This window comes from Streptomyces hundungensis, from assembly GCF_003627815.1.
Taxonomy (GTDB): domain Bacteria; phylum Actinomycetota; class Actinomycetes; order Streptomycetales; family Streptomycetaceae; genus Streptomyces; species Streptomyces hundungensis_A.
Genome location: NZ_CP032698.1, coordinates 1258734 through 1374076, shown reverse-complemented (window position 1 = coordinate 1374076; position 115343 = coordinate 1258734). Strand labels below are relative to the sequence as shown.

General features: G+C 71.3%; 97 protein-coding genes (2 of these 97 cut by a window edge). 60 read left to right on the top strand and 37 right to left on the bottom strand.

Annotated features, from left to right (window positions below):
* The 5 genes from DWB77_RS06155 to DWB77_RS06135 form a co-directional block, all read right to left on the bottom strand.
* On the bottom strand, positions 1-2 hold a 2-nt sliver of the coding sequence (locus DWB77_RS06155) for a DUF5994 family protein (RefSeq protein ID WP_120720275.1). 439 nt of this gene lie to the left of the window's left edge; a 2-nt sliver of its 441-nt coding sequence is all that appears in the window; the start codon is cut by the window's left edge — 2 of its three bases fall inside, at positions 1-2; the stop codon falls past the left edge of the window.
* A gap of 86 nt (positions 3-88) precedes the next feature.
* Positions 89-952, bottom strand: a complete 864-nt coding sequence (locus tag DWB77_RS06150) for a slipin family protein (RefSeq protein WP_120720274.1) — start codon at positions 950-952, stop codon at positions 89-91.
* 88 nt (positions 953-1040) lie between these two features.
* Positions 1041-1313, bottom strand: coding sequence for a hypothetical protein (locus DWB77_RS06145; RefSeq protein ID WP_162952457.1), 273 nt, complete (start codon positions 1311-1313; stop codon positions 1041-1043).
* 5 nt (positions 1314-1318) lie between these two features.
* Positions 1319-1882, bottom strand: coding sequence for a DUF5994 family protein (locus DWB77_RS06140; protein WP_120720272.1), 564 nt, complete (start codon positions 1880-1882; stop codon positions 1319-1321).
* A gap of 574 nt (positions 1883-2456) precedes the next feature.
* Entirely contained in the window at positions 2457-2819 is a 363-nt protein-coding gene (locus DWB77_RS06135; protein WP_120720271.1) for a PRC-barrel domain-containing protein, read from the bottom strand.
* Between the two features lie 981 nt (positions 2820-3800).
* On the opposite strand from DWB77_RS06135, the gene DWB77_RS06130 reads away from it, so the two are divergent.
* The 5 genes from DWB77_RS06130 (at position 3801) to DWB77_RS06115 (ending at position 9416) form a co-directional block, all read left to right on the top strand.
* On the top strand, positions 3801-4082 hold the full coding sequence (locus DWB77_RS06130) for a hypothetical protein (RefSeq protein ID WP_120720270.1): 282 nt from the start codon (positions 3801-3803) through the stop codon (positions 4080-4082).
* 203 nt (positions 4083-4285) lie between these two features.
* On the top strand, positions 4286-4642 hold the full coding sequence (locus tag DWB77_RS06125) for a PRC-barrel domain-containing protein (RefSeq protein WP_120720269.1): 357 nt from the start codon (positions 4286-4288) through the stop codon (positions 4640-4642).
* A gap of 32 nt (positions 4643-4674) precedes the next feature.
* Positions 4675-4842, top strand: coding sequence for a hypothetical protein (locus tag DWB77_RS37630; protein ID WP_162952456.1), 168 nt, complete (start codon positions 4675-4677; stop codon positions 4840-4842).
* A 459-nt stretch (positions 4843-5301) separates the two neighbouring features.
* Positions 5302-7680: a phosphoketolase family protein gene (locus DWB77_RS06120; RefSeq protein ID WP_120720268.1), complete on the top strand. Its 2379-nt coding sequence runs from the start codon at positions 5302-5304 to the stop codon at positions 7678-7680.
* Between the two features lie 1436 nt (positions 7681-9116).
* Positions 9117-9416 (top strand): STAS domain-containing protein, encoded by a 300-nt coding sequence (locus DWB77_RS06115; protein ID WP_246033429.1) that lies wholly within the window; start codon positions 9117-9119, stop codon positions 9414-9416.
* Positions 9417-9607: 191 nt separating this feature from the next.
* Here the strand turns inward: DWB77_RS06115 and DWB77_RS06110 are convergent, their stop codons facing one another.
* Positions 9608-9745, bottom strand: coding sequence for a hypothetical protein (locus DWB77_RS06110; protein ID WP_162952455.1), 138 nt, complete (start codon positions 9743-9745; stop codon positions 9608-9610).
* A 477-nt stretch (positions 9746-10222) separates the two neighbouring features.
* Here DWB77_RS06110 and DWB77_RS06105 point away from each other — a divergent pair, with 477 nt between their 5' ends.
* A complete protein-coding gene (locus DWB77_RS06105) occupies positions 10223-11377 on the top strand; it encodes a N(5)-(carboxyethyl)ornithine synthase (protein WP_120720266.1) in 1155 nt (384 codons plus the stop codon).
* Positions 11378-11658: 281 nt separating this feature from the next.
* Here DWB77_RS06105 and DWB77_RS06100 read toward each other — a convergent pair whose 3' ends face one another.
* The 3 genes from DWB77_RS06100 to DWB77_RS06090 all read right to left on the bottom strand — a co-directional run bounded on the left by DWB77_RS06100 (position 11659) and on the right by DWB77_RS06090 (position 12962).
* Positions 11659-12084, bottom strand: coding sequence for a hypothetical protein (locus DWB77_RS06100; protein ID WP_246033428.1), 426 nt, complete (start codon positions 12082-12084; stop codon positions 11659-11661).
* A complete protein-coding gene (locus DWB77_RS06095; protein WP_120720265.1) occupies positions 12081-12704 on the bottom strand; it encodes a hypothetical protein in 624 nt (207 codons plus the stop codon). Before DWB77_RS06095 ends, DWB77_RS06100 begins: the two co-directional genes overlap by 4 nt.
* Positions 12705-12827: 123 nt before the next feature.
* Positions 12828-12962 (bottom strand): hydrophobic protein, encoded by a 135-nt coding sequence (locus DWB77_RS06090; RefSeq protein ID WP_120720264.1) that lies wholly within the window; start codon positions 12960-12962, stop codon positions 12828-12830.
* 709 nt (positions 12963-13671) lie between these two features.
* On the opposite strand from DWB77_RS06090, the gene DWB77_RS06085 reads away from it, so the two are divergent.
* From DWB77_RS06085 to DWB77_RS06065, 4 genes are all read left to right on the top strand, one after another.
* Positions 13672-14148: a VOC family protein gene (locus tag DWB77_RS06085; RefSeq protein WP_162952454.1), complete on the top strand. Its 477-nt coding sequence runs from the start codon at positions 13672-13674 to the stop codon at positions 14146-14148.
* A 368-nt stretch (positions 14149-14516) separates the two neighbouring features.
* Positions 14517-14921: an STAS domain-containing protein gene (locus tag DWB77_RS06075; protein ID WP_162952453.1), complete on the top strand. Its 405-nt coding sequence runs from the start codon at positions 14517-14519 to the stop codon at positions 14919-14921.
* Positions 14918-17191, top strand: coding sequence for a SpoIIE family protein phosphatase (locus DWB77_RS06070; RefSeq protein WP_246033427.1), 2274 nt, complete (start codon positions 14918-14920; stop codon positions 17189-17191). Before DWB77_RS06075 ends, DWB77_RS06070 begins: the two co-directional genes overlap by 4 nt.
* A 278-nt stretch (positions 17192-17469) precedes the next feature.
* The gene (locus DWB77_RS06065; protein WP_120720259.1) at positions 17470-17850 is read left to right on the top strand and encodes an FKBP-type peptidyl-prolyl cis-trans isomerase; all 381 of its coding nucleotides are present in this window, start codon (positions 17470-17472) and stop codon (positions 17848-17850) included.
* On the opposite strand, the gene DWB77_RS06060 is transcribed toward DWB77_RS06065, so the two are convergent.
* Positions 17742-19271, bottom strand: a complete 1530-nt coding sequence (locus DWB77_RS06060; protein ID WP_162952452.1) for a hypothetical protein — start codon at positions 19269-19271, stop codon at positions 17742-17744. The two genes, DWB77_RS06065 and DWB77_RS06060, sit on opposite strands and share 109 nt — an antisense overlap.
* Positions 19268-20086, bottom strand: coding sequence for a class I SAM-dependent methyltransferase (locus DWB77_RS06055; RefSeq protein ID WP_120720257.1), 819 nt, complete (start codon positions 20084-20086; stop codon positions 19268-19270). The genes DWB77_RS06060 and DWB77_RS06055 overlap by 4 nt, the downstream gene beginning before the upstream one ends.
* A gap of 584 nt (positions 20087-20670) precedes the next feature.
* Here DWB77_RS06055 and DWB77_RS06050 point away from each other — a divergent pair.
* Together DWB77_RS06050 and DWB77_RS06045 are read left to right on the top strand one after the other, a co-directional pair.
* Positions 20671-21750 (top strand): NAD-dependent epimerase/dehydratase family protein, encoded by a 1080-nt coding sequence (locus tag DWB77_RS06050; protein ID WP_342777922.1) that lies wholly within the window; start codon positions 20671-20673, stop codon positions 21748-21750.
* Positions 21726-23321 (top strand): amino acid adenylation domain-containing protein, encoded by a 1596-nt coding sequence (locus tag DWB77_RS06045; protein WP_246033426.1) that lies wholly within the window; start codon positions 21726-21728, stop codon positions 23319-23321. The genes DWB77_RS06050 and DWB77_RS06045 overlap by 25 nt, the downstream gene beginning before the upstream one ends.
* A 79-nt stretch (positions 23322-23400) precedes the next feature.
* Here the strand turns inward: DWB77_RS06045 and DWB77_RS06040 are convergent, their stop codons facing one another.
* Both DWB77_RS06040 and DWB77_RS06035 read right to left on the bottom strand, forming a co-directional pair.
* Positions 23401-24099, bottom strand: a complete 699-nt coding sequence (locus DWB77_RS06040) for a thioesterase II family protein (RefSeq protein ID WP_120720255.1) — start codon at positions 24097-24099, stop codon at positions 23401-23403.
* Between the two features lie 121 nt (positions 24100-24220).
* The gene (locus tag DWB77_RS06035; RefSeq protein ID WP_120720254.1) at positions 24221-27364 is read right to left on the bottom strand and encodes a non-ribosomal peptide synthetase; all 3144 of its coding nucleotides are present in this window, start codon (positions 27362-27364) and stop codon (positions 24221-24223) included.
* Positions 27365-27810: 446 nt separating this feature from the next.
* Between DWB77_RS06035 and DWB77_RS06030 the strand changes: the two genes are divergently transcribed.
* The 13 genes from DWB77_RS06030 to DWB77_RS05970 all read left to right on the top strand — a co-directional run bounded on the left by DWB77_RS06030 (position 27811) and on the right by DWB77_RS05970 (position 49172).
* A complete protein-coding gene (locus DWB77_RS06030) occupies positions 27811-28071 on the top strand; it encodes a hypothetical protein (RefSeq protein WP_120720253.1) in 261 nt (86 codons plus the stop codon).
* Positions 28061-31342: a non-ribosomal peptide synthetase gene (locus tag DWB77_RS06025; protein ID WP_120720252.1), complete on the top strand. Its 3282-nt coding sequence runs from the start codon at positions 28061-28063 to the stop codon at positions 31340-31342. Before DWB77_RS06030 ends, DWB77_RS06025 begins: the two co-directional genes overlap by 11 nt.
* Positions 31339-34371, top strand: coding sequence for a type I polyketide synthase (locus DWB77_RS06020; RefSeq protein WP_120720251.1), 3033 nt, complete (start codon positions 31339-31341; stop codon positions 34369-34371). Before DWB77_RS06025 ends, DWB77_RS06020 begins: the two co-directional genes overlap by 4 nt.
* A complete protein-coding gene (locus DWB77_RS06015; protein ID WP_120720250.1) occupies positions 34364-35485 on the top strand; it encodes a MupA/Atu3671 family FMN-dependent luciferase-like monooxygenase in 1122 nt (373 codons plus the stop codon). The genes DWB77_RS06020 and DWB77_RS06015 overlap by 8 nt, the downstream gene beginning before the upstream one ends.
* Positions 35482-38604 (top strand): condensation domain-containing protein, encoded by a 3123-nt coding sequence (locus DWB77_RS06010; RefSeq protein ID WP_120720249.1) that lies wholly within the window; start codon positions 35482-35484, stop codon positions 38602-38604. The genes DWB77_RS06015 and DWB77_RS06010 overlap by 4 nt, the downstream gene beginning before the upstream one ends.
* Positions 38601-39968 (top strand): MFS transporter, encoded by a 1368-nt coding sequence (locus DWB77_RS06005; RefSeq protein WP_120720248.1) that lies wholly within the window; start codon positions 38601-38603, stop codon positions 39966-39968. The genes DWB77_RS06010 and DWB77_RS06005 overlap by 4 nt, the downstream gene beginning before the upstream one ends.
* Positions 39965-40813, top strand: a complete 849-nt coding sequence (locus tag DWB77_RS06000) for an SDR family oxidoreductase (RefSeq protein WP_120720247.1) — start codon at positions 39965-39967, stop codon at positions 40811-40813. Before DWB77_RS06005 ends, DWB77_RS06000 begins: the two co-directional genes overlap by 4 nt.
* Positions 40810-42141: a condensation domain-containing protein gene (locus tag DWB77_RS05995; protein ID WP_120720246.1), complete on the top strand. Its 1332-nt coding sequence runs from the start codon at positions 40810-40812 to the stop codon at positions 42139-42141. Before DWB77_RS06000 ends, DWB77_RS05995 begins: the two co-directional genes overlap by 4 nt.
* Complete coding sequence (locus tag DWB77_RS05990; protein WP_120720245.1) at positions 42138-42830, top strand: thioesterase II family protein; 693 nt, start codon at positions 42138-42140, stop codon at positions 42828-42830. The genes DWB77_RS05995 and DWB77_RS05990 overlap by 4 nt, the downstream gene beginning before the upstream one ends.
* A gap of 68 nt (positions 42831-42898) precedes the next feature.
* On the top strand, positions 42899-44248 hold the full coding sequence (gene glyA / locus DWB77_RS05985) for a serine hydroxymethyltransferase (protein ID WP_428985188.1): 1350 nt from the start codon (positions 42899-42901) through the stop codon (positions 44246-44248).
* On the top strand, positions 44245-46674 hold the full coding sequence (locus DWB77_RS05980; protein ID WP_120720244.1) for a non-ribosomal peptide synthetase: 2430 nt from the start codon (positions 44245-44247) through the stop codon (positions 46672-46674). The genes glyA and DWB77_RS05980 overlap by 4 nt, the downstream gene beginning before the upstream one ends.
* 82 nt (positions 46675-46756) lie before the next feature.
* Positions 46757-48544 carry a 2-isopropylmalate synthase gene (locus DWB77_RS05975; RefSeq protein WP_428985104.1) on the top strand — a complete coding sequence of 596 codons (1788 nt, stop codon included), beginning with the start codon at positions 46757-46759 and terminating at the stop codon, positions 48542-48544.
* 34 nt (positions 48545-48578) lie between these two features.
* The gene (locus DWB77_RS05970; RefSeq protein ID WP_162952450.1) at positions 48579-49172 is read left to right on the top strand and encodes a flavin reductase family protein; all 594 of its coding nucleotides are present in this window, start codon (positions 48579-48581) and stop codon (positions 49170-49172) included.
* Between the two features lie 65 nt (positions 49173-49237).
* On the opposite strand, the gene DWB77_RS05965 is transcribed toward DWB77_RS05970, so the two are convergent.
* A complete protein-coding gene (locus DWB77_RS05965; RefSeq protein ID WP_174248509.1) occupies positions 49238-49609 on the bottom strand; it encodes a cupin domain-containing protein in 372 nt (123 codons plus the stop codon).
* A 417-nt stretch (positions 49610-50026) separates the two neighbouring features.
* Here DWB77_RS05965 and DWB77_RS05960 point away from each other — a divergent pair, with 417 nt between their 5' ends.
* From DWB77_RS05960 to DWB77_RS05945, 4 genes are all read left to right on the top strand, one after another.
* Complete coding sequence (locus DWB77_RS05960; protein WP_120720242.1) at positions 50027-51001, top strand: chlorinating enzyme; 975 nt, start codon at positions 50027-50029, stop codon at positions 50999-51001.
* A gap of 56 nt (positions 51002-51057) precedes the next feature.
* Positions 51058-51285, top strand: coding sequence for an acyl carrier protein (locus DWB77_RS05955; RefSeq protein ID WP_120720241.1), 228 nt, complete (start codon positions 51058-51060; stop codon positions 51283-51285).
* A 213-nt stretch (positions 51286-51498) separates the two neighbouring features.
* A complete protein-coding gene (locus tag DWB77_RS05950; protein WP_120720240.1) occupies positions 51499-52737 on the top strand; it encodes an aminotransferase class I/II-fold pyridoxal phosphate-dependent enzyme in 1239 nt (412 codons plus the stop codon).
* Positions 52727-53563, top strand: a complete 837-nt coding sequence (locus tag DWB77_RS05945; RefSeq protein WP_162952449.1) for an alpha/beta fold hydrolase — start codon at positions 52727-52729, stop codon at positions 53561-53563. The genes DWB77_RS05950 and DWB77_RS05945 overlap by 11 nt, the downstream gene beginning before the upstream one ends.
* A gap of 31 nt (positions 53564-53594) precedes the next feature.
* Here the strand turns inward: DWB77_RS05945 and DWB77_RS05940 are convergent, their stop codons facing one another.
* Positions 53595-54098 carry an Lrp/AsnC family transcriptional regulator gene (locus tag DWB77_RS05940; protein WP_120720238.1) on the bottom strand — a complete coding sequence of 168 codons (504 nt, stop codon included), beginning with the start codon at positions 54096-54098 and terminating at the stop codon, positions 53595-53597.
* Positions 54099-54326: 228 nt separating this feature from the next.
* On the opposite strand from DWB77_RS05940, the gene DWB77_RS05935 reads away from it, so the two are divergent.
* The gene (locus tag DWB77_RS05935) at positions 54327-55073 is read left to right on the top strand and encodes a thioesterase II family protein (RefSeq protein WP_162952448.1); all 747 of its coding nucleotides are present in this window, start codon (positions 54327-54329) and stop codon (positions 55071-55073) included.
* A gap of 125 nt (positions 55074-55198) precedes the next feature.
* A complete protein-coding gene (locus DWB77_RS05930; RefSeq protein WP_120720236.1) occupies positions 55199-56263 on the top strand; it encodes a DMT family transporter in 1065 nt (354 codons plus the stop codon).
* Positions 56264-56339: 76 nt separating this feature from the next.
* Here the strand turns inward: DWB77_RS05930 and DWB77_RS05925 are convergent, their stop codons facing one another.
* The 4 genes from DWB77_RS05925 to DWB77_RS05910 form a co-directional block, all read right to left on the bottom strand.
* The gene (locus tag DWB77_RS05925) at positions 56340-57647 is read right to left on the bottom strand and encodes a cation:proton antiporter (RefSeq protein ID WP_120720235.1); all 1308 of its coding nucleotides are present in this window, start codon (positions 57645-57647) and stop codon (positions 56340-56342) included.
* Positions 57648-57919: 272 nt separating this feature from the next.
* Positions 57920-59065: an IS701 family transposase gene (locus DWB77_RS05920; protein WP_120719399.1), complete on the bottom strand. Its 1146-nt coding sequence runs from the start codon at positions 59063-59065 to the stop codon at positions 57920-57922.
* A gap of 36 nt (positions 59066-59101) precedes the next feature.
* Complete coding sequence (locus tag DWB77_RS05915) at positions 59102-60691, bottom strand: amino acid adenylation domain-containing protein (RefSeq protein WP_120720234.1); 1590 nt, start codon at positions 60689-60691, stop codon at positions 59102-59104.
* Between the two features lie 64 nt (positions 60692-60755).
* Positions 60756-62441: a 2-isopropylmalate synthase gene (locus tag DWB77_RS05910; protein ID WP_120720233.1), complete on the bottom strand. Its 1686-nt coding sequence runs from the start codon at positions 62439-62441 to the stop codon at positions 60756-60758.
* Positions 62442-63029: 588 nt separating this feature from the next.
* Between DWB77_RS05910 and DWB77_RS05905 the strand changes: the two genes are divergently transcribed.
* The 6 genes from DWB77_RS05905 to DWB77_RS05880 all read left to right on the top strand — a co-directional run bounded on the left by DWB77_RS05905 (position 63030) and on the right by DWB77_RS05880 (position 71382).
* A complete protein-coding gene (locus tag DWB77_RS05905; RefSeq protein ID WP_162952447.1) occupies positions 63030-64838 on the top strand; it encodes an AfsR/SARP family transcriptional regulator in 1809 nt (602 codons plus the stop codon).
* Between the two features lie 251 nt (positions 64839-65089).
* Positions 65090-66523, top strand: a complete 1434-nt coding sequence (locus DWB77_RS05900; RefSeq protein WP_174248508.1) for a class I tRNA ligase family protein — start codon at positions 65090-65092, stop codon at positions 66521-66523.
* Positions 66524-66779: 256 nt separating this feature from the next.
* Positions 66780-67142, top strand: coding sequence for a hypothetical protein (locus DWB77_RS05895; protein ID WP_120720231.1), 363 nt, complete (start codon positions 66780-66782; stop codon positions 67140-67142).
* 100 nt (positions 67143-67242) lie between these two features.
* Positions 67243-69612: an FHA domain-containing protein gene (locus DWB77_RS05890; protein ID WP_120720230.1), complete on the top strand. Its 2370-nt coding sequence runs from the start codon at positions 67243-67245 to the stop codon at positions 69610-69612.
* 10 nt (positions 69613-69622) lie between these two features.
* On the top strand, positions 69623-70351 hold the full coding sequence (locus DWB77_RS05885) for a hypothetical protein (RefSeq protein WP_246033425.1): 729 nt from the start codon (positions 69623-69625) through the stop codon (positions 70349-70351).
* A complete protein-coding gene (locus DWB77_RS05880; protein WP_120720229.1) occupies positions 70351-71382 on the top strand; it encodes a serine/threonine-protein kinase in 1032 nt (343 codons plus the stop codon). Before DWB77_RS05885 ends, DWB77_RS05880 begins: the two co-directional genes overlap by 1 nt.
* 83 nt (positions 71383-71465) lie before the next feature.
* On the opposite strand, the gene DWB77_RS05875 is transcribed toward DWB77_RS05880, so the two are convergent.
* On the bottom strand, positions 71466-72755 hold the full coding sequence (locus DWB77_RS05875) for a streptophobe family protein (protein WP_120720228.1): 1290 nt from the start codon (positions 72753-72755) through the stop codon (positions 71466-71468).
* 316 nt (positions 72756-73071) lie between these two features.
* On the opposite strand from DWB77_RS05875, the gene DWB77_RS05870 reads away from it, so the two are divergent.
* The 5 genes from DWB77_RS05870 to DWB77_RS05850 all read left to right on the top strand — a co-directional run bounded on the left by DWB77_RS05870 (position 73072) and on the right by DWB77_RS05850 (position 77652).
* The gene (locus DWB77_RS05870) at positions 73072-74424 is read left to right on the top strand and encodes a DUF6777 domain-containing protein (protein WP_246033424.1); all 1353 of its coding nucleotides are present in this window, start codon (positions 73072-73074) and stop codon (positions 74422-74424) included.
* A 97-nt stretch (positions 74425-74521) separates the two neighbouring features.
* A complete protein-coding gene (locus DWB77_RS05865; RefSeq protein ID WP_162952446.1) occupies positions 74522-74761 on the top strand; it encodes a hypothetical protein in 240 nt (79 codons plus the stop codon).
* Positions 74762-75045: 284 nt separating this feature from the next.
* The gene (locus DWB77_RS05860; RefSeq protein WP_120720226.1) at positions 75046-75420 is read left to right on the top strand and encodes a VOC family protein; all 375 of its coding nucleotides are present in this window, start codon (positions 75046-75048) and stop codon (positions 75418-75420) included.
* A 124-nt stretch (positions 75421-75544) separates the two neighbouring features.
* Positions 75545-76738, top strand: coding sequence for an NAD(P)/FAD-dependent oxidoreductase (locus DWB77_RS05855; protein ID WP_120720225.1), 1194 nt, complete (start codon positions 75545-75547; stop codon positions 76736-76738).
* Positions 76735-77652 carry an RNA polymerase sigma-70 factor gene (locus DWB77_RS05850; protein WP_120720224.1) on the top strand — a complete coding sequence of 306 codons (918 nt, stop codon included), beginning with the start codon at positions 76735-76737 and terminating at the stop codon, positions 77650-77652. The genes DWB77_RS05855 and DWB77_RS05850 overlap by 4 nt, the downstream gene beginning before the upstream one ends.
* Positions 77653-77681: 29 nt before the next feature.
* Here the strand turns inward: DWB77_RS05850 and DWB77_RS05845 are convergent, their stop codons facing one another.
* The 3 genes from DWB77_RS05845 to DWB77_RS05835 form a co-directional block, all read right to left on the bottom strand.
* Positions 77682-78983: a phosphatase PAP2 family protein gene (locus DWB77_RS05845; RefSeq protein WP_174248678.1), complete on the bottom strand. Its 1302-nt coding sequence runs from the start codon at positions 78981-78983 to the stop codon at positions 77682-77684.
* Positions 78984-79293: 310 nt separating this feature from the next.
* A complete protein-coding gene (locus DWB77_RS05840; protein ID WP_120720223.1) occupies positions 79294-80061 on the bottom strand; it encodes a hypothetical protein in 768 nt (255 codons plus the stop codon).
* 105 nt (positions 80062-80166) lie between these two features.
* Positions 80167-81408: a glycosyltransferase gene (locus DWB77_RS05835; protein WP_120720222.1), complete on the bottom strand. Its 1242-nt coding sequence runs from the start codon at positions 81406-81408 to the stop codon at positions 80167-80169.
* 569 nt (positions 81409-81977) lie between these two features.
* Between DWB77_RS05835 and DWB77_RS05830 the strand changes: the two genes are divergently transcribed.
* The 3 genes from DWB77_RS05830 to DWB77_RS05820 all read left to right on the top strand — a co-directional run bounded on the left by DWB77_RS05830 (position 81978) and on the right by DWB77_RS05820 (position 85427).
* Entirely contained in the window at positions 81978-83357 is a 1380-nt protein-coding gene (locus DWB77_RS05830; protein WP_120727409.1) for an APC family permease, read from the top strand.
* Between the two features lie 160 nt (positions 83358-83517).
* Positions 83518-84477, top strand: a complete 960-nt coding sequence (locus DWB77_RS05825) for an SDR family NAD(P)-dependent oxidoreductase (protein ID WP_120720221.1) — start codon at positions 83518-83520, stop codon at positions 84475-84477.
* A 311-nt stretch (positions 84478-84788) separates the two neighbouring features.
* The gene (locus DWB77_RS05820; protein WP_120727407.1) at positions 84789-85427 is read left to right on the top strand and encodes a hypothetical protein; all 639 of its coding nucleotides are present in this window, start codon (positions 84789-84791) and stop codon (positions 85425-85427) included.
* A 239-nt stretch (positions 85428-85666) separates the two neighbouring features.
* Here DWB77_RS05820 and DWB77_RS39240 read toward each other — a convergent pair whose 3' ends face one another.
* From DWB77_RS39240 to DWB77_RS05805, 3 genes are read right to left on the bottom strand one after another with little or no spacing between them, the layout of a single operon-like run.
* On the bottom strand, positions 85667-87049 hold the full coding sequence (locus tag DWB77_RS39240) for an MFS transporter (RefSeq protein ID WP_120720220.1): 1383 nt from the start codon (positions 87047-87049) through the stop codon (positions 85667-85669).
* Positions 87049-89058: a PEP/pyruvate-binding domain-containing protein gene (locus DWB77_RS05810; protein WP_120720219.1), complete on the bottom strand. Its 2010-nt coding sequence runs from the start codon at positions 89056-89058 to the stop codon at positions 87049-87051. Before DWB77_RS05810 ends, DWB77_RS39240 begins: the two co-directional genes overlap by 1 nt.
* Complete coding sequence (locus DWB77_RS05805; RefSeq protein ID WP_428985103.1) at positions 89055-90275, bottom strand: ATP-grasp domain-containing protein; 1221 nt, start codon at positions 90273-90275, stop codon at positions 89055-89057. The genes DWB77_RS05810 and DWB77_RS05805 overlap by 4 nt, the downstream gene beginning before the upstream one ends.
* 543 nt (positions 90276-90818) lie before the next feature.
* Here DWB77_RS05805 and DWB77_RS05800 point away from each other — a divergent pair.
* Entirely contained in the window at positions 90819-92114 is a 1296-nt protein-coding gene (locus DWB77_RS05800) for a PAS domain S-box protein (protein ID WP_120720217.1), read from the top strand.
* Between the two features lie 87 nt (positions 92115-92201).
* Here the strand turns inward: DWB77_RS05800 and DWB77_RS05795 are convergent, their stop codons facing one another.
* The 3 genes from DWB77_RS05795 to DWB77_RS05785 form a co-directional block, all read right to left on the bottom strand.
* Positions 92202-93083 carry a geranyl diphosphate 2-C-methyltransferase gene (locus tag DWB77_RS05795; protein ID WP_120720216.1) on the bottom strand — a complete coding sequence of 294 codons (882 nt, stop codon included), beginning with the start codon at positions 93081-93083 and terminating at the stop codon, positions 92202-92204.
* Between the two features lie 17 nt (positions 93084-93100).
* Positions 93101-94417 (bottom strand): family 2 encapsulin nanocompartment cargo protein terpene cyclase, encoded by a 1317-nt coding sequence (locus DWB77_RS05790; RefSeq protein WP_120720215.1) that lies wholly within the window; start codon positions 94415-94417, stop codon positions 93101-93103.
* A 111-nt stretch (positions 94418-94528) separates the two neighbouring features.
* Complete coding sequence (locus DWB77_RS05785) at positions 94529-95941, bottom strand: family 2B encapsulin nanocompartment shell protein (RefSeq protein WP_120720214.1); 1413 nt, start codon at positions 95939-95941, stop codon at positions 94529-94531.
* A gap of 721 nt (positions 95942-96662) precedes the next feature.
* Here DWB77_RS05785 and DWB77_RS05780 point away from each other — a divergent pair.
* The 3 genes from DWB77_RS05780 to DWB77_RS05770 all read left to right on the top strand — a co-directional run bounded on the left by DWB77_RS05780 (position 96663) and on the right by DWB77_RS05770 (position 99030).
* Positions 96663-96884, top strand: a complete 222-nt coding sequence (locus DWB77_RS05780) for a CbtB domain-containing protein (RefSeq protein ID WP_120720213.1) — start codon at positions 96663-96665, stop codon at positions 96882-96884.
* A gap of 20 nt (positions 96885-96904) precedes the next feature.
* Positions 96905-97654, top strand: a complete 750-nt coding sequence (locus DWB77_RS05775) for a CbtA family protein (RefSeq protein WP_120720212.1) — start codon at positions 96905-96907, stop codon at positions 97652-97654.
* Positions 97655-97878: 224 nt separating this feature from the next.
* The gene (locus DWB77_RS05770) at positions 97879-99030 is read left to right on the top strand and encodes a hypothetical protein (protein ID WP_120720211.1); all 1152 of its coding nucleotides are present in this window, start codon (positions 97879-97881) and stop codon (positions 99028-99030) included.
* 9 nt (positions 99031-99039) lie between these two features.
* Here DWB77_RS05770 and DWB77_RS05765 read toward each other — a convergent pair whose 3' ends face one another.
* Positions 99040-99696, bottom strand: coding sequence for an SRPBCC family protein (locus DWB77_RS05765; RefSeq protein WP_120720210.1), 657 nt, complete (start codon positions 99694-99696; stop codon positions 99040-99042).
* 203 nt (positions 99697-99899) lie between these two features.
* Here DWB77_RS05765 and DWB77_RS05760 point away from each other — a divergent pair, with 203 nt between their 5' ends.
* From DWB77_RS05760 to DWB77_RS05735, 6 genes are all read left to right on the top strand, one after another.
* Complete coding sequence (locus DWB77_RS05760; RefSeq protein ID WP_120720209.1) at positions 99900-100550, top strand: TetR/AcrR family transcriptional regulator; 651 nt, start codon at positions 99900-99902, stop codon at positions 100548-100550.
* Positions 100551-100626: 76 nt separating this feature from the next.
* Complete coding sequence (locus DWB77_RS05755; RefSeq protein ID WP_120720208.1) at positions 100627-101760, top strand: diaminopropionate ammonia-lyase; 1134 nt, start codon at positions 100627-100629, stop codon at positions 101758-101760.
* 150 nt (positions 101761-101910) lie between these two features.
* Positions 101911-102492: an FABP family protein gene (locus DWB77_RS05750; protein WP_120720207.1), complete on the top strand. Its 582-nt coding sequence runs from the start codon at positions 101911-101913 to the stop codon at positions 102490-102492.
* Between the two features lie 182 nt (positions 102493-102674).
* Entirely contained in the window at positions 102675-103403 is a 729-nt protein-coding gene (locus tag DWB77_RS05745) for a DNA primase (protein ID WP_120720206.1), read from the top strand.
* Between the two features lie 16 nt (positions 103404-103419).
* On the top strand, positions 103420-104601 hold the full coding sequence (locus DWB77_RS05740; protein WP_120727405.1) for an SRPBCC family protein: 1182 nt from the start codon (positions 103420-103422) through the stop codon (positions 104599-104601).
* Positions 104602-104715: 114 nt separating this feature from the next.
* Entirely contained in the window at positions 104716-105672 is a 957-nt protein-coding gene (locus DWB77_RS05735) for a cation diffusion facilitator family transporter (protein WP_342777919.1), read from the top strand.
* 87 nt (positions 105673-105759) lie between these two features.
* On the opposite strand, the gene DWB77_RS05730 is transcribed toward DWB77_RS05735, so the two are convergent.
* A complete protein-coding gene (locus tag DWB77_RS05730) occupies positions 105760-106110 on the bottom strand; it encodes a PRC-barrel domain-containing protein (RefSeq protein ID WP_428985187.1) in 351 nt (116 codons plus the stop codon).
* Positions 106111-106339: 229 nt separating this feature from the next.
* On the opposite strand from DWB77_RS05730, the gene DWB77_RS05725 reads away from it, so the two are divergent.
* Positions 106340-106831: a flavin reductase family protein gene (locus DWB77_RS05725; RefSeq protein WP_120720203.1), complete on the top strand. Its 492-nt coding sequence runs from the start codon at positions 106340-106342 to the stop codon at positions 106829-106831.
* A 37-nt stretch (positions 106832-106868) separates the two neighbouring features.
* Here the strand turns inward: DWB77_RS05725 and DWB77_RS05720 are convergent, their stop codons facing one another.
* Positions 106869-107285 (bottom strand): DUF5997 family protein, encoded by a 417-nt coding sequence (locus tag DWB77_RS05720; protein ID WP_120720202.1) that lies wholly within the window; start codon positions 107283-107285, stop codon positions 106869-106871.
* 58 nt (positions 107286-107343) lie between these two features.
* Between DWB77_RS05720 and DWB77_RS05715 the strand changes: the two genes are divergently transcribed.
* Together DWB77_RS05715 and DWB77_RS05710 are read left to right on the top strand one after the other, a co-directional pair.
* The gene (locus DWB77_RS05715; protein WP_120720201.1) at positions 107344-108150 is read left to right on the top strand and encodes a LysR family transcriptional regulator substrate-binding protein; all 807 of its coding nucleotides are present in this window, start codon (positions 107344-107346) and stop codon (positions 108148-108150) included.
* A gap of 160 nt (positions 108151-108310) precedes the next feature.
* Positions 108311-109957 (top strand): GMC oxidoreductase, encoded by a 1647-nt coding sequence (locus DWB77_RS05710; protein ID WP_120720200.1) that lies wholly within the window; start codon positions 108311-108313, stop codon positions 109955-109957.
* Positions 109958-110000: 43 nt separating this feature from the next.
* Here the strand turns inward: DWB77_RS05710 and DWB77_RS05705 are convergent, their stop codons facing one another.
* The 5 genes from DWB77_RS05705 to DWB77_RS05685 all read right to left on the bottom strand — a co-directional run bounded on the left by DWB77_RS05705 (position 110001) and on the right by DWB77_RS05685 (position 114110).
* Positions 110001-110480, bottom strand: coding sequence for a carboxymuconolactone decarboxylase family protein (locus DWB77_RS05705; protein ID WP_120720199.1), 480 nt, complete (start codon positions 110478-110480; stop codon positions 110001-110003).
* On the bottom strand, positions 110477-111559 hold the full coding sequence (locus DWB77_RS05700) for an NAD(P)H-dependent amine dehydrogenase family protein (RefSeq protein ID WP_120720198.1): 1083 nt from the start codon (positions 111557-111559) through the stop codon (positions 110477-110479). The genes DWB77_RS05705 and DWB77_RS05700 overlap by 4 nt, the downstream gene beginning before the upstream one ends.
* Before the next feature lie 73 nt (positions 111560-111632).
* On the bottom strand, positions 111633-112535 hold the full coding sequence (locus DWB77_RS05695) for a carbohydrate-binding protein (protein ID WP_216826833.1): 903 nt from the start codon (positions 112533-112535) through the stop codon (positions 111633-111635).
* A gap of 269 nt (positions 112536-112804) precedes the next feature.
* A complete protein-coding gene (locus DWB77_RS05690; RefSeq protein WP_120720197.1) occupies positions 112805-113521 on the bottom strand; it encodes a class F sortase in 717 nt (238 codons plus the stop codon).
* On the bottom strand, positions 113508-114110 hold the full coding sequence (locus tag DWB77_RS05685; protein WP_120720196.1) for a hypothetical protein: 603 nt from the start codon (positions 114108-114110) through the stop codon (positions 113508-113510). The genes DWB77_RS05690 and DWB77_RS05685 overlap by 14 nt, the downstream gene beginning before the upstream one ends.
* Positions 114111-114494: 384 nt before the next feature.
* Here DWB77_RS05685 and DWB77_RS05680 point away from each other — a divergent pair, with 384 nt between their 5' ends.
* Positions 114495-114875: a peptidase inhibitor family I36 protein gene (locus tag DWB77_RS05680; protein ID WP_120720195.1), complete on the top strand. Its 381-nt coding sequence runs from the start codon at positions 114495-114497 to the stop codon at positions 114873-114875.
* 181 nt (positions 114876-115056) lie between these two features.
* Positions 115057-115343, top strand: the 5' end (the start) of a protein-coding gene (locus DWB77_RS05675; RefSeq protein ID WP_120727403.1) for an IclR family transcriptional regulator. Its footprint extends 484 nt past the window's final position; the window shows 287 of its 771 coding nt (coding positions 1-287); it begins with the start codon at positions 115057-115059; the stop codon falls past the right edge of the window.

Sequence of the window (115343 nt, the reverse complement as noted above, 5' to 3'; positions counted from 1 at the left end):
ACGGGGTTCAGGCCCTTCGATGGGAGGGGGCGGCTACGGGGCCCGCGGACCGGCCAGGGCTGGAGCCAGGAGAGCGGGGCACGGGCGGTCAGTTGTTTTGGGGGAGCGAGCTGGATCCGTTGCCCGGGGCTCGGGCGGTCTTGGCGAGGTCGACGGGGTGCGGAGTCGGCGGCAGCGCCGCGGCCGCGGCCTCCCTGCTCAGGAAGGCGCCCAGTTCGCCGATGGTGCTCATCAGGGGCGCGGGGAAGACCACTGTGGTGTTCTTGTCGACGCCGATCTCCACGAGGCTTTGCAGGTTGCGGAGTTGGAGTGCCAGGGGGTGGGCCATCATGGTGTCGGAGGCGTCCCCGAGCGCTGCCGCGGCGAGTGATTCACCCTCGGCGTTGATGATTTTGGCGCGCTTCTCGCGTTCGGCCTCGGCTTGCCGGGCCATGGCGCGCTTCATGCTGTCGGGCAGCTGGATGTCCTTGAGTTCCACCAGGGTGACTTCCACGCCCCACTCGGCGGTCGCCACGTCGAGGATCTCGCGGATGCCGAGGTTGATGCGGTCGGTCTCCGACAGCGTCTCGTCCAGGGTGTGCTGGCCCACGACCTTGCGCAGCGTGGTCTGTGCGATCTGGTTGATCGCGGCGTGCACGTTCTCGATGGCGATGACCGATTTCACCGCGTCCACCACGCGGAAGTAGGCCACGGCCGATACGTCGACGCTGACGTTGTCGCGGGTGATGATGCCCTGCGACTGGATCGGCATGGTGACGATGCGCAGCGACACCCGGTGCAGGACGTCGACGAACGGAATGATGGTCCGCAGCCCCGGGCCACGCGTGCCGGCCAGCCGTCCGAGCCGGAAGAGCACCCCTTGCTCGTACTGTTTGACGATCTTCAGAGTCAGGGCCAGCCCCAGGAGGAGGAGCAGGGCGATGACGACGCCGAGCGAGATCACAAGCGACATGGTGGCGCTCCCATGGACGAGGGTGAGGTTTCACCGGACCCGAGCGGGGGCCTCGGAAAGGCCGTGGACCACGCGGACGCGGCGTGGATCAACGGCTGGGCCCTCGGCGGACGCTCCGCCGAGGGCCGCGGCCGTCCGCGGCCCCCGCACGCCGGTCACGGTGGGTCGCAACGGCGGACGGCTCGGCAATGCCAGGAGCCGGTCGTGCCGGGCTGCCGCGCGTTCCTCGGCCTACCGGCTGGAAGCGGCTGTAGTGGTGCAGCGCGATCCTCTGGGAGTGCTGGGTGTTGAGGAGGTGGATCACGCGTGCCGCGGCGGCGATCAGGAGCAGGGTGACGACGATGGTCAGGGCCGTGGCCATGGCGGTCACATCCCCACCAGAAGGCGGCTGACCGGGGTGGCGGCGTAGGTCGAGGAGGCACCGCCCTCGTACTCCCACGCCTCCTCACGGTCCTGGAGCCGGTCGACGGCCGTCGCGTCGTGGTGGGTCGCCTCCGCGGCCATGAGACCGCTCGCGGTGAGCTGGGGGCCGGTGCCGTCGGTCGCGGCGGCCATCAGCCGGGCGGCCGCGGGGGCGGGGGTCTCCGGTGGGACGACGAGGAGGTCCCAGCGTCCGGCCGTGTAGGACAGCAGGAGCAGTTTGTGCGGGTCCTGTTCGGCCTTGAACCAGCCGGCCTTCACCATATGTCCGGTCACGGGGATCTTTCGCGGGACGACGGGCCAGAGCCGGGGGTTCACGCAGATGTGAGTGATCCGGGCCCAGCGCGGGTCCAGTACGTCGATCAGCGCGGGAAGTTCACGCAACAGGTCGCGGGAGCGGGGCCACCAGGCACCGTCCAGGAGTCCGGGGGAGCCGCCGGGTGATTTCAGAGCGACGCGCGCGGGGAGTTCGCGCTGCGGGAAGTGCCGGCCGGGCGTGGTCGCGGACATGGCGCGGACCTGTCTCCGGGGCACTGTCCAGGGACGACACCCCGTGTCTTGGCTCACCGGGAACGAGGCGTGAAGGCCGGAGTGCGAAGTGCTCCCGATGCCTCAACCGTACTCCTCGGCGGGGGCGGGCGATGGGAATTGGTGCGGCGTTGTGGGACTCGTCCCCGAAGCCGGTCGGGCCCGGACGACGGCCGGAGCGTAGCGGCGAAGCGCACGGAGCACCTCCTCCGTAGAGCTCCGTCGGGGTTCCGCGTTGCCGGGTCCGCCCGCGCCGCGAGAGCGCACGGAGGAGCCGCTGAACTCCTCTGTAGGGCACGTGAGTTGGGAGGCGCCGAACGGGCCGCGCCGCGGAGAGGGGGCGGACCCGGCCGCGCCGCGCGCCCCGGGGACAGTGGTCATCGGAGCCAGGGGCGTCGCCGTTCCCGTCGAGGTGCCCGTTCCTGTCCGGACGAGGTCAGCCGTACTGGTCGCCGTCGGTCGCCGGGCCGTCCTCACCGGCGACGGCGGGTGCCGGACGCCCCGCCGCTCGGGTAGGGTGCCCGGCGCGTCATCGCGGCGGGACCGCCGATCGCGCCTACATCATCGGGCGCGGGCGCGGGTGTGCGTAGTACGTGCCCACCTGCTGGTGGTAGTCGGGGTTGCCGAGGTGCTTTTCCTTGTCGAACTCGGGTGCGTTCTTGATCTGGCCCTTGGTGCGGTCCAAGTAGATCTTCTTTTGCGTGGGGTCGACGCGCGCCACGACGCCGGCGGGCAGGAGGACCTCCTTGCCGAAGATCCAGGGTGCGGTGTCGACGACGATGTACGCGGCGTCGACGTCCTCGGAGTGCTTGTCGACCTTGCCGATGCTGCCGTCACTCGCCTCGACCTTGTATCCGGTCAGGTCCATGCCCGTCTGGTGGGCGGTCACGGGCCGGTACGCCCACACGTTCTCGTTCACGGAAGTGCTCCTTCTCGTCGGGGGGCGGGAGGGTCCTTGTGGGGACTCTCAACTACGCTTCCTGCGCCGCGAGTTGCATCCAGGGGCCGAGCACGTCCTTGGTCTTCTCACGAAGGGCATGACGATCCCCCTTCTCGTGCGGGTGAGGCACCGGGAGAAGTATCTCGGCGTACGCCGCCCGTCCCGTGGTCGAGGATGGACCTGCGGTGGCTGATGCGGTACGAACCACGGAAACACGGGCGGACCTCCGCTTCGCAGGAGTGCGCTCTGCGTTTCGCGGGGTCTTGGCGAAGCGAGGGGTGGGAGGAGACTCCCCGGTGATCCCGGAGCGTCACGACCCAGCGCCCTGTCCGTCACTCAACGCCGCTCCTCATGTCCTGTCAATGGCCCCGCCGAGCCACCGCGTCAGGAGGAGGCCGTCGAGCCCGCTCGAACCCCCTTGACCCGCCCCCGGCCCGCGAACCCGGCCGGATCGCCGTCGCGTTGACAGGGCGGAGTGCGGGGAGTTGACTGCCAGGTAGGCGTGAGGCCACGACTTCCCGGATCATCCGGACGGCGTGCCTCCGTTCTGCTTCGCCCGGACTCCGCGGACAACAGGAGTCGCGGCCCTGCCGCGCGGCGGGGACCCTGATCTCGGGGAGCGACCGCTGTCGCGGACCGTGAGCCATGAGACGTGGCCCGAGTCGGGATGTGGCGGCGGTTCATGGTCGAGGCCCGACGTCTCCTCCCCGCACGCGGTCGAGCTCGACCCGACACCGGTTGCCCTCCGGCCGGCGGCTCCGGCTCCATGTGCACCATCGACGGCTGACACCAAGCAGAGGAAAGTGGCACGTAATGCTGTACGACTCCGAACGCGCACGGCAGCCCAAGGCTGATCCTCCGGACCGCACCACGCGGCGCGCGTCACAGACAACCGGACCCGAGCCGGCTCAGGCTCCAGGAGACGGGCGCACCCGATCCGCCAACGCGGAACGCACCCGGGTGGCGGAACACCGGCTCCTTTCGGCGGATGAACGAGAGGAGCTGGCCCTTCGCCTCCAGCGGGCCGTCGACAACTTCGCCGACAGCCCGCATCGGGCCGTGGAAGAGGCCGACAACGCGCTCGCCGACATGGTCACTTGCCTGACGAACGCTCTCGCGGCACGGCAGCAAGGCACCTTGCGCGCGAATTGGCAAGGGCAGGAGAACCGGGTCGAGAGCGAGGAACTTCGCATCGCCCTCCAGGAGTACCGGGAGGCCACGGTCCGCATGCTGGCGCTCTGACGATTCGGCCCCGCGCTTCCCTTGGGACACCGCGGGGCCGGCCACGACATGGGGCTGCCCGTGCCCTCGCCCCGACAGTTCCGGCGGTGCGACGGACCGGGAGGACGATTCCGCTCGATGGAACCCTGTGGTGCGGGTGGACGAGTGCGCGCAGACTTGAGAAGTGAACCCGGAGTCACCGTTGTGGCAATAGAGGGGTGAGGATGATCCAGGCCGCGGATATCCGTGAGTGGCGTACACAGAACGTCGTAGACCCGGACGGGCACGGGATCGGCTCGTTGGAGGCGGTCTATGTGGACACGCGTACCGATGAACCGGCGATGGCCACGGTCGAGATCGGTCTGCCCACCCGCCACCGCCTGGTCTTCGTGCCCCTGGACGGCGCGATCGTGGGACCGGGCTATGTGAAGGTCGCCCACGGAAAGGCGCTCGTGAAGAAGTGCCCGGCGATCGGCACGGACGACGTGTTGCCCGCCGAGGACGAGGCGGCGGTGTTCGCGCACTACGGCATGGCCTACCAACCCGGTGCCGGCGGCGAGCGACAGCTCGCCCGTCGCTAGCGCCCGGCATCAGCCGAGGAGGCGTCAGCATCATGGTCTTCTTCCTGCTCCTGGTCATCGCCGCGATCGTGCTCGGCTTCATCGGCGTGCTGGCCCATGGGCTGCTGTATCTGCTGTTCATCGCGATCGTGCTGTTCGCCGGCGCCTTGGTTCATCTCGCGGTGCGATGGCGCCACTCCGGGCGGGGCCGGGTGCGCTGACCACGCCCGGACCGACCTCTCCGAGGGCACCGGGCCGACAGGGGCACGGACCAGGTCCCCCGTGGGCTCCGCGGCGCGCCGACGCCGGCCGTGTTCGCAGGGCGGACACCGGGCAGGCCCCAGGCCGGTACTGATGGGTGTCGGTAATCAGTGCGCGGAGCTAGGCTGTTGACCGAAGCCCCGGACCCGGCTGCGACCGCGTGGTTCCGCTCCCGGGAGGTGGCCGATGCGTCGATGCGCGAGTCGGGCCGGCCTGCCGCTGACCCCAGCCGCCCGCGGCGACCGCCCGTCCGGTCCGTGCTCCGCTCCCGTTCACCTCGCCGGCCGACACGTACGGCTTCCCGCTCCCGCCCCACCCCAGGCCCCCGCTCGCACGGCACCATCGTCCGCTGGTGCGCCCGGCCGCCCGTTCAGCACCGCTTCACCACTCCAGGCGGCCACAGATGGAGGAACCAAGACATGTCCGACAGCGAGCAGGAACCAGCCAACTACCTGAGCGACAAAGAGCTGTTGGCGCTCGACGCGCACTGGCGCGCGGCCAATTACCTGACCGTCGGCCAGATCTACCTGATGGCCAACCCGCTGCTCGACGAGCCGCTCCGTCCGGAACACATCAAGCCAAGGCTGCTGGGCCACTGGGGTACATCGCCCGGTCTCAACCTCGTGCACACCCACCTCAACCGCGTGATCAAGAACCAGGACATGGCTGCCATCTGTGTCTGGGGACCCGGCCACGGAGGGCCGGCCGTCCTCGCCAACTCCTGGCTGGAGGGCAGCTATTCGCAGACGTACCCGGATGTCAGCCGTGACGCGGAAGGCATGGCGCTGCTGTTCCGCCAGTTCTCCTTCCCGGGCGGAGTGCCCAGCCATGTCGCGCCGCAGACCCCCGGATCGATTCACGAGGGCGGTGAGCTCGGCTACTCGCTCTCCCACGCCTACGGCGCCGCGCTCGACAATCCGGAACTGCTGGTCGCCTGCGTGATCGGTGACGGGGAGGCCGAGACCGGGCCGCTGGCAGCCTCCTGGCACTCCAACAAGTTCCTCGACCCGGTCCACGACGGCGCGGTCCTGCCGATCCTTCACCTCAACGGCTACAAGATCGCCAACCCATCGATACTCGCCCGACTCCCCGTCGGCGAACTCGACCACCTGCTGCGCGGATTGGGCCACGACCCGCTCCATGTCGAGGGCGACGACCCGCTCCACGTCCACGCTGCCATGGCGCAAGCCATGGACACCGCGGTCAGCCGCATCAACGCCATCCAGCACGAGGCCCGCCGCGAGGGCGTCACCGAACGCCAACGCTGGCCGGTGATCGTTCTGCGCACGCCCAAGGGCTGGACCGGTCCGGCCGAGGTCGACGGTCTTCTCGTGGAGGGCACCTGGCGCGCCCATCAAGTCCCCCTCGCCGCGGTCCGCGAAAACCCGCGCCACTTGGAACAGTTGGAACAATGGCTGCGCTCCTACCGGCCGCGTGAACTCTTCGACGACCAGGGCCGCCCGAGCGCGCAGGTACTGGAGTACATACCTGAGGGAACACATCGCCTCGGCGCGAGCGCGCACACCAACGGAGGCCTGCTGGTACGCGACCTTCCCATGCCGTCCCTCGAGGGGTACGCCGTGCCGGTCGACAAGCCGGGCGCGATGCAGCACGAACCCACCCGGGTCCTGGGAGGTCTGCTGGAGACGGTCATGGCGCGCACGGCAGGACGACGCGACTTCCGGCTGTTCGGCCCGGACGAGACGGCCTCCAACCGGCTCCAGGACGTGTACCGGGCCACGGGCAAGGCATGGCAGGAGAAGACGCTGGAGGTCGACGAGAACCTGGACCGGCACGGTCGCGTGATGGAGATCCTGTCCGAACACACCTGCCAGGGCTGGCTGGAGGGCTATCTCCTCACCGGTCGGCACGGGGTGTTCTCCTGCTACGAAGCCTTCGTCCACATCGTGGATTCAATGGTCAACCAGCACATCAAATGGCTGCGCACCACACGTCGGATTCCGTGGCGCCGCCCCATCGCCTCCCTCAACTACCTGCTCACCTCGCATGTGTGGCGGCAGGACAACAACGGTTTCTCGCACCAGGACCCGGGCTTCATCGACCACGTACTCAACAAGTCCCCCGAGATCGTGCGGGTCTACCTCCCCCCGGATGCCAACACCCTGCTCGTGGTGGCGGACCACGTGCTGCGCACCCGCGACTACGTCAACGTGGTCGTCGCGGGCAAGCAGCCCTGCTTCGACTGGCTGACCCTCGACGAGGCCCGAGGCCACTGCGCACGGGGCGCCGGGATCTGGGACTGGGCCGGCACCGAGACCGGCGACGAACCCGACGTCGTGCTCGCCTGTGCGGGCGACGTGCCGACCCTGGAGGTGCTGGCCGCCGCACGGCTGCTCCGCCGCCACCTACCGGATCTGGCCGTACGCGTCGTCAACGTGGTGGACCTGGCCCGGCTGCTCCCCGCCGAAGAGCATCCGCACGGCATGGCGGACGCGGAGTTCGACGCCCTGTTCACCGCCGACAGGCCGGTCGTCTTCGCCTACCACGGCTACCCGTGGCTGATCCACCGTCTGGCGTACCGCCGCACCGGGCACGCCCATTTCCACGTTCGCGGCTACAAGGAGGAGGGATCCACCACCACGCCCTTCGACATGGTCGTACGCAATGACCTCGACCGCTACCGCCTGGCCATGGACGTCATCGACCGCGTCCCGGGCCTGGCGGTGCGCGCCGGGAGCGTACGACAGGAACTCGCGGACACCCGGCTGCGGCATCATGCCTGGATCCGGGAACACGGCACCGATCTCCCCGAAGTCACCGACTGGACCTGGAATTGAGCGCCGACGACGACCCGGCGTCGACAGAGGGCGTGGGCTGGGTCTCGCAGGGCGTCATCGCCAGGACGCAGCGGCCGTCGTACTCGTGCGGGCCGAGCCGCAGCCCGGGACTTCGCTCGCCAGGGCCGTAGGAGTTCCGTGAGCGCTCGCGCCTTCTCCTTCATGCGCTCCGGTTCGCCCGACGACGCTATGCCGAGGTCGGCGTCCGACAGGCCGATGGGGCTTCTTCACCGGGGCGGGACCACCGGTGGGATTCCGCTCGCGGCGGGTGTGGAGCGGCCGGATTCGCATGGTTGCCTCGCGGCGAGTCCGGCCTACGATGCCCAGTGGACACAATGGCGAGCGGTACGCGCGTCCCGTGGCACGTGACTGTGCCGTCCGCCTCTTGGCCCCCAGCCCCCGGGTCTGCGTCACCGTTCACCCCTTCGGCCGGGGTGGCCGGAGTCGCCGCACCCGTGTGCGGCGACTCCGGCCCTTCGTCCCCTCACGGCAGTTCGAGCCGGGGCCATTCCCGCGGACCCCGGGTGCCGTCGAGGACGGGGGGAGCGAGGAGGGTGCGGAGGGGAGCCCACCTCCTCGCGCAGGAGGCCGTCGCCGCGCCGTCGGCGAAGGGGCGGCGGCCGTCCTGCAACACGTCGATACCGCGTAGGGCCCAACTGCCCACCGGGACCCGGGTGCACCTCCCGTCCGGGCCTTTCGCCATGGGCATGGACTCGCTGTCACGACCGCGGGCTGCCGGATGAGACCCAGCAGATTGCACGCCTGCTCTCCCGGAAGGCAATGCCGACCAGTCCGGGACGGTGCCGCCCGCGGCACCTCCTGTCCGGCCCTTGTCCGACAGCAGAGTCCGGTTCACCGTGCGGCGCGTCCATGAGTGCTCTTCGAACCTACTCCCGGGCATCCCGCATTACCCCTGCCCGGCTCGACTTTGGCCGGAGGCAACCCCTCCGGGCGCGAGCGCCTGGGGACCGGCTGGCGCACCCACCCCCGCAGCCACCCCGGAACGGTCGCTGCTGCCGCCGCGCCACCCGGGGGCGCCGCCCGCACCAGGACGTTCCCGCCGGCTCCCGGTCCAGGAACTGAGCGCCGCCCTGCCCGTACCGCTTCGTTCGACGCGTCGAAACTTCCGGCCACGGCCTGTGCCCAACGTGCACGTGTCAAGGGGCAGGGGTCGTTGCCACTCGTATGGATGGACGATCAGACGCGTTGACGTTTCTGCAACTCCCGTACTTCTTATGCTGGTTGAGCGTTGCCCCAGCCCCCGGTGACGGTCCGACGACCACGAACCCCCGGCAGCGGGGCCCCCACGTCAGGAACCGCCCATGGGCATCCGGGATGCGAACGCAGCGTCAGGGCAGCGCCATTCGATGGCGATGCCGGAAATATCGCCGGTTCCGTACCGGCACGCGCGCAGTTACCTCCTTCACGGTGTCACCGTGGTCGAGATCCGCGGCACCATCGACCTGAGCACCGTCCCTGAGATCCAGGTGCACACCGACGCCGCCACCGCCCCGCACCGGGCTGAGGTGATCGTGGATCTGCGGCCCGTGCAGTTCCTCGACTGTTCCGCCCTCGGTCTGCTCTGCCGGGCAAGGCGCAGGGCCGTGGAACGTGATGGTCGCCTGGCTCTGGTCTGTGTCCGGCCGTGGCACCTGCGGATCCTCGAAGCCACCGGGCTCAAGGAGCTCTTCCGTCCCCTCGCCACGGTTGAGGAGGCCCTCAAGCGCAAGCACTGAACCACCAGGGCTCTCACGAAGCAGAAGGCCATGGGCGCGACGGCGCGGTCCGTGACCGCCCGACGTCCGGAGTCATGCCCCGCAGGCCGGGCGACCAGCGGAACGGAGCGACGACATGACCGGCGGCGGGCGGCCCATTGTCTGCGCGCGCCGCCGTGAGGCCCGTCCGGGGTGCTGCGGGGACGGTGCGGTCACCGGGGAGTCCCCGTTTCCGCGCCCTCCGACTCCATGCCGGGCTCCGCGGTTCGGCGGTGCGGCGCCGTGTCGAACGCCTTCATCGCGAGGACCAGGAGGGTCAGCATGACCAAGGCCATGGGCGTGATCGGCATGATGAGAAGTCCCCCCGGTTCCCGAAGCGCGTGCTGGGACAATCCCTGCAAACCCCAGAATCCTAGGGGCGCTTCATGGTGGAGACCACGTATTTTCGGAGGGTGGTCCGAGGTTCGGTGGTTGCCGCGTGCCGACGGCCCGCGGTCCGGGCCTCGGCCTCCGGGCGCTGAACGACTGTCGGGTGATCCCTACGCTGACGTCTATACCTGCAACACCAGTCCCAGGAAGCCTACTTGGGCCGAAGAACTGCGATCGGCCAGCCCGCTACTGCTCTCCTCGCCTCGGAGCTTTCCTCCGGCGCGGAAGGAGTCGCGCGCACGGACGGATCTCAGCGGGCGACGGCGACTCGCCGGTCAACCTCTCGTCGCCGTCCGTAGCCCGCCCGTCCGCTCACGGCACCCCGCCCCCGCGGAACGCTGCTGACCCGGCCTCGGGGCTCAGGGATGTGCTAAACAGGCAGTAACCAAAGGACTATTTTGCAGCAGCTCAAGCTCGGCATCATGTCGCAGACGCGCAAAGAGAACGAGCACCGTCTGCCGATCCATCCAGCGCACTTCGACCGCATCGACGTCGACCTTCAGCGCAGCATCTACCTGGAGGCCGGTTACGGGGAACACTTCGGTGTTCCGGACCGCGAGCTCGCACCGTTGGTCGCCGGTTTCCGCTCGCGTGAGCAGCTGATCGCGGAGTGCGACGTCATCCTTCTGACCAAGCCGCTGCACGAGGACCTGGCGGAGCTGCGGGAGGGACAGGTGCTGTGGGGTTGGCCGCACTGTGTGCAGGACGAAAAGGTCACCCAGGCCGCCATCGACCGCAGACTCACGGTGATCGCGTTCGAGGCGATGAACCACTGGACGCGGGAGGGTGGCTTCAGCCTCCACGTCTTCCACAAGAACAACGAGCTGGCCGGCTATTCGTCGGTGCTGCACGCCATGCAACTGACCGGGACGACCGGAGACTACGGACGCCGGCGACGTGCGGTGGTGATCGGCTTCGGCGCCGCCGCTCGCGGTGCGGTGACCGCGCTGAGCGCTTTGGGCGTTCACGACGTGGACGTCCTGACCGCGCGCGGCACCGCCGCCGTCAGCTCGCCGATCCACTCGGCACGGATCGTGCACTTCGACCACGACGTGGCTGACGGTACCTCCGACCCGCGGCGCAGCAGCGCGCTCACCGAGAACGGCCCCGAGCCCCTGGCGGACTTCCTCGCGGGGCACGACATCATCGTCAACTGCGTGCTCCAGGACACCGCGGCGCCGCTGATGTTCCTCATAGCGCAGGACTTGGCGAAGCTCGCGCCCGGCACCCTCGTCATCGACGTCTCGTGCGACGAGGGCATGGGTTTCGCCTGGGCTCGGCCCACCACCTTCAACGAGCCGATGTTCACCATCGGCGACCACGTGCACTACTACGCCGTGGATCACAGCCCCTCCTACCTGTGGGACGCGGCCACCTGGGAGAACAGCGAGGCGCTGATCCCGTTTCTGCGGCCGGTCCTCGAGGGGCCGGCCGGCTGGGACGGTGACCGCACGATTCGCCGGGCGATCGAGATCCGCGGCGGCACCGTTCAGAACCCCGCCGTTCTGGCCTTCCAGCACCGCGCCGAGGAGTACCCGCACGCGCTGCTCTGAGCCGCCACCCGAGGAGACCCGGGCTTGAACTCCCGGCCCCGTACGTCGTCGTGCGTGGCCATCCGTCGGAGTCCGTACGCCGTCTGCGGTCGTCGGCTAACCGCCGCGGAAGACGGTTGCGGCCACGGAGGGACGATCGACACAGCCGGAGACCGGGAACAGCGGACAGTCGGCACGGCACTCGTGCCGTTCGTCGATGATCCGCGCGCCCCGGTGTCTCCGGATGGACCGTGTGCAACTGCTGGACGAGACACGGCTGTTCGGCGGCACGGAGGCGCTTCTTACATCTGGAGCAGTCGTTCCGTGATCTCGCGGTACTCCCGTAGCGCGACGCGCAAATCCTCCGTCTCGGCCTGGGTGTCCTGGCTCTGCCAGTTCGCGCGGAGGGCACGTTGGCGCTCTCCGAGCGCGCCGTTCAGGCGGCCGACGACGTCGTCGAAGGTGGCGTCGGCCTCCTCCACGGCGTGGCGCGGGCTGTCGATGAAGTTGTTCACAGCCTGTTGGAGACGGACGGACAGCTTGTCCCGCGCGCCGGCCGGGAGGAGCCGCGGTTCGAAGCCCGCGGTGCGGGGCAGGCCGTCGGAGTCGGTGAAGGGTGTGCGCGGGTCCGTGGTGGAAGCGGGGTTCCGAGGGCGCGGGGTGTGGTGATCCAGGGGGTCCGGGAGGGAGGCCGCGGGCTGCCGTGTGCGTTCGGTGTCGTGGGTCATGAGGTGGTGCTTCCCTTCCGATGATGGCGTCCGGGGCCCCGGTGCTGCGGGTCGCGGTGGCCGTGGTGATCGAGGTGGGGCCGGCCTGAGGGAGCGGGGCGCTCGGCGGTCATCGCGATGAACAGGCCGCGGGCCCGGATCATGGCCTCGCGCATCTCTTGGGTGGTGCCGTGGTTTTGAGCCGTGGTGTGCAGGTCCCGGTAGCCACGGACGTGATCACTGTGGTGGACGGAGAGGGCGGCCACCTGGTCGTCGTAGTCCTTGCCCGGTGGGAAGCCCCGGTCTTCGACCAGCCGTGACAACAGCGTGTCGGCGTCGGAGACGGCCTTGGACGGCGAGTCGATGAACTCCGCCTGGATACTGACCCATTGGGCGGCGTACCCCTCGCGGGCCTCAGCCGACAGCGGCCGTTCCTTGAGAGCTCCGTGCCGCTTCACACGCTCGCCGAGTTCTGCTTCGGCCGCGTCGGCATCGCCCTTGTGCCGCAGGACGACATGCTCGTATTCGGGGCCGAAGCGCTTCTTCAGCCCCCGCCCGCGGCGCTGCCCGAAGCCGATGACGAGGACGGCTGCCATGGTCACGATGACCAGAGCGACCACCACCAGCACGAACATCAACATGAGGTGCCTTTCCGACGCGTGGATGGGAACGTGCCATGGCCCGTCTCCGGTCACGCCTGCCTCCTGTCGGCCGGACCCGGCGTGCGGTCCTCGTCACGGAGGGGAGGCAGGGACCGGCTCACCTCATCTGGGGTGGGCGCGGGGGCCGACGGCCCACAGAACCAGCAGCACTGCCGCGGCGTACCACAAGAGATGCAGGGCGAAGCCGACCCCGAACAGTGCCAGGACCAGCACGATCAGAACGATCAAGAGAGGCACGGCCGGACCTCCGGTTCGCGGGAGTGCGTTCTGCGTTCCGCGGGGTCCTGGCGAAGCGAGGTGGCGCAGGGCGCGCCCCGGAAGTCCCGGAGCGCCGTGGCCCTCGCCACCCGTCAGTCAACGGCCGTCCGCGACCGTTGTCAACGGTCCCCGGCAGCACCAGCACGGCCGGCCTCACGTCTGCAAATCATGTGCGCATCCTGGACGTTGACAGGAGACCCGCACGGGAGTTGACTGCCGGACACGGTGCAGGGCAGGCCGGCCCACCATTCAGGGCAAGGCTTTGACTCTCCCGCTTCGCCCGGACCCCGCGGAATCCAGGAACGTCCTTTCCGACACGGAGGCCCGACCGTGACGCGGTGGATCCGTTACTCGCGTGCTCATCCCGATTCCCCTCCGGCACCAGCTTTCCTGACAGATCCGGTGACCGGACCCTGCCCTCCACCTCGTACCTCGCAGGAGACGAGCCCCGGGCAGGCCCCGCGTCGAGCGGCGCGATAAGTGTCCCCAAGTCTGCCTCCCGGCACAGAATATGACGGGGCGTCAAGTACCTGAACCACGGTCGAGCGCGCGGATGCGCGCCTGGAAGCTCACCCAATGCGCACCGGCGCCGGTCCCATGACGCTTCCCGCCCGCGGGAACGCCACGGGCACCACAGCCTGGCGAGGCGCGGAAACCGGACTCAGAATCCCATGCGAGGGAGACCAGCATGAACATCAGGACGAAAGCCCGACTGCCGGCAGGGGCGGAAGCGCACGACACGGCACTACCGGCGGCAGGGATGCGGTTGGCCTCCGCGGTGCTGTACGTGTCGGACCTCGGTGAGTCGATCAGGTTCTACCGAGAACTCCTGAACCTTCAGGCTTGTGTGGGCACACGCGAGGCGGCCCTCCTGGTCAGCGACGGAGGCTCCGAGCTCTACCTGCGGGCCCTCGGCGAGCGAGCCCCGCGCGCGCCCGGCGGCATCGGTGTCCAGTGCCTGATCTGGACCGCGCCGAGCATCTCCGCGCTGCACCGCTGCGAACAGGTACTCAAGGAGCACGACGCCTACATCGGTACGCAGATCGGCGACGGCTTCACCTGGGCCGAAGGCCGTGACCCCAGCGACGTCCCCGTGGTGATCACACACCCTGAGCCAAACCAAACCACCCGTACCCACATCATCTCCCGGATCTACGCCTGGTGATCCGGGCAAAGAGGCGTGTACGGCTCGGTGGACGGCGCGGGCCAGGCGGGCACCCACCGCAAGCCGTGGCCGGCCGCCCACAGCGGCGCCTCCGGTTGCTCACCTTCCTCCATCCGGCTCAGGCACCGCACGGACAGCAGAGCGGAGGCGGAACGGGGTGGCGGGATGATGGCGGGCACCGGGCAGAACTCCTTGGCAACGCGGAAGAGCGGTTGATCGTACGAGCAGCCGGATCGGGCCGCGCGAACGTCTGGAGAGGCCCGGGTGCGAGCTGTCGCTTTGAACGGCCGTGCCGGGGCAGGTGGGGTGTGAGCGCTCTTTAATAGGTGGGGGTTGTCGGTGGAGGCTTCACACGGAGGAAGCTGCGCGTGTTCTCGGTGCAGGTCAGCAGGGTCGAACAGAGCGTGGTGTTCGCACTGCGCGGTGAGCTGGACTTCGACAGCATGGTGCAGTTGCACGAGGCCGGGGAGAGCGAGTTGCTGAAAGGACGGGGTGCGGGCCCCGTGGTGGTCGACTGTTCCGGCTTGTTGCTCTGTGATTCCTCCGGCGTGAGCGCGCTGCTGTGGCTTCACCGGCGGTTGTCCGCCCAGGGCCGGGCATTGCGCTTGGCCGCGATGCCGACGCAGGTGTCCCGTTTGTTCGCGTTGACGGGTCTGGACGAGGTGCTCTCGGTGTACCCCCACGTCGCCGGCGCGCTCGGTAGGAACGGCCGTGTCGTAGCCGCCGGTGGCAGTGATGGTCCGGCCCAGACGAATGAGGGACTCAGCGCATGACGCGTGGAAACATGACGCGTGGAAAGCAGCAGGCCGCCCTGCCCGTCCTGGCGGCCGGCGACTCCGGCACCGCGGGCCGGGTGGGCGCTGATCCGCGTGAGGACGATCTGCGGGCGCTGTTCGGACAGTCGTCGGCCGTGTTCGCTTCCCTGGCCGGACCGGCCCACATGGTGGAGACGGCCAATGACGCCCTCTTCGCTGCCCTGGGCGGCAGAGAACGCGGCCGAGCCGGCGCGCCTCTGGGGCAACTCGTGCCGGAGCTGACGGGGCAACCGTTCATCGCTCTGCTGGACCGGGTCTACCGCAGCGGAAAGCCGCACACGGAGCGCGATGCCCGAGTGCTGCTCGGGCAGGGGGACAAGGCAAGGGAAGCGTTCTTCGACTTCACCTACGAGCCCCGCCTGGACGCCGGCGGCAACGTCATGGGCGTGCGGGTGATCGGGGTGGAGACCACCCAGGTCAAGCAAGCCCAGCGGCTGACCGCGGAGCACCGCGCCCTGCTGGAACAGATCGCGCGCCAGGCGCCGCTCCCCGAGGTACTGGAAGGCATGGCCCGCGTCATCGAGGACCTGGCACCGGAAGAGGTGCTGGTCTCGGTTCTGCTGGCCGACGCGGACGGGCGGCATCTGCGCCACGGCACGGCGCCGAGCCTTCCGGACTTCTACAACCAAGCCATCGACGGCATCGCCACCGGGGAAGGCGTGGGCTCGTGCGGCACGGCCGCGCACCGGCGCCGGCGGGTGATCGTCAGCGATATCGCGAAGGACCCCTTCTGGGACGATTTCCGCGACCTCGCCGACCGGGCGGGTTTGGCCGCCTGCTGGTCGACGCCGATCCTGGCGCGCGACGGCTCCCTCCTCGGCACCTTCGCGATGTACCACCGCGTTCCGCGCGTGCCGGAGGATACCGACCTCGCGCTGGCCGGCGTCTTCGCCGACACGGCCGCCCTGGCCATCGAGCGTCATCAGGCCGAACAGGCACGCAAGAGGGCCGAGGCCCGAGAGGAAGCCGCCCGGGACGACCTCGCTTTCCTGTTGGAGACCAGCACAGCCCTGACCTCCGACCTGGACGCCGGCCAGACACTTCAGCGTCTGGCCGCCTCCTGTGTGCCGAAGCTGGCTCCCCTGTGCGCCGTCGACATCATCGAGGGCGGACGGGTGCGCCGGGTCGCGACCGCCGCTCCCACTCAGGCCCAGCAGGAGCTGCTTGCCTCCCACATCCCGGTCTATGACGCCGCCGACGACGCCGTCGCCCGTGTTCTGGCCTCCGGCACCAGGGAGGTCGCACGACGCACCCCGACCGGCCCCGGCCCCTGGCACGACCTCGACGTCACGGGCTATCTGTGCGTCCCCCTGACGGACCGGGGCCGCGCCTTCGGCACCGTCACTCTGCTGTCCACCGGCGCGCACACCTTCGACGGCCACACCGTCGCCCTGGCCGAGGAACTCGCCCGCCGCGCGGCTTCCGCCGCCCACAACGCCCGTCAATACTCCCATCGTGCCACCCTCGCCCGCGATCTCCAGGCGGGCCTGCTCCTGCCCGACCTGCCCGCGGTTCCGGGAGCCGACGTCGCCACCTACTACCACCCCGCCGGTGAAGGACTGGACATCGGCGGCGACTTCTACGACGTCTTCCCCCTGGACGACGGCCGCTGGGCCTTCATGCTCGGTGACGTCTGCGGACGTGGCGCCATCGCCGCCACCACCACGGCCCTGGTCCGCCACACCGCCCGCGCCGTCGCCCCGTTCCTGCCCGGCCCACAGGACGTCGTGAAGGCCATCAACCGAGCCCTGTCCAACAGACCCGACAGCCACGGCACCGGATTCGTCACCCTCGTCTACGGTCAACTCACCCCCGGCCCCGAGGGCTTGGACATCGCGCTCGTCCGCGCCGGCCACACCCTCCCCCTGCACCTCGACACCGCCCACGACGCCCACCCTGTCGAAGCCCGCGGAGGCCTGCTGGGCATCAGTCCCGATCCCGATGTCACCCTCCGCCACTTGCGGCTGCTGCCGCACGAGAGTCTTCTGCTCTACACCGACGGCATCACCGAAGCGCGTGATGCCAAGGGGGAACAGTTCGGCGAGGCGCGTCTCGCCGACGCCTTGACCAGTGCTCCGCACCAGCCGGGTGCCCAGCACGTCATCGACGCCTTGACCCGGGCCGTGCGGACCTTCACCGGCGACCACGACATCGACGACGACCAAGCCGTCCTGGTCCTGACCGCCACCGAACCCCGGCACGCCTCCCGCCGTGGACGGGCGACCTGAGTTCCCCGCTCGCGTACTGGGCGAACGCCGCCAGTCGTCTCCAGTCCTGGCGCCAAGTGGAAGCTCGGCTGAGAATTCCGACCGAGAGCGTGTCGACTCCTGCCCCCCGTGAGAGGCGCTTGCGGGACGACGGCACGTGGCCCGAACCGCTGAGGCGCCCCTTGCCGTGTCCGCGTCGGGGGGTGGGTAACGTGGTGCCGGTTGCGCTGGATGGCCAGTGGCGACGCGAGACGTGGTCCCGGATCTCCTGGGCCCGATGGTGAATGGGAGTGTGGGCCATGAGCAGCGACCTGGAACGGCCTGTGGTGGAGGTTCCCCGTGGCGGGGCGCCGCAGTTCCTGGAGATCAGGGACCTGTGGGTGGGCGAAGGAGACGAGGCGGTCAAGGGGAGCCGAGTCTCCGTCCACTATGTCGGGGTGGCGCGCTCCACCGGGCAGGAATTCGACGCCAGCTGGAACCGGGGCGAGGCATTCGAGTTCGACTTGCTGGCTGGTCAGGTCATCAAGGGCTGGGACATGGGCGTGAAGGGCATGAAGGTCGGGGGACGCCGTCAACTGACCATTCCCGCGCACCTGGGGTACGGCGACCGCGGGGCGGGACCGGCGATCCGCCCGGGCGAAACCCTGATCTTCGTCGTGGACCTGCTCGCGGTGAAGTAGTCGTCAGCCGACGGAACTTCAGACCGGGGCCTGGCCGGAAAACCTGCACGCGGACGCCCAGCCTCGTCATCGGCGATACGTCTGAAGCCGCGCTGGCGGGCACGCTGAGCTGCGGGGATGTCGGGAGGGCGGGCTGTTCGTAGTCTTCCGGGGCGGGACGCGTCGCGGTGTGGCTGAGCCAGACGGCGATGCGCTCGGCCAGTTCCGGGCGGGTGGCCGACTCCGCATGACCCATGGCCGGTTCGGTCCACAGGGCAGTGCGGCCCCCGGCCGCCGTCCTGAGGCGGACCGCCGTGGAGAGGGGGTAGTAGGGGTCCTTCCCGCCATGGACCAGAAGCAGGGGAGTGGGGGACACCTTCGCCACCACCTCCAGGGGGGACTCCGTGGCGGGATCCCAGGGATGTGCCGCCGTAGCCGTCGGCCGGCTTGAGGACGAGTTCCGCTCGACGGGCCCGCGCGGGCGACTGCTGCTCGGTGGCGTCGCCCGTCCAGGGGATGTGGCGCTCGATGAACTCGCGGTCGGCGAAGGGCAGTTGTTCCCTGTCCTGCCACAACCAGGCCAGCGTCAGCTTGTGCGTGAGCAGCATGGCCGCTTCCGAGGTGAACATGCGGACCGTGCCCGCCCGAAGGCTCTGTGCCAGGGCGTCGAGACCGGGGCTCGGCGGCTGGCTGTGGCTGACGAAGATCCGCAGTACGGCGTCCACCGGCCGTCCATCGACGAGCAGCCGTTGCTGCGCGTCGTTCGCCAGTAGGTGCAGGGGATGGGTGACCGTGTCAAGGCCGTGCCGCCCGGCGCTCTCGCACACGGGCCGCATCCAGGCGGTGAACGCGGCGAGGTCTTCCAGGCCCGGGACGGTCCCGGCGGAGAAGGCCGGCAGGACGACCCGCGCGCCGTCATCGAGGCCGAGGCTGTCGCGCAGGGCGGCGGACCTGGTCTCGACGGCCGAGGGCGGCAGCAGGTGTCCGCCGCCGTAGTGGGCGATGAACCGTTCGCCGAGGACCGCGGCGTGCGAGGCCCCGCCGAGCGCGCTGTCGATGTTCAGCTCGACGAACCTGGGGACGCCGCGCTCAATGAGGATGTCGGGCCTGATCGCCGCAAGGAGGTGTTCCCCCAGGACTTCGTCGTCGGCGAGCAGCGGCCAGCGGCCGTCGGGCACGCCCAGAGCGCGGCGCAGCCCGCCGGCGGTGGTGGCCCGGCGACGGCAGGCGTCGAGGACGAGGCGGCTCGCCCGCAGGGTGAGGTCGCCGAGTTCGCGGAAGCGGTCGGCGGACAGGAACAGGGGCCGCAGCGGCCGCCAGTCGCCGTCGGCTCCGGCCATGCCGTCGTAAAGGCGTTCCGGACCGGCAGGGTGCTGCGGAACATGTCCGGCGGCCCGGCCATGGGTGGCCTCGGGGGCCGTCCCGGTGCGGGGAGCGGTCATGCGGGGACGCCCATGGAGAGGTGCGCCCAGGTCTGGGTGAACCAGAGCCGCCCGTCCGCCAGTTGGGGCCGCAGTCCGGTGGCGGGTCCGCCGTCGAGCTCCTCGCGGAGCTCCCGCTCGATGGCGTCGCACTCCTTCGCCGGAGTCAGGGCCTGCTCCAGCCACGGTCGCAGGGGGCGTCGCACATCGAACACGTCGCTCCAGCCGGTCGCGGCATCGACGCCGGCCGCGGTCAGCAGGCCGGTGATGTGCTCGATGGTGAGCAGGGTGCCGTGCGAGGGGTCGCGCAACCGTTCAAGCCGGTCGGGGTCTCCGGGCAGGTCCGGCCGGGCGACCATGTCGGCCACGACCACGCGGCCTCCGGGTCGGCAGACCCGCACGAGCTCGGCGGCGACGAGCTCGGGGGAGGCGACGTGGTGCAGCGAGAACCGCGAGATGACGATGTCGAAGGACGCGTCGAGGAACGGGAGTCCTGCCGCATCTCCTTGCTGGAACACCAGGTTGGACACGCCTTCACGGTCGGCCTGGGCCTTCCCCTCGGCGAGCATTTCCGGAGTGGTGTCCAGCGCCGTGACATGACCGACCCGGGGTGCCAGAGCGCGGGCGACGATGCCGGTGCCGCAGGCGGAGTCCAGGCATACCGCCTCCGGGCCGGCGCCGATGAAGTCGACGAGGCGCTGAAGGTGCATGGTGAACGCGCCGTTGACGCGGGCGTCCTCGAAGGTGCCCGCCTGGCGCGCGAACTCCCGCCGCACCAGCTCCGTCTGCTCCGAGCGGGTCAGATGCCCGGGTGTGCCGGCATCGCGCGCTTCCATGAGTCGCCTCCCCGAGAGAACATTGACATTTTGTTGAAATGATCGTCCGGAGCAAGTTACCGCCGAGGAGGCGGGTGCGCAGCATGAGGGAGATCACAACGGAGGGGCGCCGCGGCCCTGTTGCACGGGCAGACATCCTCCTGCCCGGCCGGCCAGGGGTGCCGAGGCGTTCCGGGCCTTCGCGGCACGGCCGACGCGGCCAACCCGTCCGCCCAGTCCGACCCGAGCGGTCCGTCCCGGGCGTGCGTCCCGCGCGTGCGACCCGTTCCGTCCCGATCGAACGGCGCGGACTTTTTCGGCCATCCGCTCGGGCGGCTCCTCAATGAAGCGAAGGGGTCGCCCATGCCCGGCGGGGCGGGGATTTCCGAAGAAGAGGGGTGGTCGAAATCAAGCCATGCCTTCTACGATGTCGACGTGCATATGTCTGCGGGGCCGGCCCGGCGCGCCAACGGCGTCAGGGCATCGACGCGGCCTCTGTCCCGGCAAGGACGCGTTCGACCCGAGTGGACCCACCTTCCAGCGCTTGTTCCGCACTCTGCGAGATTTTCGCTGGAGATATACGGGATATACCGCTATAGCCGGTGATGTTTGGTGACTGCATCTTGTTTCTTGTCAAGCGGGAAGAGTTACGTGATCATGGCTCGATGAACATCCTCATCATTGGTGGCTCGGTATTTCTGGGGCGGGCTTTCGTCCACGAGGCAGTCGAACGCGGACATTCCGTCACGGTTTTCAACCGGGGAAAGTCCGGTCCTGACATGGCGGGAACGAAGAGCATCCATGGCGATCGGGAGAATGCCGCCGATCTGGAGGCACTTGCCGCCGCGGGGCCCTGGGACGCGGTCATCGACACCAGCGGATTCCACCCGCGCACGGTGGGACGGTCGGCTCGCGCGCTGAGCGGCAGGGCCGGCACCTATCTGTTCGTCTCGTCCTTCCACGTCTACGATCCTTGGCCCGCGGGTCCGGTGGACGAGAGCTCGGAACGCCTTCCCTGCCCGCCGGACGCCGCCGTCGAGGACGTGCCCGGCAACGCGCTGAAGGCGGGGTGCGAGCGGGCGGTCGAGGAGTACTTCGACGGCGAGGTGTGCATCCTCAACCCCGGTCTCATCGTCGGGCCCCGCGAGACGCCGGGGCGTCTGCTCTGGTGGCTGGAGCGCATGGCCCGCGGCGGCGAGGTCCTCGCGCCCGGCCGGGCGGAGCAGACGATTCAGCTCATCGACGCCAGGGACATCGCGGAGTTCGGCCTCGACCTGCTCCAGACGGGAGCCGCCGGGCGATACCTGGTGACCGGTCCGAAGGACACGACGACCCTCGGCGAACTGCTCGAAGAGTGCGCACGGGTGACGGGCGCGGGGGCGACCACCGTCTGGGCTCCCGAGGACTTCCTGGTGGAGCAGGGCCTGGGCCCCTGGGTCGAGCTTCCTTTCTGGGCGCTGGAACAGCCCGCCATGGCCGGGGCCTGGGCGGCCTCTCCCGCGAAGGCCGTCGCCGCCGGACTGCGCTGCCGTCCGCTCTCCCAGACCGTCGCCGACACCTGGGAGTGGTTGCGCGAGCGCGGCCCGGCCGACGCCCCCTACCGCCAGGGCGACGCGGTGATCGGGGTCGACCCGGACAAGGAGCGCGAGGTGCTGCGCGCATGGCGGGCGAAGGCGAGCGGCTGATGACGGCAGAGGGCGCCGATTCCCCGCGCGACCTGTACACATGGTTCGCCGACTCGGTGCGTGACCACGGCGACCGGGTGGCCCTGGAGACAGACGCCGACTGCCTGACGTACCGGGAACTGGCCGCGCTGGCCGATGCTCTGGCCGCGGAGATCCTCACGGCGTGCGGCGGCAGCGTCCCGCGCCGGGTGGGGCTGACGACGACGCCGGGCCTGTTGACATACGCGGGCTATCTTGCCGTGCTGCGCCTGGGCGCCACCGTCGTACCGCTCAATGCGGCCTTTCCGGCGGCGCGGATCGCATCCATCACCCGGGCCGCGGGCCTCGACCTCTATCTGGCCGACCGGCTGCCCGAACCGGAGGGGCCGGACGTCACCGTCCTGTGTCTCTCCGAGGACCTCCTGGCCCGTTTGCGCGAAGGTGTGGCGGCGGATCTCCCACCCCGAGCCGCGGTGCTCCCCGAGGACTTCGCATACCTGCTGTTCACCTCCGGATCCACCGGCGCGCCGAAGGGCGTTCCGGTGACGCATCGCAACATCGACGCCTTTCTGCGCTACGTCATCGAGCGTTACGAGCTGGGGCCGGGCTGCCGGATGGCCCAGAACATCGGCCTGGCCTTCGACCCTTCCGTCTTCGAATTGTTCGGCGCCTGGGGGTCGGGGGCCGCTCTCGTCGTCCCGCCCAGACGGGAACTGGCCAAGCCGGCCGCGTTCGTGGGCCGCGAGGAGATCACGCACTGGTTCTCCGTGCCGTCCGTGATCACGATGGCCCATCTGACCGGAAACCTGGCCCCCGATTCGATGCCGTCCCTGCGCTGGAGCCTGTTCGGCGGTGAGCAGTTGACGGTGCAGCAGGCCACGGCATGGCGGGCCGCCGCGCCGCAGAGCACGCTGGAGAACCTGTACGGGCCGACCGAGGTGACCATCGTCTGCACGCAGTACAGACTGCCCGAACGGGTGGAGGAGTGGCCGCGCACGGCCAACGGCACCCTTCCCATCGGCCCGGTCTACCCCCATCTCGACCACCGCGTCGTGGACGCCGAGGGCAGGCCGGCCGACGAGGGCGAACTGTGCGTGCGCGGAGTGCAGCGGTTCGCCGGATACCTCGACGAGAACGACAACCGGGGGCGCTTCCTGGACGATGCGGGGCGCCCGGCCGAGCCGGCAGCCGGACGCCACGTCCCGGGAGAGAAGGACTGGTACCGCACCGGCGACCTGGTGCAGGTGCTCGACGGCGGAGTCCTGGTGCACCTGGGGCGGATCGACCAACAGGTCAAGATCATGGGCCAGCGCGTGGAGATCGGCGAGACCGAAGCCGTACTGCGGGAGCAGGACGGCATCGGCCAGGCCGCCGTCGTGGCCGTGCGCGGTGAGGACGGGCGGATGCGGCTCGAGGCCGCGTACACCGGCCCGCCCAGGTCGGCGGCGCGGCTGCGTGAGGCGCTCTCCGAACGGCTGCCCCGCTACATGGTGCCGCAGAAGTTCACACACCTCGCCGAGTTGCCCATGAACCACAACGGCAAGCTGGACCGCCGGGTCCTGACGGAACAGCTCACGGCGGCCGGGGGCTGACCCCGCCGGACGTCGAAAGGCCGGTGGGCTCCTCGAAGGGAGGGGCCCACCGGCCTTTCGTTCGCGGTACGCGGCGGAGCTAGGCGCCCAGCAGTGTGTCCAGCGTCTTCCAGAGCAGCGGCCAGTTCTCGGTGAAGTACATGTGGCCGCCCGGCACATCGAGCACCGTGGCGTCATGGGAGGTGTACTGCCCCCAGCGGGCGGCGTCCTCGTACCGCACCAGCGCGTCGTCGGTTCCTCGCAGGACGCTCACCGGCATCGTCAGCGAAGCCCCCGGCACGTGGACGTAGCCGTCCTGGATCTCCAGATCGGCACGGAGCGCGGGCAGGAGCAACTCCCGCAACTCCGGCTCGTGCCACGCCTCGTGGTCGTACCCCACGAGATCGCGCAGCCTGGCGACGAAGGCGTCGTCGTCGAGGAGGGCGCCGTCCATCCGCGGGCGGGCGACGTCGGGTGCTGCCGCGCCGCTGACCACGACGTGTACCGGCGGCGGTGCCCCGTCGGCCGCGAGCAGCCGGACCGTCTCATAGGCGAGCAGCGCGCCGAAGCTGTGCCCGAAGACGGCGTAGGGGCCCGTCCCGGCCGCGTCACGGATCTGATCGGCGCAGACGCGAGCGGCGTCCGCCATGGTCGTGCACGGTTCCTCCACGAACCATTCGTCCCGGCCCGGCAGTTGGATCGGAACGACGCGGAAGGGCAGATCGGGCTGGTGCTGCCAGGGCCGGAAGACCCCGGCCCCGCCTCCGGCGTAGGGCAGGCACATCACGGAGAGCGTCATCGTTGACTCCACAAGAGCGCGGGAGAAGGGAGGGACACCGGCGCTGGGGCCGGGTCCCGTCGGATCGGTGACCGGCCCCCGGTGGACGGCCCGCCGGATCCGGGGGCGGTGCGAAGAGCCGTCATCGGCCTCTCCGGTCTGCCCAGCGAGCCAGCGCCTGGGCGCGCCGGGCGCCACGCTCGGTACCCGGTTGTCCCTCAGGGGCCGGGCGTTGTGCCGGGCCGGCCCGGTGTCCGGGCGCCTCCAGTTCTTCCAGGAAGCCGGCCAGGCCGCGCAGCGTGGTGTGCCGGAAGAGGTCGGCGGCGTGCAGGGCCGGATGGCGGGACCGCAACAGGGCCAGGACCCGTAGGATTCCGGAGGACGTGCCGCCCAGCTCGAAGAAGGTGGCGCGCGCGTCGGTGACCGGGCCGCCCAGGACCTGCTCCCAGACCTCGCGGATGGCTCCGGCGGCCGTTCCGGACAGCACGGGCGCGGCTGCCTCGGCCGCCGCGGTGCTTTCCGCGACCCAACGCGCGAGGACCTGCCGGTCGAGCTTGCCGTTGGGGGAGCGCGGCAGGTCGGACACGGAGTGCCAGGCGGTGGGCAGCATGGCGCCGGTCAGCCAGTGGGCCGTGGCGGCGCGCAGTTCGGCCGCCGCCGCGCTCGCCAGGGGGTGGGGATCGGGAGCCGCACCGGGATCGTCCTCGCGTACGAGGAAGGCGACCACGCCGGTGCCGTCCGGCAGCGGGGCGACGGCCGCGTCGCGGATCGCCGGCTGCTTGCGCAGCGTGGTCTCGATCTCCCCGATTTCGATGCGCTGCCCGAGCACCTTGACCTGCTGGTCGGCCCGGTGAAGGTACTTCAGGCCCGAGCCGGGGGTGAAGGACACCACGTCGCCGCTGAGATAGCAGGTGATGCCGCCGGACCCGGGCAGCGGCGGGAAGCGCTCGGCCGTCAGGTCCGGCCGCCGCCAGTATCCGTCGCCCACCCCGGTCCCGGAGATGAGCAGATCGCCGGGGCAGCCCGGCGGCAGGTCGCGGCCGTGGGGGTCCACCACGTGGCAGCGCACACCCGGCAGGGGCAGGCCGATGTGGACCGGGGCGCCGGAGGAGACCCTCCACAGCGTGGTGTACACGGTCGCCTCGGTCGGCCCGTATCCGTTCAGGACGGGACCGGGGACCAGCTCGGCCAGATCGGCTGCTAGGTCGGCGGCCAGCGGTTCGCCACCGACCAGCAGGGCGCCGAGCCGGGAGAGGAACGCCCGGCCCTGGGGGGAGGCGGTGTGCAGCCGGGCCGCCGACGGAGTGCACTGGTAGAAGGCGCCCCCGGGGTCGGGAACGTCGTCGACGACCGTGCGGTGGCTCGTCAGGTGCAGCGTCCGACCGCACGTCAGGGGCCAGACCAGTTCGATGAGACTGATGTCGAAGGAGCAACTGGTGCCCGCCAGAACCACGCTCGGCCCGCCGACGAACTCCATGTCGAACGCGGCGAACAGGGCACCCAGGTTGTCGTGGCGAACGACGGCGCCCTTGGGCCGGCCGGTGGAGCCGGAGGTGTACATGACGTAGGCGGGGGCGTCGGCGGCCACCTCTGGCCAGGACTCCGGTTCCGGAGCGCTGGAGCCGGGCGCGAGCGTCGGCAGGTCCGGCAGCAGGGGAGTGGTGGCGATCAACGCGGTGGGCTCCGCATCCTGGAGGACGTAGCGCAGTCGCTCGGCGGGATGGTCGGGGTCCAGGGGTACGTACGCCGCGCCGGCCCACCACACCGCCAGGATCGCCACCACCAGGTCCGGCGAGCGGTCGAGGTGGATGCCGACGCGGTCGCCGGGGCGCACCCCCGTCTCCATCAGGGCGGCGGCCAGTCCGCGGGCGTGGGTGGTCAGCTCGGTGTAGTCCAGCTCCTGGCCGTCGGCGCGCACGGAGGGGGCCCGCGGGGTGCGCGCCGCCTGCTCCTGGACGAGACGGTGCACCGGTGCGGGCGTGGGGGTGAGGGCAGGGCCGGTCAGCGCCGTGAGCTCGGTCCGCTCGGCCGGGGTGAGGAGGGGGTGCTCGGTCAGCAGGGGCGAACCGGTCCCGGTCAGGGCTTCCAGGGCCGCGACGAGGTGGTGCAGGAACCGGTCCGCGGTACGGGAGTCGAGGGCGTCGCGCGGGTGGGCGACCACCAGGTGCTCGCCGCCGGCGGGCGAGTGCAGCAGGGTCACGCTCAGGTCGTACTCGACCTGGTCGGAGTGGGGCGGGTCCATGCGCCAGAGCGTCCCCGTCGAGTCCACCGTCTCGGTGTAGAGCTCTCCTTGGGTGCACATCAGCTGGGTGAAGGGCTTGCGGGCCGGGTGCCGGGGCGCGCCCGTCGCGGCCAGGATGTCCTCCAGGGGCAACTCCGCGTGCTCGACCGCGTCGAAGAGCGCGTCCAAGGTGCGGTCGAGCAGGTCCGTGGTGGTGGCGCCGGCCAACGGGACACGGATGGGAATGGTGTTCTGTAGACAGCCCACGACGGCGACGCCCTGCGTGTCGCGCTCGGCCCCGCTGACCGTGGCGATCACCACGTCATCGGTGCCGCCGTACCAGCCCGCGACCCAGGCCAGCGCACTCATCACCTGGGTGAACGGACTCGCCCCGGTCTCGGTCGCGTGCCGGCGCATCCGGTCCACGAGGTCGGGGGACAGCTCCGTGGTGACCTCGGCACGGTCGCGGTCCGCGCCCGGTACGAGCTGCGGGAGGGTGCAGTCCTCGGGGGCGTCCTTGAGCGTGGTCGTCCAGAAATGGTGCAGGGCGTCGAGACGTTGGGGGGACGGCGCGCCCTGGGGCAGCTCGGCCGCGGCGAGCTCCTCCGACCCGAGGCCGTGCGCCGTCGTCAGCGAGGACAGCAGAGCCGTGGCGGAACCGTCGTCGAAGATGCCGTGATGCACGGCGAAGAGCAGGTGCGCCCGGTCGGCCCGGTGCAGGACGGCGATGCGGCACAACGGCGCCCCGTCGTGGTCGAAGGGCGTGCCGAGCGTGTCCAGATGACGCGTCAAGGCGTCGTGTGCCGCTTCCTCGCCCTCCGGAAGGGCGTGCACGGTGAGGGGAACCGCGGACGGCGGGTGAACACGCTGGACCAGGCCTTCAGGCTCCATGTGCAGGGAGACGCGCAGGGCCGGCTGGGCGTGGAGTACCGCGCGCACGGCGGTGAGCAGACGCTCGGCGTTCACCGTGCCGGAGACGGTCAGGCGATGCACGATGGCGGGTCGTGGCTGCTGCATGTCGAGTACGAAGAAACGGAGCTGGCCGGGGGTCGCGATTCTCTGCATTCAGCGTCCTTTTCGGTCGACCTTAACCCGCGCTTGTAATGACCCGGGTGTTGTGCGGCGATTATCTGAAGTCGCCGGATGGTAGGCGGGTCCGAAGTCGAGCGTCAAGGTGGTGTGTAGTTCCGCGTCCCGTTCTGGGGGGATATCGGAGCGTCTCAAATGGTGGACCTTATTAGCATTCGAAGGGCCTCATAGGGGCCCGCAGCGGTGCGCTGCGGGAATATCGGACTTGCGGAGTGACTCGGATCACACTGTGCTTCTGACGTCTGGTCGCATCCCCACGGAATTTCGGACTTTTGCGCCTAACTCATGGCGTCGGAACCCTCTAAATACTGTTGACACACGAAGAAGATCATGATGAAGATGATCATCTTCGTGGTGCGGTTCGGTAGACCGCAGAAATCTTCGCAACTATCAGTGAGTGAGTTTCTGTGTCGGTTGAAGAAGTGTCCGAGAATGTCACGGAAGGCGCTGAGGAGCGCAAAACAGCGAGCGGAATCGACGCTCTCTGGAAGGAAATACTCGGCGGCGACGCCGATGTGGAGTCCGGGTTCATAGCCAACGGCGGCGACTCCCTCATGGCGGTGCTGCTCGCAGATCGCGTATTCGCGAGCACCGGCCGCGAAATCGACTACCTCGAGATCCTGGACGCGCCCGACTCGGCCACGCTCGCGCGGATCGTGCTCGCCGCCGACCGTGACCGGTGACGCCCCGGTGACGGTGGAGAGCCGCGATCGGCCGGCCACGGAGGAAGGCCGGCCGATCGCGGAGGCGGTGCCCCTCACGCCCGGCCGGACGGACCTGGAGGCAGCGCCCCTCACGCCCGGCCGGACGGACCTGGAGGCAGTGCCCCTCACGCCCGGCCAGACGGACCTGTACGCGGCCGACCGCAGCGCCGAAGACCCGGCGACCTACAACGCCTCACTCTTCCTGCGCGTCGAGGGCGCCCTCGACGAGGCGGTCCTTCGTACCCGATTCGCCGCGCTGCTGGCCGCCCAACCCCTTTTGGGCGCACGGGTGTCGGATCTCGATGGCCGGCTCGTCCTGGCACCGGGCCATCGCCCACCCCGGCTCTTCGTCACCGACGCCCCGGTCGATCCGGACGGGCCGCTCGCCCGGGCACGTCTGCGCCGCGAGGCCCTGCGCCCGTTCGACCTCGACCACGGCCCGCTGTTACGCGTCGTACTCGTGCGGCACACCTCCACCACCGCGCACCTGTGCCTGACGGCCCATCACCTCGTGGTGGACGAGGCGTCCATGGCCCTGCTCGCACAGGGGCTGCTCTCCGACACACCGGCCCCTCCGGCCGAGTCCTTCGCCACCTGGTCGAAAGCGCAACAGCAGCTTCTGCCCGAGCGCCGCGAGCGTGCTGCCGCCCTCGCCCAGGAGCTCGCCCCCAGAGTCTCCGCCTCCTTGGAGTGGGGCCGTACCCCCGCGGCCGACCCCGTCGCCGCAGGGACCTCCGACGCGGTGCCGCTGCGGATCCCCGACGCGGTGTGGGACGCCGCGGGCGACCTGGCGACCACGCTCGGCATCACCCGGCACTCCCTGGTGATCGCCGCCGCCGGACTGGTCCTGAGTCGCAACAGCTCCACCGAGCGGCCCGTGATCGGAACCTCCGTCTCCCGCCGTACTCCACGGCACGGGGCCGCCATCGGATACTTCAGCGCCACCGTGCCGGTACCCCTGGACACCGGCGGCACCGGGTCGGCCGCCGACTACCTGAAGCAGACGCACCGCCGGGCCATGGCCGCGTACCGGGACGCCGACCTGCCGTTGTCGTCCGTCCTGCCCCCCGCCGACCGGGCCGGCCTCTCCCTGGTGGTCGTACCCTGCCGGACCCTGCCGGACATCGTCACGCCTGAGCTCACGGCACATCCGCTGCCCGACCCCGGCTTCGGGCCGGCCCAGTTCCCCCTCGCCCTCTATCTGCGGCAGGACCTGCCGGGCGAGCAGCGGGGACTGCTGCGCCACCGGGCGGCCGAAGTGGACGCCGTGGCCGCCACCCTCTTCTGCCACCAACTGGAGGCCGTCGTCACCGACATGGTCGAGAACCCGAGCACCCCCCTCGCCCGCCTGGCCGTCCTTCCCGCCGCGGACCGCGGTGCCCAGGGCGGACCCGCCCCCGCCGACCCGGCCCCCGCGGCCGGGAGCGACCTCGTCTCGCAGTTCACGGAGCAGGCCACCCGACTGCCCGGCAACATCGCCGTCAGCTGCGCCCAACAGAGGCTTACCTACCGGGAGTTGGACGAACGCGCCACCGCACTCGCCCAGTCCCTCATCGAGCGCGGTGTCCGGGCCGGAGAGCGGGTGGGCGTCTGTCTGCAACGCGGCACCGACCTGGTCACCGCCCTCCTCGGAGTCCTCAAGGCGGGCGCCGCGTATGTCCCGCTCGACCCGGACTACCCACGCGAGCGGCTGGCGTTCATCACCGAGGACACCGGCCTCTCCACCGTCGTGACCGACCGCGGGCCGGGGCTGTTGCCGGCCCATCTGACCCTGCTGCCGGCCGGCACCGTTCCCTCCGACGCCGACACCCCGTTGCCGGGACCGGACCCGGAGCGCGTGGCGTACGTCATCCACACCTCGGGCTCCACCGGCACCCCGAAGGGGGTCCTGGTGCGGCACCGCAACGTCTCCGCCCTGCTGGCCGCGACGGCCGGTCCCGACGGGTTCGGCCTCGGCGAACAGGACGTGTGGACCCTCTTCCACTCCTTCGCCTTCGACTTCTCCGTCTGGGAGATCTGGGGCTGCCTGCTGACCGGCGGCCATCTGGTGGTCGTACCGCACTGGACGGCCCGCGACCCGGAGAGCTTCCACGCCCTGCTCGTCGCCGAAGGCGTCACCGTGCTCAACCAGACCCCCTCCGCCTTCGCCCAGCTCCTTGCCGCGGACGCCACCGCGCGGGACCCGCTCCAGGTCCGGCTGTTGATATTCGGCGGCGAACCGCTGGACGCGCGGATGCTCCTGTCCTGGATGGACCGCTACCCGGAGCACACCTGCCGGCCGGTCAACATGTACGGCATCACCGAGACCACCGTGCACTGCACATGGCGGTCCCTGACCCGGGCCGACGCCCTCGCGGGCACCCGTTCCGTGGGACGCCCCCTGCCGGGGTGGCGGCTGTACGTACTGGACGCCCAGGGCCGGCCGGTCGCCCCCGGCGTGCCCGGCGAAATCCACGTGGCCGGCAGCGGCGTCACCGCCGGCTACCTCAACCGGCCGGAACTGAACGCCGACCGTTTCCTGACGGGCCCCTTCGACGGCCTGTCGGAAAGCGTCCTCTACCGGTCCGGGGACCGGGGCCGGATGCTGCCCGGGGGTGAGATCGAGCACCTGGGGCGACTCGACGACCAGGTCAAGATCCGCGGTCACCGCATCGAGCTCGGCGAGATCCGCGAGGCGATCCTGTCGCACCCCGCCGTCGCCGGCGCGGCAGCGGTCGTACGCGACGCCCATGACGCGGCCACCGCACGGATCGACGCCTACCTCGTCCCCGCCGGCGTCGCGCCCGATCCCGCGGAACTGCGCCAATGGCTCGCCGGCCGGCTCCCCGCGCACATGCTCCCCGCGACCTTCACCGCGGTCGCGGCGCTCCCGCTGACCGTGAACGGCAAGCTCGACACGGCCCGGCTGCCCGAACCCGCGCGCGGCCGCGAAGCCGCCCCGCCGACGGGAGCCGCCGGCACCGGCCCGGATGCGCGGGAGGAGACCCCCGGCACCGCGGAGCCGCACGACGCCGCGGCCCAACTGGCGGCCGTGTGGCAGGAGTTGCTCGGTGTCCCGGTGGGGCGTGACGACAACTTCTTCGAGCTCGGCGGCAACTCGCTGCTCGCGGTGCGGCTCAACGCCCTCCAGCGATCCAACGGCTTCCCGGGCTCCCAGCTCAAGCTCATTTTCCGGAACCCGACCCCGCGCCGCCTCGCGGCCGTCATGGGCCGGCCCGCAAACGGACCCACCCCCCAGGAGGAAGCATGAGCGAGTACCAGGATCCTGGCACGGCGCCGCAGGAGACGGACGCCGTCGCCGTCGTCGGCATGGCCCTTCGGGTACCCGGCAGCGCGGACCCCGAGTCCTTCTGGGAGAAGATCGTCGACGGCGTCGTCTCCCTCCCGGCGGCCACCGCACCAGGCGGCACGCTGCGGGCGGGACAGATCGACCGGTTCGACCGGTTCGACGCCGAGCTGTTCGGCATGCTGCCCGCCCAGGCGGCGGCCACCGACCCGCAGCACCGGGTCCTGACCGAAGTGGCGTGGCAGGCCCTGGAGGACGCCGGTGTCGACCCCGCGCGTACGCCGGGCCGCGTCGCGGTGTTCGTCGGCTGCGGCACCGAGGCGTACTACCGCGACCACGTCCTGAAGGACGAGAAGACCGTCCGGGCGCTTGGCGCCGAACAGTTGGCGCTCGGCAACTCGCGCGACTTCCTCGCCACCGGCCTGGCCTACCGGCTCGGTCTCACCGGTCCTGCCGTGACCGTGCAGACCGCGTGCTCCACCTCCCTGGTCGCCGTCCACCAGGCGATCCGCAGCCTCCTGACGTACGAATGCGACATCGCCATCGCCGGCGGAGCCACCGTGCACCCCGACGCCGAGCCGTCCTACGAGTTCACCGAAGGCGGCATCACCTCGCCCGACGGCCGCTGCCGCGCCTTCACCGAAGGCAGCGCGGGGACCGCGCCCTCCAGCGGGGCGGGCATCGTGGTGCTGCGCCGGGCCGCCGATCTGCCCGGCACGGGGGAGAGCGCCCGTGCGCACCTGGTGGGCAGCGCCGTCAACAACGACGGCGTCGCCCGGATGAGCTTCACCGCACCCAGCCCCCAGGGGCAGGCGGACGTCCTGCGCGAGGCCCTGGCCACCGCCGGCCTTGAGCCCGCGGACGTCGGCTACGTCGAGACGCACGGCACCGGCACGGTCCTCGGGGACCAGGTCGAACTCGCCGCCCTCGCCGAGGTGTACGGACAGCGGCCCTCGGGAGCGGGCCTGGCCCTGGGCTCCGTGAAGCCGAACATCGGCCACTGCGACACGGCGGCCGGCGTCATCGGCCTGATCAAGGCGGTGCTGGCCCTCGAGGCAGGCGTGCTGCCCCCCACCCCGGCACAACCGGGCGACGGCCCGGACGCGGACCTCGGTGCCGCGGACTTCGAGCTGCCCCGACACGCCCGCCCATGGCCCGCCGACCGGCCCCGTAACGCCGGCGTCAGCTCGTTCGGGCTCGGCGGCACCAACTGCCATGTGCTGCTCTCCGCGGCTCCCCGCCCCAGCGGCGGACAACCGGCCGAGCAGGCGCAGCCGCACCTGGCCGTGGTGTCCGCGGCCACCCCCGAAGCGCTCCGGGCCAAGGCCCGCGACCTGGCCGCATGGCTCGCGGACCGCACCGCGGACCCGTCGGTCGGCGAGCTCACCGCCACCCTGTGGCACCACCGCCGGGCGCTGCCCCAACGGTGGGCGGCCGCGCTGCCCGAAGACCCCGTACAGGCACGCGAACACCTGCTGACCGCCCTGACCACGCTGGCCGAGAACGGCGGCGGCCGTCGCGCCGAACCCGCGCCGTCGCTCGCCGCCGTGCTGCCCGGCCAGGGCGTCGATCTCGCCGGCGCGGGGGCCCAACTCGCCGATAGCGACGCGGAGTTCGCCGACGATCTGGCCGAGCTGGCCGCCGAGGTCCTTCGCGCCGGCGGACCGGATCTGAGCGACGCGCGGAGCTGGCCCTCGGACGACGCCCGCCTGCTCGACACCGCCGTCATCCAGCCCCTGCTCTTCACCCTGGGCCTGGCCGGACTGCGCCACGCCGCGCGGCACGGTCTGAAGCCGGGACTGCTGCTCGGGCACAGCCTCGGGGAACTCACCGCGGCCACCTACGCGGGCGTCTTCTCCGTGGCCGACGCGGCAGCCGCCGTCGTGCGACGCGGGCGACTCATGGCCGCGGCGGCGCCCGGCAAGATGACCGCTGTGCGCGCCGGGGAGGACACCGCCCTACGGCTCGCGGCCGGCCTGGAGGTCGACGTGTGCGTCCTCAACGGGCCGCAGAACACCGTGTGCGGCGGCCCCGAAGCGGCTCTGGCCGCCTTCGAGGAGCGTTGTGAACAGGCCGGGATCCGCGCCACGCGGCTGCCGGTCACCCGGGCCGGCCACTCACGCGCGATGGCCGGCGCCGCCGAGGAGTTCGAGGCGTTCGTCGCCACCCTGAAGCTGTCGGCGCCCGCCCTCCCCATCGTCTCCGGCCTCACCGGTGCGCTGCTCACCGCGTCCCAGGCGGTCGATCCGGCCCACTGGGGACGCCAGTTGAGCAACCCGGTGCGCTTCGCGGACGCGGTCGTCACGCTCCTCGAATCCGGGCCGGACACCGTCCTCGGCCTGCACCGCGCCCACGCGGCCACCGCCGAGGTCCGTCGGGCGGCCCTCGCCGCGCAGCGCGAGGTCCTCGTCGTCGACGCGGCCGGCCACCACGGCCACGACGAGGTGGCCGACTGGCGCGACGCTCTGGCGGCGCTCTGGACCGCGGGCCACTCCCTCGCGGGGCCCGCGCGGCCCGCACGCGCCGTGCGGCTGCCGTCCTACCCCTTCGCCGACGATCGTCACTGGGTGGAAGCCCCCTCGTCCCCCACCCCCGCGTTCGCGGCGCCGGCCACCGCCGCCGCCGCGCCCGCGGCGGAACTCACCACCGTGGACCAGGACCAGGACCCGGCAGCCGATGCGGAACCCGCCGCGGAGGTGTCGACGGCGGACGCCGTCCGCGCCCTGTGGCAGGAGGCGTTCGGCGTGCCCGCGCTCCGTCCCGACGACAACTTCTTCGACCTGGGCGGTACTTCACTGCACGCCGCCCACCTGGTCAGTGTCGTCAACGACGCGCTCGTCGTGGAAATCCGACTCCAAGACCTCTACCAGAACTCCTCGCTCGCCGCGTTCACCGCCCGGACCGAGGAACTCGTCGCACAGCGCGACGAGGACGCCTTGTTGCGGCTGTTGGAGGAGATCGAGAACGAGAACGGGCAGAACACCCATGAGTGACCTCTCCGCGCGCCTCGACGCGCTGACCCCGCAACAGCGACGCCAGCTCAGCGCGGGCCTGCGGGCCCAGCGCCGCGAACAGCTGAAGGGTCCGGCGGAACTCCCCGACCACCTGCGCCGCAGCCTCTACTTCTTCGCCAGCGCCGACCACGCCGACGCCTCGGCCTACTACGCGTTCGTCCTGGAAGCAGCAGCCGCCGCCGATGCGGCGGGCCAGCACGCCGTCTGGTTCCCCGAGCGGCACTTCGTCGACTTCGGCGGCTTCTCGCCCAACCCCGCCGTGCTGGCCGCCGCGGTGGCCGCCCGGACCCGCACCATCGGCATCCGCGCGGGCAGCGTGGCCGCGCCGCTGCACCACGCGGCCCGGGTGGCCGAGGACTGGGCCGTCGTGGACGGCCTGTCCGGCGGTCGTGTCGGACTCTCCTTCGGGAGCGGCTGGCACCCGGACGACTTCGCCCTGGCCCGTACCGACTACACGGACCGGCGCGACGTCACCGTCCGCACCATCGAGGACATCCGCGCCCTGTGGCGCGGCGAGACCCTGCCGTATCCGTCCACCGCGGGCACCATCACCCAGGTCTCCACCCGGCCAAGGCCCGTCCAGGCCGAGCTGCCGGTCTGGCTCACCGCCACCGGCACACCCCAGACCTTCGTCGCCGCGGCCACGGCCGGATACGGAGTCGCGACCGCCCTCCTGGGGCAGACGCTGCCCGCCCTGCGCGACAACATCGCCCGCTATCGCCAGGCCTGGCAGGACGCCGGGCACCCCGGCGAGGGCGATGTCGTGGTCATGGCGCACGCGTATGTCAGCGACCGCCCGGACCTCGAGGAGTTCCTGCGTCCCGCCATGCACTCCTACCTGCGCTCCTTCCGCAAGCAGACGGGGGACGGTGACGAACTCGTACTCCTGGAGAACGCCTACCTGGACTTCCTCACCGGGCCTTCGCTGCTCGGCAGCCCGGCCAAGGCGCGGAGCGTCCTGGCCGAACTGGCCGCGGCAGGCGCCGACGAAGTGGGCTGCCTGATCGACTTCGGGCTTCCCGCCGCCGACGTACTGGAGGCGCTTCCCGCCCTGTTCGATCTCGGCGTCCTGGCCTCGGAGCGGTCCGCATGAGCGCGCCGGCCGACCAGCAGCTGAGTGCCCGGCTGGCCAAGCTCAGCCCCGCCCAGCGCGCGGCGCTCGCCGAACGCCTCGCCGCCCGCAAGGGGCCGGCCCTGCGCCCCAGGCCCGGGCCGCGCGACCGGTTCCCCCTCGGCATGGACCAGGAGCGGCTGTGGATCCTCGATCAGCTCAACCCGGGGACCACCACCTACACCCTCGGCTACGGGCTGCGCGTGCTCGGAGCCTTCGACCGGTCCCTCTTCAGCCGCGCCGCGGACAACCTGGTGAGCCGTCACGAGCTGCTGCGCTCCGGCGCCGAGGCGCAGGACGGACACCCCTACCTGCGGGTGCACCCCGACCGGCGCGCGGATCTCACGTACACCGACCTGACGGCCGGTGACACCGCCGAGGTGTCCGCCGAAGAGGTCGAGAGGCGCCGGCAGGAGTTCATCGCCGCACAGGTCCGCCGTCCCTTCGACCTGGCCGCCGACCCGGTACTGCGCCTGGCGGTCGCCAAGGTGGCCGAGAACGACCACCAGGTCGTCGAGACCATGCCGCACTCCTTCGTCGACCAGTGGTCGTACGTGCGGCTGAACGAGGAACTCCTGGAGCACTACCGGGCGTTGGCCGAAGACCGGCCGCCGCGCGTGCCCGAGATGCCGGTGCAGTTCGGCGACTGGTCGCACTGGCAGCGCGAGCGGTTCGCCGGACCGCACGGCGCCCGCCACCGGGAGTTCTGGCGCACCTTCCTCGACGGCGTCCCCCAACGGCTCGCCCTGCCCTACGACCACAGCCCCGACACCGTCGACCACACCGGCGAGCACCACAACTTCATGCTCAACGGCGCCGTCGCCGAAGCCTTCTTCCGGCACGCACGGGAAGCCAGGACCACCCCCGCCACGGCGATGACCGCCGTGTACGCGGCGCTCCTGTACGAGCGCACCGGTCAGCGCGACCTGGTCATCGGCATCCCCACGTCCACCAGGAACGAGCCGGAGTCGCAGCCCCTGATCGGGTTCCTGCTGACCAGCATCCCGCTGCGGATCCGGCTCCCCGAGAACCCGACGCCCAAGGACGTGCTCGCGGCGGCCGCCGCCGCGGCCGCCGCCGTCGCCGACCACCGCGAAGTGCCCTTCGGGGAGATCGTGGAGGCCGCCGCCCCGGACCGGTCCGCCACCCGTTACCCGCTGTTGCAGACCATGCTGGTGCAGCTCGACATCGACGACTCGCAGACCCTGGAACTCCCGGGCGCCGAGGTGTACGCCAACGCCGTACCCGAAGGCATCTCCACCATGGACCTGACGACCGCCTGGTGGCGCGTCGGGGAGATCGTCTACGGGCGCATCGAATACCGGACGGCGCTGTTCGAGCACACCACGATCGCCGCGATGGCGGACCGTCTGCTGCAACTCATCCAGCTGTTCGCGGAGCGGCCCGACGAGCCGCTGCGACGGCCCGCTCCGACCCTGCCCGTACCGCCCGTGGCCCTGCTCGGCGCCGGGACGGGGAGCAGGGCCACGGGCGGGGAACCGCTGTGCGCCGACACCCTGGACCGTGTCACCGCGGCCTGGCGCAGTGTTCTCGACGTCGAACAGGTCGAGCCCGACGCGGTGTTCTTCACCAGCGGGGGCACCTCGCTCCTCGCCGTCCGGCTCGCCCACCGGCTGCGCCGCGACGGTTTCACCGTCACCCTGAAGGACGTCTTCACCCACCCCACTCCGGCCGGACTCGCCGCCGTCCTCGGCAGCGACCGGGGTGCCCCGGCCGAGCGGACGCCGGTGCCACCGGTCGGGCCGCTCGGGCCGGAGCAGGAGATGCTGCTCAGCCGCGGCCTGACGCGCGTCGAGGACTTCTCCCACAGCCACCTGCTGACCGCCGACGGCCCCCTGGACCCCGAACGTCTGCGCCGCGCGGCCCAGGCAGTGGTACGGGCGCACCCCACCCTCACCACCGCCGTGCGGCCCGACGACGCCCTCGGCGCCCGGCTCGTACCGGGAACGGACTGGTACTGGTCCGCCGAGCCCGCCGGCACCGGACCGGAGCGGGTGCGAAAGGCCCAGCGGGCGAGTTTCGACCGGAGCTGTGGCCGCCTGTTCGCCGTCAGCCACCTTCCCGGGCTGCCCGGCGAGGCCGACCGCGTCGTGCTCAGCGCGAGCCACCTGGTCATCGACGGCATGTCCTGGGCCGTCGTCATCGACGACCTGGCCGCCGCCTACCGGGGCGAGCCGCTCGCCGCGGAGAAGGTCGGACATGCCGAACACGCCGCCGCCATCAGGGCCTTGGACCCGGCCGCGCACGCCGCGTACTGGCGGGCGCAACTGGACGGTGCGGGCCGCTACCGCTGGCGCTCGGACGGCCCCAACACCTATGCCGACGAGCAGTCGTTCGAGGTGTCGGTGCCCCTGGGAGCGGACGGGAACGGGTCGCTCCAGGCGGCCGCGCTGACCGCCGTCGCCCGCGCGGTGCGGCCCTGGGCGCCGAGTGAGCAGCCCTCGGTCTGGCTGATCGGCCTGGGGCGTGATCCGCTGGCCGCGCTGCCCGACTGGGACCCGGACCGGGCCGTCGGCTTCTACTCGGCCGCCCACCCCTTCCGGGTGCCGCTGGCCGGCGGCACGTTCCTCGACGACCTGCGCGCCACGCTCACGGGGCTGCGCGCCATCCCGGACTCCGGCAAGACCTTCGGGCTGCTGGCCTGCGCCGCCGACCCCGCCCTGCGCGCGGAGTTCGCCGGCCACGAGGGACCGCGGGTGATCGTGAACCACCTGGGCGAACTGGCCGACCCGGTCAGCGGTTCGGCCGGCCCCTTCATCGCCTCGGCCCAGACCGCGACCGCCGGCAACGCGGACGTGGAACGCGAAGTGGACGTGGACGTGTCGGTCGGCGTGCGGGACGGCCACGTCGTCATGCGCTGGCTCTTCAACCCCGCGGCCGTGGACGCGACCGCGGTCCGCGAGGCCGCCGACACGGCCGCCGCGGAGCTGCGCGCCCTGTTCGAGCGTCCGCACGGCTCCCCGCACGACGACAGCGTCCGGGAGACAACAGGAGTGACGGGAGTGACTGAGGAATCCATGGAACGTCTCTTCGCGAGGCTCAGCCGCGAACGCCTCGAGCGCCAGGGAGAGCAAGCATGACCGACACCACGGCCGCTCCGGACCGGGCCGGGGCCACCCGGCGCCGGGGCCCGCTCGTCGCCCTGCTGACGGCTCAGTACCTGTCGGCCTTCGGCAACGCCATCACCATCGTCACGATCCCGCTGTACGTCCTTCAGACCACCGGATCGACCGCCACCACCGGCCTCGCGGGATTCATCGGCGCCCTGCCGTTGATCTTCGCGGGCGCGGCCGGCGGAGTCCTGGTGGACCGGTTCGGCGGACGCAGACTGAGCGTGCTGTCCGATCTCTCGGCGGGCGTCCTGGTGCTGCTCGTACCGCTCCTGGCCGCCACCGCAGGACTGCCCCTGCCGCTGCTCCTCGTGCTGCTCTTCGCCCGGACGGTGGTGGCGACCCCCGCCACCGCTGCCCGCATGGCGCTGCTCAAGCCCGTCATCGAGGGCGCCGGGGCGCGGCTGGAGAGCGCGAACTCCTGGTACCAGGCGGCCCCCCGCCTCGGCCTGGTGGCCGGTGCCCCGCTCGCCGGAGTGCTGATCGCGGCGACCGACTCGGTCGTCGGCATGTACGTCGACGCCGCGACCTTCCTCATCGCCGCCGGCCTCGTCGCCTTCGCCGTGCCCCTCGCCCCTTCCCGCAAGACCGCAAGCGGTGAACAAGGTGCCGCGGCGGCGGACGGCCCGGGTTTCTTCGGGCAGTTGCGCGAAGGCATGGCACTGGTGAAGACCATGCCGGTGATCGGCGCGATGACGGCCTTCGTCGTGGTCACCAACTTCCTCGACGACGCCTTCACCCCGCTCTTCCTGCCGACCTACGCCGAGACCGTGCTGCACGACAGCGCCGCGATGGGATGGTTCCTCGGAGCCGTCGGCATCGGCGCGATCGCGGGGACCTTCCTGTACGGGCCCGCCAGCCGCAGCTTCCTGTCGAACCGTCGGTACACCCTGTTCGGCTGCTTCGCCGCGGTGTCCGTGCTCCGTCTGATGCTCTACTTCGAGCCCAACGCCATCGGCGTGACGGTGATCTGCTTCCTGGTCGGCGTGGCCGGCGGCCCGCTCAACCCGATGCTCTCGACCGTCATGCTCGAACGCGTCCCCGAGGAGCTGCGCGGCAGGGTCTTCGGTCTCACGGGCGCCATGGCCCTCACCTCCGCCCCCCTCGGCGTCCTGACGGCCGGATGGCTGGTGGATCTGGCCGGACTGCGCGTGCCGATGCTCTGCTTCGCCCTCGTCTACCTCGTCCTGATCGCCGTCAGCTGGCGTCGGCCCGGCCTGCGCGCGATGGACGAGCCGGTGGACGGCGGCACCGCCCGCGCCGCCGAGGCCGACGAGAAGCCCGTGCTGCACACGGGCCCCGACACACCGAACGAGGAGGTGGCCACCCGATGACCGCGACCCCCTCGACGGTCGGCGTCCTCGAAGGCCGCACCGCGGTGATCACCGGTGCCGCACGGGGTGCCGGGCGGGCCACCGCCATCGCCTTCGCGGCCCAGGGCGCGGATCTGGTCCTCCTCGACGTCACGGCGCCGGTGCCCGGCGTCCCCTACCCGTTGGGTTCCGAGAGCCAGCTCGCCCACACCGCCGACGCCTGCCGCCGCCATGGCGCGGACGTCCTCACCGCGGCCGTCGACGTCCGCGACCTGGCAGGCCTCACCGACCTGCGCCAGCGGGCCCACGACCGCTTCGGGGCGCCCCATGTCCTCGTCAACAACGCCGGCATCGTCGCTCCCTCCGGACGGCCGGTGCACGAGACGGACGAAGAGGACTGGCAGCTCATGATCGACGTCGATCTCGGCGGGGCCTGGCGTGCCATCAAGGTGTTCGCACCGGCCATGGTGGAACGCCGCTCAGGGGCGATCGTCAACATCGCTTCCACCGCGGGGCTCGTCGGCTACCGCAACTTCGCCGGCTACGTCGCGGCCAAGCACGGCCTGGTCGGTCTGACCAAGGCCGCCGCGCTCGACTACGCCTCGTACGGCGTGCGGGTCAACGCGGTGTGCCCCGGCAACATCCGCGACGAGCGGGCCATGGACGGCCGCATGCTCTCCGAGGTGGCCAGAGCACTCGACGTCCCCCAGGCCGGGCACGAGCAGTTGTTCGTCGCCGACCACCCGATGAACGCGCTGATCGAGCCCGACGACGTGGCCGCGGCCGCGCTCTGGCTCGCCGGCGACGCCTCACGGCACGTCACGGGCACCACCCTGACCGTCGACGCGGGGTATTCGGTCCGATGACGCCCACCGACACCTCCCCGGCCGCGCCGCCCGCGTGGCGCCCCGCCTCCGCGACGGAACGTCAGTTCTGGTTCGCCGAGCGCATCGCCTCCGGCTCGCCCGCCTGGCGGGTGCTGAGCACCGTACGTCTGGAAGGGGTTACGGACCGGACCACGCTCGTGGCGGCCGCCGCGCGGGTGGTCGCCCGTCACCCCGCCCTGCGGTCGGTCTTCACCCCGGCCGCGGGCCAGTTGCGGTGCACCACCGTGGCTCCCGCCGAACCGCCGCTGCTGATGCTCCCGCCGGGCGCCGACTTCGCGGCGGCGGCCCGCGAGATGGCCGCGAGCGACCTCCTCGACCCGGCCGCCGGCCACCACGTCGTCCTCGGTCTCAGCGAGGACCCGGACGGCGGAGCCGCCTCGACGCTCTACGTCCTGACCCACCACCTCGTGTACGACGGGCTGTCCCACGAGGTGTTCACCGCCGACCTGGCCCGCGCGTACGCCCGGGTCGTGGCGGGAGAACCCGAACCCGCTCCGCTCGCACTAACACCGGCGCCGCGACCGGCCCGCCCCGCCGAATTCACCGCGTACTGGAAGGAGGCGCTCGACGGCGCCCCTGACCTGCCGGGCGCGGACGACGGCCCGACCCAGCGGGAACTCGCCCGCGCCACACCGCGCTTCCACGCCGTCCCCTTCCCCGACGGCGTCGGGGATGCGACCCGCGAAGCGGCCCGCCGCCTGGCCTGCCCGCCCTTCGCGGTGCTGCTCACCGCCTACGCCCAGGCCCTGTACGACCTGTGCGGAGCCGAGGACTTCTGCATCGGCACCCCGGTCTCCACCCGCACTCCCGACCTCGCGGACGCGATCGGCTGCCTGCTGACCACCCTGCCGGTACGGATACGGCGGCCCGCGGAGCCCGACGCGTGCGAGCGCGTCTGGAAGACGTTCACCGACGGTCTCGTCCACATGGACCTGCCGCAGGACGACGTGCTGCGTGCGGCACGCACCCGCCCCGGGCGCCGACTGCCGCTGTACCAGGCGCTGTTCGCGTATGAGAGCTGGCAGCGGCCCGAGCACCTGGCCGGCCCGCTGCGCATGCGCAGTGAGCCCGTGACGCCGCTCGGCGTACAGGCCGAGATCCAGTTCCAGCTGAACGAGCTGCCCGGCCAACGCCTGGAGGGACTGCTCCAGGCTCCCGAAGGCGGCATCTGGGCGGCACGTCTGGAGCGGCTTTCGGACGCCGTCCGCGACCGGCTCACTCTCTTGACCGGGGCAGGAGGGCGGCCCAACGACCCAGGACCGCCCCGTTCCGTATCCCTGACCAATTCCGAGGAGAACTTCCGATGACACGAGTGATGTGTCTGCCGTACGCCGGAGCGGGCGCCGGGGTCTACCGCCCCTGGAAGGCGTTGTCCACAGAACGGGCTCGCGCCGTACCCATCCAACTGCCGGGCCGCGAAGAGGAGTTCTCCGCGCCGCACTACGCCTCCTTCGCCGAGTGCATCACCGATGTCACCCGGCGGGTGACGGAAGCCGCCGACGGGGAACCCTTCGCGATCTTCGGCCACAGCTTCGGCGGCCTGATCGGCTTCGAGACCGCCCGACGCCTGTACGAGACCGGTGGGCCGCTGCCCGAGCGGCTGATCGTCAGCGGAACGCGCAGCCCCCGCCACCGCGGCTACACCGCCCTCAGCGACGACGACGACGAAGCCGTCATGACGCTGAAGCAGGACAGCGTGCGCGGCTTCGAGGCACTCGACCACCCCGAGCTGCGCGCCCTGCTCCTGCCGACGCTGCGCTCCGACGCGCTGCTCCTGAAGCAGTACGACGACTACCGGCCCAAGATGCTCGACCCGCTGCCGATCCCCCTCACCGCGATGCGCGGCGCCTCGGACACCGTGGCCACCTCCGACGGGGTCGCCGACTGGAAGACCTTCACCACCCAGGACTTCGCCGAAGTGGAGATGCCCGGCGGCCACCTCTATCTGCTGGACCACATGCCGGACGTGTGGCGCGTCATCGAGGAGCAGCTGTGACCCTGGCCCCTCCGCCCCCGCTCGCGTCAACAGCGCGGTACGACCAGGCCGGCCTCACGCGTGCCGGGCTGTCCGAGCTGCGCCGGGAGGATCCGGAACTCGCGGACCTCCTCGACGCCGAGGTACGGGATCAGGACACCATGCTGGCGATGATCGCTTCCGCCAGCATCGCCGCCCCCTCCGTCCTGGCCGCCGGCGGATCCGCGTTGTCCAACGTCACCGCCGAGGGGTACCCCGGTGCCCGGTACCACCCCGGAGCGGCCAACTTCGACGAGGTCGAACGGCTCGCCGTGGACCGCGCCAAGCTCCTGTTCGGCGCACGGTACGCCAACGTCCAGCCCCACTCGTGCTCCAGCGCCAACCTCGCCGTTCTCTCCGCCCTGATCCCACCCGGCGGCACCCTGCTCGGCCTCGGCCTCGACGCCGGCGGCCACCTCACGCACGGCTCCCCGGCCTCGGTCACCGGACGGCACTACCGGGCCGTGCCCTACGGCCTCGACGAGAACGGCCGGATCGACTACGGACAGGTCGCCGAACTCGCCGCCGAACACCGCCCCGCCGTGCTGATCGCGGGAGCCAGCGCCTACCCACGGGCCCTGGACTTCGCCCGCTTCCGGGAGATCGCCGATGCGGTGGGCGCCTATCTGCTGGCCGACATCTCGCACATCGCCGGCCTGGTGGCCGCCGGTGAGCATGCCAGCCCCATCGATCACGCACACGTCACCACGACCAGTACGTACAAGCAGCTCGGCGGGCCGCGTGGGGGGCTCATCCTCAGCGGACGAGACCACCGGGCCCCGGGCCCCGACGGGCGCACCCCGCTGGACCGGCTGATGCAGCGGGCCGTGTTCCCGCAGAACCAGGGCACTCCCGCCCCGGCGGCCATCGCGGCCAAGGCCCGCGCCTTCGCGCTCGCCGCCGAACCGCGGTTCGCCGAGACCGCACGCCTGACCGTCGCGGGCGCGCGGGCGCTCGCCGCCGAACTGTCGGCGCTCGGGCACCGGGTGCTCACCGGCGGCACCGACAACCACATGGTCCTGATCGACCTGCGCGGCACCGGGCTCACCGGTGTCGTCGCGGAACGGGCCCTGGAGGAGTGCGGGATCCTCGTCAACCGCAACCGCATACCGGACGACACCCGTCCGCCGCTCGTCACCAGCGGTCTCAGGCTCGGCTGCAACATTCTCGCGCAGCGCGGTATGGGTCCTGAGCACATGCGTGAGTGCGCGGAACTCATGCACGCCGTCCTGGCCGCCACCACCGCGCTGGGCGACAACGACTACCGCGTCGACCCCCACGAGCGCATCCGCCTGCGCGAGCAGGTCCGGGCGCTGTGTGTCCGTCACCCCCTACCGCATGCGGGCGTCGCCGACGCCGACGACGCGCGCGTCGCCGCACGCACAGGAGCCCCCTCATGAGCCCCGAGAGCCGCACCGCCACCCTCACCGACACACCGGCCCACTGGCCGGACCTCCGCCTGCCCGCCGACCGCCCCCGGCGCGCCGGGGTGACCCCCGGTGCGACCGGTCTGGTCCGGGCGGCGCTGCCCACCGCCGCACAGGCCGACGACGCGTCCCGGACCGTGCTCACCGCCTGCTTCGCGGCGCTCCTGCACCGCCTCACCGGTCTGGACCGGGTCGCCGTGGACACCCGCGACGGCATCGTCGGCTACACCGTCGACGCGGACTCCACTCTCGCGGATCTGGTGGCCGGGAGCACGCCGGTATCCGCGGGCGAGGGCCTGGGCACACCCCTGGTGGCGGTGGCCTGGGGGAGTGGCCCGCAGAACCCGCCGCCCTACGAAGTGCACCTGACCCTCGGGGGCCACGGCGCGTCCTCGTACGCGGAACTGCGCTACGACGAGCGGCTGTTCACGGCCGACACCGCCCGCCGCTACCTCTCCCACCTGTGCACTCTGACGGCCGACGCCGTCCAGGACCGGCGCCTGCCCGTCTCCCGTGCCGCCCTGCTCACGGCGCAGGAGACACACCGCGCCCTGACCGAGTGGAACGACACGGCGGTCGCCCTGCCTCATGACACGTGTCTGCACACGGCTTTCGAGCAGCGGGCCGCCGTGGACCCGGGAGCGCCGGCCGTCGTGCACGGGGCGCGCACCTGGACGTACGGGGAGATCAACGCGTCCGCCAACCGGCTCGCGCACCGGCTGCGTGAGGAAGGCGTCGGCCCCGACGTACGGGTCGGCCTGTGCCTGGAGCGATCGGCGACGCTGCTCGCCGCCGTGCTGGGCATTCTCAAGGCCGGCGGGGCCTATGTGCCCCTCGATTCGGCCTACCCCGCCCAGCGGTTGGCCGCGATGCTGGACGCCACCTCCTGCGTCGCCGTGGTCACCGACCGGACCCTGGCCGCCGTGCTGCCCGCCCCGCGGCCGGGGACGCGGCGGCCGTCGGTCCTGGTCGACGGGCTCCTCGACGGCACCGCGGCGGACTTCGCCGCGCGACCGGTGGCCGACCTTCCGCCGACGGCGGGCCCGGACGACCTGTGTTACGTCATCCACACCTCCGGGTCGACCGGCATCCCCAAGCCCATCGCGCTGCGCCACCGCGGCGTGGTGAACAACCTCGCGGACCTCAACTCCCGCTTCGCGGTGGGTCCTTCGGATCGTGTGCCGGCCCTGTCGTCCCCCAGCTTCGACATGTCCGTCTACGAATTCCTCGGCATCACCGCGGCCGGCGGAACGGTCGTGGTGCCCGAGGCGGACCGGGCCAAGGACGTGGCCCACTGGGCCCAGCTCTGCCTGGACCACGGCGTCACCGTCTGGAACTCCGCTCCCGCCCTGCTGGAACTGCTGACGGAACACCTGGAGGACAGCGGCTCTCCGGCGCTGGACCGGCTCCGCCTGGTCATGCTCGGAGGCGACTGGGTCCCGGTCTCCCTGCCCGACCGGGTGCGCGCCCTCGCCCCCGACGTCCGGTTCATCGTCCTCGGCGGCGCCACGGAGGCGTCGATCCACTCCACGATCCACGAGGTCGAGGAGACCGACCCCGCCTGGACGAGCATCCCCTACGGCAGGCCCATGGCGAACCAGCGCGCCTACGTCCTGGACGACGCGCTGCGACCGGTCCCGCCCGGCGTCCCGGGCGAACTCCATCTGGCCGGAGTGGGTCTGGCCCGCGGCTATCTGGACCGTCCCGACCTCACGTCGGAGCGCTTCGTCGACTGGTCGTACGCCGGTGTGAGCGACCGCCTCTACCGGACCGGTGACCTCGTCCGTCAGGGCCCCGACGGCGTCCTGGAACTGCTGGGCCGCAGCGACTTCCAGGTCAAGTTGAACGGCCTGCGGGTCGAACTGGGCGAGATCGAGGCCGGGTTGCGGGACCACCCGGCCGTGAAGGACGCCGTCGTCATGGCCGGGGAGGACGAGTTCGGCCGCCGACGCCTGGTCGGCTACGCCGTCCCCCGGGAAGGCCGGGCCCCGCGCCCCGACGACCTGCGTGCCCATCTGGCCAAGACGCTGCCCGCGTTCATGGTGCCCGCCACCGTCCTCGTCCTGGACGCACTGCCGCTGTCCGTCAATGGCAAGCTCGACCGCAAGGCGCTCGGCGCCCTCGCCCCGCAGCGGCAGGAGCCGGCCCTCCCGGTCGCCGAGGCCCCGGTGGGAGCCTGGGAGGAACACATCGCCGCGGTCTGGCAGGACGTCCTGCGCAGCGGCCCGGTCGGCAGGGACGCGGACTTCTTCGCGCTGGGCGGCGACTCCATGTCCGCGCTGCGCTGTCTGGCGCGCATCGACGACGGCCTGCGCTGGGCCGAACTGTTCCGCCATCCGACGGTCCGCGCACTCGCCGCCCACCTCACCGACAGCGGACGAACCCCGCCCCGCGCCTGACCCGCACCCCCCGGGCCGCCAGCCGCCGTGAGCCCCGGGCCGACACCATCCGTACCCTCCAGTGCCGTTGAGGAGAAGGATCATGGCCAATCGCACCAGCCCTCCGCCCGCACCCCGCCTGCCCGGGGCCCCCTTCGGGGCGTCGCCCGCGGACCAGCCCGCCTGGAACACCCAGCGCGCCTCCGCCATGCCCTTCGCCCGCTACGCCCGTGAGCACCCCCGGCCGGCCTTCGACAGCAGCACCCGGACCTGGCCCGCCCGCACACCGACCCGCGCTCCCCTGTGGGCGTCGGTCGACCTCCGGGACGGCAACCAGGCGCTGAGTACACCGATGGACATCGACCGCAAGAGCCGGCTGTTCGACCTGTTGGTGCGCATCGGGTTCAAGGACATCGAAGTCGGCTACCCGTCCGCGAGCGAGACGGACTTCGCGTTCGTTCGCACCCTGATCGAGAAGGACCTGATCCCCGACGACGTCACGATCTCCGTCTTCACCCCGGCACGGCCGGAGTTGATCGACCGGACCTTCGAGGCGATAGCGGGCGCCGACCGCGCGATGGTCCACCTGTGCAACGCGACCGCCTGTCTGTGGCGGGACACGGTCTTCGGCATGAGCCGCGACGAAGTGCGGGACATGGCGCTGCGCTCCGCGGAACTCATCGCGCGCCGTGCCGACGCCGCGGTCCACAGCCGCCTGCGGTTCGAGTACTCACCCGAGACCTTCAACGTCACCGAACCGGACTTCGCCCTCGACGTCTCCAACGCCGTCATCGACGTCTGGGACGCGAGCCCCGACCGTCCGGTGACCCTGAACCTGCCGACGACCGTCGAGACCGACTCGCCCAACGTCTTCGCCGATCAGGTCGAATGGATGCACCGCCGCATCGACCGCCGTGAGTCGGTGATCCTCTCCGTGCACCCGCACAACGACCGCGGCACCGCCGTGGCCTCGGCGGAGCTGGCCGTCCTGGCCGGGGCGGACCGGATCGAGGGAACCCTTTTCGGCAACGGAGAGCGCACCGGCAACGTCTGCCTGGTGACGCTCGCCCTCAATCACTTCACGCAAGGCATCGACCCGCAGCTCGATCTCTCCGACATCGACGCGGTCCGCCGGACCGTGGAGTACGCCAACCGGATGCCGGTCCCGGCCCGGCATCCGTACGCGGGCGAACTGGTCCACACCGCGTTCTCGGGGACGCACCAGGACGCCATCGCCAAGGGTCTGGCCGAGGTGGACCGGCTGGCGAACGCGGCGGGGTCGTCGTCCGCCGTGCCCTGGCAGGTCCCGTACCTGCCCGTCGACCCCCGCGACATCGGCCTCTCCTACGAGTCCGTGGTCCGCGTCAACAGCCAGTCGGGCAAGGGGGGAATGGCTCATCTGCTGAAGTCGTCCTACGGTCTCGACCTGCCCAGGCCGATGCGGATCGATTTCGCGGCGAGAGTGCAGCGCGTCGCGGACGGCAACGGCGGGGAGCTCAGCGCGCGCGACCTGAGAGACCTCTTCGAGCAGTGCTACGTCGACGTCGAGGAACCGGGACTGGTGCTCAAGGAGTTCCGTGTCGTCCCGGGCGACGAGGTGGGGGTGGACGCCGTCGTGGTCGGCGACGACGGCCGGGCCGCGCACATCCGCGGCAGCGGCCCCGAACTCGCCGCGGCGTACGTGGCGGCATTGGGTTCGTACGGTCGCGACCTGACCCTGGACGATGTGCACTCCCACGAGACACGTGTCCCGGACCGGCCGGGGTTCGCCGCGTACGCCCGTGTCACGGCGCCCGGCGGCAGCGGGTTCGGAGCCGCCCTCGCGGACGACGAGCCCACCGCGCGGCTCAACGCCGTCACCAACGCACTCAACAACACGGCCCGAACATGACGCGACCGCCCGCCACGCCCCGAGGAGAACGCTGGTGAGTCCCCACCACAGCACGACCGAGGTCGACGTCCCGCCGCCCGTCCGAGCCGGGAACCACGGCCTGACCGTCGACGGATCGGCGTTGCGGTCCGCCCTGCGTCCGCATGCCGCGGGGGTCGCGGTGCTCACCGCCGCCGGAGCGGCCGGCCCCGTGGGCGTGACGGTCACCTCGCTCACCTCCGTCAGCGCCACCCCGGCACTGATATCCGTCGCTCTGGCCACGGTCTCGAACACGTGGGCCGAGATCAGGGACTGCGACTGGTTCGGTGTCCAGCTGCTCGGCGCCGACCAGGCCGCGGTGGCTCAGCGGTTCGCGACGCGGGGCATCGACCGGTTCGCCCGGCCCACCGGCTGGCACCTGGGACCCCACGGAGTGCCGCTCATCGATGCGTGCCAGAGCTGGATGATCTGTTCGCCCTACCGCCAAGTCGAGCTCGGCGACCACCACTTGATGGTGGGCGCGGTGGAGCACGTCGAGCTGGGGGCGCCGACCGGCAGCCTCGTCCATCTGCACGGGAGTCTTGAGCCGGTCGGCCCTGCCCGCCCGGTCGCCGACGGCCCGGGCGCAAGACCTGCGCGCCGGCCGTGATGCCGAGCAGGCGCGGGCACAGGTCGAAGCCCGCGGCGGACCCTGGTGGCGTGGGGTCGCCCCGGTCAGATCCACTCGTCCTGGGCGGTCAACTCACTGGCAACGCCACCGGTGTTGACCACACCGGCCGCATCCATGATCAGGACCTCACACTCCTCCGGCGCGACCGGGCGGTGCTGCACGCCCCGTGGCACGACGAACATGTCCCCGGCGCCCAGCGTGACGCTCTGCCGGTCGCGCAGATCGATGGTCAGTTCCCCCTTGACCACGATGAACAGTTCGTCGCCCTCCGGGTGATCGTGCCAGACGAATTCTCCCTTCACCTTCACCGCCTTCATCTCGTAGCCATTGGCCTCGAGAATCGTCTTCGGCGACCAGTACTCGGTGACTTTGGAGAGTTTTTCGGCGACGTTCACCGGCATGTCGGGCCTGGCCATTGTTCCTCCTGGAAACCGCGCGTCGCGGCCGGCTGCCGTGCCGCACCCCGGCAGTCCGCGGCGGTGGAGAATGCGCGATCCGGCGGGAGCGGGAGCAGAATCGGGACCGCTCAAACCGTCACAGCATCAAAGGCCCGTCACGTCCTGTCAAGTCCCGTCCACGCGCGCGGGTTTGCCTACCCACACGCCCCGGACGTGGGCGGGAGCAGCCGTCCCGCCCCAAGGCCCCGGGCGAGGACATGACGAGGATCCGGCGAGGACCACACCGCTGACGATGATTCCGGAAGGCGCCACAAGCCCGTCGAGTGGTTTCAGGGCGACAGTCGACTCACGGGCGGCCCGTGCCTTTCGACCGTACGCGGGCTTCGGCAGCTACGGACCGATTCGACAGTGCAGCGAAAGGAACGTGACCTCACGATGACCGAAACTCATATCGGTCCCAGCGGGTCCGACATCGCGATCGCCGACAACGCGATCGTGCCCGAGGACATCAAGGGTGAAATCGATCAGTTCATGCAGGACGGTTTCATCGGCCCGATCAAGCTCTATGAGCCCGACGAGGCGGCCGAGATCCTGCGCGAGGTCCGCGTCAAGAATCAGGACACCACGCACTCGGTGTTCCACAACAGCATGAACTACGACCGGCACCTCGACATCCCCGAGCTGTCGCGCCATGTCACGCACCCCACGATCCTGAAGTACCTGAACGCCATCCTCGGCCCCGACGTGCTGTCGTGGCGTACGGAGTTCTTCGCCAAGTTCCCGGGTTCCCGCGGCACCGAGTGGCACCAGGTCCGTGACTACAGTTACGCCACCGGCAAGCCGCAGCTGCTGCCGACGAAGTCGGACTGGAACGCCTACATCGACATCACGGTGTGGACGACGTTCACCCCGGCGACGAAGAAGACGGGCTGCATGCGCTTCGTCCGTGGTTCGCACCGCGACCGCATCTTCGACGAGAGCAAGTCGCCGGCCCGTGGCCGCGAGAGCCGTTACGAGAACGACCACGAGACGACGTTCACGAAGGACACCGGTTTCTACGGGTACGACTTCTCCGACTTCGCCGTGGACCCGAACTGGGAGCCGCGCCCGGAGGACGTGGTGGACGTCGAGATGCAGCCGGGCGAAGCGCTCATCTTCACGGCCTCCTGCGTCCACGGCGCACTGCCCAACATCACCGAGCGTGACACCCGGTTCGCCATCACCTCGCGCTATGTGCCGACGCACGTCCGGGTCTACCCGGACCAGGACGCCTACACCGCGCACGGGCAGGACTTCGACCTGAAGGACTACGGCACCGTCGTGGTCTCGGGCCGGGACACCTTCGGGCACAACCGGATCCGTACCACCAACGCTCACGGCGAGCCCTTCGCCGTCAAGAACACCCACTGACTCACTTCGTCCACGAACCGGGAATCCGGACGACGAAGGGCAGAGAGGACGCAAGCGTGATCCAGCAGAAGATCAACCAGATCTGGGGACGGGCCCTCAAGCTCGAAGACATCTCCGACGACGACGATTTCTTCGCCCTCGGCGGCCACTCGCTGATCATGGCGACGGTGCAGACGGCGATCCACGACGAGATCGGGATCGAGATCCCGATGGACGAGCTGTTCCGGCACCCCACGGTGCGCAGCATCTCCGCCTACGCCGAGTCGCGTCTCGCGGTGTCCTGACCCCGCGCGGTTCGCTCCCGCCCGCCGGATGACGGCACGGACGGCGAGCCGCGCCCCGCGTTACCGCGCCCGGGGGCACCGGGCACACCCCGGTGCCCCCGCCGCTCAACTCTCGCGGCGCTCCGAGCACCGCCGCGCGACCGACAACCACGGGACGACGCGTCCTCGCTACGGAAGGAACTCCCGGTGCGACTCTCCTCCAGGGGTACGAAGATGAGTGCCCTGTCGGGAATCCGCAGCATCATGGAGGACATCGCGCTGGCCGCGACCGACACCTCGGGCGACACCTGGCTCAACCTCAGTCCGGGAAATCCGGCCGCCATCCCCCAGGTCACCGACACCTGGCGCCGGCTGTACGAAGAAGCCGTGGCGAGCGGCTTCGCCGAGTTCAGCGGCCGCTACGGGCCCTCGCGCGGCTCCGACGTCCTGGTCGATGCGATCGTGCGGTACTTCAACGCCCGTTACGGCTGGGGGATCGGGCCGCAGAACGTCCTGGTGGGCGCGGGCTGCCAGATGCTCGCCTTCATGGCGACGACCGTCTTCACCGGACCGGGCGACGACGGCCCGCGCCGGCTGGTGCTGCCGTCCGTCCCCGACTACACCGGCTACCAGGGACTCAGCCTGGACGCGGGTGGCATCGTCGGCGTCGAGCCCGGTGTGGAGTTCCAGGACGGACGCTTCTTCCGGTACACCTTCGACCTGGAAGCCGTGCGCGCCCAGTCCTCGGTGGGGATGATGCTGCTGTCGAGTCCGGGCAACCCGACCGGCCGCACCCTCCTGCGGGACGACCTGTCCGGCCTCATGGAGATCGCCGAGGAACGCGACATCCCGCTGGTGCTCGACCACGCGTACGGCGATCCGTTTCCCGGCGTCGCGCAGGGCGCGGTGGACCCGCCGCTGCATCCGAACGTCATCAACTGCTTCACCTTCTCCAAGGCGGGTCTGCCCGGAGAGCGTCTCGGTTTCGCGATCGGGCCCCGGGACGCGATCGACGCGATGCTGTCCTTCACCGCCAACTCCCATTTGCACGCACCGCAGTTGATCCAGGCGACGGCGGCGCTCGCCCTGAACACCGGAGCGATCGACACGCTCACCACCGAGGCGATCCGTCCCTACTACCGCGACAAACGCCGTACGGCCGAGAAGCTGCTGCACGACCTCCTGCCCGACGCCCTCGACTGGCGGCTGCACAGCACCGACGGGGGGATGTTCTGCTGGCTGTGGATCGACCACGCCTGGTTCTCCGACCTGGTGCTCTACGAAGCCCTCAAGCGCAAGAAGGTCTTCGTCGTGCCGGGCCGTCACTTCTTCGTCGAGCCGTTCGCCTCGCCCTTCCTGGCGGAGCACGCGACGCGCTGCGTCCGGCTGAGCCTGAGCCCTGACGAGACGGTCATCGCGGAGGGCATCGCCCGGCTCGCGGAAGCCCTGGAGGAGATGCGCGGTGCGAAGTGAACGGGTGCGCAGCGGTGACTTCACCCTCGACGTGGCCGTCGCCGGCCCGGAAGACCTGCCCACGGTGCTCTTCGTCAACGCCGTCGGTATGGAGAACCGCCTCCTGGAGGGCCTGGCAGGGCAGTTCCTGCGCTCGGGAATGAACCTCGTCACCTGGGAGCTGCGGGGCAGCCCCGGCCCCTCTCCCGCACGGCAGGTGAGCCTGGAGGAGCACACCGAGGACGCGCTGGCCGTGGTCGACGCCCTCGGGCTCACCCGGGTCCATGTGGCCGGCTGGTGCACCGGCGCGTCCATCGCGCTCTTCGTCGCGCACGCGCTGGGGGAGCGCGCCCTGTCGTTCACCTCGATCGACGGCGCCCTCCTCTTCGACGGGGTACCCGGAGCGCCGGTGGGCAACGCGGTGTTCGACATGTGCGCGCAGATCACCGCCGACACCGACCGTGCCGCGCACTTCCATGACGTCGTACGGCCACGGGGCAACGAGGGCGCCGCACTGGGAGTCCAGGACGAGGCGCTGGTGCGCATGCTGACGCTGCCCTACCGGCAGGGCCGCGAAGAGCTCACCCGCTTCGCCTGGGGAATCTCCGCGACCTGCGACTACGACCCGGTCGCGGCCTGCGCCCGACTCTCCGTGCCGGCTCTGTTCGTCGCCCGCGAGGACGACGCGATGGTGGGGCACCGCAACTCACGACGGGCCGCCGAACTCATCGAGGGGGCGCGGCTGCACGTCGCCGGATCGGGGGGCCACTACGCCCTCTTCACCGACCCCGCGGAGACCGCCGCCGCCTTGGCGGCGTTCGTCCTGAAGGACAGAGCCCCGGCGTGACGCCGCCGAGGCGCGGACCGGCGGCCCCGCCTCAGGAAGGCGGCTCCGACCGGCGGCGCCGCGGGGGCCGCGACTCAAGGATGTCGACGGGCCGCCGGCGCAGATGCTCGTAGACCAGTGAGGCGTGCAGATCCGCTACCGACGGATACTGCGCGATGTGGTCCAGGACGAAGTCCTCCAGGTGCTGCGCGTCCTGCACGGCCACCAGCACCTGGAAGTCGTTGCTTCCGGACACCACGAACACGTCCAGCACTTCGGTCAGGGTGAGGACGAACTCCCGGAACGACTCGACCGCGTCCCGGCTCTTGGGGTGGATGCGTACGGCGATCATCGCCCGCAGCCCGCGCCCCATGGCGTCCAGATTCACCTCGGCCGTGTACCCGAGGATCACCTCGTTCTGCTGCAAACCCCGCACACGCTCCAGACACGTCGAGTCCGCGATGCCCAGCGCGCGCGCCAACTCACGGTTGGAGCGGCGCGCGTTTTTCTGGAGCTCCAGTAACAACCCTCGATTGATCTCGTCAAAATTCGCCACAACTCCCAGTCTAGCGAAGCTATTTCGGAGTCCTTGCAGAGGAGCTGAAATCCTTGCCACACTCCTTCCAGCGGCCAGCAATACCCACGGACCACGGTGTCGACGGACAGTGTGGCCCGTCGCGGACGTCCCCCGCCTGACCGGTCACCCGCCGAGCCGGCCGCGCCCCACTTCATCGAGTCCTGGGCGTGCCCCCACGTACACACGCGAGGAAAGAAGCCCATGCGCATGCACAGCACCACAACCCCCTGGCTGCCCTTCGGTCCGGCCGACACGGCGGACGTCAGGCTGCTCTGCCTGCCGCACTCGGGCGCGGGCGCCTCGGCCTACCGGGCCTGGGGTGCGGACCTGCCCGACTGGATCGGCGTGTGCCCGGTCCAGCCGCCGGGGCGTGAAACCCGCCGCCGGGAAACGCCGTTCAGCGAGGTCGGGCCCCTCGTCTCCGCGCTCGCACGGGACATCGCGACGACCGTCGAAGGCCCCTACGCCGTGCTCGGGCACAGCACCGGAGCGATCTGCGCCTTCGAACTGTGCCGGGAGCTGCGCAGGATCGGCGCATCCCAGCCGGTCCACCTCTTCATAGCCGGGCGCCGCGCACCCCAGGTCGCGGAGCGCTCCTCGCGGCTCGGTGAGCTGACCCTGGACGAGCTGGCGGACGTGCTCCGCCGGCACGGCGGCACGCCCGACTGGGTCGTCAACGACCCGGCCATGCTGCGCATGCTGCATCCGCTGCTCACCGCCGACTTCGCCGTCAGCGAGGAGTACACCTACACCCCCGAGCCGCCGCTCGACCTGCCGATCTCCGTGTTCGCGGCGAGCGACGACGACCGGGCGACGACGGCCCAACTGGCCGCCTGGGAACAGCAGACCACCAGCGAATTCGCCCTCCATCCGCTGGAGGGTGGCCACTTCGCCCTCTTCACGCACGCGTCCGTCGTGCACCGCGCCATCGTCGAGGCGCTGCGGACAGCGTGACGGGACCGGGGCCGGCGGCGACCCCCGCGCCGCCGGCCCCGACCTCCCGTTCCACAAGCCCCACCGACCGAGAACGTCCCGACCTTTGCCCAGCGGCAGCGAAAGACGAATGAGTGTGATGCGCGATGAAGACCAAGCCCCTAGGTGCCTTCGGCTGGCTGCTGTTCACCATGATCCTCTGGGGCAGCGCCTTTCCCTCCTCCAAGTACGCCACCGAGCACGTACCCCATGCGATAGCCGTCCTGTTCCGCTTCGGTGGAGGGGCCATCGTCCTTCTGGTCATCACGTTCTTCCGGCGGCCGCAGCAGTCCCCGAAGCTCAAGGACATCGTGGGCGCGTGCGTCGCCGGACTGATAGGGGTCTGTGGCTACAACTCGCTGTTCTTCTGGGGCGTCACGCTGGCCCCCGCCAGTGACGGCAGCGTCATCTTCCCCGCGCTCACTCCCGTCATCACCGCGGTCGTCCTCATCCTGACGCACCGCGAGACGGCCAGGCCGGCCCGCGTCATGGGGCTTGTCCTCGGCGTCGGCGGCGCCGCCCTGTTCTTCTTCACCACCAACGCGCACGGAGCCCCGGGCTCGACCCGGCTGATGGGCGACACGATCTTCCTCGTCGGCGCCGCCGTGTGGTCCACCTACACCCTGCTCAACCGCCGTCTGGTGGCGGGCATGGACCCCGTGCAGGCCGTCACGTACTCCACGGTCGCCGGCTCGATCGCCCTCGGCGCCATGGCCACCCCGCACTTCGGCGACGTCGACTGGGGTTCCCTGTCGACCGGGTTCTGGATCAACGCCGTCTACCTCGCGATCGGCCCCACCGCCGTGGCCTACATCCTGTACGTGCGGGGCATCCGGGACGTCGGCGCGTCCGCGGCCTCGGTCATGATGTTCGCCGTTCCGCTCTTCGGCACGATCTTCTCGTTCATCTCCCTCGGTGAATCCTTCACCTGGTCCCAGGGAGCGGCCGCCGTGATCATGGTGGGCGGCGCGCTCCTCGCCGTCATCACGGGACGCAAACCCGCCACCGAACCCGCCGCCACCGAACCCGTCGGCGTCGAGCAGCCGGTTCCGGGTGACGCGCCGGAGGAGTCCGAGCTGCCCGCGGGCGTCGCCGCGCGGACACCGGACGACACCCCGGCGCAGCAGCCCGGCGCGACATCGGTACGGGAAGCGGGTCCCGCGACGCGCTGACCCGGGAGCCAGGTCGACGACAGGGTGCGCCACGTGGGTGTTTCCACGGGGCGCACCCTGTCGCGTCGCGCGGACGTTACGACGTCTCCTTGCGAACCGTCACCAGGTCCTGCCCCGTGCGCCGTTGCTCCGCACTGTCATCCGGCACCGGACGCGGCGGCGCGGCACGGTGGAAGCGATCGAGCAGCGGACCGGTCATGACCGTGGTGGCCACCGCCATCACGACCATGGCCGTGAACAGGCGGCTGTCCAGAACACCCAGCGACAGACCGACGTTGAGGATCACCAGTTCGGTGAGCCCGCGGGCATTGAGCAGCACACCGAGGGCGGCCGCCTCCGAGCCGGTCGCGCCGGTCAGTCGCGCCGCGCCGGCCGCGCCCGCGAACTTGCCGAAGCAGGCCGTGACGAGCACCGCCGCCAGGATGAGCAGGCCCTGCCCGCCGAGCGCCTTGAGGTTCACCGACAGGCCGGTCACCATGAAGAACACCGGCAGCAGGAAGAGACTGGTCTGTTCGATGCGTTCGGGAACCTCGGGAGCCGTGCTGTCGATGGTGGCGCGCGGGACGATCACGCCGAAGGCGAAGGCCCCGAACACCGCGTGCAGTCCCAGCGCCTGAGTGGCCCAGGCGCAGAGCAGGAGACCCACGACCAGTACGGCGTGGATGAGCGCGCGATTGGACCACGGGCGGCCCGGCGCGAAGAGCCACATCAGGCCCGGCCGCACGGCGTACCACAGGAACAGCAGCAGCCCCACGGAGACCAGCACCATGCGCGCCAGCGGCCAGCCGCCCGTGCTCTGCGCCAGGGCCACGACCACGGCGAGCACCACCCATGCCAGGAAGTCCTGGATGGCCGCGCAGGCGACGGCCATGACTCCGATCCGGTCCTTCTGGAGACCGCGCTCGGCGATGATGCGCGCCAGGACCGGGAAGGCGGTGATGGACATGGCCGCGCCCAGGAAGAGGGCCGGGACGAGCCGGCCCGGCACGGTGGCGTCCGTGTCGGTGAGCCAGGGATGCAGGACGCAGAGCAGCCCGGCACCGAGGCCGAACGGCAAGGCGACCGAGCTGAGGGAGACGACGGTCACTTGACGGCCGTGTCCCCGCAGATGAGAACCGTCGAACTCGTAGCCGATGCCGAACATGAAGAGCACCAGGCCCACTTGTGACAGAACCTGGAGGTAGGGGCGGACTTCCGGAGGGAAGACCGCGTCGACCGGGTTGCCGGGCAGCAGGCCGAGCAGGCTCGGGCCCAGGGCGATGCCGGCGATGATCTCTCCGACGACGACCGGCTGGCGCACGCGCCGGGCCAGCCGGGCGAAGACGTAGGCCGCGCCGAGGATCACGGCCAGCGAGACCAGGACGTGTTCGGTCACTGCGTCCATGGACCCGGATGCCAGAGGATGTGATGTCAACGTTCCGTCTCTCCCGGAAGTGGTGAGCGGGCATGTGCCGTCGATCCCGCGGAAGCGGGGGGACGCCTAATACCGCAATCACAGTTATGGGGTGTGTCCGCGTTGTTTGTAGTGGCTGTCGCGGGCACGTGTCTGGCTGAGTCTTCGCCAGTGTGACCAGTGCAGATGGTGGTGGATGGTGAGGTGGGCGGGGTGGAGAAGGTGGCCGATGAGGCGGCGTATCTCCGCTACGGACAGCGGTATCAGGCCACCGCTGTTTCCCCTTTTGAGAGTTCGCAGGCGCGGACGGCGGTGAGGGCCGCGAGGGCGGCCATGGCCAGGGTGATGTGCCGGTACCAGGCGTGGTAGAGACGGACTTGGTAGTGGTCCAGGCCGCACTCGCCCTTCGCGGTCTGGAAGCATTCTTCGACTGCCCAGCGGGCGCCGGCCACCCTGACCAGGTCTTTCAGCCGGGTAGCGACGGGGCCGTAGCAGACGTAGTAGGCGAGGTCCGTGGGGTCTTTGAGGCTCCGGCGGGCCAGGACCCAGTGGCCGTGGCCGTTCTCCCACCAGATCCGGATCGGGATCCGCGCCCACTGGTACATGCGCTCGCCATGGGATCCCTTCCCGGCGGACAGGCGCTTCCACGCCTGCGGCGCGAGACCGGTGACGAGGTCGTCGACACGGCGTTCACCCATGCCGCGGGTGATGACGGTGTCGCTGGTCTTCACGCACATCACATGGCTGATGGCCCGCTGTTCCATCCAGCACCTGAGGGATTTCGACTGTCCGTAGGCCTCGTCCGCGGTGACCCACGCGAACGGGACGCCGGCCTCCACCGCACGAAGGAGCATGGCCTTGAAGTGCTCCGTCTTCGTCGCGAACAACACCTCGTCCGGAATCCCCGCGTCCCGGCACCGCTCACGGTCGTCCGTCCACGAGGCGGGCACATACAGCTCCCGGTCGATCAGAGCCCGGCCTTTCGGCGAGGCGTAGGCCAGAAAGGTGCCGACCTGGCAATTTTCCGTACGTCCAGCCGTTCCGGAATACTGCCGCTGGACGCCGGCCGAGCGCACACCCTTCTTCAGGAAGCCAGTGTCGTCCCCGATCAGGACGCCGTCCTTGTCACCGATCGTCTCCACAACGTAGTCCCGCACATCGTCACGGACTGCGTCCGCGTCCCAGTCCGCCTCGCCCAACAGCCGCTGCATCCCGATCGGCAGCCGGTCACCAGCCCGTTCCGCCAGAGTCCAGCCGTTCTTCCGCTCCAATGGAGCGATCAGGCCTCGCATATACGCAAGCGCCCGCGCACGAGGCTCCGACCTCACGAAACGCGACGCGAACCTGGCATGTAAACCCGCCAGCACCCCGTCCCACTGCCCAACCAACCCCACCCCGAGCTCAGCCATACACCAACTCAACCACACACAAGTGTGATTGCAGTACTAACGCGCGCGGCCTTCCTGGGCCACGGCGCCGGAGCGCACACTTTCGGCCAGCGCCTTGCGGTCGATCTTGCCGTTGGGGTTGAGCGGAAAGGCCGACACCTCGACGAACTCCTGCGGCACCATGTTGCGCGGCAGCGTCTCCAGCAGGTCCTGGCGGAGCGACCGTTCGTCGACGGGCTCCGCCGCCGCGATCACCACGGCGACGAGCCGGGCGTCCTGCTCGCCGTCGGACACGGGCAGGACGACGACGTCGCGCACCTTCTTGTGGCGGCGCACGGCGTGTTCGACATCGCCGAGGTCGATCCGCATGCCCCGGACCTTCACCTGGTGATCCACCCGGCCGACGACGACGAGTTCCCCCGACGGCGTCGCATACCCCTGGTCCCCGGTCCGGTAGAACCGCACCGGCCGGCCGTCGCGCTCCGTCGTCACGAAGGTGCTCTGCCGTTCGGGGTCGGCGTTGAGATAGCCGGCCCCGACACTCATGCCGGAGATGCAGATCTCTCCCACCTCCCCGGTGGCGACCTCCTCCAGGGTGTCGTCCAGGATCCGGATCTCGGTGTTGTACACCGGAGGCCCGGCGGGCATACGGCTGTTCGCGTACCCCGGGTAGTCCACCATGCGGTGCGACGACGCGACGTCCGTGCACTCGGCGACGCCGTACTGGTGCAGCAGCACACACCCGTTGCCCTCGCGGGTGGCCCAGTCGGCCACCCGCGCCGCCGACATCGGTTCGCCGCCGATGAAGACGTAGTGCAGGCCGGTCAGGACGTCCGTGCCACGGTCCATCTCCCTGTCCACCAGCAGATACAGGGTGCTGGGCGCACAGTGGAGGGTCCGGACGCCGAGCTCCCCGATGAGGCGGTAGGCCAGACTGATGTCGAAGCTGCGGCTGGGCAGCAGGTGCAGGGCGGCCCCCACGAACAGGGGAGCCATGATGCTGCGCTGACTGATGTCGAAGCCGAACGAACTGAGGAGCATGTTGCTGGATTCGTGGTCCAGTTCGTACTCCAGGCGCAGCCAGTTGAGGAGGTTGTACCAGCCCTCGTGCCGCACCGCCGTGGCCTTCGGCGTGCCGGTCGATCCGGAGGTGAAGACCACGTAGCAGAGGTCGTCCGGGCCGATCTCGACCTCGGGATCCGTGGCGGGGCGCGACTCCAGGCGGAGCTCCGGGTCGTTCACGTCGACGATGGCGCCGTGGCACCCCTCCACCAGGGAGAGCGTGTCGTTCGCCGCCAACACCGCGGTCATCTGCGGGAGTTGGGACAGCATGAGCCGCAACCGCTCCGCGGGGTACGTGGGGTCGAGCGGCACGTAGGTGGCACCGGCCTTGAGGACGGCCAGGATGCTGGACACGAGCTCGGGGGACCGGTCGACGCACACCCCGACGATCGCGCCGCGGGTGATGCCCTGTGCCGTCAAATGGTGTGCGAGCCGGTTCGCGCGGGCGTTCAACTCGCCGTAGGTGAGTCGTTCCTCGCCACACGTCAGGGCGAGTCGCTCCGGATGTGTCCTGGCGTGTTCCTCGAAGACTCGGTGGGCGAGGCGTTCGGCGGGCAGCGGGACGCGGTTGCCGATCAGGGCCATGTGGCCGTCACTCCTTGGACCTTGGGGGATGCGCGGGGCAGGCGCGGGAAGCCGAGCTCGCCGGTCAGGAGGCGGCGGCGTGGTTGCGGTTGACCGCGTTGAGGACGGCGGCGGTGGCGGCGGTCGCGGGGTCGTGGTGCAGCGCGGCGCCGTGCGTGGCGGTGTTCTCGTGTGTGAGGTGGGTGTAGGCGACGGTGCCGTGATCGGGGTGGGGGTGGCTGTGCTGGTGCAGGAGCGTCACGGGGTGGCCGGCCCGGGTCAGTGCGTCGGCGGCGGCGTCCTGAGCCGTCGCGCCGGTCCCGGTGGTGTCGACTTCGCGCCCGTCGGCGTCGGCGAGGGTGAGGCGCAGGGTGACGGCTCCGGCGGCGGCCTCCTCCTGACGGCATTCCTTGAGCAGCAGCCAGGGGCGCGGCTCGAGGTAGGTCTCCGCGAAGGCCTTCCACAGGTCCTGCGAGGTGAGTTCCTGGCCGAGGTCGTCGGTGATCTGCTGGACGGTGCGGGCGAAGTCGACGCGCAGCTCGCGCGGCAGGTCGAGGTGGTGGTCGGCCTTGAGGATCTGGGCTATACCGCCCTTGCCCGACTGGGAGTTGACGCGCACGACGGACTCGTAGGTGCGGCCGACGTCCCTCGGGTCGATGGGGAGGTACGGGACCTGCCAGCGCTGGGCGCCGGGGCCCGTGCCCTGTCGGCGGGCCGTCTCGTCCAGGGCGGCCAGGCCCTTGGCGATGGCGTCCTGGTGGGTGCCGGAGAACGCCGTGTAGACCAGCTCTCCGGCGTAGGGGTGGCGAGCGGGAACCGGCATCTGGTTGCAGGACTCCACCGTGCGCCGCACGGTGTCGATATCGGAGAAGTCGAGCTGGGGGTCGATGCCGTGGCTGAAGAGGTTCATCGCCAGGGTCGCCAGGCAGACGTTCCCGGTGCGCTCGCCGTTGCCGAACAGGGTGCCCTCGATGCGGTCGGCACCCGCCATCAGGGCCAGTTCGGCCGAGGCCACGGCGGTGCCGCGGTCGTTGTGGGGGTGCACGGAGAGGATCACGGAGTCCCGGCGGTCCAGATTGCGGTGCATCCACTCGATCTGGTCGGCGAAGATGTTGGGCGTGTCCATCTCCACGGTGGTCGGCAGATTGAGGGTGACCGGCCGGTCGGGAGTGGCGTCCCAGTGCGTCAGCACCGCATTGCACAAGTCGAGTGCGTACTCCGGCTCGGTGACGTTGAACGTCTCGGGGGAGAACTCGTACCGCAGCCGCGTGCCCGGCATGGTCTCCCCGAGCCGTGCCACCTTGTCCACGGCCCGCAGGGTGAAGTCCCGCATCTCGTCGGCCGACAGGTGGAAGACCGTCTCGCGCCACAGGCACGCCGTCGCCAGGCAGAGGTGCACCACGGCCTGCCGGGCGCCGCGCAACGCCTCGAAGGTCCGCTCGATCAGCTCCGGGCGGGCCGGGGTGAACACCACGATCGTCACGTCGTCGGGCACCCGGTCCTGCTCGATCAGCTCCCGTACGAAGTCGAACTCCGCCCGGCTGGCCGCCGGATAGCCGACCTCGATCTCCTTGAAGCCCATGCCCACCAGCAGATCGAACATCCGCCCCTTGCGACCGGCGTCCATCGGCACGGCCAGCGCCTGGTTGCCGTCCCGCAGGTCCACCGAGGCCCACAGCGGCGCATGGCTGATCTCCCGTTCGGGCCAGCCCCGGGCCCCGGAGCCGGCCGGCACCCGATCCGCCGCGCGCTCGTACCGGTGGATCGGCATCGACGAGGCCCGCTGGGCGTTCCACCACGGCTGCCCCTCGCGCCGCGGCCCCTCCGGTGCCCGCACCCCGCCCACCAGATTCGCCATAGTCTCGGACACGCCAACCGCCTCTCTACGGATCCCACGGAACCAACGCCCCGACCCTCACTTCCGCTGTCCTCACCCCATCCTCGAAGCATCCTCGCCGCCCGATGACGCGGCGATAACCGGACCTAATCGATCCGCTTGAGGTGCCGTCTTCGCCTGCTACGGCGAAAACCAGCCAGATTCCGTGATCGATGATTAGCGTGCATATGCCAGCTGGAATGATCTGGATGCGCCCCCTTGGGCAGGCCCGCTCGGCGACCCCGGCCCAGGCTGTCCCAAGGAGTGGATGGCCCCTATCGACTCGCGATGGGCCTGGATAGCCTGCTCTGCGGAATTCACGACCACCTTCATGCGCCAGTGGTCAGCATCTTTCAACACGGGGGTTCAGTGCTGAATTATCGCATCCTGGGGCCACTCGAAATATGGAGCAGCTCAGGGCAGGTCAGATTACCCGGCAGTAAGCGGCAAGCCTTCCTGGGCGCTCTGTTGCTCGCCGGCGGTATGCCGGTGTCACTCGCGCAGTTGATCGACACGGTGTGGGGTCACCACGCTCCCGCCACCGCGATCAAGCAGATCCGCAACGCCGCCTCCGACCTGCGCAGGAGCCACCCGGAGATCGGTGAGCAACTCCTCATGGCGGGAGACGGCTACCAGTTGAGGATCGACGACGACCGGTTGGACGCGAAGGTCTTCTCGCACGGCGTCGCCCGTGCTCGCCGCCTGGTCAAGGAAGGGCTCGCCGCCGCCGCGCTGGAGGAATTCAGATCCGCCCTCTCCCTGTGGCGAGGCTCCGCGCTCGCCGGACTCGACAGGTCCGCACTACAGGCTCAGGTGGACGGGCTCAATGAATTGCGGATGAGCGTACTGGAAGAACGCTTTGAACTGGAGCTGGCCGAAGGAGAGCACAAATCCATCGTCGGCGAGCTCGCCCTGTGGGTGGCCGAGAATCCCCTGCGAGAACGCCTCATTTCCCAGTTGATGCTCGCCCTGTTCCGTTCCGGCTCCCAGGCCCGCGCCCTGACCATTTACGAGCAGGCCCGTCTGAGACTCAAAGAGGAACTCGGCGTCGACCCGGGACCCGAATTGCAGGAGGTTCACCAGTACATTCTGGTGAACGGCGCTCGCAGGTCGGGGTTTGGTGCCCCGTCCCTGCGGCACAACAATCTTCCCGCCAGAAGCGGAAACTTCACCGGCCGGATTCTGGAACAGCGCCTCATCGAGAAAGCGGTGCGGGCCGCGGGCGCCGACCGCGACGGGGCGGGGAGCGTGCCCGCGGTGGTGGCCATCGACGGCATGGCCGGGGTCGGCAAGACGACGCTGGCCGTCCACGCCGCGTACCAGCTGGCGGACTCCTGCCCGGACGCCCAGCTCTACGTCGACATGTCCGCGTGTTCGGCGGGCAAACACCCCCTGACCGCGTGGGCGGCCCTGGGCATTCTCCTGTCCGGCCTCGGGGTGCCGCCGCGCGGAATTCCGACCAGCCTGGAGCAGCGGGCGACCACGTGGCGGCGACTCATGGCCGACCGGCGCGCGCTGATCGTGCTCGACGACGTGGCGGACACGCAGCAGATCCTTCCCCTGCTGACCGGCGCGCCCGGCTCCCTCACCATCGTGACGAGCCGCAATCGGCTCACCGAATTCATGTCCACCTGTCAGCTCACCCTCCAGGAGATGTCGCCGGCCGAGGGCGGGGAGATGTTCAGCCGGATCGCCGGGGAGAAACGCGCCTGGCGCGAGCGTGCGGCCGTCGACGACATCGTCGCCCTGTGCGGGGGGCTTCCCCTCGCGATTCGGATAGCCGCGGCCAAGCTGTGCCACCGGCCCTCCTGGACCGTCGCCTACCTCGCTTCCCGGCTTGCCGACGAAGGAAGGCGACTGTCGGTGCTGGACGACGAGGACGGCCGCCTCACGCAGGTGTTCCAGCAGTCCTACGACGGGCTGACCTACCGTCAGCAGCACGTCTTCCGCGTACTCGGCCACCTGCCCAGTGACAACATCAACCCGCATGCGGTGGCGGGGCTGGCCGGTCTTTCGGCGGCGCGCGTCGACCAGCTGCTGGAGTCGCTGGTCGACGCCCATCTGATCGAGGCGACGGGGCCCGGCCGGTACCGCGTCCACGAACTGCTCCACGCGTACGCCACACAGCTCGCGGACGCCGCCGATGTCACGGACGCGGTGGACGGCGGACACGATCGCCCTCTGGCGACGCGACGAGTCGATCTCCGTCCCGCGGGCCAAGTGGTCGAAGCGATAAGGGAGTTATCGGCACGGTCCCCGGTTCGGGCGGCCGCGGCCTGCACCGGTGGCTGACGCCTTCGCATCCGTCAACGGCCAACTCGGCCTAAAATATAGGTGGTTGTGGTCATTGGTGCACTTCACACCGGATTGACCGGGTTAGACTCCACACGGCCCGCCCCGGGCACCCCGTGGCGAGCCAACCTCCGTCTGTACAAAGCGCCTTGGAGGCATGAGTGAGCAGCACAACCGTCCTGATCCTGCGTGATCCGGAATCACGTGAGGTGAACCTTCGATGCGACGCTCTGGGCTCATATCTGCGCCGTATGAGCGCAGTTGAGGGCAAGGACGTCACGCTGATCGAGGGCGCCGCCCGGTCGTCCGAGACGGTGACCCAGGTCGCCGAGGCGGCCGGTCTCGTCGGCGGCGAGGGGCAGGTCCGTTACGTCCCCACCCGCGTCGCCCGCGACCGGGTCGTGGCGGACGGGGACGGCGCCTGGGCGCCGGCCCTGGTCTCCCGCCACCGCAAGCAGGCGCGTCGCTCCGTCGGCGCCGTCTTCCAGTTCCCCCTCGAAGCCGAGGGGCAGGACGGCGACACCACCCCCGCGTCCCTGACGACGTTCGTCACCGACTGGACGGGACTTCCCAGCTCCTGCGCGATCGCGGTGCACCCGGGACACCCCCTGAGCACCGGTCTGGGACCGGACGAGCAGGCCGCGTTCACCGGTCGCTTCTGCCGGCACCCCCTCACCGGCGACCTCCTGCCGATCTGGGTCGCCGACTGGGTGAAGCCGGAGTTCGGAACGGGCGCGGTTCTGATCAACCCGGGCCACAACGCGGCCGACTTGGAGTTCAGCCGCAAGGTCGGGCTGCCCGTTCGCTTCTCGCTCGCGCCCAAGGACTACGACGGCGCGCCGGCGGAGTGGCCGAAGCCCCCTTTCATCAAGTCCGGTTACGCCTTCCGTACCGGCGCCACGGACGGACTGCCGTTCAGCGAGGCCAAGACCAGGTACTTCGCGGCCGTAGCCGAGCGGGGGCTGGTGGAGGAGTACACCGATTCCGGCATGGGCACCTTCCAGGTCGCCACGGTCAGCCCGGAGGGCGATGTCGACCTGGCGTGGGACCCCCGGCGCCGTACGCTCGCCGCCCGGGGTGACGGCGGCGACTCGATCGCGGTGACGCTGTCGCCCGTCCTGCGGGGCGCGGAGCAGCACGTACGGTCGTCCGAACTCACGGTCGTCACGCCGTCCACGCGGGTGGAGGACGACCTGCTCGCGCTGCGCCTCCTCCTCGCCGAACCGGAGCTGGAGCCCGCGGTCAAGAACGCGCCCGAGGTCGTCGTGGTCAGCAACGCGCAGTTGGCCAAGGGCGTCGACGCCGATGTGCCGGACGACGTCCTCGGCCTGGCTCTTCTCGTCAGCGCCGGCCCGCTGGACACGCTGTCGGTCAAGCCGCAGCACATCGAGCCGTGCGAACGCTTCCTCAAGGCGCACGAAGGCCTCTCCGCACGGGAGTGCGTGGCCGGGCAGGACCTCTCGCAGGAGACCGTCAAGGCGGCAGGCCAGATCAAGGGGCTGCTGGAGCGCCAGGACCTCAAGCAGGCGTTCACCCAGCTCTACCGTCTCCAGAAGAACCTGGCAAAGAGCGAGACCGTCGGCGCGTCGGACGTGTCCTGCTACGGGGTTCTGGCCCATGTCCTCGCGGGGGTGGAGGCGCCGCACGCTCCCGAGGAGTTGGCCGCCGCGTGGAAGGCGATCTGACCGTACGCGCCTGAAGCGGAGGCGCAGGAAGTTTGTCCCGCGCTCAGGAACTGCCGTCCCACGGAAGCCCGTTGAGGCCCCCAGCCGTGCGGCGGCGGTTCCTGTGCTGTGTGCGGGGTGCGATGTGAGGGGGGAGGGGGCTGAGGATGGTTCGAGGATCGGGTGAGGACAGCAGGAGTGATGGTCGGGGCGACCGCGGCCTTTCCCGGTCGACACTCCTGAGAGGAACCACATGCGAGATCAGCATCGGACGCCCATGAAGAAAATCGGCCGTCTCGACCAGCCGGTCCAGCCGGTCCAGTCGGTTCAGCCGGCGAGCCTGCCGGCCGTCCCGGGTGTCGTGGACGGTCTCATCACGGCACAGACGGATGCCGACGGCAGCATCTCGCTGCGCATCCAGATCAAAATGGGCCGCCTGGCGGCGGAGAGCCGTGAGCACGTTGAGGTGGTCCTCGACCCGCGACACTGTGAGGCCCTGGTCGAAGCCCTGCGCTCCACCGGATCGGCCACACCCCTCGAGCCCCGCCCTTTCCAGGCGATTCCGTGCTCCGTCGGCATCAATCTGCACAGTTCCTTCGGCGACGGGGAATTGCGGCGTCGCACCAAGGCGCCGGCCTGAGAGAAGGAGCTTCAGGTCCGGGCGGACGGGGCCGGCTCGGGCGGGCCGGCCGACTCCCGGCCGGGCGCGCGAAATGGGGTGAATGGGTAGAATTCGAACCATGGGAGAGTGGCGGCCCAGCGCGGCGACCGCGCCCGAGCTCGTCCTGGAGACGGAGACCGGCTCCACGGTGATGAGTCCGAGCCGGGACTACCACGTGGGACGGGACCCCCTGAGCGACATCGTCCTCGACGACGCCCGCGTCTCGTGGCATCACGCCGTCCTCCATGCCGAACTCGATCACTGGACGATCGAGGACGAGCACAGCACCAACGGCACCTACGCCGACGGACGGCGCATCCAGGAGTGGGACATCGGGCCCGGCAGCGTCATCCGCTTCGGCAACGTCACGGACGGCCCCCGCGCGGTGCTCGTAGGCCGCGCTCCTCCCGCGCCAGTCGCCGCCGAGCGGCCCTCCTCCGTCAGCATGCCGTCGGCCACGGGCACCTTCCGGCAGCCGACGACGGTGCGCCCGCTGCCCGCCCGCACCGTCCGTATCGGCCGCGCCGACGACAACGACGTGGTCATCGACGACCTGGTCGTCTCCCGTCGCCACGCCGAACTGCGGGTCCTCGCGGACGGCACGTACGAGATCGTCGACGTCGGCAGCCACAACGGCACCTACCTCAACGGCCAGCCGGTGGCTCGCGCCCCGGTCGCGCCGGGGGACATCATCGGCGTCGGCCACCGCGCGTACTGCCTCGTGGGCGACGAGTTGCAGGAGTACGTCGACACGGGCGAGGTGTCGCTCGACGTCCAGGGCCTGACGGTCACCGTCGACCGGGGCCGCAAAACCCTCCTCGACCAGGTCTCCTTCCCCGTCGGCGAGAAATGCCTGCTCGCCGTCGTCGGGCCCAGCGGCGCGGGGAAGTCCACCCTGCTCAACGCCCTCACCGGGCTGCGGCCCGCGGACGGCGGCACCGTCTTCTACGACGGCCGCGACCTCTACCGCGATTACGCGGAGCTCCGCCAGCGCATCGGTCTCGTACCGCAGGACGACATCCTGCACGCCCAGCTCACCGTGCGCCGGGCCCTCGGGTACGCCGCCGAGCTCCGCTTCCCCCAGGACACCGAGAAGGCGGAACGCCGGGCCAGGGTCGATGAGGTCATCCGCGAACTCGGTCTGGAGCAACGCGTCGACCAGCCCATCCACAGCCTCTCCGGAGGACAGCGCAAACGCGTGAGCGTCGCCCTGGAACTGCTGACCAAACCGTCGCTGCTCTTCCTCGACGAGCCGACGTCCGGGCTCGACCCCGGCATGGACCGCTCGGTGATGCACATGCTGCGCGGCCTCGCCGACGACGGCCGCACCGTCATCGTCGTCACGCACAGCGTGCTCAGCCTCGACGTGTGCGACCGTCTCCTGGTCCTCGCCGCGGGCGGCAGGATCGCCTACTACGGACCGCCGCGGGACGCGCTTCCGTTCTTCGGCTTCACGCAGTGGCCGGAGGCGTTCGAAGCCTTCGAAGGGGAGCGGGACCGGGACTGGGCGCGGGACTACCGGCAATCGCCGTTCCACCAGCGGTACATCGCCAACTCCTCCGCGCAGCCGTTCCCCGGAGCGTACGCGCGGACCGACGGAGCCGCGGCCCCGTCCTTCGCGCCGCCGCCGAAACCGCAGAGCTGGGGGTCCCAACTGCGCACCCTGGTGCGGCGGTACGCGGCCGCGCTCGGCGCGGACCGGACGTTCCTCGCGATTATGATCGCCCTGCCGTTCGTGATGGGCGCCATGGCGCGCGCCCTCGCGGGGAGCAGGCTCACGCAGGACACGGCGATGAACGCGCTGCTCATCCTCTGCGTGGGCGGAGTCCTGACCGGCGCCGCCAACGCCGTGCGCGAACTGGTGAAGGAGCGCGTCATCTACCGGCGAGAACGAGCCGTGGGGCTGTCCAGATCGGCGTACCTGATCTCCAAGGTCGTCGTACTGGGAACGATCACCGTGCTGCAAGCCGTCGTTCTGACCCTCGTCGCCCTGCTCGGCGTCGACCTCAACGCACCCGGCGGCAAAGGCGTACTCCTGCCACCGCTGGTCGAGGTCACCTTGGCCGTGGCGCTGCTGGCGTTCACCGCCATGATGCTGGGGCTCCTGGTGTCGGCCCTCGTGCGCAAGGAGGAGGTCACGATGCCGCTGCTCGTGCTCCTCGCCATCGTGCAGGTGGTGTTCTGCGGCGCCCTCCTGAAACTGAACGGGGTGCCCGGCGTCGAGCAGCTCGCATGGCTCGTGCCGTCGCGCTGGGCGCTGGGCGCCATGGCGGGAACCATCGGCCTCGGCAAAATCATCCCCGGGGATCTGACCGCCGACCCGCTGTTCAGGCACTCCGCCGGTGTCTGGCTGCTGAACATGGGCATGCTGGTCGCCCTCTCGGTCGTCTTCGGTTACGCGGTCGCCAGGCTGCTGCGCCGCCACGAACCCGCCGTCATGCGGAAGTAGGAGCACCGCGATGACCACCGCGGACTTCCGCCCCACACATGTCGTCCCCCAGGACGGGCTGCCCGCCTGGGAGGCGCCGGACGTGGACCGTCCGACCGCGCCGCTGGACGCGCTGCTGCCCGTGCGGCTGGTCGACCGGCTCGGCGACTGGGGGCGGATCGTCTGCGCCAACGGCTGGACGGCGTGGGTCGACGGGCGGCTCCTGATCGCGGTGCCGCGGGACCCGCCGGGCGCAAGTGGCCCGCTGACCCGGACGGCCGACCCGCGCCCGCTCCTGGCCAGGACCGAGGAGGCGGTCGCCGCCTATCGGCGCGCGGCGCAGGACCTGGCGGGCGGCAGCGTGGACGGGGAGACCTTCCGGCGCCGGACGCGCGGATTGCGGGTCGGGGTGGTCGTGGACGGTGAATCGCTGTGGCTGTACGACGCCGAACACGAGCGGTGGGTGTACTGCGACGGGACCCGGCTCAGTACGTATGCGGCGGGGGAGGGGCCGAGCGCCGAGGGGCCGAGTGCCGAGGGGGAGGGGAGCGGTGTTGCGGAGCCCGGGTTCAGGCCCGGGTCCAAGTCCGGGTCCGGGGTTTCGTTGCCCGATGTGGAGCCCACCGCGGTCGTGCCGGTGGTGCCGGGCGGGGCCGATGGTGTCGGGGGTGGGGCGGGGGCGGGCCCGGGGGAGACGCGGGTGGTCGCGGCGGAGGGCGAGCCGGATACCGATCCGCCGCTCCGGCCCGGTGAGGACTGATGGCACCCGCTCAGAGGGAACCCGCGCCGAGGGAACCCGCCCCGAGCCCGCACTCCGGGCGGCCCTCCGAGCTGATCGGGCAGCAGATCGCGGGGTACCGGGTCGAGGGCGAGATCGGCCGGGGCGGCATGGCCGTCGTCTACCGTGCCAAGGACCTGCGCCTCGACCGGACCGTCGCCCTCAAGCTGCTCGCCCCCGAGCTCGCACGCAACGACACCTTCCGCAAGCGCTTCACGCACGAGTCACGCGTGGCCGCCGCGATCGAGCACCCCCACATCGTGCCCGTCTTCGAGGCGGGGGAGACGGACGGGGTGCTCTACATCGCCATGCGGTACGTCCCCGGGCGCGATCTGCGCCACCTGCTCGACCACGCGGGCCCGCTCTCCGTCGAAGCCGCCTTGCGCATCGCCACGCAGGTGGCGTCCGCGCTCGACGCCGCACACGACCACGGTCTCGTCCACCGCGACGTCAAGCCCGGAAACATCCTCGTGGCCAAGGGCACGGACAGCGACCACCCGGAACACGCCTACCTCACGGACTTCGGCCTCACGAAGAAGTCGCTCTCGCTGACCGGGTTCACGACCGTGGGCCAGTTCGTCGGGACCCTCGACTACGTGGCCCCGGAGCAGATATCGGGCCGCCCGGTGGACGGCCGATGCGATGTCTACAGCCTCGCTTGTGTCGTGTACGAGACCATGGCGGGCGGGCCGCCCTTCCAGCGCGACGACGACATCGCCCTGCTCTGGGCCCACCAGTACGACGAGCCGCCCCGCCTGACGGAGAAGAGGCCCGGTGTCGCCGCCGCCCTCGACCCGGTCCTCGCGCGGGCGCTGGCGAAGAGTCCTGAGGACCGGTACGGCTCCTGCCTCGCATTCGCCGCCGCGCTGCGGGCCGCGGCCACGGGAGGCCCCGCGTCGGGCCATCCCGCGACGCGGGTGGACGGCCATGTCGTGGGAGCGCCGGCGGATCCGGGCGCACCCCCCGAGCCGCCGCAGTGGGCCCGGCCGGTCTTCCGCGACCTGACCGGCTGACCGCTGTATGGGCTGACCGCCTGGCGGGTTGAACGGCTGACGGCCTGACCGTGCCCCGCGCTCAGCCGGGATCCGCCCCCCGCTCAGCCGGGGTCCACCTCGACCTTCCCCCGCCGGCGGACCCGCCGGGCGAACAGCCCGCCGAGGAACCCCGAGACCAAACCCCACGCCAGGGCCAGGACCAGGGCGCGCCACAGGACGGGCCGCAGCTCCACCAGGCCGGACAGACCGCCGCCGAGATCGCCGATGCCGAGGAGCGAGAGCCCGTAGTGGGCGGAGACCCCGGCGAGGAGACAGACGGCGAGCACCGTGAGGGTCAGCGCCACCGCCATGTGCACGGCGTGCTGCCAGGCCCGCATCCGTACCGGCGATCGGGCCGCCATCAAGAACGCGGCGCCCAGCACCAGGACCGCCGCGACGACCAGCAGCCACCACACCCGGCCGTCGTGGTCGGCGAGCGTGTTCAGGCTGAGCGTGGTGTCGTCCGGTCTGCGCAGTACGGCGTCGAGGACTTGCGGCATGGGCAGGCCGAAGGGTCCGTCCACCCGGCCCTCCCAGGACGCGCCGAGGCCGAGGGTGAAGGCGAGCCACACGAGGTTGGGGAGCCCGAGCAGCAGCACCGCGAGCGTCGCGGCGGCGTGCCCCCGCGTCACCACCACGCCGAGGCCGATGACGAACCCCAGGGCCACGTACGCCAGCAGCAGGACCACCATGGCGAAGGCGGCGGGGCGTACCGACTCCTGGAAACGCAACAGCCGGGCGGGCAGTGGCGCCGCGCGTGAGACGAGCAGGACCACGATGAGAACGCCCGCGAGCCACAGCAGTCCGAACAGGAGGGTCAGAGGCACGTCGGTCTCGAAACCGACCTCCGGGGAGGAGTCCAGCGCGTCGCCGATGTCGGCGGCGGGGCCGTCCCCGAGCGGAATCCTGAAGCGGTGTCGGGCCAGCAGACCGAGGCCGACGAGGAGCAGGAGCCAGAGCACCGCGATGCGGCCGGCCCAGCCGGCGAGTTCCTTCGCGTCGGCGACGGCCCGGTGCCGCAGCGGCCTGAGGAATCCGGCGGCGATCGCCAACGCCCCCGCGAGACTGACGGAGAGCGGGAGCACGGAGAGCCCGGCGTTCGTCTCGGCGATCGCCCCCGCGTCGCCGGAGAGCCCCACGGAACCTCCGACCGCCATCACGACGACGGCCGCCACGACGCTCGGGAACGCCCCGCCGGGAAGGTCGGTGGCGCCCGCGGCCCACAGGCCGAGCGCGGCGACGACGGCCATGGCCACCAAGGAGGCGAGCACGGCCACCAGGGCGTGGGGCCAGCCGTGGGGTGCCCGTCGGCCCTGCTCCGCTGTCCGCCCAGGCGGTGTCTGCTCGCTCACGCTGTCACGCTAAGCAGCGTCGGACCGGCTCGCCCGTCGGGAGGGCCGACCGCGTCAGCTTGCGGGCTCCGGGGAGCCGATGCACACAATGGGCACGATAGGCGCGTAACGGTCCAAAACGTACGCCGTGGATCCTTCTGCGCGCGACATTCCCCTACGCCGGAACGCCTACGCCTGAGTCCCTACGCCAGCTTCCCCCGAGCCAGGTCCCGCTGCGCCGGATCCCCCCCCCACGCGGGATCCCCGTACCCAGATCCCTTACGCAGCCCCGCAGCCCCGCAGCCCCGTACCCAGATCCCCTATGCAGGGAGTGTTCGTGAGCGTCGAGCCGCCGTCGTCAGGACGCCCCACCGGGCCGCCTTCGGGCCCGCTCTCGGGCCCTTCGCAGCCGAGCCCCTCCGGGCCGGGCGACACCCAGGCGGGCGCGACCCGCGCCGACTCGACGCCGCCGCCGGGAGCCGAGCGGCCGTCCGGCCCGCCGGGCGGCGGCCCACCGAGCGGCCCGGGCGGCGACGGGCACGGCGACGGCCCAGGCGGGTCGGGCGCGGGCTCCGGTGGGAGCCAGGGGCCGTCCCGTCCGTGGTGGAAGTCCGCGCCCCGCGTCGCGGCGCTCTCCGCCGCCGTGGTGGCGGCGGCGGTGCTGGCCGTCGTCCTCACCCGCCCCGACGGCTCGTCGGGCGGCGGTTCACCGGAGGCCGGCGGTGAGGTCCTGCTCCAGCCCGCGGCCAAGTCGGGGCCCGACCCCTTCACCGAGTCGACGGCGCGCGGCGACTCCAGGCCCCCTTCCCCGCTCGCGCTGCCGAGCTCGTCGGCGTCGGCCAATGTGACGCGCGGTGTCGACGGCTCCGCACCCGGCCTCTACGGCGGGACGCAGAACGTCGCCAGCTGCGACGTGGAGAAACAGGTCGGCGCGCTCCAGAAGGACCCGGCCAAGAACAAGGCGTTCGCCTCCGTCCTCGACATCCAGCCGTCCGGCGTCCCCGGCTATCTGCGCGCGCTCACGCCCGTGCAGTTGCGGTTGGACACCCGTGTCACCAACCACGGCTACCGCGACGGCGCCCCCACCAGCTACCAGTCCGTGCTCCAGGCCGGTACCGCGGTGCTCGTCGACGACCACGGCGTGCCGCGGGTGCGCTGCGCCTGCGGCAACCCGCTGCTGCCTCCCGTCGCGCAGAAGGGCACACCGAAGCGGACGGGCGAGGCGTGGCCCGGGTACCGGCCGTCGAACGTCGTGGTCGTGGCGCCCGCCATCCAGGTGGTGAACAAGTTCGTCGTGTACGACCCGGACGGCGGTGCCTGGTTCGAGCGGCACAAGGGTGACACGGGCACCGGCGACACGAAGACGAAACCGCCGGTGACGACCCCCTCCTCGCCCACCTCTGAGTCCCCCTCCATCTCGCCGTCCGCCGGCGAGTCGTCCTCGACGACCAGCCCCTCGCCGTGCGTCTCGCTCTCCCCCGGCACGTCCTCGGAGAAGCGCTGCCCGCACACGTCCGCACCGCCGTCCGCGCCGCCCTCCTCACCCTCCTCGCAACCCCCCTCCTCGCCCGCCTCGCAGCCCCCCTCCTCGCCCGCCTCGCAGCCCCCGTCCTCGGCCATGGAGCAGTCGCCCGCGCTGTCCGAGCCCGCGTCGCCACCCTCGTCCGCAGGGACGGGCGGGGGTTCATGACCCAGGCATGGCGGTCGGGTGACACGGGTTTTGCCACGGCCGGGCGCCGGGGACTGATCACCCTGTTCCTTACCCCACCGCTCGAACAGGAGCCATCATGCGTATGCGCACCACCCTGGCCGCCGGCGCTCTCGCCGTCGCCGCGATCCTCGGCAGCACCGGCACCGCGCTGGCCGACGGGTACGACAACCACCACTCCGGCGGCGGCAGCGGCGCCTGCGGCGAGTTCGCCGCGGCGATCCACGGCAACGCCGCGTGGGGCAACGGCTGTAAGCACTCGCAGTGGCAGGGCATGATGCCCGGGCACGGCCACCAGGGTGGCTTCAACTCGTTCTAGCTCCTCGTAGCCGGAACCAGCACGGAGTACGAACAGGGCGTACGAGCCCGGCGCCTCAGCGCCGAGTTCGAGCACCGAGTTCAAGTACGCGGCACGCGTACGCAGGGCGCGGCCCGCCGTCATGGCGGACACGCGCCCTGTCGCTCGTGCGGGCAGCGGTGCTCAGGCGTCCGCATCCGTTGGCGCGGCCGCAGCGTGTCAGGCATGGGTGTCCGGAGGGCGGGTACGTCCACTGCCGTACGCAGGGTGTCGCGGAAGCGGCCCACGAGCGAGGGGTGGCACAAGTGATTCGAAAGCTCCAAGCGGTCGCGCTGGACTGCGCCGATCCGGTACGTCTCGCCGAGTTCTACGCGGAGCTCCTCGGCGGCCGGGTCACCGCGGATCCCGACGACTCCGACTGGGTCGAGGTCGGCGGGTTCGAGGGGACGCCCCTGGCCTGCCAGCGCGTGGAGGGCTACCAGCCGCCGCAATGGCCCGGCCAGGAGCGCCCGCAGCAGCTGCACCTGGACTTCGACGTGGACGATCTCGACGCGGAGGAGAAGCGGGCGCTGGCTCTCGGCGCGACCCTGCTGGAGCGCACGGACGAGGTGCGCCCCGGGGCCAACTGGCGGGTCTACGCGGACCCGGCCGGCCACCCGTTCTGCCTCTGCCTCCACTGAGCCCCACCCCCTTTTTCGTCATGTGACGCGGGTCACGTCTGCCCCATGTCACGAACGGACGCGCTGCTTGCGTCTGGTGGTCGTCCGCACGGCGGGAACGACCGCGACGAAAGAGGCAGCAGCGATGAACACGACAACGGCCCAGCAGCACGAGGTCCTGGTCCTGGGCGCCGGTTACGCCGGGCTCGGGGCGGCGATCCAGCTCGCGGTCCGCACCAAGAAGCGCGGGAACGTGCGGGTCACGCTGGTCAACCCGTACGACACCTTCACCGAGCGGCTGCGGCTGCACATGACCGCCACCGGCCAGGAAACGGCCGAGATGAACATCGCGGAGATGCTCGACGGCACCGGGGCCGAATTCGTGCGGGGCTGGGTGACCGCCGTGGACGCGGCGGCGAAGACCGTCCGCATCGACGACGACCGGGTCCTGCGCTACGACACCCTGGTCTACGGCCTGGGCAGCATCGCGGACACCACCACCGTCCCCGGAGTCGACGACCACGCGTACACCTTCAACAGCCCCGAGGACGCCGCCGTCCTCGCCGACCGGCTGGCCCGGCTCGACGGCGGCACGGTCGTGGTCGGGGGCAGCGGTCTCACCGGTGTCGAGGCCGCGGCGGAGATCGCCGAGCGGCACCCGGAGCTCCACGTGGTGCTGTTGGGCAGGCAGGAGCCGGGCGCGAGCATGCACCCGAAGGCCAAGGCCCATGTGGACGCGGCGCTCGCCCGGCTCGGTGTGGAGGTGCGCGCCGGCGTCGAGGTGACCAAGGTGTTGCCGGACAGGGTCGAACTCGCGGACGGGACCGGCATCGACGCCGCCGCGACGCTGTGGACCAGTGGCACCCGGGTCTCGCCGCTGGCCGCCGGCGCGGGGCTCACCGTCGACGAGCGCGGCCGGGTGGTCACCGACACCGCGCTGCGCTCGGTCTCCCACCCCGATGTCTACGCCGTGGGCGACGCGGCGGCGATCCGGCAGGGCTACGGAGTGATGCACGGAACCTGCCAGGGCGGCATGCCCACCGGGGTGCACGCGGCCCTGTCGATCCTGCGGGTGCTGGCCGGCAAGGAGCCCAAGCCGTTCCGCTTCGGCTACTACCACACCCCCGTCAGCCTGGGCCGCAACGACGGCGTCGTACAGTTCACCCACCCCGACGACAGCCCCCGGCGGATCGTGCTGACCGGCAAGCGGGCCGCCAAGTACAAGGAGACGGTCAGCGCGGCGCCGTGGCCGACCTTCGCCCGTATGAAGAAGATGCCCGTCTCGGGCGCGTTCTGGCCGCACGGCGGCCGCTACACCCGGATCCGGAGTGCCAAATGACCCAGCCGCAGCAGGCCGACGCCGACCAGCTCGCGTTCCAGCAGTACCGCACCCTGCTCTTCTCCGTCGCCTACCGCATCCTCGGCACCGCAGCCGACGCCGAGGACGTGGTCCAGGACGCCTGGCTCAAGTGGTCGGCGGCCGACCGCTCCCAAGTCGCCGACCCCAAGGCCTACTTGACCCGGATCATCTCCAACCTGGCGATGGAGCTGCTGCGTTCGACCCGGCACCAGCGCGAGACGTACGTCGGGCCCTGGCTGCCCGAGCCGATCCTCACCGGCCCGGACACCGCCGACGGCGTGGTCGCGGCGGACTCGGTCTCCATGGCACTGCTGGTCGTCCTGGAGACGCTCAGCCCCCTGGAGCGCGCGGTGTTCGTCCTGAAGGAGGTCTTCGCCTTCAGTTACGGGGAGATCGCGCAGGCGGTGGAGCGCTCGGAGCCGGCCGTCCGGCAGGCCGCCCACCGTGCCCGCGAGCACGTCCAGGCCCGCCGGCCCCGGTTCGCCACGGACCGTACCCGCCAACACGACGTCGCCGAGCGGTTCTTCGCGGCGGCGACGGGCGGGGACATCAACACCCTCATGGAACTGCTCTCCCCGGATGTCACGCTGTGGACCGACGGCGGTGGCAAGGTCCGTCAGGCCCTCAAGCCGGTCATCGGCCTGGAGACCGTGGCGCGCTGGTTCGCCGCGCTCGGCAGCACGAGCTATCAGGGCGTCGAACCCGGGCAGATGCGGGCGGAACTCACCTCGATCAACGGCGGCCCGGGCCTGGTCTTCCAGGGCCCGGACCGGGTGATCGCCACGATGACCTTCGACTTCGACGCCGAGGGCCGCATCTCGGCCATCCACAACGTGGCCAACCCCGACAAGCTCCACGCCGTGGCCGACGGCACGCGCCACGAACTCACCTGACACGCCCCCGCCGGACGGGACGGCAGGGCTCAGACCGGCTCGGGCCGGGGTTCCGGTCGTAGCAGGGGAGCGGCCTGCGGGTCCCAGGCCCGGGTGGTCCGTACGTAGCGGTGGATCACGGAAGCCATCGCCAGCAGGACGAGGGGCCCGAACAGCCACGGGTGGGTCGCCATCCGCATCGGCAGGAAGGCGTAGGCGACCAGGAGCGCGCCGAACACGGCCGTGCCGTAGCCGACCAGGCGGACTCCCGAGCGGTCCCAGCCCCGGTCGAGCGTGCGCAGCGCCGCCTCGACGGTGAGCGCGAACACCACGCCGGCGACGAGGTCGACGCCGTAGTGATAGCCGAAGCCGAGGGTCGCGCTGAGCGTGGCGATGAGCCAGAACGCGCCCGCGTACCGCAGGACGCGCGGGCCCCTGCGGGTGTGGATGAAGATCGCGGTCGCCCAGGCCGTGTGCAGGCTCGGCATGCAGTTGCGCGGGGTGATCCCGTCGTACGGCACCGCGTGCGGGACGGCGATCGGCGGGGGTGTGTGCGGCCAGAGGTTGGCCACCGCCCACTGGACGCCACCGGTGCCGGAGGCGCCCGGACCGTAGGCGAAGACCGGTCCGACCACCGGGAAGATCATGTAGACCGCCGGGCCGAGGAGGCCGATCACGAGGAACGTCCGCACCAGATGGTGGCGTGGGAAGCGCCGTTCGGACGCCACGTTGCGGAGCTGGTAGAGGGCCACGACGATCGCCGCCACCGCGAGCTGGGCGTAGACCCAGGCGAGAACCTGGGTGCCGGCCGGGCCGATCGCCTCCAGCGCCCGGCCCGCCGCCCACGACGGGTTGCCCAACGCGTGGTCGGCGAGCGCGACATACGGGTCGAGCACGGTCGGCCGGGTCTTCGACGTGATGAGCAGCCAGGCGTCACCGGTCTTGCGGCCGGTCACCAGGAGGAGCCCGAGGCCGACGCCCTTCAACAGCAGGGCGCGTTCCTCGCCGGTGCGGCGCGTGATCGCGAAAACCGCGCACCCCAGCATGGCCCACAGGGCGCCATTGCCGAAGAAGTGGTCGGCGGGCACCTTGACGTGCGCCGCCCACCGCGCCAGGACGAAGACGGCGTCGATGCCGATCGCGGCTGCGGCGGCGACGAACCGCTGGCGCCAGGTGAGGACCACCATCATCAGGGCAAGACCGCCGTAGAGCGGCCCCGGCTTGGGCGGGAATATCAGCTCACGCGCCTGGAGGGTGATCGGCCCGGGTACGCCGCCGTAACGGCGCGCGACGATCTCCAGGGCGATGAGGAACCCGAGGGTCGCCGCGCCCGCCGTGGCCCACAGGATCAGCCGGGGCCGACTCCCCGGGACGGAACCGAGGGTGCGGCTTATTCGCGATATGCGCGGCAATGACCGCGAATCTTTAGGTATCAATGTGTTTCGGCCGATGTGTTAGACGCTGGGGAGCGGCTCACCCTTCACGTGGCACGGCGTTCTGTTCCGGTCGGGGAAGGGGTGACGCGGGTTGCCTCTCGGCAGCTCGATCATGCCATCGGGCCGATACGGGCGGTCGCCCGGGCATCCCTCGCCCCAGGGAGGCGGCCGCGAGCCCGGCCGTCACGGGGTGAGGGACGCGGCGGGCGGCGTTGAGGAAACGCGTTCACTTCCGCGGGCGAAGGACGATCAGGCGCAGGGTGTCCGTACCGGCGTAGGTCACGAACACCCCGGCGCCCTGCGCGATGGCGTCGGGCGTGCTCATCGCCTTGGGGAGCGGTTGCGCCGAGCCCGCACGCGCCGACACCGCCACCGGCGTCCTCGGCTTGTCCTCCCCGGCCACGCCGTAGGCGGTGCCGTCGTCGCCGACCGCATTGAGGGTGATCTTCTTGGCGTCGCTCTCGCCTCCGGTGCAGATGCCCCGGCCCGTAGTGAGGTCGTAGACGGCGCCGCCCTTGCCCAGATAACGGCCGTTGGGGGACACGGCCGGCCGTACCTCGGCGAGGTTCGTCGGCCGCGGGAGGTCCGCGTCGTACTCGGTGGTGTCCGCGTCGCACGCTGCCGTGGCCTGCACCGCACCGGTGGCCAGATCGTGGATGGCGGACAGGCCGCGCGTCGCGGACGTGCCCCGCGGCCGCCAGTTCGCGATCAAGTGGCTTCCCACCGCGCCGACGACACGGCCGTTGGGCTCGCGGCGGACGCCGTTGATGACGGTGTCGTAGTCGAGCAGGCTGTCGGCGCCCGGCGGCGTCACCCTGCTGCTCTGCCAGCCGCCCTCCACACCGAAACCGCCCTTGCCCGTGCCGCCCTCCTTGCCGTTCGTCACCAGGCCGCGCGGTCCGGGGACGGACATCAGGTAGTCCGGCTCGACGGCCTCGCCGTTGAGCGTCACCCCCCCGTCGCCACGTCGGGTGACCTTGCCGTCGGGCGCCACGAGGATGCTGTCGTGGTCATACGGCCGCCGAGCCCGGGGTGAGCCAGATGAACCGGGTGAGCCGGATGAGCGGGGTGAGTCGGATGAACCGGGGTCGGGGGCCGTTCAGGCGAGGCGTTCCAAGGTGGCGGCGACCGCGCCCGCGCCGTCCTCCCCGGCCAGCTCCCGGGCCACCCGGCGAGCCCTCGCGCGCAGGGCCGGGGCGCCGGTGGCCGCCGTGATCGCGTCGGCGAGGCGGGATGCGGTCAGGCGCTGGTAGTGCAACGGGCGGGTCGCCACCCCCAGGGCATGGACGCGGCCGGCCCAGAAGTGCTGGTCCAGTTGGACGGGGACGGGCACCGCGGGGACGCCGGCGCGGAGGGCGGCCGCCGTGGTGCCCGCGCCCGCGTGGTGGACGACTGCCGCGGTTTTCGGGAACAGCCAGGCGTGCGGCACCTCGCGCACCGTGAGGACGTCGTCGCTCTCCACCCGCAGACCGCTCCAGCCGGCCTGCACGATGCCGCGCACCTTCGCGCGGCGCAGGGCGTCGGCGAGCAGGGTGCTCAGCCGTTCCGCGTCGCTCTCGACGAAGCTCCCGAACCCGGCGAGGACCGGGGGCGGACCCGCCGCCAGGAAATCCAGCAGCCGGGGTTCGGGCCGCCAGTCCGGCGGCGTTGGAGGCCACCAGTACCCACAGACCCGGTGGCCCTCGGGCCAGTCCGCCGGGCGCGGCACCACGCGCGGGCTGAAGCCGTGCAGGACGGTACGCCCGGGCGGCAGACCCAGCGGGCCGCTCAACCTCCGTGCGGGCAGGCCGAGTTCATGCCGCAACCCGCCCACGGCCGGGCCGAAGATCCGGTCGGTGACGGCCCTCAGGACCCGGGCGCCCAAGCGGTTGCCGTACGCGCCGAACGAGCGGGCTCCGACGACCACCGGCGGGAAGGCCGCGGTGGGCTCGATCGGCTGCACATAGACACCGAGGTTCGCCACGCCCAGCGCCTCACCCAGTACGGCGCACATCGGGTCGGTGAGCGTGGAACTCAGCAGGACGTCGGCGCCTTCGCGCACGGCGTCGGCCACGCCGGTGGCCAGCGCCGGCATGAACGCCCTGGCCATGCGTGCCACCCGGGCCAGCGCCACCGGTGGGCTGACCGCCCTGGCGAGCCCCTGTCCCGACGCGGAGGCCAGCTCTTGGCGGGGGTCCACGGGGAGGGGCCGGAACGCGAGGCCGTGCGCGCGCACGGCTTGCCGGAACCGTTCGTGGGTGGCGAGGGCGACCTCGTGGCCCTCGGTGCGCAGCCGTACGCCCAGGCCGGTGTACGGGGCGACGTCGCCCCAGGTTCCCGCCGTCACGATCAGTACGCGCACCCCGCCAGCATGCCAGCGCGAGCCCGCCCGCGGCGGCAGAACCGACCCGCCTTCCCCCCCCGGCCCGGGGTCGCTTTTCGCGCAGTTCCCCGCGCCCCTAAACCCTCTCGACCCTGCGGACCGTGCCCGCGTCTCGCGCAGTTCCCCGCGCCCCTAACCCCGCTTTCGTCTGCGGGCCGTGGTCGGTTCTTGCGCAGTTCCCCGCGCCCCAAAAAACCCGTTTTCGTCTGCACGCCGCAGGTGGCTGGTCGCGCAGTTCCCCGCGCCCCTTAACCACTCGGTGCGGGGCCACCTACAGCCCGTCCGGCGATTGAGGACGAGCGCCCTTTAGGCGCGAACGGGGTCTGGGGCGGAGCCCCAGGGGCCGGAACCAACCAACCTCCGTCACGGGCGGGCGGGTGGGCAAACGCGTCGGGGTCTGGGGCGGAGCCCCAGGGGGCCGGAACCGATCAGCCCGCTGCACGGGCGGGTCTTCTGTCCGGGTTTGGCGGCGCAGCATCGCGGTCATACGGCGAAAGCGACGCCCACCCCTCCCGACGTACCAAGAAAGCACGAGCACCGACGTGAGCATGCAGACAGAACAGCCGGCGCCCGCCGCACCCGACGCCCCGGCCGCGCTCAAGCGGGCGCTGGGCACACCGCTGCTGTACTTCTTCATCCTGGGCGACGTGCTGGGCGCCGGCGTCTACGTCCTCATCGGACAGGTCGCGTCGAAGTCCGGCGGCGCGGTGTGGGTGCCGCTGGCCGTGGCCCTCGGCCTCGCGCTGCTGACCGCCGCCTCCTACGCCGAGCTCGCCACGAAGTACGCCCGGGCCGGCGGGGCCTCGTACTACGCGACGCTCGCCTACGGCCCCTTCGTCGGCTTCTTCACCGGGTTCTGCATGCTGGCGGCCGGCATCGTGTCCGTCGCGGCACTCGCCCGGGGGTTCGGCGGCACCTATCTCACCGCGTTCGTGAACCTGCCCGTCGCCCTGGTGGCCGTCCTGTTCCTCGGGGCGCTCGCCCTGCTCAACGCGCGCGGCATCAGCGAGTCCACCCGCGCCAACGTGGTGGCCACGGTCATCGAGACGAGCGGTCTGCTCCTCATCATCGGCCTCGGCGTGTGGCTCGTCGTACGGGGAGACGGCGACGTGGGCCGGCTGACGCAGCTCGGCACCCCCGAGCGCGGGCCGATGGCCGCCGCGCTGAGCGGCGCGGTGCTCGCCTACTACTCCTTCGTGGGGTTCGAGACCTCCGTCAACGTGGCCGAGGAGACGCGCAACCCCCGCCGCGCCTACCCGCGGGCCCTGTTCGGCGCCCTGGGAACGGCCGGGCTGATCTACGCGGCGGTCGGCGCCGCGGCCTCCGCCGCCGTACCCACCGGCGTCCTGGCCGGCTCCGACGGCCCGCTGCTCGAAGTGGTCCGGGCCGCCGGCGGCGTCCCCGGCTCGCTGTTCTCGGCGATCGCGCTGGTCGCGGTGGCGAACGGAGCGCTGCTCACCGGGATCATGTGCTCCCGCCTCGCCTTCGGCATGGCCCGCGAGCGCCTGCTGCCGTCGTTCCTCACCCGGGTGCTGCCCAGGCGCCGCACCCCGTGGGCCGCCATCGCCACCACCACCGCGCTGTCCCTGCTGCTCGCGCTCACGGGCGACATCGAGACACTGGCCGCGACGCTGGTGCTGCTCCTGCTGGTGGTGTTCTTCACGGTCAACACCGCGGTCCTCGTCCTGCGCCGCCGCGACACGTCGGGCAACCCGGACCACTTCCGCGCGCCGGCGGTGATCCCGGTCCTGGGCGCCCTCTCGTGCGTGGTGCTGGCCACCCAGATCGACCACGAGGTGTGGCTGCGCGGCCTCGTCCTGCTGGCGGTGGGCGCGGCCCTCGGCCTTGTGTCCGCCAAGGTGTCCCGCCGTACGGCCGCACCGTCCGAGGCGACCGCGGCGCCGGGCGGCGGCCCCACCGCGCCCTGACGAATCGCACCTTCTGTGCGAGCCTGAGGGGAGTGCGCGAGGCCGGCGCGGCCGTCCTCACTCCGTGTAGGAACGCCGCCGGGGGGAACCGGGAGGGCGGCACACCTCGGCGGCACACGTCGGCGGCCCACCTCGCCCCACAACCCCCGGGAGCAGCGGCATGAACCCTCGACCGCATCGTTTCGCAGGACGCACCGCACTGGTCACCGGGTCCTCGCGTGGCCTCGGGCTGCTCATCGCCCGGGAGCTGACGGCCCGGGGCTGTCGCGTCATGCTCTGCGCCCGGGGTGCCGAGGGGCTGGCCGCCGCGGAACGCAAGCTGCGCGCCACCGGCGCCGAGGTCGCCTCGTGCGCCTGCGACATCACCGAGCCCGACGCCCCGCAGCGCCTGCTCGACGCGGTCCACGAACGGTTCGGGCCGCTGGACATCCTGGTCAACAGCGCCGGCATCATCCAGGTGGGCCCGGTGGAGACCTTCGAGGAGAAGGACTTCCGGGAGGCGATGGAGACGATGCTCTTCTCCCCCCTGCGGCTCGCGCTCGCGGCGCTGCCCGACCTCCGCGCGAGCGGGGCGGGAACGCTGGTGACCGTGTCGTCGATCGGCGGCCGGATCGCCGCCCCTCATCTATTGCCGTACGTCACGGCCAAGTTCGCCGCCGCCGGTTTCTCCCAGGGGCTGCGCGCCGAACTCGCGGGCTCGGGCGTCAGCGTGACCACCGTCTTCCCGGGCCTGATGCGGACCGGCTCGCACACCGCTGCCAAGTTCTTCGGCCGCCCGGGCGCGGAGTACGGCTGGTTCGGCGCGGCGGCCACGCTGCCCCTGCTGTCCATGGACGCCGGGCGCGCGGCCAGGGCCGTGGTGCGCGCCGCGGAACGCGGTCGCCCCGAACTCGTCCTCACCCCGGCCGCCAAGGTCGCCGTACGGCTGCAAGGCGTGGCGCCCGCCTCCATGGCCCGGCTGCTGTCCCTCACGGACCGCGCGCTGCCCGGGCCCGGAGACCACCCGCGTCGCGATGTGCCGGGCGCCGAGGCGGCCAAGCAGTCCAGGCTGCCGCGCTGGGTCACCACACTCGGCGACCGCGCCGGCCGCCGCCTGGGCGAGCCACGGCCGCACAACTGACGTAGGGGGTGGCGTAGTTCGGGCCCGGGGCTGTCGGGTCGGCCGGCGGTGCGGTAACTACCCTTCCCCGTACGGCAGTTGCGGCGCGGTGTGCCGGGGGCGGCCCGTGACGGTGGACGGGGCCGGCGGACGGGGGTGGCGAGGCGGGGCCGGCGGACGGGGGCGGCGAGGTGGGGCCGCTGGACCGGGCCGGTGAGGCGGGAATCGCCGCGTTTTCGGCCATCGCGTGAGAGACTCTGCGGCAGCCGTATGTCATGTACCGGACAGGCCGCGCGATGGCGCGATGCCGCACAACGATGGGGGACACCGCCATGCACCTCTCTGCCACCCGAGGCTTACGCCGGACGAGCCTCGCACTGGGCGCGGCCCTCGCCTCGACCCTCCTCTGCGCCACCGTGAGCGGGGCCGCGCCGCTGGGCGCGAGCGGCCTCGCGGACCCGGGCCACGTCGCCTCGGCGCGTGCTCAACGGGCTTGCCCCGTCGTGTACTTCGACCTCGGCGAGACGCTCGTGCACACGGCCGACGACGGCAGCGTCGGGTATCTGCCCGGCGCCGCCGCCTATCTGCGCGCCCTGCGCGAGCACCACATCACCATCGGCCTGATCACCAACGTTCCGCCCTCCTGGGGCGCGACCGACGCCGAGCGGGCCGCCCGCCTCAAGAAGGAGGTCGACGCCACCTGGAGGGACTCGACGCCCTTCGCCTGGGGCGACTTCGGCGACCGGATCCTCACCCCCCGCACCGAGGCGGAACGCAAACCGGCCCCCGCCCTCTGGCGGCGCGCCATGGCCCGGTCGGGGTCTTGCCGACTCGTCTACGAGGCGGAGACGGCACAGGAGGTCCAGGTCGCCGCCGAGCAGGGCTTCGTGCCGTACCAGATCGGGCAGCCCCACCGGCCGGAGTTCCTGCCCGTCGGCCTGGTCGCCCTCCTGGGCCGTCTGCCCCGCTGACCGAAACGCTCACCCAGCGTCCCCGCCGAGCACTTAAGGGGCGCGGGGAACTGCGCGACCAGCCCCCCCCACGGCCCGCAGACGAAAACGGGTTTTTTGGGGGCGCGAGGAACCGCGCGAGAAGCGACCACGCCGGGGTGTCCGCCCTTCCTTTCCCGGGCGCTCCCGGAGCATCCCCGCCGAGGCACCCGCCCTTTCCCGGGCGCTCACCCCGGCGGGGACGCGTCGCATACCCGCCGCTAGGTGTCCGAGGGCGGTCCGCTACGGGCGCCCTCGGCCCGGCCGAGCCGATCGCCGGCGTCCTGGCCGTCCGCGTCCGCCGCGAGGGCGGCCCGGGCATCGGTCGGCGCCCCGGCCGGAGCCCGGTCGTGCCGTACCACCCCGCTGCGCAGCAGGAGGTGGATCGCCCCGAGCAGCAGCGCCGTCGCGAGCGCGCTGTGCAGCAGCAGCGTGTCCAGGTGCCCGGCGGAGACATAGGCGCCCACCGCGATCGCGGCCAGGGCGCACACCCCCCGGTCCACGATGCTCTCGATCGAAAGCAGCGTGGCGCGCGGGGCGTTCGCGGGGATCGCGTCGTTCACCAGCTTGCGCTGCACCGGATAGACGAAGCCGGTGGCGGCCGCGAACAGGCAGAGCAGCGCGATGACCAGCCACGGGCCGCCCACCGTCATGGCCGCCAGGGTGCCTGCCAGCGCGAGGCTGAGCAGCGACACCCAGGCGACCGGCGTCAGACGACGGCTCAGCCACTGCGGGCGCGCCGACGCCACCGCCTCCGCCACCGTCATCGCGGCCAGCACCCCGCCGCTGGAGGCCTCCCCGATGCCGTGGTCGAGCAGGATCGGCTGGAAGAGGTTGACCTGGCAGATCCGGGAGAGCGTGAAGACCGCGACTCCCTGCACCATCACCAGGCCGAGCCACCGCGAGGACGCCACGCAGCGCAGCGCGGCGCCCGCGTCCCGCAGGAACGCACCGCCGCCGCGTCCCGCCGTCGAGCGCCCGGGGGACCGTGCGCCGTCCTCCGCCCCGGCGAGCCGAGGCAGCGCGACGGCGCAGACGAGCGAGCCCGCCGCGCTGGCCGCGCTCAGCACGTACGGAGCCGTGTGCGCGACCGCCATCAACGGTCCGACCAGCGGCCAGCACACCACCTTCGCCGCTAGCCCCAGCGCCCGTGCCGTGCCCTCCGCCTTCAGATAGTGCTCCCCGCACTTCTCCGCCCGCAGCCCGTCGTAGAGATAGGCGCTCGCCGCTCCCGAGGTGAGCGAACGGCCCACCGCGATGGCGAGGAAGTGCAGCAGGAAGCCGGTGTACGAGGCGCTGACCACCGGAGCGAGGTTCGCCGCGGTCATCACCACCGCGCCGGCCCGCAGACAGTTGCGGGCCCCGATCCGGTCGGCGATCAGGCCGGTCGGGATCTCGAACAGGCAGAACGCCACGTAGTAGATGCTCTGGATGCCGAAGATCTGCCCGTCGGAGAGGCCGGCCTCCTTCTGGTAGGCGTAGAACACCGGCATCCACCACAGCAGGTTGAACAGCAGCTGGAAGCCGTAGTTCAGCCGGATGATCCGCCGGGCCTTGTCCGTCAGGCCCGCACCCTCGTGGGTGCGCGGCGCGAGACGCGGCATCACAGCGCGTACGGGCGGATCTGGACCAGCCGGAAGTCGCCCCGCTCGGTCATCAGCCACTCGATGTCCAGCGGCTTGTCCACGTCGGTGTCGCTGAAGTGGGACTGCAACAGCCGCCCGGTGAGGGACAGATCGGCGAGCCGGGCGCGGGTGGCCGCGGGCAGCCCGTCGCCCCAGGAGCCCAGCGCGACGGTCCGGCCGCCGCCCTCCACCACGTTGTACAGATACTGCTGCGGCAGCACCGAACCGTCGACGACCTGTTCCGGGGAGCCGGGCGAGCAGTTGAGGTACACATTGCGGAAGTCCGCGCGCCGTGTCGGGTCACAGGTCACCAGGACACCGCCGAGGGAGGCGGGCACGTACTCCTGGATGATCACGCCCATGTACGTGTCGTCGAGGGAGATCCCCACCTGGTGGCGCAGGCGCACGCTGCGGGGCGACACGAGGGAGGCCCACACCTGGCGTACGGCGTCCAGGAGTTGACCGGTGCCGTGGACGGTGGTGACGGAGTCGTAGACCCCGGCCGCGGAGAAGCCCGGCAGGTCCTCGGCGTTGGAGGACGAGCGCACCACCAGACGCCCCCGTGAGGCGGGCGCGGTGGGGAAGGCCTGGCTGATCTGCCGGGTGACGGAGTCGGGGATGGGAGTGTGCCGGATCAACTGCTGGAGTTGCAGACAGAGCGAGTCAAGGACGTCGGTGGCGTCGAGCTCCAGCGCCATCTTCAGCTTGCCGATGCCCTGTTGGAGGGCGGGCGACGAGGCCAGGAAGTGCTGCTGGAGGGAGAAGGGCAGCGCGACGCCCTCCGGCGCGCCGACCGTGGACGCCACGAAGTCGGCCGCCCTGGCGCGGAGTTCGGCGAGCGAGGGGTCCTTCAGGCCGAGCCGGGAGGCGAGGTGACCGTAGAGGTCATCGCGCGGCGGACGGGGCCGCCCGTAGAAGACGGTCAGGTCGGCCGTGCGGCTGTCGAGCACATGGTGCAGCTCGCCCAGGTTGGCGGCCTTGGTGCCGTACCGGTCGCTGTCGGCGGCGCGCAAGCGGTGCAGGGACAGGACGGGCGCGTCCTCGAGCAGGGGCGGCTCCAGGCGGATGCGCTGCTGGTGCCAGGCCGGCGCCCGCAGCTCGGGCTCGCTCCCCAGCCGCTCCAGGGATATCTCCTCCTCGGACACCCGGTAGCGCACCCACGCGCCGTCCAGGGCGTCCTTCTCGACGAGCTCGTCCAGATCGCGCACGATCGCGTTGGGTATGCCCCAGCCCGAAGCGAGCACATTGGTGTGGGAAAGCGGCGTGATCGGGGCGGTGTTGAGGAACCCGGCCACCCGGGGCACGTCGTCCGGCAGACACGGCATGGCCACGATGTCCGCCCAGCCGAGCTCGCCCTCGGCGGCCGCGTACTCCTCGTGCGTACGGAAGAACCGCAGCCGGCCGGTGGCGTCACCGGGGTTCAGGGGGGTGCGGACCCGCGAACCGAAGAGTTCATGGCTCAGGATGCGCGGCACGCGCAGCTCACTGATCGCCGCCAGTTCCTCCTCCTGCCCGTGGTTGGCGGGCTTGAGGAGCAGCGGGAGCCGGCCGTCGACCCGTTCGCGCACGAACGCGTAGAAGAACTTAAGGAGTTGGCCGTTCATGGTGTCGGCCTCGGTCGTCTCCAGGACGAGGAAGGTGCGTTCGCGGCCCTCGGAGTCCTCGTTGGTGTGCAGCGACAGCACGCCGAGCAGGAAACGTCGCGCGGGGTCCATGTAGACGGACGCGTTGAACGCGTCGAGTTCCGCGTCGAGATCGGCGAGCTCCATGCCGAGGACGCGGGTGGCGATGTAGTTGACGTGGAAGGGGTGCGCCGCCGTGTCGAGCAGGTGCCAGGTGTGCTCGGCCCGGTCGACGACGACCTTGAGGTAGGGGTGCCCGGCCAGCACACCCGACAGGGTGCGGAAGAGCGGCAGGGAGAGGTTCTCGCCGATGACCGTACGGTCCGTGGCCGGCTCGGCGGCGCCGGCGAACAGCTGGGCGGTCACGCGGAGACCTCCTCGGGCTGTGCGACGGGCAGGACCCGGGGCAGGGCGTCCACCAGCGTCTCGAAGTCGCGGAGCACGGTGCGCGCGTCGGTGGCGGAGAGCAGGCACAGGGCCGCCATGGTGTTGGCGCCGCCGGCCGGATCGTAGACCGGTACGACCTGCCCGTCGGGCAGCGAGCTCTCCGCGACCACCGACAGCTCGCTGCCCCGGCTCAGCGGCACCTCCTTGGCGACGGACGGGAAGTCCCAGATCTTGCGCTCCCGCCAGGCCTCGCCGTCGCCGTCGACCGCGAGGACCACCAGGGAGCCCGCCGCGCCGCGCGCCTGCGCCGGGGTGAGGGCCTGTTCGGGCCAGTGGACCGGGCGGCCGAGGAGCTGGTCGACGAGCATGCCGACGAGGTCGAGCCCGAAGACGTCCTCGATCTGCGGCACCGTCATGGCACCCCCGAACCGGGCGGCCGTCTCGATCAGCCACATCCGGCCGTCCGCGCCGAGCTTGATCTCGGTGTGCGTTCCGCAGTCGCGCAGGCCGAGCGCGTCCACGGCCTGTCGCGCCAGGGCCACCACGCGGTCCTGCGCGTCCTGGGACAGCAGGGCGGGGGTGATGCCCGCACGCTCGGTGAACGGCTCGACCGTCGGCATCCGGCCACTGAGGCAGACCGGGTGGAAGGTTCCGTCCGCCACGGCGCCCTCGACGCTGACGTAGTCGCCCCAGCCGGGCTCGTCGAACCAGTCCGACGCCGTGCCGGTCACGATCTCCTCGACCACGAAGTGCCCCTGCGCCTCCGCCACATGGAGCTCCGCATACCCCAACTGGGCGGATTCGGCCATCACTTCACGCGAGCGGTGCCAGGCCCCCGACAGTTCCTGCGGGGAGCGGATGATCTGGTGGGCCGTGGAGCCCGCGCTCCAGGCCGCCTTGAGCAGCAGCGGGAAGGACAGCACGCCGGCCGCCTCGTGCAGATCGGCCTCACGGGTGACGGCGCGGAACTCGGGCTGCGACAGGCCGTGTTCCCGCCAGGTGCGGCGCATCAGCCGCTTGTCGCGGGCGAGCGCGGCGGCGTCGCCGGCCCCCGCGAGGCCGAGCGCCTCACACGCCTCGGCCACGGCCACGACCGCGTACTCGGAGAAGGTGAGCACCGCGTCGGCGCCCACGGCCCGGGCCCGCGAGACGATCAGGGACACCAGGTCGGAGCGCTGCGCTTCGGCAGGCGTCACGACGGAGGCGCACAGTCTGTGGGCGGAGTCCGCCACGACGGGAGGAAGAGCGCTGAGCGCCAGCAGGTGCACTTCCGCCCTCGCGGCCGTCCTGGACAGGACGTGACCGAGCGGCGGACCACCCTTGGCATGCACTAACAGCACCTTGCTCACTGAAGTTCGTCTCCATTCGTCCGTGTCGGTACGTGCCCGGAGCGCCCCGGGCGCCCACGCGCCGTACGCCCGGTTCGGGTCGTCGTACGGAGCGGTGCTGCGCGTCGGGCGCGGGGGGATCTCCCGGCGGATGTGTCGGGGAGTATTCACCCGCACACTCAAGGGGACCACGCAACCGGCGTTCGCGCCGCCCGGGGGGACGCACGTCGTTCAGGCAAATGCCTGAATAGCGGGCCGTGTTGGGACACCGAAGGCGCCGCGAGAGCTCGCGGTCCGGCTTCCACTTCGGCCGAGAACCGAGCATGCGGGGGACCGGGACGGGATACCCATCGCGAGGTGACAGTGCGTCAGCCGGTTGCGTACGAGCTGTATACGGACGGAGAGACCGCTGTGGACGATTCCAGTCTCAAGGCACTGCTCGAACACCTCCCGGTGTTCTGGTGGGAAGTCGACGAGCCATGGCAGGTACGGGAGAGAGGGGGCGGCGCCTTCGCCGACGCGGGCACGGCGCAGCGCTTCCTCGACCGGATGCGTCAAGAACTCCCGGCGCCGGGGGCCCCACCGCGCAAGGGCCGCTGGCAGGCCCGCTTCGACGACCGCACCTTCGACGTGAGCTGGCCCCTGGACGAGAGCAGCGCCCACGGCCGCACCCGTGGCCTCGCCGTGGAGGTCGACGCCCGCCCCGAGACCCCCCGCCAGTACGCCGCCTTCGCGGGCCTGGTGAACCTCGCACCGGCCGCCGCCTTCATCCGGGACAGCGAAGGGCGCTACGTATGGGCCAACCACGCCTACGCGCACCTCTACGGCGCGGTCCCGGAGGAACTGGTCGGCAAGTACATCGAGGACTTCGACGCCCCCGCCGAGTCCCTCCAGTTCCGCGCCCTCGACCAGGAGATCCTCACCCGGGGGACGCCGGTGCGCCACACCCTCGACTACCGGCGCCCGGACGGCAGCGCGGGCCAGGCGCTGGGCCACCGCTTCCCCGTACGGGAGAACGGGCGGACCTGTGTCGCGGGAATCTACGTGGACGTCACCGATCACCTGCGCGCCAAACTCAAGCGGCAGGAGGCCGAGGACGACCTGCGGGCGCTGCGCGATCACAGCGGCCTGCCCTGCGCGCTGCTTTCGGCGAACGGACGCGTGGTCGAGGCGAGCGCGGCGGCCGCCGAACTGTTCGCCCTCAGCCTGCCCGACCTGGTCGGGCGCCGCGCCCACACCCTGCTCGCCCCCGAACCCAGCCTCGACCGGCTGCACCGCAGATGGCACGGTCTGATCGCGCGCCGCACCCGCCGGGTGGAGACATCGGCGGTGCTCGTCGACAGCCAGGGGCGCCAGCGCCGCGCCCAGCTCCATCTGACGACGGTCGGTCAGTCCACCACCCGCGCCCGGCACGTCTGGGCCGTCGTCACCCATCAGAGCCTCGCCCACGAGGCCCATCCCTCGCTCACCGCCGCGCAGATACGCATCCTGTCCCTCCTCGCGGCGGGCAGCAGCAACGGGGACATCGCGACCTCGCTCAACCTGTCCCGGCAGACCGTCGACTACCACCTCAGCCGGCTGCGCGAACTCCTGGGCGCGGGCACCCGACCCGCCCTCGGCGCCCGCGCCTATGTGCTCGGCATCCTCGCCCCCCGCGCCTGGCCCCCGCGCTCCGCCACGGCGGCCCATCCGCTCAGCGCCGTCTGAGGGGGACCCGCCGCTGGATGTCGTGGACGCGGGAGAGCGACGCCCCCGGCGGGGCGTCGCTCTCGGGATCCGGGACCTCGACGCGGGTCAGACCCGGTCGGCCGCGATCAGGACGTACTGGAAGGAGCCGTCGCGGTAGGAGTTGATGAACGCCTCCTCAATTCCCGTGACCAGCGAGGACGTTGCCCGCAACTCCCAGTACGGCAGGGTGTCGGGGGTCAGGTCGATCACGGCCTGCGGGACGAGACGGTTGTCGGCCATCGCGCGCAGGTACTCGCGGCGCGAGTGGATGTTGCACTCGAAGTGCGCGTTGATCTGGGAGACCCACTTCGAGGGCTGGCCGTACCGCGGGTTCCAGCAGCCGGTGATCGTCACATAGCGACCGCCGACCTTGAGGACGCGGGAGTGCTCGGCGAACAGGTCGTGCAGATCGACGTACATGCTGGACTCGTTGTTCCACGACCCCGCAGCTTGCCCGGTCTCGAAGGGCATCGACAGCATGTTGCACACCCGGGCGCGGACACGGTCCTCGATGCGCAGTTCGCGGGCCCGCCCGTTGGCGAAGGCGGCCTGCTTCGCCGAGAGGGTGACGCCTTCGACCCTGCATCCGAAGCGCTCGTGCGCCATCACCATCGAACCGCCCCGGCCGCAACCGGCGTCCACCAGGGTGTCGTCGCTCCCGATGTCGCCGAGGTGGCTCAGGAGCAACTCGGCCTGCGCCGACTCCAGTCGGTGAAGCTCGGTGATGAGCTTCTTCTCGGCCTCGCTGTCCTGGGCGTCGCCGAGCGCGGCGTGGTCGACCTCGCCGATGCCGTAGTGGTGGTGGTAGAGACCGTCGACATCGCCGAGACGCAGGTTCACGGGCCTGGCTTCACCGTCCCAGTAGCGGGCGATGTCCCCTTGGTAGGGCGTCACCGGGCCGGGGATGAAGAGGGAGGTGTCGGTGGCGGTGAGTTCGGTGCTGGTCACAGATGAGTCCATTCTTCCTACCAGAAGTCGGGCAGGCTGTAGCGATAGGTGTTCGTGCGGTGCCAGTAGTGGTTTCCGTCGACCCACGCGGCCACGCCGCGCAGGAAGCGCTGCACGCTGGGCACGGGGCAGTCGGCGGCCAGGGCGGCCGCCTCGGTCTCGAAGTCGTGCATCAGGTCGTTGTGGACCTCGACCGACTTCAGATAGGCCTCCCGGTCGCTGATCCCCTCTCGTTCGGCGATCACGACGGGCAGGTTCAAGTGCCGCCCGGGGGCGTCGAGTTCCTTCGTGTACGAGTACAGGTCGTTCACGATGGTCGTCGCGTTGCCCGCCAGGGCGATGACCCGCTGCATCGCGGGTTGCGCGTGCAGGTCCGCCGGGAGTTCATAGCCACCGACGGTGTCGGTGATGGTCGGACAGGGCCGGAAGTTGTTGAACTGACGCATCGCCAGGTACTCCCACACCTCGGGCACCCGGTCCTCCTGGGCCCAGGCGGCCTCGGCGAGATAGCCCAGGTGCAGCCTGGCCATGTCATGCCGGTACCGGTCGGCCTGCGAGGCGCTGGCCGACTGGACGAAGTAGTCCATGGCGGAGTGGTACGCGCGCCGGGGCGCGTCCGAGTGCAGCGACTCGGCCCACTGCGGCTGGTACTCCCGCGTCGTGTGCAGCGGGTCGAGGGCGGTGTGCGCGAGCAGCAGGCGCTCGCCGAGGCCGACGGGCGAGCCCCCGTGGTCCTCGCAGTAGCAGTCGTCCACCGCGTTCTCGGCCACCATCAGCCGGGTGGCGAGCATGAGGTGGTCGACGGAGGGCGCGTCCGGATGGCAGGCCACCATGTAGCGGCCCACCGAGAACCCGTCGAACTCCTCCTCCCAGTCGTCGGGATAGAGCGAAACCTCGTCCATCGCCCAGGACTTGATCCTGCGGCTGACCTCTTCCACGCGGGCCGGGTCCGGCTCCGGCACCGGGTGGTGGTAGAGGCCGGGGATCGCCGCGCCCTGGGGCGCCGACGGCTTCGGTGGAGCGGGGCGCTCCTGAGGGAGCGTCAGACGGAGCCCGGCCGTGCCGAGTCCGCTGGGGCCGCGCAGCAGCCGGTCCACATCGGGGCTCAGGGGCGGCGGTTCGACGGCCGGCACGTCGGGGAGCGAGGTGGCGGCGACCGTGGGCAGTCCGGGCGGCGGCCCCGGTGGAGCGCCGGGCAGGGCCCGGGGCGGGGCGCCGGTCGCGGCCAGGACGTCGCGGGCGCGGGTCGCCGCGTCGGCGAGCGCGTACGCCCCGAAGTGGGCGCCGGCCTCGGGCAGGCTCGACTGCGGAGGGGTCAGCTCAGGCGCGGGCAAACCAGTGCTCCTTGATGGGGTGAGCGGCTGTACCAGGACGTTCGGGCAGCTCGACGGAGCCCGGAAGAGGGGGCGCGGGGCCGAGGAGGCACCGGGGGAGGGCCGGGTCCGCTAGCGGGGCCAGCGCGCGACCTGCACGTTCTCCAGCACACCGACCGCGTCCGGCACGAGGATGGCGGCGGAGTAGTAGGTGCTGACGAGGTAGGAGGTGATCGCCTTCTCGTCGAGGCCCATGAAGCGCACCGACAGACCCGGTTCGTACTCGTCCGGCAGGCCGGTCTGGCGCAGGCCGATGAGGCCCTGGTCGTCCGCGCCGGTACGCATGATGAAGATGGAGCTCGTCTTCTCCTGGCTGATCGGGATCTTGTCGCAGGGCAGGATCGGCACCCCGCGCCAGGCCTGGACGAGCTCGCCCTCGACCTCGACCTGGTCGGGACGGAGCCCGCGCGCGTTCAGCTCGCGCCCGATCGCCGCGATGGCCTTGGGGTGGGCCAGATAGAACCTGGAGCCGCGCCGACGGCAGAGCAGCTCGTCCAGGTCGTCCGGGGTCGGCGGGCCGGTGCGCGGCTGGATGCGCTGCTTGAAGTCGACGTTGTGGAGCAGCCCGAAGTCCCGGTTGTGGATCAGCTCGTACTCCTGGCGCTCGCGCAACGCCTCGATGGTGAGCCGGAGTTGCTCCTTCGTCTGGTTCATCGGCCCGTTGTAGAGGTCGGCGACCCTCGTGTGGACCCGCAGGATGGTCTGCGCCACCGAGAGTTCGTACTCCCTGGGCTTGGACTCGTAGTCGACGAACGCGCCGGGTAGTTCCTGCTCGCCGTGGTGGCCGGCGGACATCGCGATCTCCGCCTCGCCCTTGTGGTTCTGGCGCTGGTGGGGCAGCGAGGCGAACCGCTCGACATGCTCCCGCAGGTTCGGCGCCGCCGCCACCGCGGCCGCGAAGTCGGCGCGGGAGAGGGTCAGCAGGGTGCCGGAGGTCTCGGCGACGGCGGTGTGCTCCCAGCGGGCGTCCTCGTCCAGGAGCGCCTCGTCCCCGAATCGGTCGCCGTCGCCCAGCACATCGAGGGCCAACTCGTCGCCGTACCCGCCGACAGAGGTCTGGCTGATGCGGCCGTGGGCGATCAGATACAGCCGGTCCGCGGGCGCGCCGCGCTCGACCAGCGTCTCGCCGACGGCGAAGTCCCGCTGGACGCAGCGGTCGGCGATGGCGGTCAGCACCTCCACGTCGTCGAAGCCGCGCAGCAGGGCCAGTTCACCCAGCTCCCGGGGGATCACCCGGACGTCGGCGCCGCTCTGGATGAACTCCACCCGCCCGTCGCCGACGGTGTAGGTGAGCCGGCGGTTGACCCGGTAGACCCCACCCGTGGCCTCCACCCAGGGGAGCATCCGCAGCAGCCAGCGGGAGCTGATCTCCTGCATCTGCGGGGCGGACTTGGTCGTGTGGGTGAGGTTGCGAGCGGCCGCAGTGCCCAGACTGGATTGCCGTGGCGTCTCCAACCGGGCGTCGGGGCTCGAGTCAACAGTCATCGGTGGAGCTCTCCTTGGTGGGGCGGCGACGGACGCGGGAACGTCACCGGGCAAGAGGAGGAAAAGGGGCATACGACCGGGAATCGGTTCCGAGCCAGGAGGACAGTAACGGCCGATTCGCCCCCCGGAGCAAGGGAAGCCGGGGACATTAACTCGATACGATGACGACGCCTTCGCGATGTTTGCCCCGCTACCCACGGAATCCGGCCATGTTGGACGTCGCCCCAGGTGGGCGGTCGACCGCGCGCCGGGGGGAGCGGCGCCGCCCCGCTGAGCCGACGCACCCCACGGGGAAGCGGCCGAGGGCCTCGCCCTGGCCCCCTCGCCGCCGCAGCTCGTCCCGCCCGCACGGACATCGGCTTCACGCCATGGCCCGCACCCGCGGCCCGGCTCGGCCGCGCGATCGGCACGTGCGCGGATGCGGCCGGACGGGCGATGGTCGACGGGGACGGGGCCGGTACGCGTCGACCGGCTCCGCCCGGCGGCCGACAGCACGCCTGGAGAGGAAGATCACGCCAGATGCGACGGCCTTGGCCGGACCCCGGCCGCACGGTACCTTCAGTGCGATATCGACGACGCAACCACGGAAGCCGGCGGAAATCCGGCACGGTCGCGCCACTGTGAACGAGCCCGCCCCAGGGAGGGGCTCGAAGTCAGACCCGTAGCCGTCGTCATGTGCACCACCGAGTTGGGACGCGAACTCCCAGAGGAGGACCCTGTCATGGCGCAGCATGTCGCCCGGCCGACCGTCAACACCCCAGCCCTTCCCGCGAAGCTGCCCCTGAGCGCCATCGCTCCCTGGGCCGCCTTCTTCGGCATCCTGATGCTGGTCCTGCTGTACTTCGTCGGCGCCGAACAGGGCGCCACCTCCGTCGTCAACGGCGCGGACGTGCACGAGTGGGTCCACGACGCCCGCCACCTGCTCGGTTTCCCCTGCCACTGACCGGGGGACTCCCAACGCCCATGAACTCCGCAACGGTCAGAAACCTTCTCGTGCGGGGCATGCTCGCCGGCCTCGCCGCCGGCCTGCTCGCCCTGGTCGTGGCCTACTTCCTCGGCGAACCCGGCGTGGACAGCGCCATCGGCTTCGAAGAGGCGCACGCCCCGGCCCATGAGCACGAGGTCGAACTCGTCTCCCGCTCCCTACAGTCGACCGCCGGGCTCGCCACCGGCGTCCTGGTCTACGGCGTCGCCTTCGGCGGCATCGCGGCGCTCGCCTTCTGCTTCGCGCTGGGCCGGGTCGGCCGTTTCTCCCCGCGCGCGACGGCCCTGCTCCTGGCGGGCGCGGCCCTGCTCGCGGTGTATGTCGTGCCGTTCCTCAAGTACCCCGCGAACCCGCCCTCGGTCGGCGAACCCGACACCATCGGCAGGCGGACCGCCCTGTACTTCCTGATGATGGTGCTCAGCGTGCTGCTCGCGATCGCCGCGACCATCGCGGGCAAGCGCCTCGCGCCCTCTCTGGGGACCTGGTACGCCACGGTCGTCGCGGTGGCCGCCTTCGCCGCGGCGATCGGCTTGGCGTACGCGTTCCTGCCGGCCGTCAACGAGGTGCCCGGGGACTTCCCGGCAGCTCTGCTGTGGCGGTTCCGCCTCTCCGCGCTGGCCATCCAGGCCGCCCTGTGGGGTGGACTCGGCCTGATCTTCGGCGAGTTGGCCGAACGTCTGCTCAATCCCAAACCCGCGACCGGACGAGCGGCACCGGCCGCGAACTGAGTCCGCCGGGACGCGCGGACACCGCTGTACGGACACGACGAGGCCCCCCGGAACGATCCGGGGGGCCTCGCCGCTCGCGGCGGGTACGGGAGGGCGCCACGGGTCCGGCGGGCCCGGACACGGCCCGCGCACACCTCCGCGCGCGGCCGGCGCCATGGTGCCGCTTGCATCGAGAGAGCCACGGAGCATACTGGTCGGGCCCCGATCCCCCACAGAACGACTCCATGGCCAAAAACAGCACCTCCCCGACCACCGTCCCCGACACCGCGTGGCTGGGGCGCGGGCGCCATCTCGGGCCCGAGCCCGAGCGGGACGTCCGGCGCAACCTGATCGCCCTCAAGGCGGCCGGGGTGCTGGACGACTTCCTGGACCTCGACCCCGTCGAGGCGGCGCGCTCCACCGTCCTGCACCCGCGCGACGAGTCCGCCGACCCCGGCCCGTCGGCCCGCCGCCTCTTCGAGGCCCGCTGGCGCGTGGCCGACGACATCACGGTGCGCGCGCAGCTGACCACGTACGAACCCGAAAGCCGTCGCAAGGGTGACGAGGGGGTCACCTGGATCCTGGCCGCCGAGGCCGAGCGTGCGTGGGACGCGCACTGGCCCTCACCCGCCACGATGTTCTGGCCCGACAGCGACCAGATCGCCTGGGACCACGACGCCGTGGGGAGCCTGCGGCTGCGGGCGACGAACCATCTGCCCAAGGACGACGACGAGTTGCGCCACCTGCTGCGCGACTGCGCCCGGCAGAGCTGGTTCATCCATGTCGTGGTGCACGAGGCGATGACGCCGGACGCCCTGGGACAGCGGCCGATCTCGGCGTTCCTGCCGCCAAGTCTGCGCCACCGGGTCGTCGAGCACCGGGGCACGCCCGAGCAGGCGCAGATCGCCGACTTCGCGATGAAGCGCGAACTGAGCGTGCGGATGCCGCGCGGCGGTGGCGTCGTGCTGCCCACGGCGCCCCCGAGCTCCTGGTACGACCCGGAGCGCTTCACCGTACGCACCGTCTTCCTCGACGGTACGGAACCGACCGAACTCCTCGACCGGATCAGGGAGTTCGCGGCTCTGCCGCAGCCGCTGCCGGGCGACGCGGAGCAGGCCCTGATCCGGCTGCGCGCCGGCTGGCACCTGCTCAACCCCGCGGAGGAACTGGTGCACGCGCAGGCCATGGTCGCCAAGTACGCCGAGGCCCTCGACGCCATGACGCACTCGCGCGACCTGTACCGCGAGGCCGCGGAGACGGCCCATGCCGCACTCGCCGAGGCTTCCGGAGGGGAGTCCGCGCCCCTGCTGCCCGGCCCGAGACCGGTCAAGCCGGACGCCTCGCCCCTCAGCGGCCTGACGAAGGCGTTCGGGCGGCTGCGGGGACCGAACAAGTAGCGCCTCGCCCTACCCCGCAACTCCCGTACGCACAAGGCCGGTTGCGGGGGAGCGGGGTGCTTCGGCGGCGGCCTTCAGGTTGCGCAGCCAGCCTTCGAGACCCTCGCCGAGGAGCCGGGTGGCGACGGGCGCGTTCGCGTCGACCTGGGGGCCGGTGTGGGTCTCCTCGGTCCGTACGAGAACGCCGCCCTCGACCTTGGTGAAGTTCCATACGTGGACGCCGTCGATGTGCAGCCCTTCGCCGAACGCGGGGCCGGTCCAGCGGATGCACGCCTGATGCCTGATCTGGCGCACCGTCGAGGTAATGGTCAGGCTGGTGGCGGGAGTTGACGGGGTGGCCGGCACGGGCGTCGTCCACCGGAACGCCGCACCCGGCCGGAGCGGCCCGTGGTGAAGGCGCTCCACGGTGGTGACCGATGGTTGCCAGGACGGCCAGTTCCGCACGTCGGTCTGCACCTTCCAGATGACGCTCAGGGGTGCGTGGATCACCGTCTCGGTGCGGTAGCGGACGGCGGCCGCCGGGTCGACGCCTTCACCGCGACAGGTGAGGGACCCGCCGGGCCGGGCGGCGGCTCCGGCGGGTCCGGTGGTGGCACCGAGGACGGCGAGGGCGAGCGGCACGGCGACCAGGGTGGCGCGGACGCCGGTGCGGCGGAGACGGTTCATGAGGTGACCCCTTGAGGGTGAGTGCGCTGGTGGGCGCCCGGGCGCTCGGGTTCGACGAGGCGAGCCGACCGCGGAGCATCTATAGGGTTTGCTGTTCGTTAGAAGTTCTAACACCCCTCTCGCGGGGTCGTCAATAACCTTGGTGATACCCTCTAACTCGATCCTGTGGGTGTAGTCGTGGGAGAAGCGAGAGGTGGCTGGAGATGGCGGAGCCGGAGGCCGGGACGCCGCGGGAGCGCTATCGCGCCCAGGTGCGGGCGGAGATCAAGCAGCACGCGTGGGAGCAGATCGGCACGGCCGGGGCGTCCGCGCTGTCGCTGAACGCGATCGCGAAGCAGATGGGGCTGAGCGGCCCGGCCCTGTACCGGTACTTCGCCGGCCGGGACGAGCTGATCACCGCCCTCGTCCGGGAGGCCTACCGGAGCCTCGCCGACACGCTGGGCGCCGCCGCGGAAACCTCCGGCGCCGATCTCGCGGCCCTGGCGCACGCGCTGCGGGGCTGGGCGCTTGAGGACCCCAACCGCTACTTCCTCGTCTACGGCACCCCCGTCCCCGGATACCACGCCCCCGACGACACCGTCCTCATCAGCGACGAGATCATGCGGCTGATCCTCGACGCCTGCACGGCGCTTCCGGCACCCCCCGAACCCGCGCCGTTCGCCGCGCACCTCCAAGAGCGCCGGCAGTGGGCCGAGGGGCACCCCGCGCCGCCCGCCGCACTCCACCGGGCCCTGACCTTCTGGACGCGACTGCACGGCGTGCTGTCCCTGGAAGCGGCCGGCCACTTCACCGGGATGGGCTTCGACCCCGAGCGACTCTTCGCAGCCGAACTGGAGGCCCTGCTGGGCTCTTAGCCCAACGGGGCGTCCCCGCCCGGCAGTTGCACGGCTCCGCTGGACCGATCGTGGGGGCGCACCGCACCCTGGTCGGGTGTCTGAGATCGCTTCCTCTCCGCGTACGGTGACCCTGCCCTGGATCGCGCGGCCCGGCGCCCGCGCCTGGCGGTGCGGGCCGGCACCCGCCGAGGTGCGCGCCTTCCACGCCACCCTGCCGGGTTACGTGCCCACCCCGCTGACCGAACTCCCCGTACTGGCAAGCGAGTTGGGCGTCGGCCGCGTCTTCGTCAAGGACGAGTCGGGCCGGCTGGGGCTGCCCGCGTTCAAGGCGCTGGGCGCGTCCTGGGCCGTCCACCGCATCCTCGCCGAACGGGCCGCGAGCGGTGCGCGGCCGGGCCCGCTCACCTTGGTGACCGCCACCGACGGCAACCATGGCCGAGCGGTGGCCCGTGTGGCCGCGCTGCTGGGACAGCACGCCCATGTCTTCGTCCCCCGGGGCGTGCACCCCCGCGCGGTGTCCGCCATCGCAGCCGAGCGGGCACGGGTCACCGAGGTGGCGGGCCCGTACGACGAGGCCGTACGGGCCGCGGCGGAGGCAGCCAGGAGCGCCGATGCGATCCTGGTGCAGGACACCGCGTGGCCCGGCTATGAACGCATCCCGGGCTGGATCGTCGAGGGCTATTCCACCCTCTGCGCCGAGATCGACGAGCAGTTGACGGCCGAGGGGGTGGCCGAGGGCCCGGGGCTCGTCGTCGTACCGGTGGGGGTGGGGTCGCTGGCGCAGGCCGTGGTGACCCACTACCGCAGCGGTCCGGCCGGGCCGGCTCCGGCGCTGCTCTCGGTCGAGCCGCGGGCCGCGGCCTGCGTCCTGGAAAGCCTGAGGCGCGGGGCGCCCGTCGGCATCACCACCGGTCACACCAGCATGGCGGGCCTGAACTGCGGCACCCCGTCCAGCATCGCGTGGCCCTATCTGCGCCAGGGGCTCGACGCCGCGGTCGCCGTCCCCGACTCCGAGGCCGCCCGCGCCGCCGCCTCCCTCGCCGGCCTGGGCGTCTCCTCGGGCCCCTGCGGGGCCGCGGGGCTCGCCGGTCTGCGCGCGGCGCTCACCGGCGCGGGCGGCGAGGAACGCCGGAAGGCCCTCGGTCTCGACGCGTCCTCGGTGGTCGTGCTCCTCAGCACCGAAGGCGCCGCCGCCAACCCGCACTCCGCCCAGGAGACAGCGGGCTGACGCGCGCCGCCGCCGTCCTGGCCGTGGGGTGCCCGCGCAGGTCGAGGTGGGTTCGCGGAGACCCGACGCCCTAGGCTTCCCCCGGCATCCACCCCGCCCCCGATCGCCCTCCCGCGATCGCGGCCGCCGACCCACCCAGGAGCGCACCTCGTGTTCGACCCCGCACCCGAGCCCCCCTTCCCCGACACCACCCGCCCGAACGACGAGCCCGCGCCCCATGCGCTGCTCACCCCTGTACTCGGCCTGCTCGGCACCTGGTACGGCCGGGGCGAGGGCGGATACCCGACGCTCGAAGGGGACTTCGCGTATGCGCAGGAAGTGACCTTCAGCCACGACGGGCGTCCCTTCCTGCGGTACGAGGCCCGCGCCTGGCTCCTCGACGCCGACGGCGCGCCCCTGCGCCCCTCGGCCCGGGAGAGCGGCTGGTGGCGGCTCCAGGCCGACGGGCGGGTGGAGGCGCTGATCACCCAGCCCACCGGCATCGCGGAGATCGCGGTCGGCGCCGCGACCGGGAAGAGCGTGGACCTCGCCACTCATGAGGTGGCCATCACCCCGACCGCGAAAAGGGTCGACGCCACCCGTCGCCGCTACGTCCTGACCGACGACGACACGCTGACGTTCACCCACGACCTGGCGGCGGTCGGCCGCCCCCTGCAACACCACCTCTCGGCCCAACTGCGCCGCAGGAGCGGGGAGTTGCCCGGGCGCCCTGGGCCGCTAACCACCCCGTGACCTGGGCGACAACCCCGTAGCGCGACCGCCCGCGCCCCGCGCGACCACCCCCGGACATCCTTCACCCGTCCTCCTCGTCCTCTCCACCCAGGGGTTTGGCTCTGGCCATGTTGGCTACCCGGTGTGATGAGGCCTCGACAGGCTCCCCCTCGAAAGACGGACGAGAAGAGGACAGGTCTGACATGAACAATCGGCTGGGATTGGGGCTCGCGGTGGGCGCGGGCTATCTGCTCGGGCGTACGAAGAAGGCGAAGCTCGCCTTCGGCATCGGCACGCTCGTCATGGGCAAACGCCTGCAACTGAGCCCTCGGGCGATCGCGGACTTCGCGGCGTCCCAATTGTCCGAGAACCCGCAGTTCAAGGAGATAGGCGATCAGCTCCGTGAGGATCTGCGCGGTGTGGGCAAGGCCGCGACGGGCGCGCTGCTCACCCGGCAGATAGAAGGTCTTGCCGATCGGCTGCACGACCGCACCCTCGATGTGCAGGACCGCGTGGCGGGCGTGGTGCCCGACGTGACCGGATCCGGCTCGCACGAGGACGAGGAAGCGGACGAGGAGCCGGAGGACGAGGCGGAGGACGAGGCGGACGAAGAGGAAGAGCGCTCGGCCAAGTCTTCTCCCAAGTCCTCGTCCGGCGGGTCCTCGTCGGGCCGTGGCTCGGGCAGGAGCAGCGGCCGCGGTACGGGCCGCAGCACGAGTCGTAGCTCCAGCGGAAGCGGGACGTCGAAGCGGGACGAGGAGTCCGAGGACGCGAAGCCTCGCTCGACCGGCCGCGCCACCGCCAAGTCCGCGTCGTCCAAGGCCACTTCGGCCAAGAAGGCGACCAAGTCCGTGCAGCGCACGGCCAAGCGGGCGCCGGCGAAGAAGACGGCGAGCCGTCGTGGTGGCCAGGGCGGTGGCGACCGTGGCTGAGTCGAAGAACCCGCTCATGCAGAGCCCGGCGGCCGACCGCCTGAAGCAGGAGCTCCAGGGCTATCTGCTCGCCCAGGGCGAGCGGCTCCTGACGGGCGTCGGCCACAAGCTCGGCGATACCACCGTCAAGCTCAACGACATAGCCGAAGGCCGCAGCCCCGGCTTCGCCAAGCTGGCCCTTGAAGGCGGCCGCAAGGTCGCCGAGGGCAAGGGCCCGGTCCGCGCCGCCGTCGAGATGGGCGCATCCCACCTCAAGGACAACGCCAAGGACATGCTCAAGGGGCTCGGCGGCAAGCGGAAGAAGGGCGGCGCGGGACGCAAGCCGACCGTCATCATGGAGTCCGTCGACGTGGGCGTCCCGGTGCGCGAGGCCTACGACCAGTGGACCCAGTTCCAGTCGTTCGCCACCTTCGCCAAGGGCGTCAAGAGCGCCACCGTCGCCGACGACACGACGTCGGACTGGAAGGTCAAGGTCTTCTGGTCCAGCCGCAGTTGGAAGGCGCACACCACCGAGCAGGTCCCCGACGCGCGCATCGCCTGGACCTCCGAGGGCGCCAAGGGAACCGCCAAGGGCGTCGTCACCTTCCACCCCCTGGGCGACAACATCACGCGCGTGCTGCTCGTCATGGAGTACTACCCCAAGGGCCTGTTCGAGAAGACCGGCAACATCTGGCGCGCCCAGGGCCGTCGCGCCCGGCTCGACCTCAAGAACTTCGCGCGCCACATCGCGCTGCGCGGCGAGGCCGAGGGCGGCTGGCGCGGCGAGATCAGGGACGGCGAGGTGGTCGTCAGCCACGAGGACGCGATCGCCGAAGAGGAAGAGGGGCGGGAGCCGGAAGGGTCCGGGCAGCAGGAGGACCCGGACGACGTCGCGGACCGCGACGACGTCGAGGACCGCGACGAGGCCCTGGACGAGGACGAGCCCCTGGACGAGGACGAGGACGAGCCCGAACAGGACCTGGAACCGGAGCAGGAAGCCGAGCAGGAGGAGGACCCCGAGCCCGCCGCCGAGCCCGAGGAGTACCAGGACGAGGCCGACGGTGAGTACGAGGATGAGTACGAGGACGAAGAGGAACCCGAGGGTGAGTACGAGGACGAGCCCGCCGGGGAAGGAGAGGTCGAGGAGGACCCGGAGGACGCGTCGAGCGCGCGCAAGCGCCGTGCCTACGCGGGCTCCCGGAGCGACGACCGCCGCTGAGCGGCCGCCGACCGCCTCCGCGCGGGCGGGGGGCCGGACCCTCCGCCGCCCCCGTCCGCGTGACGTACACCTGACGGTTCATCAACTACCGTGCTGCTACAGGGACATGGTGAAGTGACCACAGACAAGAAGGACCGCAAGACGCGGCTGACCGTGCTGGTGGCGCTGGGGGCCAACCTGCTGATCGCCGCCGCGAAGGGCATCGCGGGTGTGCTCGCCGGGTCGCCCGCGCTGCTCTCCGAGGCCGCGCACTCGGTGGCCGACAGCATGAACGAGGTCTTCCTGCTGGCGGCGCTGCGCCGCAGCCGCCGCCCGGCCGACCAGCGCCACCCCTTCGGCTACGGCAAGGAACGCTACTTCTGGTCCCTGCTCGCCGCCGTCGGCATCTTCGTCATGGGCGGCTGCTTCTCCTTCCTCCAGGGCATCGACGCGCTGCGCTCGCACGAGCAGGAGTCCACCAGCGGATACGTCATCGGCCTCTCCGTGCTCGGCGTGGCGCTGGTGGCCGAGGGCGGCTCGCTACTGCGGGCCCTGCACCAGGTGCGCGGCCAGCGCGGCGGCATCGGCAGCGACCCGGCTCTGCGCACCGTCGTCGCCGAGGACGGCACCGCGGTGCTCGGCGTGCTGCTGGCGGCGGGGGGCATGGCCCTGCACATGGTCACGGGCGAAGCCGTCTGGGAGGCCTCCGCCTCGATCGCCATCGGACTGCTCCTGGTGTACGTGGCGTACCGGCTGGGCAAGGACGCCCGCGACCAGCTCATCGGCGAGGCCGTGGACCCGGAGCTGAGCGACGACATCCGGGCGATGCTCGACGAGCAGCCCGAGATCGACCAGGTGGCCAGTCTGCTGACCATGCGGCTCGGCCTGGACTCGACGCTCATCGCGGCCCGCATCGACCTGAAGCCGGGGCTCGACAGCGAGGACGTCGAGCTGGTCTCCGAACGGATCAAGGCGGCCGTCGTGGAGGCGTGGCCGGAGGCCGACCAGGTGTTCCTCGACATCACGGACGCGCGGACGAGCCCCGCCCACCGTCCCGGCGCAACCGAGGCGAGGCACCCCGGCGCGCGGTGAGACACCGGAGCCCGAGGGCGCCCGGGGCGCCAACGCGACGATGCCCGGCCGTAGTTGACGGCCGGGCATCGCGCGTGAGGGGGGGCGTCACATGTGCGGACGTCCGTAGTAGCCGCCGACCTGCTCGTGATAGGCCGGGTCCCCGAGGTGCTTGTCCTTGTCGAACTCGGGGGAGTCCTTGATCTGTTCCTTGGTGCACGCGACGTAGATCTTCTTCTCGACCGCGTCGATGCGCGTGAGGACCCCGGCGGGCAGCAGAACGCTCTTGCCGAAGATCCACGGGCCGGTGTCGACCACGATGTAGGAGGAGCTGATCTCCTCCGAGTGCTTGTCGACCTTGCCGATCTCGCCGTCGGTCGCCTCGACCTTGTACCCGGTCAGGTCGGTGCCCGGCTGGTACGCGGCTGCCTCTGGGTAGGCCCAGATGTTCTCCATGATGAAGGAGTCCCTTCGTATGGACGATGGATGCGGAGTGCGGACGGCGTCTGCCGCTGGTGCACGACCCGCGTCCGCGCAGCGAACGGGTTCCCCCGCCCCCGGCCCCTACACACCGCACCGCCGGCCGTGTCGATTCTTTCAGCCGATCGGCCGACCCGGGGCGTGTACGGGGTACTCCTGTGGTCACCTGTCCGCAGTCCGCGGACGACGAGCTGAGGGGTTGAGCCGCATGACCGGCATCGAGGAGTTCATCGACCGTCTCGACTACCCGATGTACGTCGTGACGGCGGTGGCGGGGCCGGAGCGGGCGGGCTGCCTCGTCGGCTTCGCCTCGCAGTGCTCGATCGACCCGGTCCGCTTCCTGGTGTGGCTGTCCACCGCCAACAGGACCTACCGGGTGGCCTGTTCGGCCGAATTCCTCGCCGTGCACCTGCTGGACCGTACGCAGTACGACCTGGCCGAGCACTTCGGCGGCCACACCGGCGACGAGGTCGACAAGTTCGCCGGCGTCGCCTGGCACGAGGGCCCCGCGGGCACGGCCCTGCTGGACGCGGCCCCCGCCTGGTTCGTGGGGCGGGTGGTGGCGCGCGTGGAGGGCGGTGACCACGTGGGGTTTCTGCTCGACCCGGCGGACGCGGCGGTGGGATCGTCGCCGTGGCGGCCGTTCCGCCTGAGCGAGGGCCAGAGCATCGAAGCGGGCCACCCGGCCGAGGACGCCTGAGGGCGACGGGCACGACCGGGCGTGACGCCCGAGTGGATCAGGAGCGGGGGCCGCGGGGCGCGTCGGCCTGCTGCGCGCCCTTCTCCTTGTTCTTCTCCTTGATGCGGACCGATTCCTTGCGGACCTCGGCCTGGGTGGCGCGCTCCTTTTGCAGCCACTCGGGAGCGTCCTGCTTCAGGGCCTCGATCTGCTCGGTGGTGAGGGCGTCGGTGATTCCGCCGCGTGCGAGACCCGCGATGGAGATGCCGAGCTTCGCCGCGACGACGGGCCGGGGGTGCGGGCCGGTGCGACGCAGCTCCTCCAGCCACTGCGGCGGGTCGGTCTGGAGGGCGTTGAGTTCGGAACGCGAGACGACACCCTCCTGGAACTCTGCGGGGGTGGCCTCGAGGTACACACCCAGCTTCTTCGCCGCGGTCGCGGGCTTCATCGTCTGGGTGGTCTGGTGCGACGTCATGGTGTCAAGAGTAGCCAGCGCGTGCGATACCGCCGACCACGACCGGTAACCTGGCGGTGTGACAGGCTCGGAAGAACCCCCCTCGTTCCGGCTCGCCTATGTTCCTGGTGTGACGCCGAGCAAGTGGGTGCGTATCTGGAGCGAGCGGCTGCCCGACGTCCCCCTGACCCTCAGCGCGGTCTCCGCCGCCGAGGCGCCCGGTGTGCTGCGCGGCCGGGGTGCGGAGGCGGGTCTCGTACGGCTTCCGATGGACCGTACGGATCTCAGCGCGATCCCCCTCTACACCGAGACCACGGTCGTCGTGGTCCCCAAGGACCATCTGGTCACGGCCGTCGAGGAAGTGTCCGTCGAGGACCTGGCCGACGACATCGTGCTGCACCCCCTGGACGACACCCTGGAGTGGGAGCACCCGCCGGGCCTGCCCGCCCTCGAGCGCCCCGCCACCACGGAGGACGCCGTCGAGCTGGTGGCGGCCGGGGTGGGGTTGCTGGTCGTGCCGCTGTCACTGGCGCGTCTGTACCACCGCAAGGACCTCACCTACCGGACCATCACGGGCGGCGTTCCCGAGTCGCGCGTCGCGCTGGCGTGGCCGCAGGAGGAGACCACCCCGGACCTGGTCGAGGAGTTCATCGGAATCGTCCGCGGCCGCACCGTGAACAGCACCCGCGGCCGTACGCCGACCCCGCCCCAGCCCAAGCAGAAGCGTGCCGACAAGGGTGGCGCCAAGGGCAAGCCCGCGGCGGGCAGGACGGGCGGGAAGACGGCCGGAAAGACCGGCGGCAAGCCCGTCGGCAAGAACGCGCGCGGCGGCTCGGGGGCCACGAAGAGCGGCGCCAAGCGCGGCAAGCCCCGCCGCCGCCCGTAAGCGAACCCGCTGCCCATAAGCGAACCCGTCGCCCGTAGGCAACCCCGCCCCCGGTTCAAGCGTGCGTAACAAGCCAGAAGTTACCTCTAGGTATGTAGTGACTTATCACGCGTGCGCCAGTAGAACCTGTTCTCACTCCACCGAGAGTGAGGAATGTCACATGAGTGACACCACCACGCAACATTCGGGTTCCCAGGGTGTATCGCGGCGAAGATTCATCGCTGGAACAGGTTCTATTCTGGGCGCGGCGGCGCTGATCCGCCCTGGCGCCTCGGCCCACGCGGCGACCGCCACCAAGCCCGCCTCCATCGGCGACGGCGCCCACGTTCCGGTCCTCGTCATCGGCACCGGATACGGCGGCGCGGTCACGGCCCTCAGGCTCGCCCAGGCCGGCGTCGACGTGCAGATGGTCGAGATGGGCATGGCCTGGGACACCCCCGGCTCGGACGGCAAGATCTTCTGCAACACGACCTCGCCGGACTACCGCTCGTACTGGCTGCGCACCAAGACCAAACAGCCGCTGAGCAACTTCTTCGGCATCCCCATCGACCGGGACATCCCCCGCTACACCGGGATCCTGGACGCCGAGGACTTCAGCGGCATCACCGTCTACCAGGGCCGCGGTGTCGGCGGCGGCTCCCTGGTCAACGGCGGCATGGCGGTCACGCCCAAGCGCGAGAACTTCGCCGCCATCCTCCCGTCGGTCAACCCCGACGAGATGTACAACACCTACTATCCGCGCGCCAACGCGGGGCTCGGCTCGGGGCTCATCGACCCGGCCTGGTTCGACACCGTGGACTGCTACCAGTTCGCCCGGGTCGGCCGCAAGCAGGCCCAGCGCTCCGGCTTCCCCTTCCAGTTCGTGCCCGATGTGTACGACTGGGACTACATGAAGCAGGAGTCGGCCGGAACCGTCCCCAAGTCGGCCGTCGCGGGCGAGATCCTGTACGGCAACAACTACGGCAAGAAATCGCTCCAGAAGACCTATCTGGCGCAGGCGAAGTCGACCGGCAGGGTCACCATCTCCCCGCTGCACAGGGTCACTTCGGTCTCCCCGGCCGCGGGCGGCCGCTACACGGTCGTCATCGAGCAGCTGAGCACCGGCGGCGACGTCACGGCCACCAAGAGCGTCACTTCGGACCGGGTGTTCTTCGCGGCGGGCAGCGTCGGCACCAGCAAGCTCCTGGTCAAGCTGAAGGCCACCGGAGCGCTGCCCCACCTGAACGGCGAGATCGGACGGGGCTGGGGCGACAACGGCAACGTCATGTGCGGCCGGGCCAACTACATGTGGGACCCGACCGGAAAGATCCAGGCGTCCATTCCGTGCGGCGGCATCGACAACTGGACCGCCGGAGGCGCGTTCGCCGAGGTCGCGCCGCTGCCCACCGGCATCGAGACCTACGCCTCGTTCTATCTGTCGATCACCAAGAACCCCAACCGCGGCACGTTCTCCTGGAACCCGGTGGCCGGCCGGGTCGATCTGGACTGGCAGACCGCCTGGAAGCAGGCCTCCATCGACATGGCCAAGACGATCTTCGACAAGATCAACGCCACCGAGGGGACGATCTACCGCACCGACCTGTTCGGCGCGTACAAGATCTGGAACGACACCCTCACCTATCACCCGCTGGGCGGCGCGGTACTGAACAAGGCGACCGACAACTACGGCCGCCTGCAAGGGCATCCGGGCCTCTACGTCGTCGACGGCTCGCTGATCCCGGGCAACACCAGCGTCAATCCGTTCGTCACCATCACGGCGCTCGCCGAACGGAACATCGAGAAAATCATCGCCGTCGATCTCACGTGACGGGCCGAACGCGGGGCCGCCCGGGACGCCGGGCGGCCCCGTTTCAGTGCGTGGGCAGCACGCAGACGGAGTCGAGGCCGAGGACGTGGTTGAGCCGTCCGAACGCCAGCCACGAGCCGATGCTCATGCTCAGCTCCACGATCTCCACCTGGCTGTAGTGCGCGGTCATCCGCGTCCAGAACTCCTCGTCGAGCCCGTGGTGGTCCACGGCGTACCGCTCGGCGTACTCGGCGGCGAGCCGGGTGCGGTCGTCGAAGGCGTCGGTGGTGCGCCAATGGGTGACCGCGTCCGCGAACGTGTCCTCGACCTTCTCGCCGTCCCGGTCGGTGCGCCAGTCCAGACAGAACCGACAGCCGTTGATCTGCGCGATCCGCAGCCGGGCCGCCTCGAACTCCCGCAGCCCCAGGGTGGTGTGGGCATAGACGGACAGCGAGAAGTTGGCGGCGGCCATGCCGATGCCGGGCACCATGTCGCCCCATACGTAGCCGATGGGCTCCTGGCCCTCGGGGATGTCGATCCTCATCGCTTCTTCCTTCCGAGCCTGCCGACTGCCGGGCGCAGCGGGACGTCGAGCGCGTCATAGAGGCCGGGCTCCGCCGCGACCAGCCAGTCGATGGCGTTCACCAGACGGCCGACCGCCGTGGCGTTGCCGCCGGCCGAGCGGTTCTCGCCCTCGTCGGTCGCCTCGACGGCGACCTCGATGCGCGGGCTCCCCTCGATGACGACGCGGTGCGCCCCGTCGCCGCCGCCGGGCGGAGTCGGCCAGTCCGGGGCGCAGGAGGGGTGGATGCGGGTGACGTGCTCGATGACGATGCGTGCTTCGCCCTCGATGATGCCCTGCACCTCGAACCGCACCGCGCCCTGTGTGCCCGCTTCGAAGGTTCCCATCGTCCGGGTGCGCACCGTGGTGTCGAGCGCGCGACGGTCCATGGTCTCGCGGATCTCGTCCAGCTCCACCTCCAACGCCCGTGCCATCAGGCGTAGTTGACCGCCCCACACCATGGTCGGGACGGACGGGGCGAGCATGAGGGGCTGGTACTCCATGGGGTGGCCCATGCCGACGAGGTCGCGCACCGACTCCTCCTGGTCGTAGGTGGAGTAGTCGAAGATCTCCTGGCAGCGGATCGCGTCCACGGTGGTGCCAAGACCGCTGAGGAGCAGTGGCAGCACGTCGTTGGCCCAGCCGGGGTCGACGCCGGAGACGAACAGCGATCCGCCGCCCTCGCCGACGGCGGCCAGCACCGGGTCCCGGAACTCGGGCGGGGCCGAGCGGTGGTCGTAGAGCGGATAGAGCGCGGGGGTGACCACCACGGCGCCGGCGCGGATCGCGCGGGTGATGTCCGCGAGCGCCTCGTCCGGCCGGATGTCGCCGGAGGCCGCGTACACCACGGCCCGGGGCCCGGCGGCGAGGACGGCCGCGATGTCGTCCGTCGCGGCCACGCCCAACTGGCCGTCCATGGAAGCCAGTTGGGCTGCATCGCGGCCGACTTTGGCGGGGTCGTGGACAAGCACCGCCGAGAGTTCCAGTACGGGATGGGCCTCGACGGCACGTATCGCCGCACGCCCGACATTGCCGGTGCCCCAGACAACCGTGGAAATCATGCGCGGAGGGTAGCGAGACGGACCTGAGGTTCCTAGAGCCGTGGCCGGAAAAGATGCGGCCCCTCGGCCGCGCCTACTGGCGTACGGTCCAGTGGTCGTCCGCGCCGGCCTCGACGAAGCGCAACGCCGGGCAGAGGAAGTCCCGGCCGGAGGGGTGCTCGTCGGTCCACGGCGCGTCGGTGGGGCTCGCGGGCTTCCAGGTGCCGTTGTGACGCAGCTGTATGGCGCTGCTGTCGAAGACGGTGTCGCGCGCCTCGGAGCAGTAGTAGCCCGTCCCGGTCGAGGGGTTCACGCTCGTGTAGATCTCGAACATGTCCCAGCCGTGGTCGAGTCCGCTCTGGTCCCGGCCGGACTGGCGGTAGAGCAACTCCCATTGCGCGGAGCGGTAGTTGTAGAGGTACGACGACCAGGTGTTGCGGGAGGCGCTGTCCCGCACCAGCTGCACGCTGTAGGCGAGTTCGGCCCCGGCGGGCTGGGTGTACTTGGCCTTGAAGTCCGCGTCGACGGCGACCGTCTTGGCGGGCCCGCCCGAGCCGCACCAGTCCCAGGCCCATATCTCGTTGCCGCTGTTCCAGTAGGCGGTGACCACCTCCATGCAGGAGTTCTGGGCCTTGGTGGTGGGCGCGTAGGTGAAGTTGTCGGCGTCGCTCACCCGGTAGGAGGGGTCGACGGTGTGGGTCGCGGTGATGCCGTCGTGGGTGCCGGGCCGGGGGAAGACGCCCCACCAGTTGTGCGTGGGCTCGGCGCGCTGGGCGCGGAAGGCGGTGTCGCGGCCCTTCTTCAGCGCGGCGACGGCGCGGTCCCGCGCCGGGTCGTGGTCCGGCGTGCGGGCCGCGGCGACCGTGCCGCGGTGGGGGGCGTTCGGGGAGGGGGCGAGGGTGCGGTGGGCGGCGGCGGGCTGGGCGCCGTGCGCCGAGGCGAGGCCCGCGACCGCGGTGAGCAGGGCTGCGGCCAGGGCGGATCTGCGTCGGTTCATGGTGGCTCCTCCAGGACCGTGCGTCAGGGATGTGACGAGGGTGGGGGGTGGAGCGCGGCTCCCGGGGCGCCTGGGTGGGGCGGGGCGGGAGCCGACTGAGCGACTAGTAATGTCCATGTCATTTACGCGGGTGTCAATAGCCACAGAACGTCACCGGCACCCCAACGGGCGCTTTTCGGCCGCCGGTTGAGCGCGGCCCGGACGGCCCTTTGAAACAAGCCGGTTAGTTGAAGAGGCGTCGGGCGGCCCGCCGCGGGCCGCCCGACGCCTCAGGCGCGATGGCCCCCGTGGGCCGGGGAGGTGCGGACCTGGGTCAGATGGGCGAAGACGACGAGGTTGCTCTCGTATCCGGTCTTGGGGCTGAACCGGCCGCCACAGGTGATCACCCGCAGCTCCGGCCTGCCGGTCGGGCCGTACACCTCCTGGTCGGGGAAGTGCGCCTTCTCGTACGTCTTGACGTCGTCCACCGTGTACACGGCGATCTTGCCGTCCGCGCGGCGGGCCTCCACCATGCGGCCGGGGCGCAGCGACCTGAGGGCCGCGAAGACGGCGGGGCCTGTCCTGGTGTCCCGGTGCCCGACCGCGATGGCGGTCCCCGACTCGCCCGGGGACGGCCCGCCTTGGTACCAGCCCACCACCTTGGGATTGTCCACGGGCGGGGTGGTGAGGTGCCGCTGGGCGTCCAGGCCCAGGGCGACGACCGGGGCCTCGATGCCGAGGTGGGGCACCGCGAGCGAGACCGCGGGGGACGGCGGCAGCGGGCGCGGCGCCACCGGCCGGGGCGACGCGGCGCCCCGGCTGTCGCCGCCGGACGCCACGGCTGTCGCGACGTCCCCGTGACCGGCGGTCGCCGGTGGGGCGGCCTCGTCGTCCTGCGCCCACCAGACGCCGCCCACCACCAGGGACACGGCCAGGGCCGCGGTCCGCGTCAGGCGGTAGGCGCGCGTCCGGCGCCGGGCGATGGGGACGCGCCTACGACGCGCCATCGGTGCGGCGGCGGAGTCGGCGGATGTAGAGCACCCCGGCGACCGCGACGAGACCGACTCCCGCCACCGCCCCCGCCTGCGGGATGCCCGGAGTCTCGGCGAGACCGCCGCCGCCCGCGGGCACCCCGCCCCGCGGCGGACCGCCGGCGCCGACCGGGGAGGCCACCTTGCAGTCGACCTGGAACACCTTCTGCTTGCCGGCGCCCTGGCCGCCGACGATGTTCCAGACGAGCTTGTACTGCCCGTCGGGCAGCGTCAGGGGAGCGCTGTGTCCGGTGCCGGCGGTGAGCTGGAGGGTGCCCGAGAGCTGGGCGACGCCGGCCTTGGCGGGCTGGGGCTGGATCTGCCAGGTGACGCCCTGGACGGTGTCGAAGTTGAACCCGTCGAGGTAGAAGCCGCAGACCTTCGAGACGTTGCGCTGGTCGTTGAACGGCGTCCCCAGGGCGTGGATCTTGACGTCGCCGTTGTCACCCGGGGCGGCGAGCGCCTGGGGCGCGCCCGACAGGACGGTTCCCGCGACGGCGAGGGCCGCGACGGTGGTGATCCGCGTACGGGATCGGGCGGAGGTGTGGAGCGTGGGGGCAGGCATGTCTGTTCCTCTGGTTCGGAAGATTGTCATACAAAGCGGGCTCTGTCTGACTCTCTTTCACGTCCGTCGGGCGCCGCGTCCGCGCCTCGCCGCGCCATGCGCCGGATATCACCCGTCCGTCCCAACGGGCGGTCCCCGGGGCGTGCGGCGCGGGCCCCGGCGCACCACCGGGGTGCGCGCCGTGTGCTCCCGGCACTGCCGGGTCGGCGAGAAATGCCCTGATGGCGGGCTCGGCACGAGGCGAGACTGGGCGGTGTTCCAGCGGGTCCGGCCCGGCGGCACGACCGACGAGCCGTGACGTTCCCGCCCCCGACGCGGTCCTGGACGGCCGGCCCTACAGCGGTGGCCGCACCGGATCGCCGACGAGAAACAGGAGTTGCTCCCATGTCTCGTATCCGCTCGTTCGCCGTCGCCTCCGTGGCCCTGGTCGCCGCGCTGGGTGTCGTCCCCACCGCGACCGCCGCACCCGCGACGCCCGCCCGCGCGGCGGCGTACAACTGTTCCGACGGCTTCTTCTGCATCTACAGCGACTGGAACGGCGGGGGAACCCGCTGCCAGTGGTCCCAGGAGAGGCTGGCCAACACCGCGGACAACTGCTCCTTCATCCAGCGGGGCCAGAACGTACGCTCCGTATGGAACAAGACGAACCATCGCGTCCAGTACTACACGGCGACCAACTACAACCACCGTGTCGGTTCCACCCCGTCCGGCCAGGGCGGCAACCTCCAGGGCAGCTACCAGATCCGGTCCTTCAAACCCCAGTAGAGCCCCAGTAGAGCCCCAGTAGAGCCGCAGTAGAGCCCCGCCGGGGCGAGTTCGCGGCCCGGCGCCGCCCCTTTGGACCGGTGGCGCGGGCCCATTGCCCGCCGAACCCCCCTGTGGTTAGCCTGTGTTCGTCATTCCGGGCAGTGGCCGGAGTTTCGAACGAGGAGGGTGGGTGGCGGACATGGGCCGACTGGTTCCCGCGGTGACCAGGGCGCTGGACGTCCTCGAACTCTTCCTGGAGAGCGAGGGCCCTCTCTCCGCGCCCGATGTCACACGACGCCTCCAACTGCCCCGCACCACCGTCCACGAGCTGCTCACCACCCTGGCGGCGCGCTCCTATCTGGCGCCGGTGCCCGAGCAGCCGGGACGCTACCGCCTCGGCGTCCGCACCCATCAGCTCGGCAGCCGCTACGCCGAGCAGCTCGACCTCGCGGCCGAGGGCCAGCAGGTGGCCCGCGAGGTCGCGGA

What these genes read in the sequence shown, in the direction of transcription:
- DWB77_RS05825 (WP_120720221.1), top strand. Translation starts at nt 83,518, where the DNA reads ATGAACCCTCGACCGCATCGTTTCGCAGGACGCACCGCACTGGTCACC.
- DWB77_RS06095 (WP_120720265.1), bottom strand. Translation starts at nt 12,704, where the DNA reads ATGTTGATGTTCGTGCTGGTGGTGGTCGCTCTGGTCATCGTGACCATG.
- DWB77_RS06065 (WP_120720259.1), top strand. Translation starts at nt 17,470, where the DNA reads ATGAGCAGCGACCTGGAACGGCCTGTGGTGGAGGTTCCCCGTGGCGGG.
- DWB77_RS05910 (WP_120720233.1), bottom strand. Translation starts at nt 62,441, where the DNA reads ATGCCGATCCACCGGTACGAGCGCGCGGCGGATCGGGTGCCGGCCGGC.
- DWB77_RS05925 (WP_120720235.1), bottom strand. Translation starts at nt 57,647, where the DNA reads ATGGACGCAGTGACCGAACACGTCCTGGTCTCGCTGGCCGTGATCCTC.
- DWB77_RS06145 (WP_162952457.1), bottom strand. Translation starts at nt 1,313, where the DNA reads ATGGCCACGGCCCTGACCATCGTCGTCACCCTGCTCCTGATCGCCGCC.
- DWB77_RS05890 (WP_120720230.1), top strand. Translation starts at nt 67,243, where the DNA reads ATGGGAGAGTGGCGGCCCAGCGCGGCGACCGCGCCCGAGCTCGTCCTG.
- DWB77_RS05780 (WP_120720213.1), top strand. Translation starts at nt 96,663, where the DNA reads ATGGCGCAGCATGTCGCCCGGCCGACCGTCAACACCCCAGCCCTTCCC.
- DWB77_RS06085 (WP_162952454.1), top strand. Translation starts at nt 13,672, where the DNA reads ATGAACATCAGGACGAAAGCCCGACTGCCGGCAGGGGCGGAAGCGCAC.
- DWB77_RS05885 (WP_246033425.1), top strand. Translation starts at nt 69,623, where the DNA reads ATGACCACCGCGGACTTCCGCCCCACACATGTCGTCCCCCAGGACGGG.
- DWB77_RS05680 (WP_120720195.1), top strand. Translation starts at nt 114,495, where the DNA reads ATGTCTCGTATCCGCTCGTTCGCCGTCGCCTCCGTGGCCCTGGTCGCC.
- DWB77_RS06000 (WP_120720247.1), top strand. Translation starts at nt 39,965, where the DNA reads ATGACCGCGACCCCCTCGACGGTCGGCGTCCTCGAAGGCCGCACCGCG.
- DWB77_RS05705 (WP_120720199.1), bottom strand. Translation starts at nt 110,480, where the DNA reads ATGAGGATCGACATCCCCGAGGGCCAGGAGCCCATCGGCTACGTATGG.
- DWB77_RS06055 (WP_120720257.1), bottom strand. Translation starts at nt 20,086, where the DNA reads ATGGAAGCGCGCGATGCCGGCACACCCGGGCATCTGACCCGCTCGGAG.
- DWB77_RS05935 (WP_162952448.1), top strand. Translation starts at nt 54,327, where the DNA reads ATGCACAGCACCACAACCCCCTGGCTGCCCTTCGGTCCGGCCGACACG.
- DWB77_RS05695 (WP_216826833.1), bottom strand. Translation starts at nt 112,535, where the DNA reads ATGAACCGACGCAGATCCGCCCTGGCCGCAGCCCTGCTCACCGCGGTC.
- DWB77_RS06110 (WP_162952455.1), bottom strand. Translation starts at nt 9,745, where the DNA reads ATGCCGATCACGCCCATGGCCTTGGTCATGCTGACCCTCCTGGTCCTC.
- DWB77_RS05950 (WP_120720240.1), top strand. Translation starts at nt 51,499, where the DNA reads ATGAGTGCCCTGTCGGGAATCCGCAGCATCATGGAGGACATCGCGCTG.
- DWB77_RS06125 (WP_120720269.1), top strand. Translation starts at nt 4,286, where the DNA reads ATGATCCAGGCCGCGGATATCCGTGAGTGGCGTACACAGAACGTCGTA.
- DWB77_RS06035 (WP_120720254.1), bottom strand. Translation starts at nt 27,364, where the DNA reads ATGCAGAGAATCGCGACCCCCGGCCAGCTCCGTTTCTTCGTACTCGAC.
- DWB77_RS05775 (WP_120720212.1), top strand. Translation starts at nt 96,905, where the DNA reads ATGAACTCCGCAACGGTCAGAAACCTTCTCGTGCGGGGCATGCTCGCC.
- DWB77_RS05740 (WP_120727405.1), top strand. Translation starts at nt 103,420, where the DNA reads ATGCAGAGCCCGGCGGCCGACCGCCTGAAGCAGGAGCTCCAGGGCTAT.
- DWB77_RS06100 (WP_246033428.1), bottom strand. Translation starts at nt 12,084, where the DNA reads ATGACCCACGACACCGAACGCACACGGCAGCCCGCGGCCTCCCTCCCG.
- DWB77_RS05980 (WP_120720244.1), top strand. Translation starts at nt 44,245, where the DNA reads ATGAGCCCCGAGAGCCGCACCGCCACCCTCACCGACACACCGGCCCAC.
- DWB77_RS06060 (WP_162952452.1), bottom strand. Translation starts at nt 19,271, where the DNA reads ATGACCGCTCCCCGCACCGGGACGGCCCCCGAGGCCACCCATGGCCGG.
- DWB77_RS05720 (WP_120720202.1), bottom strand. Translation starts at nt 107,285, where the DNA reads ATGACGTCGCACCAGACCACCCAGACGATGAAGCCCGCGACCGCGGCG.
- DWB77_RS05830 (WP_120727409.1), top strand. Translation starts at nt 81,978, where the DNA reads ATGCAGACAGAACAGCCGGCGCCCGCCGCACCCGACGCCCCGGCCGCG.
- DWB77_RS05745 (WP_120720206.1), top strand. Translation starts at nt 102,675, where the DNA reads ATGAACAATCGGCTGGGATTGGGGCTCGCGGTGGGCGCGGGCTATCTG.
- DWB77_RS05690 (WP_120720197.1), bottom strand. Translation starts at nt 113,521, where the DNA reads ATGGCGCGTCGTAGGCGCGTCCCCATCGCCCGGCGCCGGACGCGCGCC.
- DWB77_RS05765 (WP_120720210.1), bottom strand. Translation starts at nt 99,696, where the DNA reads ATGAACCGTCTCCGCCGCACCGGCGTCCGCGCCACCCTGGTCGCCGTG.
- DWB77_RS05855 (WP_120720225.1), top strand. Translation starts at nt 75,545, where the DNA reads ATGAACACGACAACGGCCCAGCAGCACGAGGTCCTGGTCCTGGGCGCC.
- DWB77_RS06010 (WP_120720249.1), top strand. Translation starts at nt 35,482, where the DNA reads ATGAGCGCGCCGGCCGACCAGCAGCTGAGTGCCCGGCTGGCCAAGCTC.
- DWB77_RS06140 (WP_120720272.1), bottom strand. Translation starts at nt 1,882, where the DNA reads ATGTCCGCGACCACGCCCGGCCGGCACTTCCCGCAGCGCGAACTCCCC.
- DWB77_RS05685 (WP_120720196.1), bottom strand. Translation starts at nt 114,110, where the DNA reads ATGCCTGCCCCCACGCTCCACACCTCCGCCCGATCCCGTACGCGGATC.
- DWB77_RS06150 (WP_120720274.1), bottom strand. Translation starts at nt 952, where the DNA reads ATGTCGCTTGTGATCTCGCTCGGCGTCGTCATCGCCCTGCTCCTCCTC.
- DWB77_RS05975 (WP_428985104.1), top strand. Translation starts at nt 46,757, where the DNA reads ATGGCCAATCGCACCAGCCCTCCGCCCGCACCCCGCCTGCCCGGGGCC.
- DWB77_RS05785 (WP_120720214.1), bottom strand. Translation starts at nt 95,941, where the DNA reads ATGACTGTTGACTCGAGCCCCGACGCCCGGTTGGAGACGCCACGGCAA.
- DWB77_RS05990 (WP_120720245.1), top strand. Translation starts at nt 42,138, where the DNA reads ATGACACGAGTGATGTGTCTGCCGTACGCCGGAGCGGGCGCCGGGGTC.
- DWB77_RS05965 (WP_174248509.1), bottom strand. Translation starts at nt 49,609, where the DNA reads ATGGCCAGGCCCGACATGCCGGTGAACGTCGCCGAAAAACTCTCCAAA.
- DWB77_RS05880 (WP_120720229.1), top strand. Translation starts at nt 70,351, where the DNA reads ATGGCACCCGCTCAGAGGGAACCCGCGCCGAGGGAACCCGCCCCGAGC.
- DWB77_RS05710 (WP_120720200.1), top strand. Translation starts at nt 108,311, where the DNA reads ATGAGTGACACCACCACGCAACATTCGGGTTCCCAGGGTGTATCGCGG.
- DWB77_RS37630 (WP_162952456.1), top strand. Translation starts at nt 4,675, where the DNA reads ATGGTCTTCTTCCTGCTCCTGGTCATCGCCGCGATCGTGCTCGGCTTC.
- DWB77_RS06070 (WP_246033427.1), top strand. Translation starts at nt 14,918, where the DNA reads ATGACGCGTGGAAACATGACGCGTGGAAAGCAGCAGGCCGCCCTGCCC.
- DWB77_RS05905 (WP_162952447.1), top strand. Translation starts at nt 63,030, where the DNA reads ATGCCGGTGTCACTCGCGCAGTTGATCGACACGGTGTGGGGTCACCAC.
- DWB77_RS05900 (WP_174248508.1), top strand. Translation starts at nt 65,090, where the DNA reads ATGAGCGCAGTTGAGGGCAAGGACGTCACGCTGATCGAGGGCGCCGCC.
- DWB77_RS06050 (WP_342777922.1), top strand. Translation starts at nt 20,671, where the DNA reads ATGTTTGGTGACTGCATCTTGTTTCTTGTCAAGCGGGAAGAGTTACGT.
- DWB77_RS06040 (WP_120720255.1), bottom strand. Translation starts at nt 24,099, where the DNA reads ATGACGCTCTCCGTGATGTGCCTGCCCTACGCCGGAGGCGGGGCCGGG.
- DWB77_RS05770 (WP_120720211.1), top strand. Translation starts at nt 97,879, where the DNA reads ATGGCCAAAAACAGCACCTCCCCGACCACCGTCCCCGACACCGCGTGG.
- DWB77_RS06015 (WP_120720250.1), top strand. Translation starts at nt 34,364, where the DNA reads ATGAGTGACCTCTCCGCGCGCCTCGACGCGCTGACCCCGCAACAGCGA.
- DWB77_RS06120 (WP_120720268.1), top strand. Translation starts at nt 5,302, where the DNA reads ATGTCCGACAGCGAGCAGGAACCAGCCAACTACCTGAGCGACAAAGAG.
- DWB77_RS05820 (WP_120727407.1), top strand. Translation starts at nt 84,789, where the DNA reads ATGCACCTCTCTGCCACCCGAGGCTTACGCCGGACGAGCCTCGCACTG.
- DWB77_RS06005 (WP_120720248.1), top strand. Translation starts at nt 38,601, where the DNA reads ATGACCGACACCACGGCCGCTCCGGACCGGGCCGGGGCCACCCGGCGC.
- DWB77_RS05995 (WP_120720246.1), top strand. Translation starts at nt 40,810, where the DNA reads ATGACGCCCACCGACACCTCCCCGGCCGCGCCGCCCGCGTGGCGCCCC.
- DWB77_RS05850 (WP_120720224.1), top strand. Translation starts at nt 76,735, where the DNA reads ATGACCCAGCCGCAGCAGGCCGACGCCGACCAGCTCGCGTTCCAGCAG.
- DWB77_RS05700 (WP_120720198.1), bottom strand. Translation starts at nt 111,559, where the DNA reads ATGATTTCCACGGTTGTCTGGGGCACCGGCAATGTCGGGCGTGCGGCG.
- DWB77_RS39240 (WP_120720220.1), bottom strand. Translation starts at nt 87,049, where the DNA reads ATGCCGCGTCTCGCGCCGCGCACCCACGAGGGTGCGGGCCTGACGGAC.
- DWB77_RS05915 (WP_120720234.1), bottom strand. Translation starts at nt 60,691, where the DNA reads ATGGCCCTGATCGGCAACCGCGTCCCGCTGCCCGCCGAACGCCTCGCC.
- DWB77_RS05895 (WP_120720231.1), top strand. Translation starts at nt 66,780, where the DNA reads ATGAAGAAAATCGGCCGTCTCGACCAGCCGGTCCAGCCGGTCCAGTCG.
- DWB77_RS06045 (WP_246033426.1), top strand. Translation starts at nt 21,726, where the DNA reads ATGGCGGGCGAAGGCGAGCGGCTGATGACGGCAGAGGGCGCCGATTCC.
- DWB77_RS05930 (WP_120720236.1), top strand. Translation starts at nt 55,199, where the DNA reads ATGAAGACCAAGCCCCTAGGTGCCTTCGGCTGGCTGCTGTTCACCATG.
- DWB77_RS05725 (WP_120720203.1), top strand. Translation starts at nt 106,340, where the DNA reads ATGACCGGCATCGAGGAGTTCATCGACCGTCTCGACTACCCGATGTAC.
- DWB77_RS05865 (WP_162952446.1), top strand. Translation starts at nt 74,522, where the DNA reads ATGCGTATGCGCACCACCCTGGCCGCCGGCGCTCTCGCCGTCGCCGCG.
- DWB77_RS05960 (WP_120720242.1), top strand. Translation starts at nt 50,027, where the DNA reads ATGACCGAAACTCATATCGGTCCCAGCGGGTCCGACATCGCGATCGCC.
- DWB77_RS06020 (WP_120720251.1), top strand. Translation starts at nt 31,339, where the DNA reads ATGAGCGAGTACCAGGATCCTGGCACGGCGCCGCAGGAGACGGACGCC.
- DWB77_RS05760 (WP_120720209.1), top strand. Translation starts at nt 99,900, where the DNA reads ATGGCGGAGCCGGAGGCCGGGACGCCGCGGGAGCGCTATCGCGCCCAG.
- DWB77_RS05920 (WP_120719399.1), bottom strand. Translation starts at nt 59,065, where the DNA reads ATGGCTGAGCTCGGGGTGGGGTTGGTTGGGCAGTGGGACGGGGTGCTG.